General features: G+C 70.9%; 79 protein-coding genes and 2 pseudogenes (2 of these 81 running past the window's edge). 24 read left to right on the top strand and 57 right to left on the bottom strand.

Annotation, left to right across the window (positions count from 1 at the left end; genetic code table 11):
• Nucleotides 1-51: the beginning of a DUF4197 domain-containing protein gene (locus AACH10_RS05335; RefSeq protein WP_341409333.1), read on the bottom strand. Its footprint begins 624 nt before the window's first position; the window shows 51 of its 675 coding nt (coding positions 1-51); it begins with the start codon at nucleotides 49-51; its stop codon lies beyond the left edge, outside the window.
• Nucleotides 52-63: 12 nt separating this feature from the next.
• Here AACH10_RS05335 and AACH10_RS05330 point away from each other — a divergent pair, with 12 nt between their 5' ends.
• The gene (locus tag AACH10_RS05330) at nucleotides 64-582 is read left to right on the top strand and encodes a TlpA family protein disulfide reductase (RefSeq protein ID WP_341409332.1); all 519 of its coding nucleotides are present in this window, start codon (nucleotides 64-66) and stop codon (nucleotides 580-582) included.
• On the opposite strand, the gene lipA is transcribed toward AACH10_RS05330, so the two are convergent.
• The 9 genes from lipA to AACH10_RS05285 form a co-directional block, all read right to left on the bottom strand.
• Nucleotides 583-1,575 carry a lipoyl synthase gene (gene lipA / locus AACH10_RS05325; RefSeq protein ID WP_341409331.1) on the bottom strand — a complete coding sequence of 331 codons (993 nt, stop codon included), beginning with the start codon at nucleotides 1,573-1,575 and terminating at the stop codon, nucleotides 583-585.
• 42 nt (nucleotides 1,576-1,617) lie between these two features.
• Nucleotides 1,618-2,286, bottom strand: a complete 669-nt coding sequence (lipB, locus tag AACH10_RS05320; protein ID WP_341409330.1) for a lipoyl(octanoyl) transferase LipB — start codon at nucleotides 2,284-2,286, stop codon at nucleotides 1,618-1,620.
• A gap of 19 nt (nucleotides 2,287-2,305) precedes the next feature.
• Nucleotides 2,306-2,581, bottom strand: a complete 276-nt coding sequence (locus AACH10_RS05315) for a YbeD family protein (RefSeq protein WP_341409345.1) — start codon at nucleotides 2,579-2,581, stop codon at nucleotides 2,306-2,308.
• 67 nt (nucleotides 2,582-2,648) lie between these two features.
• The gene (locus AACH10_RS05310; protein WP_341409329.1) at nucleotides 2,649-3,524 is read right to left on the bottom strand and encodes a D-amino acid aminotransferase; all 876 of its coding nucleotides are present in this window, start codon (nucleotides 3,522-3,524) and stop codon (nucleotides 2,649-2,651) included.
• A 60-nt stretch (nucleotides 3,525-3,584) separates the two neighbouring features.
• Nucleotides 3,585-4,736, bottom strand: a complete 1,152-nt coding sequence (locus AACH10_RS05305) for a D-alanyl-D-alanine carboxypeptidase family protein (protein WP_341409328.1) — start codon at nucleotides 4,734-4,736, stop codon at nucleotides 3,585-3,587.
• A 104-nt stretch (nucleotides 4,737-4,840) separates the two neighbouring features.
• Nucleotides 4,841-5,473, bottom strand: a complete 633-nt coding sequence (locus tag AACH10_RS05300) for an alpha/beta hydrolase (protein WP_341409327.1) — start codon at nucleotides 5,471-5,473, stop codon at nucleotides 4,841-4,843.
• Nucleotides 5,470-5,796 carry a (2Fe-2S) ferredoxin domain-containing protein gene (locus AACH10_RS05295; protein ID WP_341409326.1) on the bottom strand — a complete coding sequence of 109 codons (327 nt, stop codon included), beginning with the start codon at nucleotides 5,794-5,796 and terminating at the stop codon, nucleotides 5,470-5,472. Before AACH10_RS05295 ends, AACH10_RS05300 begins: the two co-directional genes overlap by 4 nt.
• Before the next feature lie 44 nt (nucleotides 5,797-5,840).
• Nucleotides 5,841-6,965 (bottom strand): VanZ family protein, encoded by a 1,125-nt coding sequence (locus AACH10_RS05290; RefSeq protein WP_341409325.1) that lies wholly within the window; start codon nucleotides 6,963-6,965, stop codon nucleotides 5,841-5,843.
• Between the two features lie 45 nt (nucleotides 6,966-7,010).
• The gene (locus AACH10_RS05285; RefSeq protein WP_341409344.1) at nucleotides 7,011-7,439 is read right to left on the bottom strand and encodes a CopD family protein; all 429 of its coding nucleotides are present in this window, start codon (nucleotides 7,437-7,439) and stop codon (nucleotides 7,011-7,013) included.
• Between the two features lie 359 nt (nucleotides 7,440-7,798).
• On the opposite strand from AACH10_RS05285, the gene hemB reads away from it, so the two are divergent.
• Nucleotides 7,799-8,803 (top strand): porphobilinogen synthase, encoded by a 1,005-nt coding sequence (gene hemB, locus AACH10_RS05280; RefSeq protein WP_341409324.1) that lies wholly within the window; start codon nucleotides 7,799-7,801, stop codon nucleotides 8,801-8,803.
• 20 nt (nucleotides 8,804-8,823) lie between these two features.
• Complete coding sequence (locus tag AACH10_RS05275) at nucleotides 8,824-9,924, top strand: magnesium transporter CorA family protein (RefSeq protein ID WP_341409323.1); 1,101 nt, start codon at nucleotides 8,824-8,826, stop codon at nucleotides 9,922-9,924.
• Here AACH10_RS05275 and ruvB read toward each other — a convergent pair.
• The 4 genes from ruvB to AACH10_RS05255 form a co-directional block, all read right to left on the bottom strand.
• Complete coding sequence (gene ruvB, locus AACH10_RS05270; protein WP_341409322.1) at nucleotides 9,921-10,982, bottom strand: Holliday junction branch migration DNA helicase RuvB; 1,062 nt, start codon at nucleotides 10,980-10,982, stop codon at nucleotides 9,921-9,923. The two genes, AACH10_RS05275 and ruvB, sit on opposite strands and share 4 nt — an antisense overlap.
• Nucleotides 10,983-11,032: 50 nt before the next feature.
• A complete protein-coding gene (gene ruvA, locus AACH10_RS05265) occupies nucleotides 11,033-11,611 on the bottom strand; it encodes a Holliday junction branch migration protein RuvA (protein WP_341409321.1) in 579 nt (192 codons plus the stop codon).
• Nucleotides 11,612-11,730: 119 nt separating this feature from the next.
• Nucleotides 11,731-12,378 carry a response regulator gene (locus tag AACH10_RS05260; RefSeq protein WP_341409320.1) on the bottom strand — a complete coding sequence of 216 codons (648 nt, stop codon included), beginning with the start codon at nucleotides 12,376-12,378 and terminating at the stop codon, nucleotides 11,731-11,733.
• 74 nt (nucleotides 12,379-12,452) lie between these two features.
• Nucleotides 12,453-14,315: a sensor histidine kinase gene (locus AACH10_RS05255; protein WP_341409319.1), complete on the bottom strand. Its 1,863-nt coding sequence runs from the start codon at nucleotides 14,313-14,315 to the stop codon at nucleotides 12,453-12,455.
• 250 nt (nucleotides 14,316-14,565) lie between these two features.
• Here AACH10_RS05255 and AACH10_RS05250 point away from each other — a divergent pair, with 250 nt between their 5' ends.
• Nucleotides 14,566-15,564, top strand: coding sequence for a PhoH family protein (locus AACH10_RS05250; RefSeq protein ID WP_341409318.1), 999 nt, complete (start codon nucleotides 14,566-14,568; stop codon nucleotides 15,562-15,564).
• A gap of 1 nt (nucleotide 15,565) precedes the next feature.
• Nucleotides 15,566-16,021: an rRNA maturation RNase YbeY gene (ybeY, locus tag AACH10_RS05245; RefSeq protein ID WP_341409317.1), complete on the top strand. Its 456-nt coding sequence runs from the start codon at nucleotides 15,566-15,568 to the stop codon at nucleotides 16,019-16,021.
• A 24-nt stretch (nucleotides 16,022-16,045) separates the two neighbouring features.
• Here the strand turns inward: ybeY and AACH10_RS05240 are convergent, their stop codons facing one another.
• The 24 genes and pseudogenes from AACH10_RS05240 to AACH10_RS05125 form a co-directional block, all read right to left on the bottom strand.
• A complete protein-coding gene (locus AACH10_RS05240; RefSeq protein ID WP_341409316.1) occupies nucleotides 16,046-17,092 on the bottom strand; it encodes a tripartite tricarboxylate transporter substrate-binding protein in 1,047 nt (348 codons plus the stop codon).
• Nucleotides 17,093-17,095: 3 nt separating this feature from the next.
• A complete protein-coding gene (locus AACH10_RS05235) occupies nucleotides 17,096-18,094 on the bottom strand; it encodes a tripartite tricarboxylate transporter substrate-binding protein (RefSeq protein ID WP_341409315.1) in 999 nt (332 codons plus the stop codon).
• Between the two features lie 71 nt (nucleotides 18,095-18,165).
• Nucleotides 18,166-19,188 (bottom strand): tripartite tricarboxylate transporter substrate-binding protein, encoded by a 1,023-nt coding sequence (locus tag AACH10_RS05230; protein WP_341409314.1) that lies wholly within the window; start codon nucleotides 19,186-19,188, stop codon nucleotides 18,166-18,168.
• A gap of 71 nt (nucleotides 19,189-19,259) precedes the next feature.
• A complete protein-coding gene (locus AACH10_RS05225; protein WP_341409313.1) occupies nucleotides 19,260-21,416 on the bottom strand; it encodes an HlyD family efflux transporter periplasmic adaptor subunit in 2,157 nt (718 codons plus the stop codon).
• A gap of 10 nt (nucleotides 21,417-21,426) precedes the next feature.
• The gene (locus AACH10_RS05220) at nucleotides 21,427-22,923 is read right to left on the bottom strand and encodes an efflux RND transporter periplasmic adaptor subunit (protein WP_341409312.1); all 1,497 of its coding nucleotides are present in this window, start codon (nucleotides 22,921-22,923) and stop codon (nucleotides 21,427-21,429) included.
• A complete protein-coding gene (locus AACH10_RS05215) occupies nucleotides 22,920-23,765 on the bottom strand; it encodes an efflux RND transporter periplasmic adaptor subunit (RefSeq protein ID WP_341409311.1) in 846 nt (281 codons plus the stop codon). Before AACH10_RS05215 ends, AACH10_RS05220 begins: the two co-directional genes overlap by 4 nt.
• A gap of 26 nt (nucleotides 23,766-23,791) precedes the next feature.
• Nucleotides 23,792-25,363, bottom strand: a complete 1,572-nt coding sequence (locus tag AACH10_RS05210; protein ID WP_341409310.1) for a TolC family protein — start codon at nucleotides 25,361-25,363, stop codon at nucleotides 23,792-23,794.
• Nucleotides 25,364-25,434: 71 nt separating this feature from the next.
• A complete protein-coding gene (locus AACH10_RS05205) occupies nucleotides 25,435-35,211 on the bottom strand; it encodes an Ig-like domain-containing protein (RefSeq protein WP_341409309.1) in 9,777 nt (3,258 codons plus the stop codon).
• Between the two features lie 188 nt (nucleotides 35,212-35,399).
• Nucleotides 35,400-36,476, bottom strand: a pseudogene (locus AACH10_RS05200) (sterol desaturase family protein); the annotation flags it as partial.
• Between the two features lie 127 nt (nucleotides 36,477-36,603).
• On the bottom strand, nucleotides 36,604-37,047 hold the full coding sequence (locus AACH10_RS05195) for a type IV pilin protein (RefSeq protein ID WP_341409308.1): 444 nt from the start codon (nucleotides 37,045-37,047) through the stop codon (nucleotides 36,604-36,606).
• Nucleotides 37,048-37,052: 5 nt separating this feature from the next.
• Nucleotides 37,053-37,442, bottom strand: a complete 390-nt coding sequence (locus AACH10_RS05190) for a hypothetical protein (protein WP_341409307.1) — start codon at nucleotides 37,440-37,442, stop codon at nucleotides 37,053-37,055.
• A complete protein-coding gene (locus tag AACH10_RS05185) occupies nucleotides 37,439-40,765 on the bottom strand; it encodes a pilus assembly protein (RefSeq protein ID WP_341409306.1) in 3,327 nt (1,108 codons plus the stop codon). The genes AACH10_RS05190 and AACH10_RS05185 overlap by 4 nt, the downstream gene beginning before the upstream one ends.
• A complete protein-coding gene (locus tag AACH10_RS05180) occupies nucleotides 40,762-41,343 on the bottom strand; it encodes a pilus assembly PilX family protein (RefSeq protein WP_341409305.1) in 582 nt (193 codons plus the stop codon). Before AACH10_RS05180 ends, AACH10_RS05185 begins: the two co-directional genes overlap by 4 nt.
• Nucleotides 41,344-41,353: 10 nt before the next feature.
• Nucleotides 41,354-42,352: a PilW family protein gene (locus AACH10_RS05175; protein WP_341409304.1), complete on the bottom strand. Its 999-nt coding sequence runs from the start codon at nucleotides 42,350-42,352 to the stop codon at nucleotides 41,354-41,356.
• 47 nt (nucleotides 42,353-42,399) lie between these two features.
• The gene (gene pilV, locus AACH10_RS05170; protein WP_341409303.1) at nucleotides 42,400-42,909 is read right to left on the bottom strand and encodes a type IV pilus modification protein PilV; all 510 of its coding nucleotides are present in this window, start codon (nucleotides 42,907-42,909) and stop codon (nucleotides 42,400-42,402) included.
• Nucleotides 42,906-43,439, bottom strand: coding sequence for a GspH/FimT family pseudopilin (locus tag AACH10_RS05165; protein WP_341409302.1), 534 nt, complete (start codon nucleotides 43,437-43,439; stop codon nucleotides 42,906-42,908). Before AACH10_RS05165 ends, pilV begins: the two co-directional genes overlap by 4 nt.
• Nucleotides 43,440-43,583: 144 nt before the next feature.
• Nucleotides 43,584-44,237 (bottom strand): histidine phosphatase family protein, encoded by a 654-nt coding sequence (locus tag AACH10_RS05160; protein ID WP_341409301.1) that lies wholly within the window; start codon nucleotides 44,235-44,237, stop codon nucleotides 43,584-43,586.
• 85 nt (nucleotides 44,238-44,322) lie between these two features.
• Nucleotides 44,323-44,970: a YbhB/YbcL family Raf kinase inhibitor-like protein gene (locus AACH10_RS05155; RefSeq protein ID WP_341409300.1), complete on the bottom strand. Its 648-nt coding sequence runs from the start codon at nucleotides 44,968-44,970 to the stop codon at nucleotides 44,323-44,325.
• A 24-nt stretch (nucleotides 44,971-44,994) separates the two neighbouring features.
• Nucleotides 44,995-45,324 carry a DUF1840 domain-containing protein gene (locus AACH10_RS05150; protein WP_423228560.1) on the bottom strand — a complete coding sequence of 110 codons (330 nt, stop codon included), beginning with the start codon at nucleotides 45,322-45,324 and terminating at the stop codon, nucleotides 44,995-44,997.
• A 54-nt stretch (nucleotides 45,325-45,378) separates the two neighbouring features.
• Nucleotides 45,379-47,514 carry a putative bifunctional diguanylate cyclase/phosphodiesterase gene (locus tag AACH10_RS05145; RefSeq protein ID WP_341409299.1) on the bottom strand — a complete coding sequence of 712 codons (2,136 nt, stop codon included), beginning with the start codon at nucleotides 47,512-47,514 and terminating at the stop codon, nucleotides 45,379-45,381.
• Complete coding sequence (locus AACH10_RS05140; protein ID WP_423228559.1) at nucleotides 47,511-49,175, bottom strand: cyclic di-GMP phosphodiesterase; 1,665 nt, start codon at nucleotides 49,173-49,175, stop codon at nucleotides 47,511-47,513. The genes AACH10_RS05145 and AACH10_RS05140 overlap by 4 nt, the downstream gene beginning before the upstream one ends.
• Nucleotides 49,176-49,414: 239 nt before the next feature.
• Nucleotides 49,415-50,827 (bottom strand): sensor histidine kinase, encoded by a 1,413-nt coding sequence (locus AACH10_RS05135; RefSeq protein ID WP_341409297.1) that lies wholly within the window; start codon nucleotides 50,825-50,827, stop codon nucleotides 49,415-49,417.
• On the bottom strand, nucleotides 50,820-53,858 hold the full coding sequence (locus AACH10_RS05130) for a CheR family methyltransferase (protein ID WP_341409296.1): 3,039 nt from the start codon (nucleotides 53,856-53,858) through the stop codon (nucleotides 50,820-50,822). Before AACH10_RS05130 ends, AACH10_RS05135 begins: the two co-directional genes overlap by 8 nt.
• A gap of 166 nt (nucleotides 53,859-54,024) precedes the next feature.
• Complete coding sequence (locus AACH10_RS05125) at nucleotides 54,025-54,972, bottom strand: helix-turn-helix domain-containing protein (protein ID WP_341409295.1); 948 nt, start codon at nucleotides 54,970-54,972, stop codon at nucleotides 54,025-54,027.
• 103 nt (nucleotides 54,973-55,075) lie between these two features.
• Between AACH10_RS05125 and pobA the strand changes: the two genes are divergently transcribed.
• The 4 genes from pobA to AACH10_RS05105 all read left to right on the top strand — a co-directional run bounded on the left by pobA (nucleotide 55,076) and on the right by AACH10_RS05105 (nucleotide 59,792).
• The gene (gene pobA / locus AACH10_RS05120; protein WP_341409294.1) at nucleotides 55,076-56,248 is read left to right on the top strand and encodes a 4-hydroxybenzoate 3-monooxygenase; all 1,173 of its coding nucleotides are present in this window, start codon (nucleotides 55,076-55,078) and stop codon (nucleotides 56,246-56,248) included.
• A gap of 62 nt (nucleotides 56,249-56,310) precedes the next feature.
• On the top strand, nucleotides 56,311-57,213 hold the full coding sequence (locus AACH10_RS05115) for an alpha/beta hydrolase (protein WP_341409293.1): 903 nt from the start codon (nucleotides 56,311-56,313) through the stop codon (nucleotides 57,211-57,213).
• 148 nt (nucleotides 57,214-57,361) lie between these two features.
• Nucleotides 57,362-58,939 (top strand): acyl-CoA synthetase, encoded by a 1,578-nt coding sequence (locus tag AACH10_RS05110; RefSeq protein ID WP_341409292.1) that lies wholly within the window; start codon nucleotides 57,362-57,364, stop codon nucleotides 58,937-58,939.
• A 7-nt stretch (nucleotides 58,940-58,946) separates the two neighbouring features.
• Nucleotides 58,947-59,792 (top strand): alpha/beta fold hydrolase, encoded by an 846-nt coding sequence (locus tag AACH10_RS05105; RefSeq protein ID WP_341409290.1) that lies wholly within the window; start codon nucleotides 58,947-58,949, stop codon nucleotides 59,790-59,792.
• Nucleotides 59,793-59,805: 13 nt separating this feature from the next.
• On the opposite strand, the gene AACH10_RS05100 is transcribed toward AACH10_RS05105, so the two are convergent.
• From AACH10_RS05100 to pulA, 3 genes are all read right to left on the bottom strand, one after another.
• On the bottom strand, nucleotides 59,806-60,567 hold the full coding sequence (locus AACH10_RS05100; protein ID WP_341409289.1) for a toll/interleukin-1 receptor domain-containing protein: 762 nt from the start codon (nucleotides 60,565-60,567) through the stop codon (nucleotides 59,806-59,808).
• Nucleotides 60,557-61,588: a hypothetical protein gene (locus AACH10_RS05095; RefSeq protein ID WP_341409288.1), complete on the bottom strand. Its 1,032-nt coding sequence runs from the start codon at nucleotides 61,586-61,588 to the stop codon at nucleotides 60,557-60,559. Before AACH10_RS05095 ends, AACH10_RS05100 begins: the two co-directional genes overlap by 11 nt.
• 118 nt (nucleotides 61,589-61,706) lie before the next feature.
• Entirely contained in the window at nucleotides 61,707-64,541 is a 2,835-nt protein-coding gene (gene pulA / locus AACH10_RS05090) for a pullulanase-type alpha-1,6-glucosidase (RefSeq protein ID WP_341409287.1), read from the bottom strand.
• A gap of 73 nt (nucleotides 64,542-64,614) precedes the next feature.
• Here pulA and AACH10_RS05085 point away from each other — a divergent pair, with 73 nt between their 5' ends.
• Nucleotides 64,615-66,321 (top strand): alpha-amylase family glycosyl hydrolase, encoded by a 1,707-nt coding sequence (locus AACH10_RS05085; protein ID WP_341409286.1) that lies wholly within the window; start codon nucleotides 64,615-64,617, stop codon nucleotides 66,319-66,321.
• Nucleotides 66,322-66,338: 17 nt separating this feature from the next.
• Here AACH10_RS05085 and modC read toward each other — a convergent pair whose 3' ends face one another.
• From modC to AACH10_RS05065, 4 genes are read right to left on the bottom strand one after another with little or no spacing between them, the layout of a single operon-like run.
• Nucleotides 66,339-67,445, bottom strand: a complete 1,107-nt coding sequence (gene modC / locus AACH10_RS05080; protein WP_341409285.1) for a molybdenum ABC transporter ATP-binding protein — start codon at nucleotides 67,443-67,445, stop codon at nucleotides 66,339-66,341.
• Nucleotides 67,442-68,143: a molybdate ABC transporter permease subunit gene (modB, locus tag AACH10_RS05075; protein WP_341409342.1), complete on the bottom strand. Its 702-nt coding sequence runs from the start codon at nucleotides 68,141-68,143 to the stop codon at nucleotides 67,442-67,444. The genes modC and modB overlap by 4 nt, the downstream gene beginning before the upstream one ends.
• Nucleotides 68,144-68,147: 4 nt before the next feature.
• Nucleotides 68,148-68,921, bottom strand: coding sequence for a molybdate ABC transporter substrate-binding protein (gene modA / locus AACH10_RS05070; protein ID WP_341409284.1), 774 nt, complete (start codon nucleotides 68,919-68,921; stop codon nucleotides 68,148-68,150).
• Between the two features lie 29 nt (nucleotides 68,922-68,950).
• Complete coding sequence (locus tag AACH10_RS05065) at nucleotides 68,951-69,805, bottom strand: TOBE domain-containing protein (RefSeq protein ID WP_341409283.1); 855 nt, start codon at nucleotides 69,803-69,805, stop codon at nucleotides 68,951-68,953.
• A gap of 251 nt (nucleotides 69,806-70,056) precedes the next feature.
• Here AACH10_RS05065 and AACH10_RS05060 point away from each other — a divergent pair, with 251 nt between their 5' ends.
• The gene (locus AACH10_RS05060) at nucleotides 70,057-70,266 is read left to right on the top strand and encodes a TOBE domain-containing protein (RefSeq protein ID WP_341409282.1); all 210 of its coding nucleotides are present in this window, start codon (nucleotides 70,057-70,059) and stop codon (nucleotides 70,264-70,266) included.
• Between the two features lie 386 nt (nucleotides 70,267-70,652).
• On the opposite strand, the pseudogene AACH10_RS05055 reads toward AACH10_RS05060, so the two are convergent.
• The 3 genes and pseudogenes from AACH10_RS05055 to AACH10_RS25335 all read right to left on the bottom strand — a co-directional run bounded on the left by AACH10_RS05055 (nucleotide 70,653) and on the right by AACH10_RS25335 (nucleotide 73,885).
• Nucleotides 70,653-71,781: pseudogene (locus AACH10_RS05055) on the bottom strand (IS3 family transposase).
• 933 nt (nucleotides 71,782-72,714) lie between these two features.
• On the bottom strand, nucleotides 72,715-73,329 hold the full coding sequence (locus AACH10_RS05050) for a YkgJ family cysteine cluster protein (protein ID WP_341409281.1): 615 nt from the start codon (nucleotides 73,327-73,329) through the stop codon (nucleotides 72,715-72,717).
• A gap of 121 nt (nucleotides 73,330-73,450) precedes the next feature.
• Nucleotides 73,451-73,885: an Imm50 family immunity protein gene (locus tag AACH10_RS25335; RefSeq protein WP_423228558.1), complete on the bottom strand. Its 435-nt coding sequence runs from the start codon at nucleotides 73,883-73,885 to the stop codon at nucleotides 73,451-73,453.
• A gap of 815 nt (nucleotides 73,886-74,700) precedes the next feature.
• On the opposite strand from AACH10_RS25335, the gene AACH10_RS05045 reads away from it, so the two are divergent.
• Nucleotides 74,701-74,964 carry a DUF6429 family protein gene (locus AACH10_RS05045; RefSeq protein WP_341409280.1) on the top strand — a complete coding sequence of 88 codons (264 nt, stop codon included), beginning with the start codon at nucleotides 74,701-74,703 and terminating at the stop codon, nucleotides 74,962-74,964.
• On the opposite strand, the gene malQ is transcribed toward AACH10_RS05045, so the two are convergent.
• The 4 genes from malQ to AACH10_RS05025 form a co-directional block, all read right to left on the bottom strand.
• Nucleotides 74,958-76,520: a 4-alpha-glucanotransferase gene (gene malQ, locus AACH10_RS05040; protein ID WP_341409279.1), complete on the bottom strand. Its 1,563-nt coding sequence runs from the start codon at nucleotides 76,518-76,520 to the stop codon at nucleotides 74,958-74,960. The genes AACH10_RS05045 and malQ overlap by 7 nt on opposite strands.
• A 49-nt stretch (nucleotides 76,521-76,569) precedes the next feature.
• Entirely contained in the window at nucleotides 76,570-78,684 is a 2,115-nt protein-coding gene (gene glgX / locus AACH10_RS05035; protein ID WP_341409278.1) for a glycogen debranching protein GlgX, read from the bottom strand.
• Nucleotides 78,685-78,697: 13 nt separating this feature from the next.
• Nucleotides 78,698-80,926, bottom strand: coding sequence for a 1,4-alpha-glucan branching protein GlgB (glgB, locus tag AACH10_RS05030; protein ID WP_341409277.1), 2,229 nt, complete (start codon nucleotides 80,924-80,926; stop codon nucleotides 78,698-78,700).
• A 64-nt stretch (nucleotides 80,927-80,990) separates the two neighbouring features.
• On the bottom strand, nucleotides 80,991-83,474 hold the full coding sequence (locus AACH10_RS05025) for a glycogen/starch/alpha-glucan phosphorylase (RefSeq protein ID WP_341409276.1): 2,484 nt from the start codon (nucleotides 83,472-83,474) through the stop codon (nucleotides 80,991-80,993).
• A gap of 283 nt (nucleotides 83,475-83,757) precedes the next feature.
• Between AACH10_RS05025 and AACH10_RS05020 the strand changes: the two genes are divergently transcribed.
• The 6 genes from AACH10_RS05020 to AACH10_RS04995 all read left to right on the top strand — a co-directional run bounded on the left by AACH10_RS05020 (nucleotide 83,758) and on the right by AACH10_RS04995 (nucleotide 93,663).
• Nucleotides 83,758-84,894, top strand: coding sequence for an ABC transporter ATP-binding protein (locus AACH10_RS05020; RefSeq protein ID WP_341409275.1), 1,137 nt, complete (start codon nucleotides 83,758-83,760; stop codon nucleotides 84,892-84,894).
• A gap of 30 nt (nucleotides 84,895-84,924) precedes the next feature.
• Complete coding sequence (gene malE, locus AACH10_RS05015) at nucleotides 84,925-86,112, top strand: maltose/maltodextrin ABC transporter substrate-binding protein MalE (RefSeq protein WP_341409274.1); 1,188 nt, start codon at nucleotides 84,925-84,927, stop codon at nucleotides 86,110-86,112.
• A 571-nt stretch (nucleotides 86,113-86,683) separates the two neighbouring features.
• Nucleotides 86,684-88,249 carry a maltose ABC transporter permease MalF gene (gene malF, locus AACH10_RS05010; RefSeq protein ID WP_341409273.1) on the top strand — a complete coding sequence of 522 codons (1,566 nt, stop codon included), beginning with the start codon at nucleotides 86,684-86,686 and terminating at the stop codon, nucleotides 88,247-88,249.
• 5 nt (nucleotides 88,250-88,254) lie between these two features.
• Nucleotides 88,255-89,145, top strand: a complete 891-nt coding sequence (gene malG, locus AACH10_RS05005; RefSeq protein ID WP_341409272.1) for a maltose ABC transporter permease MalG — start codon at nucleotides 88,255-88,257, stop codon at nucleotides 89,143-89,145.
• A gap of 7 nt (nucleotides 89,146-89,152) precedes the next feature.
• The gene (locus AACH10_RS05000; RefSeq protein WP_341409271.1) at nucleotides 89,153-90,787 is read left to right on the top strand and encodes an alpha-amylase family glycosyl hydrolase; all 1,635 of its coding nucleotides are present in this window, start codon (nucleotides 89,153-89,155) and stop codon (nucleotides 90,785-90,787) included.
• Nucleotides 90,784-93,663 carry a glycoside hydrolase family 13 protein gene (locus tag AACH10_RS04995; RefSeq protein WP_341409270.1) on the top strand — a complete coding sequence of 960 codons (2,880 nt, stop codon included), beginning with the start codon at nucleotides 90,784-90,786 and terminating at the stop codon, nucleotides 93,661-93,663. Before AACH10_RS05000 ends, AACH10_RS04995 begins: the two co-directional genes overlap by 4 nt.
• Before the next feature lie 294 nt (nucleotides 93,664-93,957).
• Here AACH10_RS04995 and AACH10_RS04990 read toward each other — a convergent pair whose 3' ends face one another.
• The 3 genes from AACH10_RS04990 to AACH10_RS04980 all read right to left on the bottom strand — a co-directional run bounded on the left by AACH10_RS04990 (nucleotide 93,958) and on the right by AACH10_RS04980 (nucleotide 99,887).
• A complete protein-coding gene (locus AACH10_RS04990; protein ID WP_341409269.1) occupies nucleotides 93,958-94,761 on the bottom strand; it encodes a DUF6675 family protein in 804 nt (267 codons plus the stop codon).
• A gap of 53 nt (nucleotides 94,762-94,814) precedes the next feature.
• Entirely contained in the window at nucleotides 94,815-96,923 is a 2,109-nt protein-coding gene (locus tag AACH10_RS04985; RefSeq protein WP_341409268.1) for a S9 family peptidase, read from the bottom strand.
• Between the two features lie 186 nt (nucleotides 96,924-97,109).
• Nucleotides 97,110-99,887 carry a TonB-dependent receptor gene (locus AACH10_RS04980; RefSeq protein ID WP_341409267.1) on the bottom strand — a complete coding sequence of 926 codons (2,778 nt, stop codon included), beginning with the start codon at nucleotides 99,885-99,887 and terminating at the stop codon, nucleotides 97,110-97,112.
• 301 nt (nucleotides 99,888-100,188) lie between these two features.
• Between AACH10_RS04980 and AACH10_RS04975 the strand changes: the two genes are divergently transcribed.
• Complete coding sequence (locus AACH10_RS04975) at nucleotides 100,189-102,819, top strand: alpha-amylase family glycosyl hydrolase (protein ID WP_341409266.1); 2,631 nt, start codon at nucleotides 100,189-100,191, stop codon at nucleotides 102,817-102,819.
• Between the two features lie 9 nt (nucleotides 102,820-102,828).
• Here the strand turns inward: AACH10_RS04975 and glk are convergent, their stop codons facing one another.
• Nucleotides 102,829-103,914 (bottom strand): glucokinase, encoded by a 1,086-nt coding sequence (gene glk, locus AACH10_RS04970; protein WP_341409265.1) that lies wholly within the window; start codon nucleotides 103,912-103,914, stop codon nucleotides 102,829-102,831.
• Between the two features lie 430 nt (nucleotides 103,915-104,344).
• Between glk and AACH10_RS04965 the strand changes: the two genes are divergently transcribed.
• On the top strand, nucleotides 104,345-106,252 hold the full coding sequence (locus AACH10_RS04965) for a glucokinase (protein ID WP_341409264.1): 1,908 nt from the start codon (nucleotides 104,345-104,347) through the stop codon (nucleotides 106,250-106,252).
• 25 nt (nucleotides 106,253-106,277) lie between these two features.
• Here AACH10_RS04965 and AACH10_RS04960 read toward each other — a convergent pair whose 3' ends face one another.
• Entirely contained in the window at nucleotides 106,278-106,991 is a 714-nt protein-coding gene (locus AACH10_RS04960; RefSeq protein ID WP_341409263.1) for a haloacid dehalogenase type II, read from the bottom strand.
• A 660-nt stretch (nucleotides 106,992-107,651) separates the two neighbouring features.
• Between AACH10_RS04960 and AACH10_RS04955 the strand changes: the two genes are divergently transcribed.
• The 4 genes from AACH10_RS04955 to AACH10_RS04940 form a co-directional block, all read left to right on the top strand.
• Nucleotides 107,652-108,047: a helix-turn-helix domain-containing protein gene (locus AACH10_RS04955; RefSeq protein WP_341409262.1), complete on the top strand. Its 396-nt coding sequence runs from the start codon at nucleotides 107,652-107,654 to the stop codon at nucleotides 108,045-108,047.
• A gap of 82 nt (nucleotides 108,048-108,129) precedes the next feature.
• Nucleotides 108,130-109,476 carry a type II toxin-antitoxin system HipA family toxin gene (locus AACH10_RS04950; protein WP_341409261.1) on the top strand — a complete coding sequence of 449 codons (1,347 nt, stop codon included), beginning with the start codon at nucleotides 108,130-108,132 and terminating at the stop codon, nucleotides 109,474-109,476.
• Between the two features lie 701 nt (nucleotides 109,477-110,177).
• Nucleotides 110,178-110,759 (top strand): hypothetical protein, encoded by a 582-nt coding sequence (locus tag AACH10_RS04945; protein ID WP_341409260.1) that lies wholly within the window; start codon nucleotides 110,178-110,180, stop codon nucleotides 110,757-110,759.
• Nucleotides 110,756-115,343, top strand: the 5' portion of a protein-coding gene (locus AACH10_RS04940) for a hypothetical protein (RefSeq protein ID WP_341409259.1). It continues 1,391 nt past the right edge of the window; 4,588 of the gene's 5,979 nt are visible here — the first part of the coding sequence; it begins with the start codon at nucleotides 110,756-110,758; its stop codon lies beyond the right edge, outside the window. The genes AACH10_RS04945 and AACH10_RS04940 overlap by 4 nt, the downstream gene beginning before the upstream one ends.

The following is a 115,343-nucleotide window of genomic DNA, read 5'->3' as shown; positions in this document are numbered from 1 at the left end:
CAGCCCGAGCACGGGCACGATGAGCCCGACCGTAAAATCACGCCGTTTCATCCGAGGCCTCCCATGCTGATTGCCCGACGCCATCTTGCCACCGCCGCCGTGCTGGTGGCCGCCGCCATCGGGGGCTGGCTGGCCCTGGCCCCCAGCAGCGCCGAGCGCAGCCCGGCGCCACCGGTGGCCTACACGCTGCTCGATGGCCAGAAGCAGGCCCTGGCCGATCTGAAGGGCCAGGTGGTGCTGGTGAACTTCTGGGCCACCAGCTGCAGCACCTGCGTGGCCGAGATGCCCGAGATCGTGGCCACCTTCGAGAAGTACAAGGGCCGCGGCTACCAGACCGTGGCCGTGGCCATGAGCTACGACCCGCCGGCCTACGTGGCCAACTTCGCCGCCTCGCGCAAGCTACCCTTCGGCGTGGCGATCGACAACACCGGCGAGGTGGCCAAGCAGTTCGGTCCGGTGCAGCTGACGCCCACCACCTTCCTGATCAACAAGCGCGGCGAGATCGTCAAGCGCTACGTCGGCAAGCCCGATTTCGAGGCGCTGCACGCGCTGGTGGAAAAGCTGCTCGCGGAAGCCGCCTGATCAGCCCGCGCCGCCCACCCCGGCCTGGGCGGCCTGCTTGTCGGCGTGGTAGCTGCTGCGCACCATGGCGCCCACGGCGGCGTGGGTGAAGCCCATCTTCTGCGCCTCGGCCTCGAACATCTTGAAGGTGTCGGGGTGCACATAACGGCGCACCGGCAGGTGGTGGCCGCTGGGCGCCAGGTACTGACCGATGGTGAGCATGTCGATGTCGTGGGCGCGCATCTCGCGCATCACCTCGAGGATCTCCTCGTCGGTCTCGCCCAGGCCCACCATCAGTCCGCTCTTGGTCGGCACATCGGGATGAAGGGCCTTGAACTTCTTCAGCAGGTTCAGGCTGAAGGCGTAGTCGGAGCCCGGGCGCGCTTCCTTGTACAGGCGCGGCACGGTCTCAAGGTTGTGGTTCATCACGTCCGGCGGCGCGGCCTTCAGGATCTCGAGCGCACGGTCGTCGCGGCCACGGAAGTCGGGCACCAGGATTTCGATGCGCGTGGCGGGTGACTGCTCGCGCACCTGGCGGATGCACTCGACGAAGTGGCCGGCGCCGCCGTCACGCAGGTCGTCACGGTCGACCGAGGTGATGACCACGTACTTGAGCTTGAGTGCCGCGATGGTCTTGGCCAGGTTGGCCGGCTCGCTGGCATCCAGCGGATCCGGGCGGCCGTGGCCCACGTCGCAGAACGGGCAGCGGCGCGTGCACTTGTCGCCCATGATCATGAACGTGGCCGTGCCGTGGCCGAAGCACTCGCCGATGTTGGGGCACGAGGCCTCCTCGCACACCGTGTGCAGCTTGTGCTCGCGCAGGATGTTCTTGATCTCGTAGAAGCGCGTGCTGGGGCTGCCGGCCTTGACGCGGATCCACTCGGGCTTCTTCAGCACCTCGGCGGGCACCACCTTGATGGGAATGCGCGCCGTCTTGGCCTGGGCCTTCTGCTTGGCGCTGGCGTCGTAGGTGGCGCTGTCCTGCGCCTGGTGCACGACCTTGTCGGTGGCCATCGGGGAATTCTTTCGAGAGAGAGCGGGCCGGATCTGCGGGGATCAGGGCGTGAACTGCGACGCCAGCCGGTCGCCCAGTTGCGCCGCCACCGTGGCCCAGTCGGCGGGGACGCCGAGTGTAGCGAGGTCGACTGTCGCGAGCCCCGCATAGCCGCAAGGGTTGATGCGCGTGAAGGGCGACAGATCCATCGCCACGTTCAGCGACACGCCGTGGTAAGTGCGGTGGTTGCTGACCTTGATGCCCAGCGCCGCCACCTTGCCCAGGCCGCGGAACGGGTCGTCGGCCGGCATCGGCCCGGTGAGCATGGCGTGGCTGAACGGGTCATCGAGGCGCACGTAGATGCCCGGCGCGCCCGCCACGCGGTGGCCGGTGACGCCGCGGGCCTCCAGCACCTTGAGCACGGCGCTTTCGAGCCGGTAGACGTATTCCTTGACGTAGATGCCCAGGCGCTTCAGGTCGATCAGCGGGTAGGCCACCACCTGTCCGGGGCCGTGGTACGTGACCTGGCCGCCGCGGTTGGTGGGCACCACCGGGATGCCGCCAGCGTCCAGCACATGCTCGGGCTTGCCTGAGAGGCCCTGGGTGAACACCGGGTCGTGCTCGACCAGCCAGATCTCGTCGGGCGTGTCGGGCGTGCGCGCCTCGGTGAAGGCGCGCATCGCGTCCACCGTGTCGGCATAGGGCCGGCGGCCCAGGGGCTTGATCAGCATCGGCCTGAGGGCGCTGACGTCAGAGGACGATCTTGACCATCGGATGCGTGCTCAGCGTGCGGTACAGCTCGTCGAGCTGCTCGCGGCTGGTGGCGGTGATGGTGATCGTGAGCCCCAGGTACTTGCCGCTGCTGCTGGGCCGGTGCTCGATCGTCGCCGGATCGAAGCCGGGGTCGAACTGCAGCGCCACCGCGGTGATGGCCTCGACGTAGCCCTCGACATGCGCCCCCATCACCTTGATCGGAAAGGCGCTGGGGTACTCGATCAGCGATTGTTCGGGCGGGATGTCGGGCATGGCGGTGTCTCGGTGCATGGCGCGCAGATGGTGGCGCCGCCCGGATTGTCAATGTTCAGACCTGTGTTCAGACCGACTGCTCGCGCTTGGCGCGCTGGTAGGCCTCGAACAGCCGGGCGTACACCGGGCCCGGCTTGCCGCGCAGTGCGCCGTGGCCCACCGGCTCGCCGTCCAGCCGGGTGACGGGCAGCAGCTCCTTGCTGGCCGAGCTGAGCAGCAGCTCGTCGGCAGCGCGCACATCGGCCTCGGCGATGGGGCGACGGTTGAAGGCGATGCCCACCTCCTCGCACAGCTCGTGCAGCAGCTCGGCGCGGATGCCTTCGAGCAGCAGCTCGCTCTTGGGCGGGCCCAGCAGCGCGCCCTCGTGCACCACCCACAAATTGCTCTGCGAGGCCTCGGTGAGCCAGCCGTCGCGGAACATCACGGTCTCCACCGCGCCGTGGTCGGCCGCCTGCTGGCGCGCCAGCACATTGCCCAGCAGGCTGGTGCTCTTGATGTCGCCATGCTGCCAGCGCAGATCACGCGCGGTGATGCAGGCCACGCCGTGATGGCGCTGCTCGGCCGACGGCGACTTCAGCGGATTGGCCATCGCGAACACCGTGGGCGTCAGGCCCTCGGGCATCACGTGGTCGCGCATCGCCACGCCGCGCGTGACCTGCAGGTACAGCATCTGGTCGTCGGCCGGCTGGGCGGCGATCAACTCGCGCAGCAGCGCCAGCCACTGCTCGGGCCGGTGCGGGTTTGGGATGCGCAGCTTGTCGAGGCTGCGCGACAGCCGCGCCATGTGCTCGTCGAAGCGGAAGATGCGGCGCCCGTAGACCGGGATGCCCTCGTAGGCGCCATCGCCGAAGATGAAGCCGCGGTCGAGCACCGAGACGGTGGCGTCGCGCAGCGGCAGCAGGCGGCCGTTCAGGTGGCACAGGGTGGCGGGCAGCTCGGTCATGGCGATCCTCGGTTCAGGGTCCGGACGGATGCGGCCAGATTAGCCCAAGTGCCCGCGACATCATTTGATCCAGAGACGGATCGCGTCCCAGGCGCGGCCGAAGAGGCCGGCCTCGGGCACGGCCTCCATCACCACCAGCGGCACGCTGGCCACCTTGGCGCCGGTGGCGGTGCTGACCTCCAGCGAGCCCACGCGCTGGCCCTTGGCGAGCGGGGCCACCAGCGGGTCGGTGCGCTGCACCACGGTCTTGAGCTTGTCGCCCTCGCCCTTGGGCACGGCCACCACGATGCCCTGGGCCGCACCCAGCGCAGCGGTGGGCGCCTTGCCCTTCCACACCGGCACGGTGGCAGCGGCCTTGCCGGGCTCGAACAGGCGCACCGCGTCCCAGGCCGTCCAGCCCCAGTTCAGCAGCTTGTGGCTCTCGCTGGCGCGCGCCTCGCGCGACGCCGTGCCCAGCACCACGCTGACCAGGCGGCGCTTGCCGTTGGCCATGTCGCGCTGGGCGCTGGCGATCAGGCAGTAGCCGGCGGCATCGGTGTAGCCGGTCTTCATGCCGTCGACCGTGGGGTCGCGGCCGAGCAGCATGTTGCGGTTGTCCTGCTTGATGTTGTTGTAGGTGTAGTTGCGCTGGGCGTAGTAGGCCGCGTACTGCTCGGGGAAGTCGCGCACCACGCGGGCGGCGATCATGGCCAGATCGCGCGCGCTGCTGTAGTGACCGGCCTCGGTCAGGCCGGTGACGTTCTTGAACTGCGTGTTCTTCAGGCCCCAGGCCTGCACCTGGCGGTTCATCATGGCCACGAACTGGTCCAGCGTGCCGCCCACGCCCTCGGCCAGCGCCACCGCGGCGTCGTTGCCCGAGACGATGATCATGCCGCGCAGCAGTTCGTCGACCGTAGGCGTCATCGTGGTGTCGATGAACATCAGCGAACCGCCGCCCTTGCGCTCGTTCCAGGCGCGCACCGAGACCGGCAGCGTCTGCGTCAGCGACAGCTTCTTGGCCTTGATCGCATCGAAGGCCAGCCAGGCGGTCATCAGCTTGGTCAGCGAGGCCGGATCCACGCGCGCGTCGGCATCGCGCTCGCCCAGCACCTGGTCGGCCGTGACATCCAGCAGCAGCCAGCTCTTGGCGGCCACCTCGGGCGGCGGCGGGGTCTGGGCCAGGGCGGCAACCATGCTGGCGGCGCACAGCACGAAGGCAATCAGTCGTTTCATCGGGATCGGGGCAGGAGGAAGGGTACGGGCCGCGCCCAGGCGCGGCCGGATGACTCAGGGCATGACCCGCCGCGCGGGTGCAAAGTTCAGTTCGGGGCGCCGGCTCAGCGCAGGGCCTGCACCAGCACGGTCTTCAGCAGCGTGAGTTGGCCGTGGAAGAAGTGGCCCACGCCCGGCAGCACGGTGACGGGCAGGGCCTGCGGCCGCGCCCAGTCGAAGGTGGCCTGCAGCGGCACCACCTCGTCGGCCTCGCCATGCACCACCACGGTGTCGGCCGGCACGGCAGGCAGCGCGAAGCGGCTGGTCGCCGGGCCCACCAGCGCCAGCCGGTCGGCCGGCGTGCCGGCTTCGGCCAGGCGGGCGGCGGCCTGCGCGGCGCAGAAGCTGCCGAACGAGAAGCCGGCCAGCCACAGCGGCACGCCGGCCTGGCGGTGCGCGGCCACCACGGCCAGTGCATCGTCGGTCTCGCCGCGGCCGTCGTCGTAGGTGCCAGACGACTCACCCACGCCGCGGAAGTTGAAGCGCACGGCGCGAAAGCCCAGCTGCAGCACGGCGCGGGCGATGGTCTGCACCACCTTGTTGTCCATGGTGCCGCCGTGCAGCGGGTGCGGGTGGCAGATCACGGCCACGCCGCGCGGCGCGCCGTCCACGCGCGCCTCGGCCGGCGGCTCGTCGATGGCGCAGGCCAGCGCGCCGGCCGGGCCGGCGATCGTCAGCAGCTGGGTGTCACGGTTCATCGGCCGACGTCGGCGGGGAGCACCAGACGCTCGACCACGCGGCCGTTCTTCAGGTGCGATTCGACGATCTCGTCGATGTCGGCGTTGTCGACGAAGGTGTACCAGACGGCCTCGGGGTAGACCACGGCCACCGGCCCGCCGGCGCAGCGGTCCAGGCAGCCAGCCTTGTTGACGCGCACGCCGCCCGGGCCGGCCAGGCCTTCGGCCTTGACCTTGGCCTTGCAGTGGTCGAACGCCGCCTGCGCGCCCTGCTGCGCGCAGCAGGCCTCGCCGTTGCTGCGCTGGTTCAGGCAGATGAACACATGGTGGCGGTAATAGCTCATGGCCGGATTTTAGGGTTGACCCCAGGCCGGGTGCCGGCCGTCGCTCATCCACGCGCTGCGGGTGCGCCGCCCAGACGCCCCAGCAGCCAGGCCAGGGCCGCATAGGGCCACAGCCAGCCCAGCCATTGCGCCAGGCCGTGGAAGCGGATGAACTGGCCCTGCTCCCAGCCCTGCAGGCTTTGTGCGAAGTACGGGTCGGTGGGCGCCAGGTGCACCAGCATCACCAGGCTGGTCAGCACCACCAAAGCCAGCGCCGCGGCCGCGCGCGCGCCCAGCCAGGCCAGCGCCGCCGCCAGGCCCAGGCCCACGGCGCCGGGCACCAGGGTGTCGGGCGTGGCCCAGGCCAGCGCGTGGTCGGGGCCGAAGTTCAGCGTGGTCGACAGCGTCGTCGCCCCCGCCGCCAGCCCGGCCACCGCCAGCGCCAGACCCAGCCGCCGCCAGCCACGGCGCGACGCCGCATAGGCCAGCAGACAGGGCGCCAGCAGGCCCAGCGCCACCGCCAGGCTCTCGGCCAGCGGCGACAGGCGCTCGCTGGGCTCGGCGGCCGAATCCAGCCAGTTGGTGATGGCATCGGCCCAGCGCACATCGGTCAGCAGGTCGAACAGCCACTCGCGCAGCGCGCCCCCCACCTGGCCCAGGCCGAGCGGCACCGGCGTGGGGAACAGCAGCGCCAGCGGCCACAGCAGCAGCAGCGCCACCGCGCCAGACTGGCCGCGCTCCAGCCAGCGCTCGCGCGTGGCCTGCCAGCCGCGCAGCAGGCCCAGCGCCGCCAGCAGCACCGCCAGCAGCGCACCGGCGGCGGCGCCGGCGGTGTTCAGGGCCCAGTCCAGCAGCGAGGGCACGCGCTGCGGCAGCAGGTGCTGCATCACCTCCAGCGCATACGACAGCGCCGCACCGGCCAGCCCCCCTGCGGCCAGCGCCGACCAGCGCCCCGCGCCATGGCGCAGCCGCGCCAGCGCCACCAGCAGGCCCAGCGGCAGGTAGCCGCCCAGGTTGCTGGTGATGTCGAACGGGATGAAATAGCGCGGCCAGGGCAGGCGCAGCATGTCCAGCACGCTCAGCGCCGCCGGCCAGCGCCAGCCCGCGAACGGAAACAGGCTGGCGTACACCACGGTGGCCGCCCAGGCCAGCGCCAGCGGCACCGCGGTGCTGACATGGCGGCCCCGCATGCGGTGTGCGCGCTCAGCCCGGCCGGTGCGACAACGGGTGCGACATCAGAACGGCCGCACCACGGCCAGCACCACGATGGCCGCGAACAGCAGCACCGTGAGCTCGTTGAACACCCGGTACCAGCGGTGGCTGCGCCGGTTGGCCAGTTCCTCGAACTGGCGCAGGTGCGCGCGGCACACATGCTGGTAGCCGATGGCGCCCAGCACCAGCAGCAGCTTGGCGTGCAGCCAGTACTGACCGGCCAGACGGTGGATGCCGAAGCCCAGCCACAACCACACACCCAGCGCCAGCGCCACCACCATCAGCAGGTTGGAGAAGCGGTAGAGCTTGCGCCCCATCAGCAGCAGACGCTCGCGCTCGGCATGGCTGTCGGCCGGCACCATCGCCAGGTTGACGAAGATGCGCGGCAGGTAGAACAGGCCGGCGAACCAGCTGGCCACGAAGACGATGTGGAAGGCCTTGACCCAGAGCAGCGCAGAACTCATCGGGCGATTATGGCGGCCGGAAAAAAAGAACCCCGGCCGTGGGCCGGGGTGGCAAGCCTTGTCATTGCGTTCAACGCCAAGGCACCTGCTCAGGGAGGAAAAGCAGGGAGCCCGGACCTTTCGGCCCTTGCTCACTTTCAATATTAGCAAATTCGGACGGACTGCCAAGCCCGCCAGCGTGAAAAGTTCGCAGTTTTCCGGCCACACGCCCCGTGGCGGACACGACCGGTGCGCGCCGCGGTGCAGGGCCTGCACCGGGCCGGTGCCGGCCGGGCCGCGATTTGCCGCTACGCTTGCCGGCTCGACGACGACCCGTTTCCTCCCCCAGGATTGCCCAGGAGCGCCCCATGCACACCCCGCCGCCCTTTCCGGCCAGCCGCCCGCGCCGACTGCGCCGCGACGCCTTCACCCGCGAGATGGTGCGCGAGCACCGGCTGCACCCGTCGGACCTGATCTACCCGGTGTTCATCCTGGACGGCGACAACCAGGTGCAGGACGTGGCCAGCATGCCCGGCGTGCAGCGCCTGTCGATCGACCGGCTGCTGGGCGTGGCCGAACAGTGCGTGGCGCTGGGTGTGCCGGTGATCGCGCTGTTCCCGGTGATCGACCCCAGCCTGAAGACGCCCGACGGCGTGGAGGCCACCAACCCCGACGGCCTGGTGCCGCGCGCGGTGCGGGCGCTGAAGCAGCGCTTTCCGCAGCTGGGCGTGCTGACCGACGTGGCGCTCGACCCCTTCACCAGCCACGGCCAGGACGGCCTGCTGGACGACACCGGCTACATCCTGAACGACCCCACCGTGGCCATGCTGACCAAGCAGGCGCTGGTGCAGGCCGAGGCCGGCGTGGACATCGTGGCGCCCAGCGACATGATGGACGGCCGCATCGGCGCGATCCGCAACGCGCTGGAGGCCGGCGGCCACATCCACACCCGCATCATGGCCTACAGCGCCAAGTACGCCAGCGCCTTCTACGGGCCCTTCCGCGACGCGGTGGGCAGCGCCAAGAACCTGGGCAAGGCCGACAAGAAGGTCTACCAGATGGACCCCGGCAACAGCGACGAGGCGCTGCGCGAGGTGGCGCTGGACCTGCAGGAGGGCGCCGACATGGTGATGGTCAAGCCCGGCATGCCGTATCTCGACATCGTGCGCCGCGTGAAGGACGAGTTCCGCGTGCCCACCTTCGCCTACCAGGTGAGCGGCGAGTACGCGATGCTCAAGGCCGCCGCCGCCAACGGCTGGCTGGACCACGACGCGGTGATGATGGAAAGCCTGCTGGCCTTCAAGCGCGCCGGCGCCGACGGCGTGCTGACCTACTTCGCGCTGGATGCGGCGCGCTTGATCCGCGGCAGCTGATCCTGCTCACCCAGCCGGGCATGCGCATCTTCCACATCCACGGCGAGCAGTTCACCGAGCTCGATGCACTGCCCGGCCAGCTGCCGGCCGAGGGCTTCGTGTGGATCGGCTGCGCGCGGCCGGGCTTCGAGGCCGCGCTGCCGCTGCTGCAGCAGACCCTGCAGCGCTGGGGCGTGGGCACGCTGGTGGGCCTGCATGTGTCCGACCTGCTGAACCAGCAGCTGCCCAGCCAGTTCGACTACACCTCGTGGTACGACCTGCTGGTGTTCCGGCGCCTGGCCGCCGCGCCGGATGAGGGCACGCCCGACGCCGAGGTGGCCGCCGCCAATGGCCAGCGCCCGGTGCTGCCGGCCATCGACACCAGCCCGGTGGGCTTTGCGGTGTTCGACCGCGTGCTGCTCACCGTGCACCCGGCCGACTGCGCCGTGCGCGAGCACTTCGCCCAGCGCCTGGCCGCGCTGGCCGCCGGCCATGGCGGTGACATGCGCAGCGCCCGGCTGCCCACCAGCCCGGCCGACCTGATGCTGCGCATGGCCAACCACATGGTCGACAGCTACCTGGACCTGCGGCGCCTGCTCACCCGCCAGCTGGGCCAGCTGCAGCAGCTGCTGCTGGACGCGCACAGCCAGTTCCACGACTGGCAGGTGCTGCTGGACTCGCGCAACCGCCTGCACCTGCTGGAAGACACCTGCGAAGACCAGCGCAGCGCGGTGCAGGAATGGATCGACGCGCTGGACGACTGGCCCGATGCCGACGACGCCGCCGCGCGCCGCGAGCGCGAACTGCTGCGCGTGCGCGCCCGCGACGTGCTGGAGCACATCGAGCGCGTGCTGACCCATGTGCGCCGGCTCGAGCAATCGGCCGAAACGGCGGTGCAGCTGCACTTCTCGGCGCTGGGCCACCGCACCAACGACATCATGCGCACGCTGACCGTGCTGACCGCGGTGTTCCTGCCGCTGAACCTGATCACCGGCTTCTTCGGCATGAACTTCGACGGCCTGCCGCTGATCCACACCGGCACCGGCGTGTGGATCGCCGGCGGCATGATGGTGGTGATTGCGGTCGCCCTGGGCGGCTTCTTCTGGCGCCGCCGATACCTGGGCACCAGCTCTCGTCGTTAACTGGCGTCGAACAGCCCACCGCCCGACTGCGGCGGCGCCACGCCCAGGTGCCGGTACGCCGCCAGCGTGGCGATGCGTCCGCGCGGCGTGCGCTGCAGGTAGCCCTGCTGGATCAGGTAGGGCTCGATCACGTCCTCGATGGTGCCGGGCTCTTCACCGATGGCGGCGGCCACGTTGTCCAGGCCCACCGGGCCGCCGTCGAAGCGGTGCACCACGGCCTCCAGGAACTTGCGGTCCATCAGGTCGAAGCCTTCCGGGTCGACGTCCAGCATCTGCAGCGCCTTGTCGGCGATCTGGCGCGTGATGACGCCGTCGCCCTTGATCTCGGCGTAGTCGCGCACGCGGCGCAGCAGGCGGTTGGCGATGCGCGGCGTGCCGCGCGAGCGGCGGGCGATCTCGAACGCGCCCTCGGCCTGGATCGGCACGGTGAGCAGCTCGGCCGAGCGCTTGACGATGGTGCCCAGTTCGGCCGGCGTGTAGAACTCCAGCCGCGCCACGATGCCGAAGCGGTCGCGCAGCGGGTTGGTCAGCATGCCGGCGCGGGTGGTGGCACCCACCAGCGTGAAGGGCTGCAGGTCGAGCTTGATGCTGCGCGCCGCCGGGCCCTCGCCGATCATGATGTCGATCTGGTAGTCCTCGAGCGCCGGGTACAGGATCTCCTCGACGACCGGGCTGAGCCGGTGGATCTCGTCGATGAAGAGCACGTCGTTCTTCTCGAGGTTGGTCAGCAGCGCCGCCAGGTCCTTGGGCTTCTCGAGCACCGGGCCGCTGGTCTGGCGCAGGTTCACGCCAAGTTCTGCGGCAATGATGTGGCTGAGCGTGGTCTTGCCCAGGCCCGGCGGGCCGAACAGCAGCACGTGGTCGAGCGCCTCGTCGCGCTTCTTCGCCGCGCCGATGAAGATCTCCAGCTGCTCGCGCGCCTTGGCCTGGCCGATGTATTCCTGCAGCAGCTTGGGCCGCAGCGCGCGCTCCAGCGCCTCTTCCTGCGGCGAGGTGCGGCTGGCGCTCACCACCCGCGGCGCGGGCGGTGCGGCAAAGTCGTCGGTCTGGATGCCCATCCAGTGATTGTGGCGCAAGTCGGCCGGCGAGGCTCAGCTGCGCGCAGGGCTCACTTCGACAAGGCCTTCAGCGCCGCCTTGATGCCCTCGGACACGCCGATGTCGGGCGGCAGCGTCTTCAGCGCCGCGCCGGCTTCCTTCTCGCTGTAGCCGAGGGCGATCAGCGCCTGCACGATGTCGGCCTGCGCGTCATTGGCCACGGCCGCGCCGCCGGCCAGTGCCAGCTCGGGCCCCAGCTTGCCCTTCAGCTCCAGCAACAGGCGCTCGGCGGTCTTCTTGCCGATGCCCGGCACCTTGACCAACCGGCCAACCTGCTGCTGGGCCACGGCCTGCGTGAGCTCGGCCACGCTCAGGCCCGACAGCAGGCTGAGCGCCATCTTCGGCCCGATGCCGGTGATGCGGATCAGCTGGCGGAAGGCCGAGCGCTCATCGTGCGTGAGAAAGCCGTAGAGCAGGTGCGCATCCTCGCGCACCACCTGGTGCGTCAGCAGCACCACGCGCTCGCCCAGCGGCGGCAGGTTGTAGAAGCTCGACATCGGCACATCGACCTCGTAGCCGACGCCGTTGACATCGATGAGTACCTGCGGCGGAGCCTTCTCCGCCAGCGTGCCGCTGAGCCGTCCGATCATGCAGGCAGTGTAGCCAGCTGAGGTGGCGTCGTAGGGCGCGGGGCGAGCGCCGGGCCGCCCCAAGCCGGCCCGCGAACCCCTCGGGGGTGGGCGCGGTACCCCGCGACCGGGGCAGACAGTTACCGGCGGAAGAGGCCCAGGCGCTGCGCCTCCAGCGCGGCCTCGGCGCGCGAGCTCACGTTGAGCTTGCGGTAGATCTGCTTGACGTAGTCGGCGATGGTGTGGCGCGACAGGCCCAGCTGCACACCGATCTCGGGCAGCGTGAAGCCCTTGGCCACGCGCAGCAGCACCTCGCTCTCACGCTCGGTCAGCTGCACATCGGGCATGGCGTTGGCCTGCGGCTTGGCCTGGGCGGCGAAGTACTTGATGACCTTGCGCGCGATCGACGGCGACAGCGGCGGCTCGCCCTGGCTGATGCGCTGCAGCTGCTCGGTGATCAGCTCGCGCGGCTGCTCCTTCAGGATGTAGCCGTAGGCGCCGGCCTGCAGCGCGGGGAACAGGTGCTCATCGTCGTCGTGGATGGTGACCACCACGCTCTGCGCATCGGGCTGCAGGTCGCGCAGGCGGGCCACCACGTCGGTGCCGCTGCCGTCGGGCAGGCCCAGGTCGATCAGTGCCAGATCGAAGCGCAGCTGCTGCACCTGCTGCAGCGCGTCGTGCACGCGCGAGCACTCGGTGATGCGCGCACCGGGGAACACCTGCAGCACCAGGCTCTTGAGCCAGGCGCGGATTTCAGGCAGGTCTTCGAGCAGCAGGATCTGGTTCATCACGGCGGTGTTCCGGCAACGGCAAGGCGACAAGCCCCCCTTTGTACGGGGGGCAATTCATCGTAACAGCGGGTTCACGCGGACGTGAGGTGCCGATCCAGCGGCAGTGTGAGGCGTATCACGGTTCCGTAACCGGGGCTCGACTCGACCAGGCATTGCCCCTGCAACTGCTTGGCGCGGCCCTTCATGCTGGCCATGCCGTGGCCCTTGTCGAGCCGGCCGTCCAGCTCGACCGGGATGCCCTGGCCGTTGTCCTGGATGATCAGCTGGAAGTCGCCGTCGGCGATCGAGCAGCGCACGCTGCACTGCGAGGCCCCGCTGTGCTTGATGATGTTGCTGACCGCCTCGCGCAGGATGCGCGTGGTCTGCACATAGGCGCGCGACGACAGGGTCTGCGGCGTCTCGTCGTCGTGCGGCGCGCTCCATTCGCCCTGGATGCCCGACTGCGTCAGCCGCGACATCACTTCCGCGCGCCAGTCGCCGAAGGCGTCCGACAGCCGCACCGGCTTGCCGGTGAGGCCGCGCACCGACAGGCGCATCTCCTCCAGCGCCTCGCGCGCCAGCGTGGCGATGCGGTCGCTCTCGCTGGTGTGCACGATGGTCAGCAGCTTGGCGCCCAGGTCGTCGTGCAGGTCGGCGGCGATGCGCTTGCGCTCGCGGTCGGTCACCTGCTCCACCTTCAACTCGGCCAGCTGCGAGAAGTTGCGCTCGATCTGCGCCGTGGCCTCGCGGATGCGCACCTCCAGCTCGGCACGGCTTTGCTCGCTGCTCTGGAAGGCGCGGCCGAACTGCTGCACCAGGCGCAGGCCCATCGCGATGAAGGCCAGCGGCGGCACCAGCTCGGCCACGTAGCCGATGCGGCTGTCCAGCTGCGCCAGGATGGTGGTGGCCTGCACCAGCACCGCCACGCCCACCACCACCAGCAGGCCGGCCATGGGCCACAGCTGGCGGCTGCGGTGCTGCTGCGCCCGTGCCAGGTAGTAGATGGCCGCGGCCAGCACCTGCATGGCCAGCAGCACGAACCACAGGCCCGACACCCAGTGCAGGTTCTGCGGCCCGGCGATCAGCAGCGTGCCGCACATCAGCAGCAGCTGCAGCGGCAGGGCCACGTTCACCCAGCCCAGCCGGCGGTTCACGTAACGCAGCAGGAACTGCACCGAGGCCCAGGTGATGAAGCCCATCAGCGCGGCCAGGCCCAGCTCGGCCAGCCGGTTGCTGAACGGCAGGTCGGACGCCCACAGCCGCGCCAGCAGCACCGCCCAGCCGACCATCAGCGCACCGAAGTAGGCCAGGTAGCTCTGCGCGCGGTTGAACCAGCCCATCACGAACATCAGGCCGCCCATCAGCAGCAGCGTGCCGCTCATCACCTCGGGCAGGCGCACGGCGAACAGCGCGCGCCGCGCATGGTGGCCGGCCAGCACCGCATGGCTGCCGAACTCCACCACCGACAGCCCGCCCACACGCTGGCGCGAGCTGACCAGCGGCAGGTCGTAGCCCTTGACGCGCAGCTCCACGCTGTTCTGCCCGGGCAGCAGCAGCGCGTCGGGCACGGCCACCAGCTGCGGGTGGTGGCAGTGGCGGCTGACGGGTTCGCTGAAGCGGCCGCCGTCGTGCACCAGGTGGCCGTTCACCCGCACCTGCAGCACGCTGCACGCGCGCTCGACATACAGCGCATGCAGGGCGCCGCCGCCGGGCGCCTGGTCGGGCATCAGCTGGCGCAACTGGGCGCCGTCGAAGCCCAGGCGGTACCAGCGTTCACCCAGTGCGCCGGTGGGATGCTCGGCCCAGTCGTCGGGCAGCACCACGGTCTTGGCGGCAGACCAGTCGGGCGGCTGCACACCGGCGCCCGGCGCGGCCAGGGCCTGGCGCAGCACCAGCACCTCGGCCTGCGCCGCGCCCAGGCCGGCCACGCACAGCCACAGCAGCACCAGCAGCACCAGCAACCCTCGCCACAGACCCTGCCAGCGCTGCGAACCCGGCTGCGTACCAGGCTGGGGTGGCTGGGGCCGGGCCGGGCGGGACGGACCGAACACACGCCCAGCGGGCGCCCGACACGGCAGGATCACGGCATGCATGGCGCCGATTGTGGGGCAGCCCCACGGGCCTTCCGGTGGCCGGCAGCGGCCTGGCGCGGCGGTTCGTTGGAGAATCCTCACCCCGCACCGCCCTGCCCTGCCAGCCCGCCCCGTGATCCTGCGCCACGTCTTCGAACCCACCGACAACGCCCGCCTGGCCCATCTGAGCGGCGCGTTCGACGAGCACCTGCGCGCCATCGAGGACGCGCTGTCGGTGCGCATCAGCCGCCGCGGGGGCGCCTTCCGCGTCGAGGGCGACAAGCCCGCGGCCAGCCGCGCGATGGCGCTGCTGCAGTCGCTGTACGAGCGCGCGGCCCGGCCCATCGCCGCCGAGGCGCTGCAGCTGGCGCTGGTGGAGGTCCACGCCCAGGTGGCGCCGCGCGCGGCGGCGGCCGAGCCCGAGGCGCCGGTGGTCACCACGCCCGATGCCGAATCGATCGTGCTGCACACCCGGCGCAGCGACCTGCGCGGCCGCACGCCCAACCAGGTGCAGTACCTGCGCCAGATCCTCAGCCACGACATCAGCTTCGGCATCGGCCCGGCCGGCACCGGCAAGACCTTCCTGGCCGTGGCCTGCGCCGTGGATGCGCTGGAGCGCAGCGGCGTGCAGCGCATCGTGCTCACCCGCCCGGCCGTGGAGGCCGGCGAGCGCCTGGGCTTCCTGCCCGGTGATCTGGCGCAGAAGGTCGACCCCTACCTGCGCCCGCTGTACGACGCGCTGTACGACCTGATGGGCTTCGACCGCGTGCAGGCCGCGTTCGAGAAGGGCCAGCTGGAGATCGCGCCGCTGGCCTTCATGCGCGGGCGCACGCTGAACCACGCCTTCGTGATCCTGGACGAGGCGCAGAACACCACCCCCGAGCAGATGAAGATGTTCCTGACCCGCATCGGCTTCGGCAGCCGCGCCGTGGTCACCGGCGACGTGAGCCAGATCGACCTGCCCAAGGGCATGCCCAGCGGCCTGGTGGACGCGGCGCGCGTGCTGGACGGCGTGCGCGGCATCGCCTTCACCCGCTTCACCGCGGCCGACGTGGTGCGCCACCCGCTGGTGGCGCGCATCGTCGAGGCCTACGAGGCGGCCAAGCCGGGCACCAACGGCAAGGGGGCATGACATGGCACGTCCGGAACTGACCCTGTCGCTGCAATTCGCCGATCCGCGCCACCGCGCGCTGCTGCCGCGGCACAAGGTGGCGCGCTGGATCCGCGCGGCGCTGGCGGCGCCGGCCGAGATCACCGTGCGCATCGTCGGCGACGAGGAAGGCCAGGCGCTGAACCGCGACTACCGCGGCAAGGACTACGCCACCAATGTGCTGACCTTCGACTACACGCAGGAGCCGGTGGTGATGGCCGACCTGGTGCTGGCCGCCGGCGTGGTGGAGCGCGAGGCGGCCGAATTGGGCCTGGCCGTGGCCGACCACTACGCCCACCTGCTGGTGCACGGCACGCTGCACGCCCAGGGCTGGGACCACGAGACCAGCGACGCCGATGCCGCCGAGATGGAGGCCTACGAGACCGAGATCCTCACCGGCCTGGGCCTGCACGACCCCTACGCCGGCGGGCGCGACTGAGGCTGCGCACCGCCGGCGGCCGGTTCAGCGGTACTTCTGCATCTCGCCGCTGGCCAGCAGGGTGCCCCAGCCCTGGCTCTCGGCCAGCAGCGCGAAGCGGAAGTCGTCCGGCGTGATGTCGGGCGCCGGCAGGCGCATCGCCAGGCGCTCGACCGTCTGGCGCATCGGCGCGGCGGTGAGCGCGCCGCGCACGGCCTCGGCCAGGGCCTCGATGCGGCTGGGCGCCGTGTCGCGGTGCACGTACAGGCCGAAGGACTCGACCAGCGGCGTGTCGATCAGGCCCAGTTCGCGCCCGGTCGGCCAGTCGGGCACGCTGGGCCAGCGGGCCTCGCTGGTCACCAGCAGGCCGCGCAGCCGCCCGGCGGCAAAGGCCTCGGGCGCCGCGCCCACGATCACCATGCCGGCCGGGATGGTGCCGGCCTCCAGATCGGCCAGCAGCGGCCGCGTGCCCTGGAAGGCCGTGAACTGCAGCCCCGTGCCCAGGCGCCGCGCGAAGGCCGTGCCCAGCAGGTGCGCGCCGGTGTTCAGCCCCGGCACGCCCAGCACCGCCTGCTGCGGGTTGTCGCGCAGCCAGGCCTGGAAGTCGGCCAAGCTGCGCACGCTGGCCGGCACGCGCGGCCCCACCGCCAGGCAGAACGTGAAGCTGGCCAGCGGCGCCACCGGCGCCAGGTCACGCAGCACGGCATCGCTGCTGCCGCCGGCCAGCTGCGGCAGCAGCGTCAGCACCGAGCTGGGTGCCATCAGCATCTGGCGCCCGTCCGGCGGGGCCTTGCGCAGCGCCTCGATGGCCACGCGCGAGGCATTGCCCGGCAGGTAGCGCACCGCCGCCGCCAGCTCGGGCTGGTAGCGGCCCTTCATGGCCGGCACGAAGCTGTCCAACAGCGCCGTGGCCGGCCCGCCACTGGGAAAGCCGTACAGCAGCGTGCTGCGCTCCTCGCCCTGGGCCGCCACCGGCGTGCCGGCCGCGACGGCGGTCACGCCGAGCAGCGCGCCGCCCAGGCCCGCCACCCAGCGCCGGCGGCCGGCGTCCACAGCCGCGGCGGCCGTGCAGTCGTCATGGTCGTTGGCCATGGCTCACTCCTGCGCGGTGAAGCGGGTCTGCTGCACGATGCGCGCCCAGCGCGTGGCATCGGCCTGCACGTACTCGTGAAAGTCCTGCGGCGCCAGGTTCACCATGCGCAGCGACTGCGCCTCGGCCAGCCGCCGCACCGCGTCGCTGGACTGGTACTGCGCCACGCGCGACTGGATGGCCTGGGCCAGCTCGGGCGGCAGCGTGGCCGGCCCCAGCAGGCCGTGCCACTCGACGATGGCGCAGTCGGCCACGCCCTGCTGCAGCAGCGTGGGCACGCTGGGCAGGCCGGGCCAGGCCTCGGCGCTGCTGACGCCCAGGCTGCGCAGCTTGCCGCTGCGGAAGTCGTCGAGGTTCTGGCCCACGATGGTCAGGCCCGCCGGCACCGCGCCGCTGACCAAGTCCTTGATCAGCGAGGCCGAGCCACGGTAGGCATTGGGCCGCAGCGTGAGGTTGCGCGAGCGCGAGACCAGCATGCCCACCAGGTGCGAGGCCGAGCCCATGGCCGGCACGCCATAGATGGCCTGCGTGGGGTCCTGCTGCACCCAGCGCACATAGTCGTCCAGCGTCTGCACCGCGGCCGGCACCCGCGGCCCGACGGTGAACGAGCGCGTGAACTCGTACAACGGCGCCACCGCCCGGTAGTCCTCGAGCGTGTAGCCCAGCTTGCGGAACAGGTGGGGCATCAGCGTCAGCGAGCTCGACGAGGCATACAGCAGGCTGCGGCCATCGGGCGCGGCTCGCTTGACCAGCTCATGCGCCAGCCGGCCGCCCGAGCCCGGCATGTGGCGAAAGCCCATGCGCCCCAGCGGCGGCGCCGACAGCGCCTCGGCCAGGCTGTTGCCGATGGCGGTGGCCACGCCGCCCTCGCTGAAGCCGTAGACGATCTGTCCGCCGTCACCTGCCGCACTCTGGGCATGCGCCCGGAGGCTGACCCCGCTGGTCAGGGGAAGGGCCAGGGCGGCCAGGCGGCGCAGGCTCTCGCGCCGGTCGATGCTGCTCATCTCATGCTCCTGTCGTCTTCTGCTGCACACCGGATGCCCCTCCGGCAGGGACTGCACCGTCGGGCGGCGGCTCAGATGCGGTTCAGACGCGCCTGCCGCACCGCCTCGGCATACACACGGGTTTCGTTGACGATGCGCTCGCGCATCTCGGCCGGCGTGGCGCGCAGCGGGCGCATCGCCAGGCGCTCGAAGGTCTGCGCCAGCTCGGGCGTGGCCAGCGCCTCGCCGATGGCCGTGCGCAGCCGACCGGTCAGGTCGTCGGGCATGCCGGCGGGGCCGAACCAGCCGTACCAGCCGGTCATCACCAGGTCCTTCAGGCCCTGCTCGGCGAAGCTGGGGGTGTCGGGCATGCCCAGCCAGCGCTGCGCGCTGCTGACCGCCAGCGCACGCAGCCGGCCATCGGCCAGCGCCTCGCGCGCGTTGCCGGTGACGACGATGCCCGCTGCCAGGCCACCGCCCAGCAACTCGTTGACCACCGGCGTGGTGCCGGCATAGCCCACCGGCAGCAGCGGCGCGTCGCGGTCGCGCACCAGTTGCTGGGTCATCAGCCAGCCCTGCGAGCCCTTCAGGATCACCCCCACCTGGCGCGAGCCGGGGTTGTCGCCCACCCAGCGCAGGTACTCGTCGAGGGTGCGCACACTGGCCGGCACGCGCGGGCCCACCAGCAGCATGAAGGTGTACTCGGACAGCGCCGCCAGCGGCGTGAAGTGCTCCAGCGGGGCATAGCCCAGCTCGCGGTAGATCGACGGGAACAGCGTCACCAGCGCCGACTGCGCATGCAGCAGCGTGTTGCCATCGGGCCGCGCGGCCTTGACCACCTCGGCCGAGCGCCGCGCCTCGCGGCCCAGCACATGTTCAAGGCGGATCGGCGGGGCGTAGCGCGGCGCCAGCTGCGCGATCATGGCCTGGGCCAGCATGGTGCCGGCCGCACCCGGCGGGATGCCGAACACCAGCCGCGCCGCCCCATCGGCCGACGAGGCGGAGGGGGCAGGCAGTGACTGCGCCCGCGCCGGCGCCGCGCCCAGCGCGGTGCCGCCCAGGGCCAGGCCGGCGCCAAGCCGGCACAGCAGGTCGCGGCGGGTGTGTGTCGTCATGGTCGATCCCTTCGTGTGGTGTGTGTTGTGTGTGTGGTTTGTGTGGTGTGCGTGGGCTGTGCGTGCCGTGTTCAGCCCTGCAGTTCGCGCAGCAGCAGCTGCCACAGGCGGCGGCCGGACTGCGCCGCCAGGCTCTCGGGCGCGGCCTCGATGCGCACCTGCCCGCGCAGCAGGCGCGGCCGCGTGTCGGGCAGCGCCTCCAGCACCTCCAGGCGCACGCGGTGGCGGGCCTGCTGCGGCACGGCCCGGCCGCGTTTGTCCAGCACGGTGGGCACGCTGCCGCCATGCACCGAGGCCAGCAGCTCGGGCGTGATCTGCTCGGCCGCCGCCGGCTCCACGGCCAGCAGGCGCAGGCGCAGCGGCGGCTGGGTCAGGTCTTCGGCATGGAACACGGCCGAGGCGCCCACGCGCAACCGGGCCAGCGCGGCGTCGTCCACATAGCCCTGCACGTCGCGGGCCTGGCCCAGCAGCACACGGCCCAGCGTGCGATCCGGCCGCACCCACTGGCCCGGCTGCAGCAGCGGCGGCAGGTCGGCCAGCCGCCCGTCGGCACGGGCGCGCAGCACCAGCTGCGCCTCGCGCTCGCGCAGCCCGGCCACCGCGGCATGGGCCTCGGCACGCTGCTGCTCCAGCACCAGCAGGTCGTTGCGGTCGCGGGCATCGCCGGCAATGCGCTCCAGCCGCTCCAGCGTCAGCACGCGCTGGTTCTCGGCCTCGGCGATGCGGCGCTGCAGCTCGGGCGAGCGCAGGCGCAGCAGCGGTTGGCCGGCGCGCACCGGCTGGCCGTCGCGTGCCAGCACGGCCTCCACCACGGCCACCTCGGGCGCCTGCAGCAGTTGCTCGTCCTGCCAGGCCAGCACGGCGGCCGCGCGCACGCTGTGGTCCAGCGGGGCCTGCAGCGCCCAGCCCAGCCCGCCCAGCACCAGGCCCAGGCCCAGCCAGCGGCCCAGCACCACGGCGCCACGCAGCCGCCACCAGGCGGCCAGCTGCAGCCCGGCCGGCCGCAGCACCAGCCACCACAGCGTGGCGGCGGCCAGCAGCACGCCGGCGGCCTGGAACAGCAGGCTGTAGGCCAGCCACGCCGCCGCCAGGCCCAGCGACAGCCGGAACAGCCACACCCCGCTGCCATAGGCCACCAGCAGCACGCGGCGCAGCGGCGTGGCCGGCTCGGGCGGCGCCAGCACCGGCCCCAGCAGCAGGCGGCCGAGCGCCCAGCCGGCGTGGTCCAGCGCGCGCTGCTGCAGGTTGGCCAGGCCCAGCGCGTCCGACAGCATGTAGTAGCCGTCGAAGCGTCCCAGCGGGTTGAGGTTGACCGCCAGCGTGGTGGCCCAGCTGGACGTGGCCACCACGAAGCACGCGGCGCGCAGCGGCCCGTCGGCCAGCAGCGCCCAGGCCAGCGTGGCCAGGCCAGCCACGGCCGATTCGGCCAGCATGCCGGCCGCGCCGATCCACACCCGCGGCGCGCGGCGCGGCAGGCGCACGGCATCGCTGGTGTCGGTGTAGAGCATGGGCACGCCCAGCGCCACGGTCAGGCCCATCGACGGCACCTGGGCGCCGTGGTGCACGGCGGCATAGGCATGGCCCAGCTCGTGCAGCAGCTTCAGCGCCAGCAGCACCACGCCATAGGCCAGCCAGCCCTCGGGCTGGGCGAACTGGGCGAAGCTGCCGACGAAGGCGTCCCACTGGCGCGACACCAGGTACAGGCCGGCCAGCGTGGCCAGGGCCCACAGCGCCAGCGCCGGCGCGCTCCACAGGCCGCGCACCAGCGGCAGCGTGGCCTCCAGAAAGCCCTGCGGCTGGCACAGCGGCAGGCGCCAGCCCATCCAGCGCCCGAACCAGCCGCGCCAGCCGGTGTGCGCCTGGCGCTGGGCCTGGTCGGCCAGCTCACCGACCTCGCTGCCGGGGGTGGGCACCAGCAGGTGGTGCTGGCGCAGGAACTCCAGCAGCCCGGCCAGTTGCCGGTCGAGTTGCCGGTCGAGCTGGCCCTCGCCATCGGCCGAGGCGCCGCCGGGCAGCGTGCGGCGCCAGGCCGCGCGCAAGGCGCCCACCCGGCCCAGCGGCCACAGCGCCAGCAGGCGCAGGTCGGGCTCGGTGAGCAGGAAGCTGCGCTGGCGCAGCGGATCGTCCAGCCGCCAGCGCGCCGCACCGCCGGGCTCGGGCGCGGCCTCCACCAGCTGCAGCTCGGGCCGCAGCGGCGGCAGGGGCAGGGCGTCGTCGAGGCCGGACATGGCGGCGGGCTCAGAAGCCGAGGGTCTGGCGCAGCGCCGACAGCGGACGGCGCAGCAGCTGCACGGCCAGCGGCACCTCGCCGGCATACAGGCGCACCGTGCCGCGCGCCCCGATGCGCGGCTGGTAGCCGGCCTCGGGCGCCAGCATCACGGTGTAGGCGGTGTCGCCCCCAGGCAGCGTGCGCGGCGTGTAGGCCACATGGCGCACCTGGGCGGGGATGCCGCCGAAGGGCACGTTGTCGAGGAACACGTCGCCGCGCGCGCCAGGCTCCAGCGGCAGGCTGTTGCCGGTGGGCAGGTCCACGCGCAGCGCGATGCGCCGCGGATCGGCCACCTGCACCACCTCCTCGCCGACCTGCACCGCGCGGCCTTCCCAGTCGCGCCGGTCGGTGTAGATCACCACGCCGTCCTGCGGCGCGCGCACCGCGGTGCGCGCCAGCACCTCCACGGCGTAGTCGTAGTTCACGCGCGCCAGCTCGTACTCGGCGCGGGCGGTGGCCAGCTCGTGCGCGGCCTCGGGGTCCTGGAAGGCGGCGGCCGCGGTGCGCGCATCGCGCGCCTGGGCCACGGCCAGGCGCTGCTGCGCCAGCAGCATCTCGTTGCGCGGCTGGATGTCGTCGAACTGCACCACCACGTCGCCGGCCTTCACCGGCGCACTGGGTGGCACGGCGATGCGCCGCACCACGCCCTGGATCGGCGCGGTGAGCACCTGCGGCTCGGCCGCCACCACCTCCACCGGCGCCATCACGCTCAGGCGCACCGGCATCGCGCCCAGCACCCCCAGCAGCAGCACCAGCAGCATCAGCATCCACGGCGTGCGGGCCTGGCCCAGCGTGCGCCGGCGCGGGCCCGACAGGGCCGTCCAGGCATGGGCATAGGTCTGGCCCAGGCGGCGCAGCAGCACCGTGGCACCGGGGTTGAACGGCGCCTCGCGCAGGAACAGCACGCCGGCGTCCACGCGGTCGGCGGCGTCGGGCAGCGGCACCCACAGGCCCCGCGGCAACGCAAAGCCGCGCAGCACGCCGCGGCTGCGTTCGTCCAGACCGGGCCAGGCGCCGGCCGACTGCAGGTCCAGCGATTTCATGTCGTGCAGCACTCCGGGCTGCTGGCGCGCCAGGCCGCGGCCCAGCGCCACCAGCAGCGGCGCATGCGCGTCCACCGAGGGCAGGCCCGACACCGCCACCGGCCGCCACTGGCGGCCACCGCCGCGACGGCGGAACACGATGGCCTGGCCATAGGGCACCAGGCTGCGCGCCTCGTTGACCAGGTGCATCAGCAGCGCCTGTTCGCCCTGCACGCGGCGCACCTCGGCCTCGTACTGCAGCAGGCGCAGCGCGGCCGAGGCGTCGCCGGCCGGCGCCGGCGCGGCGGTGCCGATGCGCGGGCCGGCCGCAGCGGGCTCGTCGGCGCGGGGCTGTGCGCGCGCCCGGGCGGCGCTGCGCTGCAGGGCCTCGGCGGCCAGCACGGCCGGCGGGCGGGGGGCGTCGCTGACGCGGGCCGTGCTCATCGGGGCGGGCGCCAGCCCGAGGCGGTGCCGCCCATGCCGGGCAGCACGCGCGCGGCGGGGTCGTCGAAGCTGGCGGTGATCTTCAGCGTGCGGCTCACCGGATCGACCGCCGGCGACAGGCGCTGCACCTTGGCCGGCAGGCTGCTGCCGGTCTCGTCGATGCGGAACACGAAGGCCGTGCCCGGCCGCAGCCAGGCCAGCCATTGCGAGGGCACGATCAGGTCGAGCTCGACGCCGCTGGTGTCGACGATGCGCAGCAGCGGCGCGCCGGCCTGCACCGATTCATGCTGCCGCGCCTGGCGCGCGACCACGCGGCCGGCAAACGGCGCGGTGACGCGGCATTCCTTGAGCTGCGACGCCAGCGCGTCGGCTTCGGCCTGGGCCTTGTCGAGCTGCGACCTCGACACCAGCAGGTCGTTCTTGCCGATGGCGTTGTAGCGGTCGAGCTCCTCGTTGGTCTCCACCTGCTTGCGCTGGGCCTCCAGCGCCGCGCGCGCGCCGCGGGCCTCGGCCTGCGGCCGCTCGCAGTCGAAGGCGGCCAGCAGCTCGCCCTTGGCGAAGGTGGCGCCCTCGGCCATCGGCATCTCGGTGATGCGCGCCGACAGCCGCGCGGTGAGCGTGGCCTCGGCCACCGCCCGCACCACGCCGCGCGCGATGCCGGCGCTGCCGGCGTTGCTGCGCACCACGGCCGCACCGGTGGCCGGTGCCGGCGCCGGCAGCGGCGTGGCCGCGGGCAATGGCGCACCGGCCTGCGCCCAGGCGCCCGCCGCAGCCGCGCAGGCCAGCCCGGCGGCCAGCCGGCGTGCTGCGCCCATGCGCGCTCGGTGTGTCAGCAGGTTCATGAAGTCAGGTCGTCTGGACAGTCGTGTCAGGAGCTCTTGGCCGGCATGGCCGGCAGGCTGAGCGCCCGCTCTGTCCAGTGTTCTTCGAGCTCCTGGGCCAGTTTCTTGAGCGGCAAATCGGCATCGATGTCGACGTCGAAGTTGTCCAAGCCCATGGACGCGTACAGATTGGCATAGGCGTTCTGCAGGTCGGAGTACGCCACGTCGTAGCGCACCTCGGACAGCACGCCGTTCATCTCCTCACGCACCAGCTGCTGCTGGCTGATGGCGCGGGCGCGGAAGGCGCCGCGCGCCTGGCCCAGCAGCCGCTCCTGCACGCCCTGGGCGCGCTGCGCGGTGTTGAGCTCCTGCGACAGGCGCACGAAGCGCACCCGCGCCACGTGCACCTGGGTGGCCACGGCCATGGTCAGCGCCAGGTCGCGCTGGTCGAGCATCGCGGCCTCGGCCTCGAGGGCGCGCTTTTGCATCGGGTAGCGGAACACGTCCAGCAGGTTCCAGCTGACGCGCGCGCTCAGGCTCACCCACTGCGGGTTGTAGAGGAAGTCGTTGCTGTCGTGGTTCAGGCCCAGCACGGTGCGCACGGTGGGCAGCGCGCGCAGGAAGGCGGCATCGAGCTCGCCGCGCAGGATGCGCTGGCGGTAGCTGGCCTCGCGCACCTCGGGCCGGAAGCGCAGGCCGGTGAGCACCATCTCCTCGGCCGAGCCCGGCAGTTCGGGCACGACATCGGTGCGGTCGGGCAGCACCAGCTGGAAGCTGGCGTCGGGGTTCAGGTTCATCAGCGCGGCCAGCTGGCTCTTGGCCAGCGACAGCTCGCGCTGCAGCTTCTGCACATCGCCCTGCACCTGCAGCAGGTCGCGCTGGTAGCCCAGCACCAGGTTGGGCGAGGCGATGCGGCGCTGCTCCAGCTCCTCGGCCTGGCGCATCGCGCGGCCGGTCAGCACCTCCAGGTCGGCCAGCTTCTTGGCCGTGCGGTCGGCACTGACCGCACGCCAGTAGGCGGTGCGCACGTCTTCGAGGATGCGGTTGATCACCTTGCGGCGCCGCTCCATCGACAGCTGGCGCTCGTCGGACTGCTGGCGCTGGCGCACGCGGGCCAGGCCGAAGTCGAGCACGTCCCAGCTCAGGGCCAGATCGGCCGTGGTGCTGCGCCGCTGGCTGGAGGTGGAGGGCTCCAGCGACTCGCGGCCGGTGAGCAGCGAGCGGCTGCGCGAGCCGGCATCGTTGTCGCGCGCCGAGAAGCCCGAGCTGGCCACCAGCGTGGGCAGCATGTCGGCGCTGCGCGCCTCGAACTGGCGCTCGCGCAGCGCCACGTCCATCATCTCGATCTTCTGGTCGAGGTTGTACTTCAGGGCGCGCCCCATGGCCTCGTACAGCGAGATCGGTCCGTCCACCCTGGCCTCGGTGCCGATCTGCGCCGCCAGGCGCGCGCGCAGGGCCTGCGCATTGGCGGCGGCATCGATCACCGGCGGCGTGTTGGCGCAGCCGCCCAGCCCCAGCGCGCCGCCGGCGGTGGCCAGCCGGGCCAGGCATTGCCGTCGCGACAGGCCGCTCGCCGGGGATGGCGGATCGGCATCGGCAGCGGGCGTGATCGGGTGCATGCGGTGTCCTTCCTGGTAGCGCCGGGTGTCGTGTCGGCGGGCGTCGTGTCGGCGGGTGTCGGCGCGCTGGCTCAACCCAGCGCGCGCGCCAGCGCGTCGATCTCGGCCTGGCGGCGCTGCAGCGCATCCAGCAGTTGCTGCTGCACGGCCGGCGGTGCGTCGCCGGCATCGGCCACGACGCGCGGCAACGGCGGCGGCAGCGGGGCGGCGGCCAGCGTCTCCCCGCCGCCCGGCGCGGCGGGGGCACCGGTCAGCGCTGCGATGCCGAAGGCGCCGCCGGTGCCGATGTCGTCCAGCCGGGTGGGCGCACGGAAGCCGGCGCTCAAGTCGCCCACGGCGGTGGCCATCGGCGCTGCATCGGCCGCGATCTCGGCCGGCCGGCCCAGCGACTGCACGCCACCGATGGCGGCGATCAGCGGGGCGTCGCCGCTGAGGTCGCCCACGCTCTCCATCGACTGCACGGCGTTGATGGCCCGGGTGAGCACCAGACCGACCAGCCCCTCGGTGACGGGCTCGGACTCGACGATGCGGGGCGTGGCGGTGTCGCTGCGCTGCGTCGGCCCCGCGAACGGCACCTCGGCCGGGGCCGGCGCTGGCGTGGGCGTCGGCGCGGCCGTCAGATCCTCGGCAACGGTCATCGTGACCGCGATGTCGGCGATGGCGCCAGCGGGATCGGTGGCCCGCACCAGCACCGCGAAGCTGCCCGCCTGCGTGGGCGTGCCGCTGATCTGGCCGGTGACGGGGTCCAGGCTCAGCCCGGGCGGCAGATCGACCGCGCTGAAGCGCAGCGCATCACCATCCACATCGGTGGCCAGGCTACCGATCGGCAGGGTCGCCGCGCTGCCGACGGTCAAGGCCACCGGCGCGGCGCCGGCGGCGGTGGGCGCGTCGTTCACCGCCGTCACCTCAAGCTGGACGGTGGCCACGGCCACGGCGCCGTCCGCGTCGATCACGCGGTAGCTGAAGCTGTCGGGGCCGCTGTAGTCGGCGTCGGGCGTGTAGACGAAGCTGCCGTCGGCATTCAGCACCAGACTGCCATGCGCGGGGGCGGCCACCGGCGTGGTGTCCACGGTCAGTGCGTCGCCGTCGGCGTCGCTGTCGTTGGCCAGCACGTTGCCGCTGGCGCTGCCGTCTTCGGCCAGCGTGGCGCTGTCGTTGGTGGCCGTCGGGTCCACATTGCCCACGGTCAGCGTGAAGGCTTGGCTGACGCTGCCACCGCGGCCGTCGCTGGCCGTCACCTGCACCGTGTACACGCCGCCCGGCACATCCGCCGACGCACCGCCATCCACCGTGCCGCTGATCACGCCGGTGGCCGCATCGATGCTCAGGCCGGCGGGAAGGCCCGTGGCGGTGTAGCTCAGTGCGTCGCCGTCGGGATCGGCGAAGCCGGTGGCGGTGGTGATCGTCACGGCCTGACCGTCACTGGCCGACGCCGTCGGCAGGCTGCCCACCGTGTTGGGCGTGTTGTTCGGCGCCGCCACGATCGTCCAGGTGAAGCCCTGGCTCACCGTGCCACCGTTGCCATCGCTGGCGCTGACCGTCACCGCATAGCTGCCCGGCGTGCTGGCCGTGCCGCTGATCTGGCCAGTGGCCGCATCCAGGCTCAGGCCCGGCGGCAGGCCGGTGGCGCTGTAGCTCAGCGTGTCGCCGTCGGCATCGGCAAAGTCGGCCGCGGCGTTGAAGCTCACCGCCGTGCCGGTGCTGTTGCTGCGATCGGCGATGGCCTGCGCGGTGGGCGCATCGTTGACCGGCGTGACCTGCAGGCTCACGGTGGCCGTGGCCGTGCCGCCATCGGCATCGATCACGCGGTAGCTGAAGCTGTCGGTCCCGCTGAAGTTGGCGTTCGGCGTGTAAGCGTAGCTGCCGTCGGCATTGAGCACCAGCGTGCCGTGTGCCGGGCCGCTGAGCGGCAGCGTGTCCACCGTCAGCGCGTCGCCATCGGCGTCGCTGTCGTTGGCCAGCACGTTGCCGCTGGCGCTGCCGTCCTCGGCCAGCGTGGCGCTGTCGTTGGTGGCCGTCGGGCCCACGTTGCCCACCGTCAGCGTGAAGGCCTGGCTGACGCTGCCACCGCGGCCGTCACTCGCGCTGACGAGCACGGTGTAGACGCCGCCCGGCACATCCGCCGACGCACCGCCATCCACCGTGCCGCTGATCACGCCGGTGGCCGCATTGATGCTCAGGCCGGCGGGCAGGCCGGTGGCGCTGTAGCTCAGTGCGTCGCCGTCGGGATCGGCGAAGCCGGTGGCGGTGGTGATCGTCACGGCCTGCCCGTCACTGGCCGCCGCGGTCGGCAGGCTGCCCACCGTGTTGGGCGTGTTGTTCGGCGCCGCCACGATCGTCCAGGTGAAGCCCTGGCTCACCGTGCCGCCGTGGCCATCGCTGGCGCTGACCGTCACCGCATAGCTGCCCGGTGTGCTGGACGTGCCGCTGATCTGACCGGTGGCTGCATCCAGGCTCAGGCCCGGCGGCAAGCCGGTGGCGCTGTAGCTCAGCGTGTCGCCGTCGGCATCGGCAAAGTCGGCAGCCGCGTTGAAGCTCACCGCCGTGCCGGTGCTGTTGCTGCGGTCGGCGATGGCCTGCGCGGTGGGCGCATCGTTGACCGGCGTGACCTGCAGCGTGACCGTCGCGGTGGCTGTGCCGCCGTCGGCGTCGATCACGCGGTAGCTGAAGCTGTCGGTCCCGCTGAAGTTGGCGTTCGGCGTGTAAGCGTAGCTGCCGTCGGCATTCAGCACCAGCGTGCCGTGTGCCGGGCCGCTGAGCGGCAGCGTGTCCACCGTCAGCGCGTCGCCGTCGGCGTCGCTGTCGTTGGCCAGCACGTTGCCACTGGCGCTGCCGTCTTCGGCCAGCGTGGCGCTGTCGTTGGTGGCCGTCGGGCCCACGTTGCCCACCGTCAGCGTGAAGGCCTGGCTGACGCTGCCGCCGCGGCCGTCACTCGCGCTGACGAGCACGGTGTAGACGCCGCCCGGCACATTCGCCGATGCGCCGCCATCCACCGTGCCGCTGATCACGCCGGTGGCCGCATCGATGCTCAGGCCGGCGGGCAGGCCCGTGGCGCTGTAGCTCAGTGCGTCGCCGTCGGGATCGGAGAAGCCGGTAGCGGTGGTGATGCTGACGGCCTGACCGTCACTGGCCGCCGCCGTCGGCAGGCTGCCCACCGTGTTGGGCGTGTTGTTGGCTGCGGGCGCCACCGTCCACTGGAAGCTCTGGCTCACGCTGCCGCCCTGCCCGTCGCTGGCCGTGACCGTGACGGCGTACGAGCCTGCGGTGCTGGTGTTGCCGCTGATCAGCCCGGTGCCGGCATCCAGGCTCAGGCCGGGCGGCAGGCCGGTGGCGCTGTAGGTCAACGTGTCACCGTCGGCGTCGGCAAAATCGACCCCCGCGTTGAACGACACGCTGGCGCCCAGGCTGTTGCTGCGATCGGCGATCGGCTGAGCCGTCGGCGCGTCGTTGACGGGTGTGACCTGGATCGTGACCGTGGCCGTGGCGACGCCGCCGTCGGCATCCACCACGCGGTACGTGAAGCTGTCGGTGCCGCTGTAGTTGGCATCCGGCGTGTACACGTAGCTGCCGTCGGTGTTGAGCACCAGACTGCCATGGCTGGGGCCGCTGAGGGCCGGTGAGTCCACGGTCAGCGCGTCGCCGTCGGCATCGGCGATGACCACCGTGCCGCCCACGCTGCCATCCTCGGCAACGCTGATCGTGGCATCGGCCGCCGTCGGCGCCACATTGCCCACCGTCAGCGTGAAGGCCTGGCTGACGCTGCCGCCGCGGCCGTCGCTGGCCGTCACCTGCACCGTGTACACGCCGCCCGGCACATCCGCCGACGCACCGCCATCCACCGTGCCGCTGATCACGCCGGTGGCCGCATCGATGCTCAGGCCGACGGGCAGGCCGGTGGCGGTGTAGCTCAGTGCGTCGCCGTCGGGATCGGCGAAGCCGGTGGCGGTGGTGATGCTGACCGACTGCCCGTCACTGGCCGCCGCGGTCGGCAGGCTGCCCACCGTGTTGGGCGTGTTGTTCGGCGCCGACACGATGGTCCAGGTGAAGCCCTGGCTCACCGTGCCACCGTGGCCATCGCTGGCGCTGACCGTCACCGCGTAGCTACCGGGCGTGCTGGCCGTGCCGCTGATCTGACCGGTGGCTGCATCCAGACTCAACCCAGGGGGCAAGCCGGTGGCGCCGTAGCTCAGCGTGTCGCCGTCGGCATCGGCAAAGTCGGCCGCCGCGTTGAAGCTCACCGCCGTGCCGGTTCTGTTGCTGCGGTCGGCGATGGCCTGCGCGGTGGGCGCATCGTTGACCGGCGTGACCTGCAGCGTGACCGTCGCGGTGGCCGTGCCGCCGTCGGCATCGATCACGCGGTAGCTGAAGCTGTCGGTCCCGCTGAAGTTGGCGTTCGGCGTGTAAGCGTAGCTGCCATCGGCATTCAGCACCAGCGTGCCGTGTGCCGGGCCGCTCAGCGGCAGCGTGTCCACCGTCAGCGCGTCGCCATCGGCGTCGCTGTCGTTGGCCAGCACATTGCCGCTGGCGCTGCCGTCTTCGGCCAGCGTGGCGCTGTCGTTGGTGGCCGTCGGGCCCACGTTGCCCACCGTCAGCGTGAAGGCCTGGCTGACGCTGCCACCGCGGCCGTCACTCGCGCTGACGAGCACGGTGTAGACGCCGCCTGGCACATCGGCCGACGCGCCGCCATCCACCGTGCCGCTGATCACCCCGGTGGCCGCATCGATGCTCAGGCCGGCGGGCAGGCCCGTGGCGGTGTAGCTCAGTGCGTCGCCGTCGGGGTCGGCGAAGCCGGTGGCCGCGTTGAAGCTCACCGCCGTGCCGGTGCTGTTGCTGCGGTCGGCGATCGCTTGTGAGGTGGGCGCATCGTTGACCGGCGTGACCTGCAGCGTGACCGTCGCGGTGGCCGTGCCGCCGTCGGCATCGATCACGCGGTAGCTGAAGCTGTCGGTGCCGCTGAAGTTGGCGTTCGGCGTGTACACGTAGCTGCCGTCGGCATTGAGCACCAGCGTGCCGTGTGCCGGGCCGCTCAGCGGCAGCGTGTCCACCGTCAGCGCGTCGCCGTCGGCGTCGCTGTCGTTGGCCAGCACGTTGCCGCTGGCGCTGCCGTCCTCGGCCAGCGTGGCGCTGTCGTTGGCGGCCGTCGGGCCCACGTTGCCCACCGTCAGCGTGAAGGCCTGGCTGACGCTGCCACCGCGGCCGTCACTCGCGCTGACGAGCACGGTGTAGACGCCGCCTGGCACATCGGCCGACGCGCCGCCATCCACCGTGCCGCTGATCACCCCGGTGGCCGCATCGATGCTCAGGCCGGCGGGCAGGCCGGTGGCGGTGTAGCTCAGTGGGTCGCCGTCGGGATCGGCGAAGCCGGTGGCGGTGGTGATCGTCACGGCCTGACCGTCACTGGCCGTCGCCGTCGGCAGGCTGCCCACCGTGTTGGGCGTGTTGTTCGGCGCCGCCACGATGGTCCAGGTGAAGCCCTGGCTCACCGTGCCGCCGTGGCCATCGCTGGCGCTGACCGTCACCGCATAGCTGCCCGGCGTGCTGGCCGTGCCGCTGATCTGACCGGTGGCTGCATCCAGGCTCAGGCCCGGCGGCAGGCCCGTGGCGCTGTAGCTCAGTGTGTCGCCGTCGGCATCGGCAAAGTCGGCAGCCGCGTTGAAGCTCACCGCCGTGCCGGTGCTGTTGCTGCGGTCGGCGATGGGCTGCGCCGTCGGCGCATCGTTGACCGGCGTGACGGTCACGGCCACGGTGGCGCTGGCGGTGCCGCCCTGCCCGTCGCTGACCGTGTAGTGGATGGTGTCGCTGCCGTGGAAGCCTGCGGCCGGCGTGTAGTGCAGCGTGCCGTTGGCCCCGATGCTGACCGTGCCATGCGCGGCACTGGCCTGCGTGACGCTGAGCGCATCGCCATCGGCGTCGCCGTCGTTGGCCAGCACGGCCACGCTGACCGCGGTGTCCTCCGCGGTGGTCAGCGTGTCACCCGTGGCCACCGGCGCATCGTTGACGGCCAGCACCGTGATCGTCACCGTGGCCACGGTGACGCCGCCGTCCGCGTCGATCAGGCGGTAGCTGAAGCTGTCGGTGCCGTGGAAGTCGGCCAGCGGCGTGTACTGGTAGCTGCCGTCGGCGCGCAGCACCAGACCACCATGCGCCGGACCGCTGACCGGCGTGGTGTCCACCTGCAGGGCATCGCCATCGGGGTCGCTGTCATTGCCGAGCACCTGGCCATCGAGCACGCCGTCCTCGGCCACGCTGGCGCTGTCGGCCCCGGCCACCGGCGCCGGGTTGGCCACGGTCAGCTCGAAGGCCCGCGCCACCGCACCGCCGCGGCCGTCGCTGGCGGTGATGACCACGGTGTACACGCCGCCCGGCACGGCGCTGGAGGCGTGGCGGTCCAGCGTGCCGCTGATCACGCCGGTGGCCGTGTCGATGCTCAGGCCGGCCGGCAGGCCGCTGGCGCTGAAACTCAGCGCGTCGCCATCGGCGTCGCTGAAGCTGGCCGACAGGTCCAGCGCCACGCTGGCGCCATCGTCGCGCTGCAGATCGGCCAGCGTGGCGCCGGTGGGGGCCTGGTTGGGCGCGGCGCCCACGGTGACGGTGATGGTGGCCGTCTCGGTGGTGCCGTTGCTGGTGACGGTGTAGGTGAAGCTGTCGCTGCCGACGAAGCCTGCCACCGGGGTGTAGCTGGCCTGGCCCTGCGCGTCGATGCTCAGGCTGCCATGCGCCGGCGTCTGGTAGGACGTGACCACGCGGCCGGCATGCTCGAAGCTGTCGTTGGCCAGCACGTTGAAGCCCACGGCCTGGCCGGACACGGTGCTGACCGCGTCGTCGACGATGTCGGCCACGGCCACCACGCCCAGCGGCAGCGTGGCGCTGACGCCCAGGGTCTGGCCCAGCGGCCCCAGCGACACGGTCAGCGTCAGCGGGCCGTTGTGGTCTGCGCCGGGCAGCAGCTGCAACTGCTCCAGCGCGGCCTGCAGATTGGCGGCCGTGCCCGACATGCGGATCAGGCTGTCGTCCACGCCATCGCCCTGGCTGAGGTTGACGCCCGCGTGCTGCTGCAGCGTCAGCAGGCCGCCGGGCACCGACAGCTCGATCTCCAGCACCTGCCCGTCCACGTCGCCCACCGCGATCTGCGTGCCCAGCAGCGACGCGAAGATGATCGGCGTGTCCTCGGTGAACACCGGGATCGTGGGCAGCTGCAGCGTGGGCAGGTCGGCCACCGCAGCCACCGTGACCGCGATGCTGCCGCTGGCCGTTCCGCCGTCCGCGTCCATCACGGTGTAGGTGATGCTGTCCACACCGTTGAAGTTGGCGTGCGGGGTGTAGCTCAGCGCGCCATCGGGCTGGATCGTCACGGTGCCGTTCAGGGCGCTGGCCGACGCCACGCTGAGGGCGTCGCCATCGCTGTCACTGGCGTTCAGCAGCGCGTCGACGCGCAGGTTGCTGTCCTCCTGGCCCGCGGCCACGCCCGCAGCGAGCAGCGGCGCCGGATTGCTCACCGTGATGGTCAGCGTGGCGGTGGCGCTCAGGCCGCCGCTGTCGGTGGCCGTGACCTGCACGGCATAGACACCGCCGCCGGTCTGCGACGCATGCCCGCCCAGCTGGCCCGAGATCAGGCCGGTGGTGGCGTCCAGGCTCAGGCCCGCCGGCAGGCCGGTGGCCGAGAACTGCAGGCTGTCGCCCAGGTCGCCATCGCTGAAGCCGCCGGCCACCGAGGCCGCCACCACCGCCCTGTCCTGCGTGCTGATGCCACCCAGCGTGCCGCTGGCCACCGGCGCATGGTTGATGCCCACGGTGACGGCCACAGTCTGCGTCTCGGTGACGCCGCCAGCGCTGACCGTCACGGTGAAGCTGTCGCTGCCCCGGTAGCCGGCATCGGGCGTGTAGGTGACCGCGCCGCCCAGGCCCAGCAGCAGCGTGCCATGCGCCGCGCCGGTGGCCGACACGACGCTGGCCGCGCCCTCGAAGCTGTCATTGGCCAGCGGGTACAGCGTCACCGGCGTCAGCACGTCGGTGGTCACGCTGTCGTTCACGGCATCGGCCACCGCGCCCAGCGTGATCGGCACGCTGGCCGACTGGCTGGCCTGGCCGTCGCTGGCCGCCAGGCTGAGCGTGGCGCTGCCGTGGTAGTCGGCATCGGGCGTGAAGCGCAGGCCGTCCAGCGCCTGGTTGATGGCCGCGGCACTGCCGCTGAACACCAGCGTGGTGTCGGCCGTGCCGTCACCGGTGGTGAAGCTCAGGCCGCTGGTGCCGGCCAGGGTCAGCGTGCCGTGGGTCACGCTGAGTGTGGCGGTCAGGGTGTCGCCGTTGCTGTCGGTGACGCTCAGCGCCCCGGCGCTGGCGCCCGTGAACACCAGCGCCTGGTCTTCGCTGCCGCTGGCGCTGGCCGGGGCGCTGACGACCGGCGGCGCATTGGGCACGGTCACGGTCAGCGAGACGGTGGCCGTCTCGCTGACGCTGCCGCTGGTCACGGTGTAGCTGAAGCTGTCGGCCCCGCTGTAGCCGGCGGCCGGCGTGTAGGTGGCCACGTTGCCGGCCAGCGTCACCGTGCCATGCGCGGGCTGGGTGACGCTGCTCACCGCTGCGGCGCCGCGCTCGAAGCTGTCGTTGGCCATCAGGGCGATGGCCACCGCCTGGTCGCGCAGCGTGCTGGCGCTGTCGGCCGCGATGTCGGCCACCGGCGTGATGGTCAGGCCGATGTCGGTGGGGCTGGACACGCTCAGCACGCCCAGCACCGTCTGGCTCACCACCACGCGCAGCGTGTCGCTGCCGTGGTAGTCGGGGTCGGCGTTGTAGGTCAGGCCGGCCAGCACGTTGTTGATGGCCGTGGCGCTGCCGCGCAGCGTGACGGCGGTGTCGCTGCTGCCATCGCCCTCGGTCACCGTGACGCCGGCGATCGAGCCGAAGCTCAGCGCGCCGTGCTGCACCGTCAGGCGCACCTCGGTGCTGGTGGCCAGCATGTCGCTCAGCGACACCTGCAGCAGGTTGCTGCCGGTGAAGGCCAGCGTGCTGTCTTCGGCCACGCTCAGCGGGGTGCCGACGTTCAGGCTCAGCGTGACGTTCAGCACCGCCAGCGTGCCGAACCAGTCGCCACCGTCCAGCACCACCGATTCGATGGCGCCGCTGCGCTGCTCGAGCAACCAGTCGGCACCCAGCGCACGGGCGCCGGTGGCGTCGTCGGAGGCCGCCACGTCGGCGTCCAGCGCCAGCGCCAGGCGCTCCATGCCGGCCACCGCCTCGGCCGAGCCGGCCGCCTGGCAGCCGTAGAACAGCACATCGGCGCCACTGGCCAGGTGCTGGCCCAGCGTGGCCAGCGCCTCGGCATGGCGCTCGGAGGCGTCGGCCAGGTCGAGCCGGGTGCTGCCCAGCATCACCGCGCCCAGTTCGCCATGCGTCACCAGGTGGATGGCCTGCACCTCGGTTTGGCCGGCCAGCGCCTCGTTCACCTGCGCCAGGCCGTCGCGGCCAGGGTCCAGCAGCACCAGCTGCGCACCCGGCGGCACATGGGCCAGCAGCTGGGGCAGTTGCGGCAGGTCGCGGTCGACGAACACCCATTCGCGCGCTGCGGGTGCGGTGGCAGCGCCGGCCGCCCCCTCGGGCGTGGCGCCGGCGGCCGAGGCCAGCCAGGCCGCATCGCCCGCGCTCTGGTCCGCGCTGTGGTTCGCGCTGTCGTCCGCCTCGGCCGACGCGTCCTGCGCGGCGGCGGCCAGCGCCGCCTGGGCGGTGCCCTGGGCGAGCGCGGCGTCCAGCAGCATCGCGCCGTCGAACATCATGCGTGGCTCGAGCGCCAGGCGCGGCTCGGTGGGCAGGGGCAGCGGGCGCGCCGGGCGGCGGCGGATCAACGACAACATGACGAGCTCCGGGTGGAGGCAGCCGCGAACTGCTCGGCAACCAGAACTGGACGACACCCGCGTTACGGGCTGTCACGGTCTTCGGAGCCTTCGGCCGGCGCTTGAGCCGCCTGCCGAGAGGAAAAGTGGACTCGTCTTGTCGGGAATTCGCGTCACTCGCCGCGGCGGGCCACGGCGCCCGTCGCGCTGGCCGCACCGGCCGGCGCGCCGCCGGTGAGCCGGGCCACCGCGCCCATCAGCAGCAGCGCCGCCGCGGTGGCGGCCCACAGCGTGGCGGTGCCCAGCACATGCGCCTGCCACAGTGCGGCCACCACCAGGCCCAGCGCCACCAGCCACAGCGGCACCGCCAGCCACCACACGCGGGCCGGGGGCCGCGGGTTCCAGCGCTGCACGCGGGCGATGTCGAAGGCCGGCTTGGGCCAGCGCGCCGCCACGTCGGCCGGCCGCCAGCCGGGCGGCTTGCACCACACGCGCAGCCGGTCGGCCCACGAGGCGGCATGCCGGCTGTCGTGCCACAGCTCGGCATACACCTGCAGGTTGGCGCGCAGCGGGTCCCAGCTGTGCAGCGGTGTGCGCGTGCCGTAGACGCAGGGCTCGTCGTCGCGCTCCTCGGTGAAGGTGCCGAACAGCCGGTCCCACACCATCAGGATGCCGCCGTAGTTGCGGTCGACGTAGGCGTCGTTCACGGCATGGTGCACACGGTGGTTGGACGGGCTGCAGAACCAGCGGTCGAACCAGCCCAGCTTGCCCACCTGCTGGGTGTGCACCCAGAACTGATACAGCAGATCCACCAGGGCCACCGTGCCCACCACCAGCGGCGGGTAGCCCAGCAGCGCCAGCGGCAGGTAGAACAGCCAGCCCAGCAGCCAGTTGCTGCCGGTCTGGCGCAGCGCGGTGGACAGGTTGTAGTCCTCGCTCTGGTGGTGCACCACGTGCGCGGCCCACAGCACGGCCACGCGGTGGCCCAGGCGGTGGTGCCAGTAGTAGGCCAGGTCGTACAGCAGCAGCGCGCTGAGCCACACCCAGGCCGCATCCACCGGCAGCCGCCACGCGGCGGCGTGCTGCCACAGCAGCGTGTACAGGCCCAGGCCGCCCAGCCGCGCGATGACGTTGGCCAGCTGGCTGACCATGCCCAGGCCAATGCTGGCCATGGCGTCGTGCAGGCGGTAGGTGTCGCGACCGCGGCGGCGGCCCAGCCACCACTCCAGCCCGATCAGCGCGAAGAACACGGGCGAGGCCAGGACGATGACTTGGGCAGGCTGCATGGCAGGACGACTCCTCGCCCCATGCTGCCGCAGCCGCCCGCGCCTGACCAGCCGAGCATTCCCCGGGCGCGGCGCGGCCGGGCTCAGCGCGGGTTCAGCGCGGGTTCAGCGCGGCATCAGCGCGCGCTCACTGCCAGCACTTGCCGGCGCTCAGCGTGGCGGCGGCGCTGACGCTCTGCTCGCCCAGCTGGTTGTAGCCGAAGACGGCGCAGGCATCACCGCTCTGCGTGCCGGTGGGCGTGGCGGTGATGCTGAAGCCATCGGCCGACTGCGAGGCGATGCTCAGCGTGTAGTAGCCGCCACTGGAGGTGTTGGGGTAGATGCCGTCGCTGCCGCCCAGGGTGGCGCCGGCATAGGTGCCGCGCTCGGTGTAGTAGCGCTCCAGGCGCTGCGCCAGCTCCAGCAGGGCCTGCTTGGCGTCGGCGCGGCGGGTGCGGCCCACGTAGCTGTGGTAGCTGGGGTAGGAGGCGGCGGCCAGGATGGCCACCATGGCCACCACGATGACCAGCTCGATCAGCGTGAAGCCGCGGCCGGCGGCGCGCGGGCGGAGGATGCGGGTGCGAGGGGGCATGGCGGCTAGCGCTCGATGAAGATCAGGACGATGCGGCGCTGCGCCGCGGTGCCGGGCTCGAGCGCGAAGCGCACCCGCTGGCCGGCCACCAGCGCGGCCGGACCCGCCAGCGCCTGGCCCGCACCGCCGATGACGCGCAGGCCCTGCGGATGCAGCGCCACCGGCCGGCCGTTGATCACCACGCGCCCGGCGGCCAGGTCCACGGCATCCAGGCGGCCTTCGGCCAGGTCGAGCGCCGGCGCCGAGGCGGCGCTGGCCGATGGCGGGGTGTCGAACACCATGCGCCGGCCCTGCTCGGCCGTGCCGCCGGGGCCCGCCACCATGGCGGCCTGTGCGGCCAGCGGCCCGGCCAGGGCCAGGGCGGCCAGCGTGGTGCCCAGGGTTCGGCGCGTCATTGCAGTTGCTCCCAGGCCGCGCGGCGCGAGCGCTCGGCGGTGTTCTTCTCGTCGATCAGCACCAGGTCGCCCGACGAGGTGTTGCCGTACTTCCGGTCGCGCTTCTTGACCTTCATGATCGTCACCGCGGCCGGCACCGAGTTCACCTTCACCGCCGACGCATAGGTGCCGCCGAGCTTGTCGTTGGTGTCGATGACCGTGTCGGCGTTGGTGTCCAGCGCCTCGGCGCGGTTGCCGGTGATGACGTCGATGTCCACCACCCAGCCGCTGCCGCCGAAGGCGCACACCGCCGTGCTGGGGATCAGCGACGAGAAGATCACCCGCCCGCCGCGCACCGTGGACTGGGCCACCACGCGCTCGCCGCTGTCGGGCAGCGGCAGCTTCCAGCCCTTCTTGCCGGCGTAGTAGTTGGCCAGCGTGATCACGTTGTCGCCGGTGATCTGCGTGTCGCCGGGCTTGTCGACCGCATGGGTGCTCAGGCGGTAGGTGCGGCCGTCGCTGCCCGTGTAGAGCGTGCTGGCGAAGCTCTGCGCCTGCAGGTCGGCCGCGGCCACGGTGCTGCCGTTGTCCCAGATGCCGTACAGCGCCTGCGCGCTGCCGGCGGCGTTGTCGGTCACGTCGACATAGCGGCCGGTGCCGAAGGTGACCATCCAGCCGCCCTTGGGAAAGCGCGTCACGTCCGGGCGCGCGGTGATCGGCTGGCCCGAGGCGGTGGTGAACAGCGGCTGCGCCACGTTGCTGGCGTTCTTGTAGGCCACGCCCCAGCTGGTGCGGGCCGTGGACGACAGGTCGAACTTCCACAGGTTGCCGCGCAGGTCGCCGGCATAGACGTAGTCGACCACGCCGTTGTCGGCCGACGAGACGGTGATCGCCGCCGACAGGCCGTTGGGGTTGTCGGCCGCGCCGACGCCGGTGTCGATCTTGGTGATCGCGCCGGTCTCCAGGTCCACCAGCAGCAGCACGGCCTTGCCGTTGGCGCTGTTGTAGCCGTTGCCGACGATGGCGCGCCAGCGGCCGTCGCGCATCTTGGCCAGGATCGGGCGGCTGAAGATGTGGCCCACGTCGGCATCGCTGTCGCCCACCTCCCAGCGCACCACCTGCGCGGCACGGCTCTCGATGAAGTTGCCGGGCGTGGTGACGTCCAGCGCGAACAACCCGGGTGCGCCGGCCGACATGCCGCTGACCAGCATCGTCTTCCACGTGCCGCCGATGGCCACGTCGCCCACGGCCGGCGAGCCGTCGACGTTGAACTGGTGGGTGTAGGGGTTGCTGGTCAGGCCCGACAGGCGGTTGCGCACCGCATAGGGCACATAGGCGAACACTTCGGCACCGGTGTTGGCGTCGAACGCGTGCAGCATGCCGTCGTTGGCCCCCACGTAGATCATCGGCGTGAGACCGCTGCGCGCGTTGGCGTAGGTGGAGTAGCGCGACTGCTCCATGGTGTCGCGCCAGTCGCCGGTGGCACCGCCCACGAACACCGGCGCCGAGTTGACGATGTCGCCCAGCACCGACACCGGCCGGTCGCGGAACACCGGCGCGCTGCAGCTGCCGCAGTTGCGGCTCTCGCGCGCGGTGTTGCCGCGCAGGTACTCCAGGCGCTGGCTGCCGTAGCCGTCGGTGGTGCCGGCGCCGTTCTTGTTCAGCGCCGTGACCATGGCCGCGTCCATTTCGGCCGCCCCGGGCGAGGCGGCGTTGGCCGGCCAGCGGAAGGGCACGCCCCGGCTGCCCAGCGCGGCCGAGGGCTTGTAGGTGAAGATCTGGCGGCCGGTGTTCCAGTTCAGGTTGTTGAGCTTCTGGCCCGCGTCCCAGTCGGGCGTGCTGCCGGGCGCGCCGTCGCTGCCGATCGGCAGCGCCAGCAGCTGGCCCGACCAGTCGCCGCTGGAAAAGCGCCCCTGGTACACCTTGGCGCCGGTGTTCCACGAGCCGGCGTTCAGCGACACCGACGAGGCGGCCGCCGTGCGCGAGATGATGTCCACGCTGATCGCGCGGAAGGCATCGGCCAGCGCGGTCTGGTCGGTGGCGAAGAAGGCGTTGTCGGTGCCGCCCAGCTGGGCCATGCGGTTGAGCGTGGCCACCGAGCTGGCATTGGCCACCGAGTCGCCCAGGCCCACCACGTAGGTCTGCACGTCGTAGTTCTTGCTGTTGTAGGCCGTGGTGCGCAGGCTGGTGATGCGCGTGAACACGTCGCTGGCCGCGGTGCCGAAGGTCCAGGTCTTGGTGCTGGCGTTGTAGGTGTTGAGCTGGTCGGCCAGCGGGTACATCGAGCCGTCGGTCTTGCCGGTGGGGTTGCCGTCGGTGGCCAGCAGCACGAAGTTGCGCTGGCAGCTCTGGGTGATGGGCGTGGTCCTGCCGCTCAGGTTGTTGGCGAAGTAATCCTTCACCGTGGCCATGGTGCCGGCCAGCGGCGTGAACAAGGCCGAGTTCTTCAGCTCGGTGGTGGCGTTGTCGTTGGTCTCCTTGGCCAGCAGCGCCATCAGCGCGTTGTACTGGGTGTCGGAGTCGGCCGCCACGGGCTGGTTGACCTTGCCCTTGCCGGTGATGTCGGCGTAGTAGCCCCAGGCGCGCTTCAACCAGAACATGCGCCGGTTGGGCGGTGTGGACGGCAGGTAGCCGGCATCGGTGGGCGTGAAGGTCCACGGGCTGCCGTTCTTCTCGTCGCTGAAGTTGCCGGCATTCCAGCCCGTGTTGTTGCCATGGCTGCCGAACACCCGGTAGGACGTGCCGCCGTTGACACCGATGCCGTACAGCTGGGCGCCGAAGTCGCCGGTGTAGAGCACGTCGTTGATCGCCGGATCGTCGCTGCTGTAGCGGTAGGTGAGGAAGTTGAAGCCGTTGCCGGTCTGCGGGTTGGCGATGCAGCGCAGGTTGCCGTTGCTGGGCGACAGGCCGCCGGTGCAGTCGTTGGTGTAGAGCACCTCGGTGTCGCTGCCGAAGTAGTACGGGTAGGTGGTGTAGACCGACGACGCCCGGGTCTCGAAGCTGGCCAGCCCCCAGTTGAACGAGCTGCGGTAGTTGGCGATGGTGCTGCGCAGCACGCTGCGCGCGATGTTGCCGCGCGTGGTGTCGTCGTTGCCGGCGATCAGCTTGCCGGCCATGGTGCCGTCCATCGACTGCGAGTTGTCGTAGACCACCAGCACATTGGGCTTGACCGCGGTGCCCAGGAACAGCGGCGTCTGCGCGAAGGTGAGCGTCTGCGCCAGGCTGGCGCGCGGTGCCAGGGCCAGGCAGGCCAGCAGGACCGGCAGGGCTGGCAGGGCCGCCAGGGCCCGCGGGAGGTGGCGCGCGCGGGGCGGCGCGCCGACCGGAGCGTTCAGCGGTTTCATTGCTTGACGTAGACCGATTGAAGCATCACCACGGTGCTGGCGTTCACCCCCGAGGCGCGCGCGGTGATGCGGTAGGCGCGCGCCTTGTCGGTGGGGGCGTTGCCGCAGCCGCCGCCCACGCAGGCGGTGTCGCCGCTGCGCGGCGGCAGCGTGGGCAGCCGCTCGATGATGTAGCGCGGCTGCGTGGCCAGCGCCTCGTTGCCGGGGCCGGGCACGGCCGGTGCGCCGGTGCGGCTGCCATAGGCCCGGCCCTTGGCGGCCCAGTCGATGGTCTGCCAGACCGGGGCCGACTTGGGGCCGCTGGCGGTGTCGGACGGCGGGATGCACAGGCCGCCGGTGCAGTCCTCGGTGAAGCCGTTGGCGGCGTCGGCATTGGCCTCGATGTCGGCCTCGGCGTCGCGCAGTGCGGCCTCGGCGGCCTGCAGCGCGACATTGCGGTCGCGGGCGTTGCCGGCCATGCGCTCCTGCACCACGGCGCTGTTCATCGCGCCCAGCGCCAGGAACGACAGCACCAGCATCGTCAGCAGGATGATGATCAGCGAGAAGCCCTGCTCGGGGGCGCGGCGGGGGTGGCTCATGGGCGGCGGCTCATGGCAGGGCGTTGCGCAGCGTGACCAGCGTGGACATCACCGTGCGCGGACGTCCGTCGGTGGGCGTGGTGGTGCTGCCGTTGAAGGTGTAGGGCTGGGCCTTGGTGGTGCGCGTCTCCAGGTTGCCGACCAGCAGCAGCTCGACCCGGGCGCTGACCACCTGGGCCCAGTTGGCCACGCCATCGGCGCTGGCGAAGCGGTCGGCCGACAGGTCGCCGTCGGTGTCCAGGCCGAAGGTGAAGGCCATGCGCTCGACGCCGGTGACCAGTTCGGTCTTCTGCGCCTCACCGTAGGTTGGGTTGCGGTACACCCACAACGCCGTCTGGCCGGTGTGGCGGGCGCTGCCGGCCAGGTAGTACACCTCGGTCTGCATGCGCCACACGCGCGCGTCGTTGGCGAAGGCGCGGCCCAGGTTGGCGGTGGACACGCCCGGCACCACGCCGGCCACCGCCGGCTGGTGGTCGATCGAGCCACCGGTGCCGGGCGCGGCGTTGGTGGCCTGCAGCACCGCCGCGCCCACGCAGTCGGCCACCATCAGCAGATCGCCCTGGACGAAGTTGGCCGTCGGCGTGATGCTGAGCACGGCGCTGGTGCTGGCCATCTCGCCGATCAGCGCCCAGGCCACGCCGGCCGGGCGGCGCACCACCAGCACGTCGCCGTCGGCGCTGGGCGACAGGCCGCCGATCACCGCGTCCAGCGCCGGCGACCAGGCGCCCGAGGTGCTGCGGCTGCCCCACACCGGCTGGCCGAAGTCGTACAGCGCGGCATTGGGCGTGTTCAGCGTGTTGACCACCGCCGACTGGCCCAGGCAGCCGCGAAAGCCCGACATGCGCAGGTCCTGCGAGATGGCGTCCATCGCGAAGCGGCCGTTCTCCTGCACGCGGCCGGTGGACTCCTGCGCCGCGAAGGTGGTGCGGCTGCCGATGTAGACCGAGCCCATCACCGCCACCACGAACAGGCCGATCACCAGGCCGACCATCAGCTCGACCAGGGTCATGCCCCGCGGCAGGCCCGCGGCGCGTGCCGCGCGAGGCTGCGCCGCCGTCATGGCCGCACCGGCACGGCCAGGCGCGAGGCCTGTCCGCGCTCTTTCCAGAACACTTTGACGGCGTAGACCGAGCCCGTGCCGTCGCAGGCCGGGCCGTCGCCATCGCCGTCGTAGGGCGTCGCGTCCAGGCACACCACGCCGGTGCCGTTGGGCAGCGCGGCGGCCAGGCCGGTGCGCCACTGGGCGAAGTCCAGCAGGGCCATGTTGGCGGTGGAGCAGGCGCTGTTGACGCCGCAGTTGGGCGTCTCCACCGCGCTGGTCAGGTTGCCGTAGCTGCCGGCGCTGACACCGGCCGGATTGGCGCGCATGCGGTCGGCCATCTCATAGGCCATCAGCGTGGCCTTGCTGCGCCACATGGCGCTGGCATTGGCCCCCAGGCCGCGGGCCTGCAGCGCGGCATAGGCCAGCGCGGCCATCGACAGCAGCAGCACGCCGATCAGCGCCTCCATCAGCGCGATGCCGCGCGCGGCGCGGCGCGGCACGGGGCGGTCGCGGCGCGGGCTCATGATCCGCAGTCGTCCACGTTGGCCACATCGGCCAGGCCGCTGGGCGTGACCGTGACGGTGTAGCCGCGCGGGCTGCCGCTGCGGCACACGGTGTAGACGCGGTCGCTGGCGCTGCCCAGCGCACCGCTGGTGCGAAACAGCAGTGCCCCGGGGCCCGACAGCGACAGCGCCGCGGGCAGCGCCGGGTAGCGGCGCACGCGCGCCTCGGTGTCGCCGGCGGCGCCATCGCCGTCCTCGTCGATCACCACCTCCCAGCCGGCCGCGAACTCGTTGCCCGTGCTGCCGCCCGACAGCGGCTGCACGATGACCTGGCGGCTGCGCTTGACCGCCTCCGACCGGGCCAGCGCCACCGCGGCCGAGAACGACGAACGCGTGGACACCACCTGGTTGTTGGCGGTGAACTCCGACATCGCCGGCGCGGCGATCGAGAACACCACCACGATGACGGCCAGCACCACGGCCAGTTCCACCAGCGTGAAGCCGGCAGAAAGCCGCGGGGCGGTGATCGGAACGTGCGGAGGTGACTTCATGGCGGCACTCATGACGGGCGAACTGCCACCGGGTTATCGGCAGGGCAGGCCGCCGGCCTGAGGGCCGCGTGCCGTAACGCTTTGCGTCAGCCGTGTGGACTTGCATGCCCGCGCACGCGCGCGGGGCTCAAGTTCGGCACCGGCTCAGGTGCTGCTTTCGTCCAGCGCCAGGTCGTCCAGACCGTCCAGGTGCGACTGGTCGTTCCAGCCCACCAGCGTGAGGCCCTGGGGCGTGTGCAGCAGGCGGTTGACCGCCGCATTGCCCAGCTGCCAGGTGCGCGGCGCGTCCAGCGGCAGGCGGGCGGCGGCACGGTACAGGCAGTCGAGCACGCCGCCGTGGCACACCAGGGCCACGGTGCGGCCGGCATGGGCCTGGGCCACGCGCTCGGCGGTGGCCACGCAGCGGGCGTAGAAGCCGGCCAGGCTCTCGCCGCCTTCGGGCGCGGCGAAGTCGGGGTCGCGCGCCTTCCAGCGCGCCGCCCAGTCGGGCCAGCGCGTCTCGATCTCCTCGTAGGTGTGGCCCTGCATCACGCCGAAGGCGCGCTCGCGCAGGCCCGGCTCGGGCAGCAGCGGCAGGCCCAGCGGGCCGGCGAAGGCGCGCGCGGTCTCCCACGCGCGGCCCAGGTCGCTGGCCACCACAACGTCCAGGCCCTCGTGGCGCAGCGCCTCGGGCAGGCAGGCGGCCTGGCGCCGGCCCAACGGGTTGAGCGGGATGTCGAGCTGGCCCTGCAGCCGGTGCTCGGTGTTCCAGGCCGTCTCACCGTGGCGGATGGCGATCAGGCGGGTCGGCTCGGTCATCGGTCGTAGCGGCTCCAGCCCCGCCGGGCCGCCCCAAGGGGCTGGGCGCCCCCTCGGGGGGCAGGAGCGAAGCGACGTGGGGGCATCACGGACGCAAACGACGGTTGAGCGTGTAGGTGCCCGACAGCGTGGCCGCGTCCAGCACATGGCCGGCCAGCGCGGCACGCACGGCGGCGCCGGTGAACTCGCCGGCCACCGGCAGCTGCGGCAGGTCCAGCGCGTACAGCGCGAACAGGTAGTGGTGCACCAGCGAGTCGTTGAACGGCGGGAACGGGCCGTCGTAGCCGAAGTAGCGGCCGGCGCGCTCGGCGTCGCCGGCGAACCAGCCGGTGTAGTCGTTCAGGCCGTGGCGCGCGGCGTCGCCCAGATCCTGCGCGGCCGGCACCGCGGGGCCGGGCTTGCCGCGCGGCGTGAAACCACGGCTGCACTGCCCCTCGGCCAGGCCCGCCAGCGTGGGCGGCAGATCCACCAGCAGCCAGTGAAAGAAGTCGACGCGCGGCAGGTCGGCCGGCACCTCGCGGTCGGGCTGGTTCACGTCGTCGGCGCGGCTGGGCACGTCGAAGTCATGGCACATCAGCACCAGCGATTGCGTGCCCGGCGGCAGATCGGCCCAGCGCAGCGGCGGGCTCAGGTTGTCGCCAAAGGCCACGCCGCCATCGGCGGCCAGGCGGCCGGCGGCAAAGCGCTCGGGAATGGGCTCGCCATTGGCCCAGGCATCGCTCCACAGTCGCATCTCGGTACTACCTTCAACCGGTCGTCACACGCCCCACACCACCGGCTCCTCGGCGGCGGCGGCACGGCGCAGCATGTCCACCATCGGCCACACGCGCTGGCGCAGGCCCACGCCCTCGGCCGGCGGCAGGGTGTCGCCCTGGGCGGCGGCATCGCGCTCGGCCTCGGCGCGCGCGGCTTCCGCAGCCTGCACGGCCTGCTCGATGGCGGCGATGGCGCCGGGCATGGCCGGTGGCTCGATGATGCCCTTGGGCGCCGGCTCACGCCCCAGGATGCGCAGCAGCGCATCGCCGTTGGGGCCGAGCATGATGACGTCGCCCGCGGCCTTGCTCTTGAACTTGTAGATCACGTGCACACCCCGCCGTATCGATCGAAGTGTGCATTTTGCCCGCGCGGCGGGCGCACCCCGTTACCGCACCAGGCTCAGCCGTGGACGCAGCCGGTCGCGGCCCGAGCGCACGCGCTCGGCGAAGTTGTCGGCGTCCAGCGCCGGGGCGAACAGGAAGCCCTGGAACTCGTCGCAGCCGGCATCGGTGAGGAACATGCGCTGCGGCTCGGTCTCCACACCCTCGGCGATCACGGTCAGCCCCAGCGCCTGGGCCATCTGGATGATGGCGCGCACGATGGTGGCATCGCTCTCGTCGACCGGCAGCGCCTTGACGAAGCTGCGGTCGATCTTCAGCCGGTCGATCGGGAAGCGCTTCAGGTAGGCCAGGCTGGAGTAGCCGGTGCCGAAATCGTCGATGGCCATGCGCACGCCCAGCGCCGCCACCTGCGACATGCGCGCCAGCGCCTCGTTGGCGTCGTGCACCAGCAGGCTCTCGGTCAGCTCCAGCTCCAGCAGCTCGCCCGGCAGCTCGTGCTCGCGCAGCACCGCGCCGACGCGCTCGACGAAGTCGGCCTGCTGGAACTGCAGCGCCGAGACGTTCACCGACACCGGCATCTCCAAGCCGGTGCGGCGCCATTCGGCGGCCTGGCGCACGGCCTGGCCCAGCACCCAGTCGCCGATGGCGATGATGAAGCCGGTCTCCTCGGCCACCGGGATGAATTGGCCGGGCGGCACCTCGCCCAGCTCGGGGTCGCGCCAGCGGATCAGGGCCTCGGCGCCGATCACGCGGCCGGTGGCCAGCTGCACCTGCGGCTGGTAGTGCAGGCGGAAGCGGTGGCTGGCCAGGGCCTGGCGCATCGCATGGTCGATGCGCATGCGCTGGCGCAGGTCGGCGTCGTGCTGCGGCTGGTGGAATCGGAAGCAGGCCCGCCCGCCCTGCTTGGCACGCAGCATCGCGCTCTCGGCGTGGCGCATCAGCTGGTCGGCGTCGTTGGCATCGCCGGGGTACAGGGCCACGCCCACGCTGCAGGTCTGGGTGAACTGCAGGCCGTCCACCGCCATCGGCTGGGCCACCACGTCCAGCGCGCGGCGTGCGGTGGCCTCGGCGGCGCGGCTGTCGGCCTCATGCACCAGCACGGCGAACTGGTCGCCGCCCACGCGGGCCACCACGTCGCCCTGGCGCAGGCAGCCCTTCAGGCGGTCGGCGGCCTCGGTCAGCACGCGGTCGCCGACCTCGTGGCCCAGGCTGTCGTTGATCTGCTTGAAGCGGTCCAGGTCCAGCAGCAGCAGCGCCAGCGCGCCACCGCCGCGCCGCGCCTGGCGCAGCGACTCGGTGATCGTGGCCGTCATCTGCCGGCGGTTGAACAGGCCGGTCAGCGCGTCGGTGGTGGACAGCGCCTCGATGCGCTGGCCGGCACTGACCAGCTCGGTGTGGTCGCGAAAGCTCCACACCCGGCCGCAGGGGCGGCCGTTGCAGTGCTGCGGCCGCGTCACGCGCTCGAGCACCTGGCCCGAGTGCAGCACGATGCGCTCGGTGGCCTGCAGCAGCGTGGCCTCCTGGATCACGCCGATGCGGCGCTGGTAGGCCTCGGGGTCGTCGACGCTGCGGCGCATCCAGTCGTACACGGCCTCGTCCTGGCGCTCGGTGAGCAGGCTCTCGGGCAGGCCCCAGATCTGCGCGAAGCGGCGGTTGAAGGCGCGGATGCGGCCGGCCAGGTCGGTGACCAGGATGCCGTCGGCGGTGGATTCCAGCGTGGCCTGCAGCTCCGACAGCAGCAGGTCGCGCTCGTCGAGCTGGCGCTGGGCCTCGCTGCGGTCGTGCACCACCACCAGGTAGTGCGCCGGCGCGGCCCCGCCGGCGGCGGCCACCGGCTGCACGCGACGCGACACCTGCACCAGCCGGCCGCTGCCGTTGACCAGCACGGTGTCGGAGTGCAGCGTGCCGGGCTGGCCGTGGCGCACCTCGTCCCAGAAGGCCTGGTCCTCGGGCGTGGCCACCAGGGCCTCGGCGCGCTGGCCGATCACGCCATCGGTGTCGCGGCCCAGCAGCGACAGCGCGGCCGGGTTGGCGGCGGCCACGGTCAGGCCGTCGGCCTCGACCAGCCAGGCGGCATCGGGCAGCGCGCCGAGCACGGCGTCCCACGAGGCGCCCGCCGGGGCGTCCTCGGGCCGCGCATCGGGGGCCCCGGGCTGGCGGGTGACGAGGGCGCGGCTCACGCGGCCAGTTCCTCCGCCGGCGACGCGCTGGCCGAGGCCAGCGGCTCGAAGAAGTACACCATGCGCTGCTGTGGCTGCAGGTAATCGCGCACGGCCGACGGCAGCTGCGCCGGCTTGAGGCTGCGGCGGATGCCCAGGTTGTGCTCGCGGTCCAGGCTCAGCAGCAGCGCCTCGTCGGGCGGCACGGCCGGATCACAGACCATCACGCGCGGCTTGAGCGGACGCGTGGAGTTGACGCTGACCACCGAGGCGTAGCGGTCGTCGGTGAGCTGCACCACCGAGCCCGGCGGGTACACGCCCATCATGCGCACGAAGGCGTTGAGCATGGACGCGTCGAACTTGGTCTTGCACTGCGCGAAGATCAGCGACAGCGCCTCGTGCGGCGTCAGCGCATGCGCGGCCTGGCGCGGGTTGCACAGGTTGTCGTAGCGGTTGACCAGCGCCACGATGCGCGACGGTCCGCTCATGCGGTCGAGGATCAGGCGCTGCGGAAAGCCGCTGGCGTCGGCCATCTCGTGGTGCTGGGCGATGACCAGCAGCGCGCCGTCGCTCAGGCCCAGGCGCTTGCCCTGGGCCACGCCGTGCGCCACATGGTCGCGGTACAGCGCCTGCTCGCTGGGGCCGCAGCGGTCGTCGTCGTAGCGGGCGCGCTCGGGCAGCTCGAACTTGCCGATGTCGTGCATCAGCGCGCCCACGCCCATGTCCATCATGTCGTCGGCGCTGAAGCCGAACACGCGGCCCATCAGCATCGACACCACGGCCACGTTCAGCGCATGGCCGGCCACGGGGTCGCAGGCCGCGTCGGACAGCACGCGCACGCACATGTCCTGGTCGACCATCATCTTGTCGAGCAGCGCGCGGGTCAGGCCCTCGGCGATCTCGCGCGACTGCTGCGGCTGGCGCGCGAGGTGGCGTGCAGCCTCGGCCCAGGCGTCGCGCGCCTCGGCCACCTGGCGCTGGCACAGGGCCTGCGCCTCGCGCTGCTGCGACAGCGCGGCGCGCTGGCGCACGCGCTCCAGCGCGATCGGCTCGGCCTTGTGCTCGCCACGGGCGTCGGCCGTGGGCGTGGCCGCCGCGGGCTCGGCGCGGCCGCTGCGCGGCTCGGCACCGCCGGGCGAGGTGCCGGTCGCCGAGGTGCCGGCCGGCGAGGCGCTGGTTGGCGAGGTGCTTGGCGGCACGGCGCCACCGCCGGTCGCAGTGCCTGGCGCGGTGGATGCGCGGGCGGTCGCCGCAGGCGTGCCGGCAGCGCGCCCATCGGCCGCAGGCACCGGTGCGGCGGCCGGGGCGCGGGCTGCAGCGGCCGTGCCCGGCGCGGCGGCGGCGCCGGACGTGGGGGCCGCTGCGGATGGCGATGCGGAGGCGGCCGGCGCGGCCACAGGCGTGGCAGGCGTGGCCGCCGCAGCCGCAGCCGCAGCCGCAGCCGGCACCACCGCACCGGGTGCGTCCTGGGGCACGGCGACGTCGGGGCGCGCGTCACCGGCCGGCAGGGTGCCGGGCGTCACGGTGCTCGGCGTGTCGAGCGGCCGGCTCTTCTCGGGGCTCCAGCGGAACTGGCGCTTGCCCAGGCCGCGGATCTGGTCGATCTGCTCCTGGCTGGTGATCATGAAACTCGAGAGCGCAAAGGGATGCGCCCACCACCCCAGATCGAGGTGGATGAACATCCCGACCCGCAGGTCCCCAACGTCGACCATCGTCGCCATGCTGTTTGATCTCTCGCGAATGGATACCGCCACGGGCCACGCCCGCTTGAACCGGGTTTCGGCAGCCCGGCATCGCGACTTGAACGCGGCGGCCAGCCAGACGCCACGATGTGGAATGCATCACGCGATCCCGGCCATCCGGGCCGGAAATCGAGGGCGACCAAACGCTGATAAGCGGCGGCAAGCCGCCTCAGTTCCTGTCAGGACGCGCCGCGCGGCAGCCGCAGGCGCAGGCAGCTGCCCTCGCCCGACACCGACTGCACGGTGAGATCGCCGCCCATGGCCAGCGCATAGGCGCGGGCGATGCTCAGGCCCAGCCCGTGGCCGCTGACGCCCAGGCGCTCGGCGCCCAGGCGGTTGAAGGGCTCGAACAGGTGGGCGCACTGCTCGGCGCTCATGCCGATGCCGCTGTCGGCCACCTCGATCCACACGCGGCCGGGCTCGCGCAGGGTCTCGGGCTCGACGCCGGCGCGCACGCGCACCCAGCCGCCGCGGCGGTTGTACTTCACCGCGTTGGACACCAGGTTCACCAGGATCTCCCAGGTGCGGCGGCTGTCGGCCAGTGCCGGCGGCAGCGGCGGCGCATCGGCGGCACGCTCCACGCTCAGGTTCAGCGACAGGTCGCTGGCCAGCGGCTCGTGCATGGCCAGCACGTCGCGCGCCAGCGCCAGCAGGTCGACCGGGTGCATGTCCAGCGCCAGCGCGCCGGCCTCGGCGCGGTTGATCTCCAGCACCTCGTCGACCAGGCTCAGCAGGTGCTGGCCGGCCTGCTGGATCAGGCCCAGCCGGCGCCGGGCATCGGGCGGCATGCCGGCCTCGGGCAGCAGCAGCAGGTGGGCAAAGCCCAGCACGGCGTTGAGCGGCGTGCGCAGCTCATGGCTCACGCGGCCCAGCAGATCGGTCTTGGCGCGGCTGGCCGCCTCGGCCTGCAGGCGCTTCTGGTCGGCGGCCTCGGCCGCTTCCCGGGCGTGTTGGGCCTCGACCCGCGCCGTGCGGTCGGTCAGCACGAACAGGTCGAGCTGGCCGCCCTGGCCCTGGTCCAGGCCCCAGGGCGCATCGGCCGCGGGCAGGCGGCTCACGCGCAGGTCGGCCCAGCGCGGCTGACCGCCCAGCGTGCGCAGCGCCAGGTCGTCCAGCGCGGCATGGTCGGTCTCGCCCAGCCTCATGCGCAGCCGGGTGAGCGCCACCTCGTCCTCGGGGCGCGCCAGCAGGCGGCGCAGCGGCAGGCGCACGCTGCGCAGGGCGGGCCCCAGTTCGAACTGGTCGACCGCGCAGGCGTTGGCATCCACCACGATGCCCTGCGCATCCACCAGCAGCGCGGCCACCGGCAGGCTGCGGTGCAGGTGGGCAAACCAGTCCAGCGCGCGCTCCAGCCGGCGCTGGCCGTCGGCCAGCTGCTGCGCGCGCGTCTCCAGTTCGGCCTGGTAGGCGCGGAACACATCGCCCAGGCTGACGCCCAGCGGCGCGTGTTCGTCCAGCATCTGCTGCGCGGCCTCCAGGCGGCCGTGCGACACCTCGTCCAGCGCGGTGGACAGCAGCTGCCCGGCAGCCAGCGCGTGCCCGCCGCCCGGCAGCCGCGCTGCGCCGGCCCCACCCCCCACCGGCTCAGGCATGTTGCAGGCCCTCGGCCAGCACGCCCTGCACCGCGATGTGGCGCGGATCGGGGCCGTCGGGGCCCACCCAGGCGGTGATGTCGCCGTGGCTGATCACCACGCCGGTCTGGCGGCCGTCGCGCTCGGCACGCATCGGCAGCGCGCGCAACATGAACCAGCGCCGCTCGGACGGGCTGTGGCAGGGGTAGACCATGCGCACCACCTCGCGCCGGCCGGCCAGCAGCGCCTGCAGCTCGGACAGCAGCTGCGGCGCGCCCGGCGTGTCCGAGCGGGCCACCACGCCCAGGTAGTTGGCGGCCAGGCCGGAGTCGGGCGCCTGGGTGTCGCTGGCGCGGTTGCGCCGCGCGAACTCGGCCCAGGCGGTGTTGACCATCACGATGGTGCCGTTGCTGTCGAGCACCGCGATGTGCTCGGACAGCGCATCGACCACGCGCTGCAGCCGGTCCAGGTCATGCAGCCGGGTCACGTCCACCAGCGACAGCACGGCGCGGCGGTGGCGGCCGGCGGCGTCGGCATAGCCCAGCACGCGCGCCAGGTGGCGCTGCGTGCCGGGGCCCTGCACCTCGCGCTCCAGCGCCGAGGCGCCGGCCAGCGCATGGCGCAGGTCGTCGGCCAGCTGCGGATACTGCAGCTGGCAGTTGAAGTCGGTGAGCGGGCGGCCCACGTCCTCGGCGCGCAGCCGGAACAGCAGCGCCGCCTCGGGCGTGAAGCGCACCAGGTTCAGGTGCTCGTCGACGAACACCGTGGCGATGCCGGTGGCGCGCGACATGCCGTCCAGGTCGGCATGCAGGGCCGCCACCTGCTCGAGCTTGCCGTTGTACTCGGCGTTGACGGTGTGCAGTTCCTCGTTGACCGACTGCAGCTCCTCGTTGGTGCTCTGCAGCTCCTCGTTGGCCGACATCAGCTCTTCGTTGGCGGCCTGCAGCTCCTCGTTGGCCGCGCCCAGCTCCTCGATGCTGGTCTGCAGCGTCAGGCGCGATTCGGCCAGTTCGCGCTCCAGCGTGGCAATGCGGTCCAGCGCCGGGCCCTCACCACCGGAGACCCCGCCGGAGACCCCGGCGGCGGGCTCGGCCGCCGCCGGCAGTTCCTCCAGCGTGACCAGCACGCAGCCGCTGGCGTCGCCCAGCGTGCTGGCGGCCTCGGCGGGATCGGTCAGCGCGCGGGCCACCACCCGCACCATCACGGCCTGTCCGTCGCGCTCGATCGGCAGCGGCGCCGCGGTGCAGGGGCCGGCGTCGCGGCCGGCGCGCTGCAGCAGGTGGCCCACCAGCGCGCCCAGGCGCGACGGCAGCAGGCGGATGACATCGAGGTTGGGCTGGCCGCTGGGCATGCGCAGCCAGCGCTGCGTGGGGCCCCAGGCATGCAGCAGCTGGCGCTGCGCGGTGATCAGCAGCGACACCGGCACATAGGCCTCGAGCAGCTGCGCATTGGCGCGGTCGACCAGGCTGCCGCGCGCCGCGCCGCCCAGCAGCGGCGGCGCGCCGGCGGTGGCGCGGCGGATCTGGATGCCGCCGGCCGGCGACAGGCCCTGCGCCAGCGCCCCCACCGCCAGCACCGGCCGCACCAGGCGGAACAGCTTGTGCGCCGCGTCGACGATCTGGAAGTCGGGCTGCAGCACGCCCAGCGATTCGCTGCTGCCCAGCAGCAGCAGGCCGTCGGGGTTCAGCGCGTACTGCAGGCGGCGCATCACGCGCTCCTGCGCATCGAACTGGAAGTAGATCAGCGTGTTGCGGCACACCACCAGGTCCATCTTGGTGAAGGGCACGTCGTCCAGCAGGTTGTGCCGCGCAAACAGCACCAGCTGCCGCACCTCGGGCCGCACCACCACCTGGCCGTCGCGGCTGTCGAAGTAGTGCGCCAGGCGTTCGGGCGCGATGCCGCTGGCGGCCACGGCCGGGTAGACGCCGGCCGCCGCGGTGGCCAGGAAGCGCGCATCGATGTCGGTGGCGAAGACCTTGATGCCCGGCCAGCGCTGCGCCGCGGCACAGGCCTCCAGCGCGGTGATGGCCACCGAGTAGGCCTCCTCGCCGGTGGCGCAGCCGGCGCACCAGATGCGCAGTGGCTGGCTGGGCGCCTGGCGGCCCAGGCGGTTGAGCAGCGCCGTGCCCAGCGCGTCAAACACCTCGGCATCGCGGAAGAAGCGCGTCACCGGGATCAGCAGCTCGCGCCGCAACAGCTCGCACTCGTCGGGCTGGGCGGCCAGGCGCCCGACGTACTCGCCGATCGACGTGAGGCCGTGGACGTTCATGCGCCGCTCGATGCGGCGCAGCATGGTGGGCAGCTTGTACTGGCTGAAGTCGACGCCGGCATGGCCGAGCAGCAGTTCGAACAGCTGCTGCATCGCCGGCTTGACCGCGGCCTGGTCGAGCAGGCCCTCGCTGACCAGGCGCACCGCGTCGCCGCGGGTCAGGGCCAGCACGGCGTCGGCCAGGCCCTCGGGCGGCGCCACCGTGTCGGCCTGGGTGGCGGCCAACGCGCTGCGCGGCATGCCGTCGAACTTGGCACTCTCGGGCGCCTGCACCAGCACATAGCCGCCGGCGGCACGCAGCGCGGCACAGCCCTGCGCCCCGTCGGAGCCCGAGCCCGACAGGATCACCGCGGCACAGCGGTCGGCCAGCGGCCCGCACAGCGACTGCACGAAGGCGTCGATCGGCAGCGACACCCCGTGCTCCGGCCGCGGCGAGAACGCCAGTTGGCCCTGCGCCAGCGTCATCACCACGCCCGGCGGCATCACGAACACGCCGTCGGCGTGCAGCTGCTCGCCGGCCTGGGCCTCGTGCACCGGCAGCGTGGTACCGCGCGCCAGCAACTCGCTCATCATCGAGCGGTGGTCGGGCGACAGGTGCTGCACCACGACGAAGGCGGCGCGGGTGGGGGCCTCGATGCGGCCGAAGAACTGGCGCAGCGCTTCCAGCCCACCGGCCGAGGCGCCCACCACCACCACCCACGGCGGCGGTGCGCCGTCGGCTGCAGGCACCTGCCCGCCGGTGGGTTCCTGTGGCAGGTCTGCCGTGCGCTCGCCCAAGCTCATGTCCAGTCCCTCCGGCATCCGTCGTCCCCTGCATTGGGGACAGATCGTCACGCGATGGACCACCGGCAGCGCTGAACTGCCGCGCGCATGAGGGCCTCGCCCCTGGCAGTCTATGTCAGGGGGCCGGCACGGCGGGCACGGGCTGCCCCCAGGGCATTGACCTGTTTCATGCTTTGCCACCGGGATCGGGGGCGCCCGCCCCGGCCTGGCCCAGCTGGCGCCAGCGGCTGGGCGCATGGCCGGTGTGGTGGCGGAAGAAGCGGCTGAAGTAGCCGGCATCGGCAAAGCCCAGGCCGAGGGCCACCCGCTTGACGCTGAGCGTGGTGTAGGCCAGGTCGCGCTGCGCCTCCAGCAGCAGCCGGCCATGCAGCACGCCCAGCGCCGAGTGGCCCAGCACCTGGTGGCAGGCCCGGTTGAGTTGCGTGGGGGTGATGCCCAGCTCGGCCGCCAGCGCCGCCAGCGTGGGCTGGCTGCGAAAGCGCGCCTCCACCAGCGCGCGGTAGCGGCGCACATGGGCGGTGGCGCGCTCGGGCGTCGGCGCGCTGTCGGGCGCACGCTCGTCGGCCGGCACCTCGCGGCCCAGCACCACGGCCAGTCGCAGCAGCGCTGCGTCCAGCGCCAGGTCGCGCCAGGCCTCGGCGGCGCGGAACTCGGCGTGCAGCCGCGCCACCGCCTCGGCCACGGCGCGGGCTGGCGACGCACCGGTGCCCGCCTTCACGCCCGCAGCCCGCGGCCAGTGCAGATGGGACGGCCGCATCAGCCGCGCCGCCAGCCCCGGCGCGGCGGCCAGGCGCTGGGCCAGGTGCGCCTCCAGCACGGTGATCACCAGGCCGTCGATGCCGGGCTCGAAGCGGAAGCCGTGCGGCACCAGGGCCGGCACCAGCAGCACGCAGGGCCCGTGCAGCGCCAGCGCACGGTCTTCCAGCTGGGCCTGGCCCCGGCCGCGGGCGATGTACAGAATTTGAAACAGCACCGCATGCCGGTGCGGGCGGATCTCCCAGTCGTGGCGGCTGCTGCGGCTGGCGATGTCTTCGCAGTGCAGCCAGTCGACGGCCTCGGTGCGGCCCTGCTCGCCATAGAGGGCATAGGTGGGCAGGCCGGCGGGAGAGCGCATGTTCGAATTGTTCAAGTCTTTGCCGAAACTGTCCATTGAGCACGGCGCGGGCCGGGGGCCACACTCTTGACCCTCATCAAGCCACAACCCGGAGACACGCCCCATGCAACGCACCCAGGTCGCCATCGTCGGCGCCGGCCCCTCGGGCCTGCTGCTGGGCCAGCTGCTGGCCAAGTCAGGCATCGCCAATGTGGTGATCGAGCAGCGCAGCGCCGACTACGTGCTGGGCCGCATCCGCGCCGGCGTGCTGGAGCAGACCTGCACCGATCTGCTGCGCGCCGCCGGCGTGCATGCCCGCATGGACGCCGAGGGCCTGCCGCACGACGGCGTGTGCCTGGCCTTTGGCGGCCGGCTGGAGCGCATCGACCTGCACGGCCTGACCGGCAAGCGCGTCACTGTCTACGGCCAGACCGAGGTCACCCGTGACCTGATGGACGCGCGCCGCAGCGCCGGCCTGAGCACGGTGTACGAGGCCGACGAGGTGGCGGTGCACGACTTCCTCGATGGCAGCGCCCCGCGCGTGAGCTGGCTGAAGGACGGCCAGCGCCACGAGCTGCAGGCCGACTTCATCGCCGGCTGCGACGGCTTCCACGGCGTGTGCCGCGCCAGCGTGCCGGCCGAGAAGATCAGCCTGCACGAGAAGGTGTACCCCTTCGGCTGGCTGGGCCTGCTGAGCGACACGCCGCCGGTGCACGAGGAGCTGATCTACGTGCACCACGAGCGCGGCTTTGCGCTGTGCAGCCAGCGCAGCACCACGCGCAGCCGCTACTACGTGCAGTGCAGCCTCGACGACAAGGTCGAGAACTGGAGCGACGAGGCCTTCTGGCACGAGCTGCGGCTGCGCCTGCCCGCCGAGGTGGCCGACAAGCTGGTCACGGGCCCGTCGCTGGAAAAGAGCATCGCGCCGCTGCGCAGCTTCGTGGCCGAGCCGCTGCAATTCGGCCGCCTGTTCCTGGTGGGCGATGCCGGCCACATCGTGCCGCCCACCGGCGCCAAGGGCCTGAACCTGGCCGCCAGCGACGTGGGCTACCTGTGGCAGGCGCTCGAAGGCTTCTACGCCGGCCGCGCCGGCGAGGTCGACCACTACTCGCAGCGCGCGCTGGCCCGCATCTGGAAGGCCGAGCGCTTCTCGTGGAGCATGACCACGCTGCTGCACAAGTTCCCCGACAACGGCACGTTCGGCACCAAGATGCAGCTGGCCGAGCTGGACTACCTGTTCAGCTCCCAGGCGGCGATGACCGCGGTGGCCGAGAACTACGTCGGCCTGCCGATGTGAGCGGCGCGGGCGCGGAACTCCCGCCGCCCACCAGGGTCGTTTGGGCCATGTTGTCATCGCGCATGTCCTGCACGCCACCCACCCCATCACCCTCCCGCCGCTGGCACCGCCTGGCCGGCGCGGCCGCACTGGCCCTGGCCGGCGCCGGCCTGCTGGGCGGCTGCGCCACGCTGGACGAGAAGCAGCGCGAGTGGATCTTCCAGCCCGGCACGCGCACCTGGGCCGGCGGCCAGGCCGCCGCCCAGGGCATGCAGGACGTGTGGATCGACTTCCACAGCGCCGAGGCCGGCCAGGCCGCGCGCCTGCACGGCCTGTGGCTGCCGCAGCCGGCGGCCGACGCGCCGGTGCTGCTGTACCTGCACGGCGCGCGCTTCGACGTGCGCGGCAGTGCCCCGCGCATGCGCCGCCTGCACGATCTGGGCTTTGCCGTGCTGGCGGTGGACTACCGTGGCTTCGGCCAGAGCAGCCCGGCGCTGCCCTCCGAAGCCCTGGCGCACGAGGACGCGCAGGCCGCCTGGCACTGGCTGGCCGCGCAGCACCCGCAGGCGCGGCGCTACCTGTTCGGCCATTCGCTGGGCGGGGCCATCGCTGTGCGCCTGGCGGCCGAGACGCCCGATCTGGCCGGCCTGATGGTCGAGGGCAGCTTCACCTCCATCCCCGACGTGGTGGCCAGCTTCAAGTGGGGCTGGCTGCCGGTGGCGCCGCTGATCTCGCAGCGCTTCGACGCTGCCGAAGCCATCGCCCGCGTGAAGGCGCCGGTGCTGGTGGTGCATGGCAGCGCCGACAGCCTGATCCCGCCGGCCCTGGGCCGCGCGCTGTACGAGCGCGCCAGCGCGCCCAAGCGCTTCGTGCTGGTGGAGGGCGGCTCGCACCACAGCACCAATGCCGTGGGCCTGGCGCAGTACCGCGAGGCGGTGGCGGCGCTGTTCGGCGTGGGTGGCCGGGCCGGGGCGGCGGGGTCCTGAGCGGCGGCGGCGCCAGGCCTGTCGCAGGCTGCGCCAACCGGCGGTCGCAGCGGGTTTCGCGATCGCCGAAGCTCGGGTTCAAACCCGATGCCAAGCCGCGGCGCCGGCGCTAGCGTGCAGGCCATCCCTGCCCCTTTGGAGCCCTGCCATGCTGCCCCCCGCCCTGCGCCGCCAGACCCTGGCCGACCTGCTGCGCCGCACCGCCGCGCGCCATCCGCACAAGCCCGGCATCCTGTGCGGCGACACCGCCTGGACCTGGGCGCAGTTCGCCGACGTGGTGGAGCGCCTGGCCGCCGGCCTGCATGGCCAGGGCGTGGCGCATGGCGACCGCGTGGCCGTGCTGGCGCGCAACTCGCATGGCTTTGCCGCGCTGCGCTATGCGCTGGCGCGGCTGGGCGCGGTGCTGGTGCCGGTGAACTTCATGCTCAACGCCGACGAGGCGGCCTACATCCTGCGCCACAGCGGCGCGCGCCTGCTGGCGGTGGATTCGGGCCTGGCCGCGCTCGGCCGCGACGCCGCCGCGCGCGACACCGCCATCGCCCGGCTGCTGTGGATTCCAGGTGAGGACGCCAGCCCCTGCCCGGCCGACTGCCTGGACTTCCACGCACTGGCCGACACCGACGCCGCCGCGCACCCGGCGCCCGAGATGGCTTTCGACCGCGACCACCTGCTGCAGATCGTCTACACCAGCGGCACCGAGAGCCTGCCCAAGGGCGCCATGCTGACCCACGGCGCGGTGATCGACCAGTACCTCAGCTGCATCGTCGACGGCGAGATGGCCGCCGGCGACGTGGTGCTGCATGCGCTGCCGCTGTACCACTGCGCGCAGCTGGATGTGTTTCTGGGCCCCAGCGTCTACCTGGGCAGCACCAGCTTCATCACCAGCAAGCCCACGCCCGACAACCTGCTGACGCTGATCGCCCGGCACCGCATCACGCAGTTCTTCGCGCCGCCCACGGTGTGGATCGGCATGCTGCGCCACCCGCTGTTCGACGAGGTGGACCTGGGCAGCCTGCGCAAGGGCTACTACGGCGCGTCGATCATGCCGGTGGCGGTGATCGAGGAGCTGATCCGCCGCGTGCCGCAGATGCGGCTGTGGAATTTCTACGGCCAGACCGAGATCGCGCCGCTGGCCACGGTGCTGACGCCCGAGGACCAGCTGCGCAAGCCCGGCTCGGCCGGCCGCGCCGCGCTGAACGTGGAAACGCGCGTGGTCGACGACGACATGAACGACGTGCCGCCCGGCACCGTGGGCGAGATCGTGCACCGCAGCCCGCAGCTGCTGCTGGGCTACTTCAACGACCCCGAGCGCAGCGCCGCGGCCTTTGCCGGCGGCTGGTTCCACAGCGGCGATCTGGGCGTGCTGGACGCCGACGGCTACCTCAGCGTGGTGGATCGCAAGAAGGACATGATCAAGACCGGCGGCGAGAACGTGGCCAGCCGCGAGGTGGAAGAGGCGCTGTACCGCCACGAGGCGATCAGCGAGGTGGCCGTGGTGGGCCTGCCGCACCCGCGCTGGATCGAGGCCGTGACCGCCGTGGTGGTGCGCAAGGCCGGCAAGGGCCTGAGCGAAGCCGAGGTGCTGGCCCACGCCGCCCAGCACCTGGCCCCGTTCAAGTGCCCGAAGGCCGTGCTGTTCGTCGACGCCCTGCCCAAGAACCCCAGCGGCAAGCTCTTGAAGCGTGAGTTGCGGGTGAAGTTCGAAGGGCATTTCGGCAAGGCATGATCGGCGCATGCTGATCACGATTGCCCCTGAAGTTCAACTGTTCGTCGACATCGAAGGCGCCGGCTGGGTGCCCGACGGCCCCTGCCTGCGCCAGAAGCCCACGCTGATCCTGCTGCACGGCGGGCCGGGCTACGACCATTCCAGCTTCAAGCCGATCTTCAGCCAGCTGGCCGATGTGGCGCAGATCGTCTACGTGGACCACCGCGGCCATGGCCGCGGCAGCCGCCGCCCGGCCGAGGAGTGGACGCTGGACACCTTCGCCGACGACGTGGTGCGGCTGTGCGAGGCGCTGGGCATCGAGCAACCCATCGTGCTGGGCCAGAGCTTCGGCGGCTTCGTCGCCCAGCGCTACCTGGCGCGCCACCCCGGCCATCCGGCCAAGGTGGTGCTGTCGTCCACCGCCGCGCGCTTCAACCTGGACCGCAAGCTGGCGATGTTCGAGCGCCTGGGCGGCCCGGCCGCACGCACCGCCGCCGAAGCCTTCTGGACCGCCCCGGCCGAGGCCACCTGGGCCGCCTACCAGGCCGCCTGCATGCACCTGTACAACCCCACGCCAGGCCACCCCGAGGCGCGCCAGCGCAACGTGTTCAACGAGGAGATCCTCTACACCTGGTCGGCGCGCGAATTCCCGGTGATGGACCTGCGCCCCGGCCTGGCCAGCGCGCAATGCCCGGTGCTGGTGATGGCCGGCGCGCTGGACCCGGTGACGCCCATCGACGACGCCCGCGAGATCTTCGACGCCCTGCCCGCCGCGCACCGCCAGTGGGCCGAGTTCGCGAACGCCGGCCACGGCGCCTGGCGCGACATGCCCGACGAGGCCATGGCCACGCTGCGGGCGTTCATCACGGGCTGAGCGGCCCGATGGCTCAGCCGGGCGCCACGGCGTCCTTGAGCTTGCGGTAGAGCTCGGCCAGCACCCGGTTCTGCTCGGGTTCGGGCAGCAGGTCCAGCGGCTGTCCGGGCGGGTTGGCGCCCTGGATCTTGGCCAGCGGCGAGTCCTCGAAGGTGCTGGTGCTCACCGCGATCCAGAAGATCAGACAACCACGGTCCTGGGCAGCCTTCAGCAAGGCCGGCAGTTCCTCGTTGCGGATGAAGGGCGAGGCCAGGAACGACTGCGTGACCAGGAACACCGCCACCCGCGCCGATGCCAGCTGCGCACGGATCTCGCTCAGCCAATCGGCGCCAACCGCGATCTCGGTGTCGTCCCACACGCGGATCAACTCCCGGTCTTCCAGCGGCTGCAGGAACTGCTTGAGCTTGGCCAGCCAGGCGCTGTCCTGGTGGCTGTAGCTGATGAACACCGGCCGCGTGGCCTGCACCTGTGGCGCGACGAAATGCTGCAGGTAGAGCACGCGCCGCTCGCTGTCGACCTCGAAGGTGACCTGGAACGCCGGCGCCGGGTGGCTGTAGACGCGGATGCTGCCGTTGCGGCTGATCGGCCGCGTGCGGCCGGGAAAGCCGTCGGGGTTGTCGGCCAGCGCGTCCACCACATCCGGCAGCGCCGCCAGGGCACCCGGTGGCAGCGCCTTGCGGCTGGCGCGGCCGGAGTCGGTGTAGACCAGCGCGTAGGGGTCGGCCGGCATCGGCGGCGCGGCGAGGGCGGCGTCCGAGGCGCTGTCAGGCGGCATGGCGGGGCTCCGAAGGTGAGGCGTCGGCGGTGGCCGGTGGCGGCGGTGGTGAGCCCTCGATGGCTTGGATGCGCAGCGTGCGGCCACCTTCTTCCAGCCGCGCCGTGACGGCCAGGCCCTCGGCGCGATAAACCCGTGCGCCCGCATCGCTGCCGGCGCCGCCCGCGGCGGCGGCCGGGCCATCGGCGCTGAGGTCGGCCAGCAGGTCATCGAGCGCCAGGCGCAGGGGCGCGGCCAGGGCTGCCCGCTGGGCCAGGGCGGCCGCGTCGAAGCGGATCACGCAGGCCGTGGCGCGTGTGGCATCGCTGCGCATGATGGCGTCCTGCCGCGCGGCGGCGATCTGCGCGTTCTCGATGCCCGCGGCCTGGTGCAGCAACTCGGCCGGCACCTCCACCTTGCCCTGCGCAACATTGGCCGGGCGCAGGGCCGCCAGCGTCTGGGCCAGCGCGCCGGCCTCGGTGGCCAGCGCCATCTGCTCGCGGCAGCGCCGCAGGTAGCGGGTGAGCAACAACAGCGGGGCCGACACCAGCACCACCGCGGCCATGGCCTCCAGGCCCTGGCCAGGTTGAAGAAAGACCACGCCCAGCAGGACCAGCAACAAGGCCAGCACCAGCACCACGACACTGCGCAGGCGATCGCCCCAGCGGCGGCGGCGGCGGGCGCGCCAGGCCGATTCGGCCAACCCGGCCACGCCCAGCGCATGCAGCTGCCGGTGCTCGACCCAGGTGCGCCAGACCAGGCGCCAGTTCAGCAGCAGCAGGCCCAGCGCCACCACGCCCAGCAGCGCGAAAACCAGGCCCAGCAGGCCGCCAGCGAGCGACTTCCAGGTCAACTGCTCGGGCAGGAACACCACGCCGACGATCAGCACCGCGCACCACAGCATGCCGTCGGTGCAGATCAGCAGCGCCCGGTAGCGGCGGTGCGCCGCGGGGCTCAAGCTGAGCTGCGCGGTGGCGGCCGACACGGCGTCGATGGCCGCATTCAGGTGCACGGCATCCAAGGCAATCGTCGGTGCAGTCATTCCACCCCTTCAGCCTTCACGCAGGCGGTGCGGCAGGACGAGGCTATTCAACACCGGGCGCGGCCGCAACGCCAGCCTGGCCGGTCAATCCCGGCGCGCTGTCGCGCAGGCAAGACACTCAACGCAGCACCCACACCCCCGCACTGCGCCCCGGCACGGTGAGCCGGCCGGTGGCGGCGTCCAGCCGGGCCTCGCTGCGCAGCCGCGCATCGGCCGCCCCCGGTGCGGCCAGCACCGGGTGCAGGCGCCAGCCGGCCTGGCGCAGGGTGTCAGCGGCCAGGGTGGCGGCTTCGGGCCGGGTGTTGAACACCGCCAGCAGCCGCTGCCAGCCGGCGCCGGGCAGATCGCGGCCGTCGAGCTCGACGGCGATCAGGCCGGGGTCGTCCTGCACGCCGGCGGCCACGAAGCGCAGGCGCTGGCGCACCGCGTCGGCGCTGCGCAGGCGGAACAGGCTGCTGCTGGCGCGCACGGCCAGCCAGTCGGCCAGGCTTTGGCGCGCGAAGGCGATGTCGGCCGGCTGCGCGCGCAGCGCCGGGTTGGCCAGGCGTGGCGCCATCCAGGGGTAGCGCGCGGCGTTATCGGCCTCGGGTGGCAGGCCGGTGCCGAAGTGGTTCGTCTGGCCGGTCCAGTCGAGGCGGTTGAACCAGTCGCCCGAATCGAAGCTGTTGCCGTCCAGGCTCTTGCTGCGCAGCAGCTCGATGCCGGCGTGGAAGTACGGCACGCCCTGGCTCAGCGCAGTGAGCGCGATGCCCAGCGCCTGCACGCGCGCGCGCTCGGCCGAGCTCGTTGCCAGCGGCAGCTTCAGCGCGTTGGCGTCCCACAGCGTGGCGTTGTCGTGGTTCTCCACGTAGTTCACCACCTCGCCGGGCTGCTCGGCATAGCCGGCGCCGGGGCGGCCGGCGTAGTGCAGTTCGGCGCCGGGGCGCGGCACACCGTCGGCGTCAGGCACCGGCACAGTGGCCAAGGTGCCGGCCAGGCCCAGGCGCACCAGCGCGGCGGCGGCGCGGCCCTGGGCTTCGCGTTCGGCGGCGGGCACGGCAGCGGGTCCGTGCGCAGCCTCGTCGTTGGGCGCGCCCACCAGCCCGTTCAGCCAGCCCTGGCGGGCCACCACCTGTGCCGGCGCATCGCCCACGCCGCCGCCACGCAGCGCGTCACGCGCCCGGTCGCTGAAGGTGGCGATGGCGGTGCCGGCCAGCCGGCCCTGCGCGGCCTGCACGAAGCGCGCGCCGTCGGCCACCTCGCCAAAATTCCAGCCCTCGCCCAGCAGCTGGATGTCGCGGCCGGCGTCCTGGCGCAGCGCATCGCGCAGCTGCACCATCAGCTCGCGCGGCTGGTGGCCCATCAGGTCGAAGCGGAACGAGTCGATGCGGTAGTGCCGCGCCCACAGCCGCACCGAGTCGCGCAGCAGCCGGCCCATCATGCGGTGCTCGGTGGCGCTGTTGTCGCAGCAGGTGCTGCGCTCCACGCGGCCCTGGGCGTCCAGCCGGTGATAGTAGCCGGGCACGATGCGGTCGAGCACCGAATGGGCGTGCTGGCCGCTGGCCGACAGGTGGTTGTAGACCACGTCCATGCCCACGCGCAGGCCGGCCGCATGCAGCGCCATCACCATCTGGCGGAACTCGCGGATGCGCACCGCGCCGTCGGCGGCATCGCTGGCGTAGCTGCCCTCGGGAGCGTTGAAGTGCAGCGGGTCGTAGCCCCAGTTGAAGCAGTCGCGCGCCGCTTCGGCCATCACCGCGGCCTGCTGGGCGCGGCTGTCGGGCGGGGCGTCGGCGGGCACGCGCGGCAGCACGCAGCCGGCCTCGGGCACGGTGGCGAAGTCGAACACCGGCAGCAGGTGCACATCGGTCAGCCCGGCGCGGGCCAGCGCGCGCAGGTGGCGCATGCCGGCGCTGCCGGCCTGGGCGAAGGCCGCGTATTTGCCGCGCAAGGCGGCGGGCACGCTGGCATCGTCGCGCGAGAAGTCGCGCACATGCAGCTCGTACACCGCCGTGTCGGTGAGGGCGGCCAGCGGCTTGCCGTGCGGCGCGTTGGCCCAGCCGGGCGGCGACAGGCGCGGATCGTCCAGCCGGCCGATCCAGCTGAACCTTGAATCGGTGCTCAGGCTGATGGCGTAAGGATCGGTGACGCGCTGGCGCAGCAGGCCGTGGCCGGGCACCAGCACATCCACCAGGTAGCGGTAGACCTGGCCGCGCCGGTCGCCCGGCAGCGCGCCCTGCCACAGGCCCGTGGCCGGCTGCAGCGCCAGCGGCTGCACGGCCTGGGCAGGCGCACCGGGCTGCGCATGCACGCACACCGCCACCTGCTGCGCGGTGGGCGCCCACAGCACGAAGCGGGCGGCATGCGGCGGGCGCAGCGTGGGCTGCACGCCCAGGGGCTGCGGGTCGGCTTCGGCAGCGGCGTACAGGTCGTCCAGCGCGCCGGCGGCCTGCAGCCGGGTGGCGGCGGTGATGCGGCCCTGGCCATCCTCAATCACCAATCGCAGCTGGCCGCGGTGCAAGGCGCGCAGCGCCTCGGGCGTGGCGGCCTCGGCCGGCAGGCGCCAGCGGACGCCGGACAGCAGATGGCGGAAGCGTCCGGCCAGCGCGGCGGGCAGCGGCTCGCGGTCGGGTTGCAGCGTGATGGTGCGCTCGGCGCCACGGGCGGGCTGGCCGGGCTCGGTGTGCAGCGTGGGGCCGGTGGCCCACAGCAGGCGGGCGCGGGTGTCCGAGCCCGCCTCCACGGCCGCCGGCGCCATGCCGGGCCACTGGATGCGTGTGGCGTCGAGCCACAGGCCGCGCGCCTCGGGCAGGGCCTGGGCCTCGGGCTGCAGCATGCTGGCGATGCCCGGCGCGTCGCAGTCGGCCGGCGTGGGGGCAGGCAGGGTTTGCGCCTGGGCCTGGGCCACGACCGCCAGCACCGCGCACAAGCTAGCAAAACTACGAATCAACGCCACCGATCGGATCGCGACCATAGAGACTTTCTCGGAGAGCCGGATCACACCGGCGCCGATAAAGTGTAGTTTCACTACAGACTCGAGTCTCTCCATGCGAACACCGATCCTGCGGCGCGTGACCGCGGCCCTGGTCGCAGCCCTGGCCGTGGCCGGACTGATGGCGCCCGCGCCGGCGGCCAGCCAAGGCGCTGCCACCGCCACCGTGCCCGACACCCGCCCGGTGCCGATGCGCCCCGACCCGCGCGGCCTGAAGCCGCTGCCGCGGCACTGGCAGCACGGCGTGTTCATGGAAATCTTCGTGCGCGCCTATGCCGACAGCGATGGCGACGGCATCGGCGACCTGCGCGGCCTGACGGCCAAGCTCGACGACCTGCAGGCACTCGGCATCCGTGGCCTCTGGCTGATGCCCATCACCGCCAGCGGCGACCACGACCACGGCTACGCCACCACCGACCACCGCGCAATCGAGCCGGCCTACGGCACGCTGGCCGACCTGGACGAACTGGTGCGCCAGGCCCGCCAGCGCGGCATCGGCATCATCATGGACTACGTGGTCAACCACGCCTCGGCGCAGCACCCGTTCTTCGTCGACGCGCGCGCCAACCCGGCCAGCGCCTGGCGCCCCTGGTGGGTGTGGGCCGATGGCGAGCGCCCGCGCGGCTGGGACATCTGGGGCAACGATCCCTGGTACCACACCGCCAGCGCGCCCTGGGATTTCAAAGGCGACCTGAAGACCCTGCCCCGCCCCGACGACACGGCGCGCGGCTTCTACTTCGGCACCTTCGGGCCGCACATGCCCGACTTCAACCTGCGCCACCCCGCCGTGCTGCGCTATCACCAGGACAGCCTGCGCTTCTGGCTGAACCGCGGCATCGCCGGCTTCCGGCTGGATGCCGTGCCGCACCTGGTGGAAAACAGCGCCAAGGATTGGAACGACCAGCCCGAAAGCCGGCGCATCACGCACGGCCTGCAGCGGCTGATCACCGCCTACCCCGGCCGCATGGTGGTGTGCGAGGCCACGGCCGAGCCGCAGGCCTGGGGCGACCCCGCCGTGTGCGGCGGCGCCTTCGCCTTCGGCCACACCCAGCACTTCGTGGGCGCGGCCATGGGCCAGGCGGAATCGGTGGCCGCGCTGGCGCGCTACTACCGCACCGCGCGGCCCACGATGGCCACGTTCGTGTCCAACCACGACATCTTTGCCGGCCGGCGCCTGTGGGATCAGATCGGCGGTGGCACGCCCGGCTGGCAGGCGCGCTACCAGCTGGCCGCCGCCGGCTACCTGCTGCAGCCGGGCACGCCTTTCGTCTACTACGGCGAAGAGGTGGGCCAGGCCGGCGTGCCCGACCTGCCCGGCGATTTGCCGCTACGCGCCCCGATGAGCTGGACGGCCGACGCGGGCACGGCCGGCTTCAGCACCGGCGCGCCGTTCCGCCCGCTGGCGCCCAACCACGCCACGCACAACCTGCAATCGCAGCGGCAGGAAGCGGGCTCGCTCTGGCACTTCTACCGGGCCATGATCGGCCTGCGCAACGCCCACCCCAGCCTGGCGCGCGGCCACTTCGAGCACAGCGCGGCCGAGGGCCTGGTGCTGGCCTTCCAGCGCCGCCTGGGCCGCGAGCGCACGCTGGTGCTGATCAACTACGACACGGCCGAGCGCGCGATGCAGCCGCCCGGCCTGCCTGCCGGTGCGCGGCTGCGCCCGCTGTGGCCGGCCGATGCGCCCACGCTGCGCGCTGGCGACGGGCCGGTGGCGCTGCCGGCGCAATCGCTGCGCGTCTACCGCATCGCGCCGCGCTGAGGGCCGCCGGGCCCGCGCTACATCAGCGCGGCGCCCTTCACCTGGGCATACAGCGCCTCGCCCGGCTGCAGCGCCAGGGTTTCCAGGCTGCGGCGGGTGATGCGCGCCAGCAGGTGCACCGGGGCCTCGCCCGGTGGCGCCGCGTCACCGGCATCGGCAAGGTCGGCGCGCACCGCCAGGCGCAGCAGCGCCGTGCTGCGGTCGGCGTGCAGGCTTTCCAGCACCACCGGCAGCACGTTGAGCACGCTGCTTTCCTGCGGCGGCTGGCGCGCCACGCTCACATCGCGCGCCAGCACGCGGGCGCGCACGCGCTGGCCCACCGGCACGGCGCTCTCGCCCAGCCACAGGCCGCCGCCGGCAAAGCCGATGCGGGTGAGGCCGTAGCGCGCATCGTGCTCGGCCACCGCGGCGTCGATCACCACGCCGGCCTCGTCCTGCCGGGCCAGCGGCAGATCGGGCCGGGCCAGCAGTTCGGCCACCGGGCCGGCGGCCAGCACGCGGCCCTGCGCCAGCAGCACCAGGTGGTGGGCCAGGCGCGCAGCCTCGTCCATGGCGTGCGTGACCAGCACCACCGGCAGCGCCAGCTCGCGGTGCAGGCGCTCCAGGTAGGGCAGGATCTCGGCCTTGCGCTGGGCGTCCAGCGCGGCCAGCGGCTCGTCCATCAGCAGCAGGCGCGGGCCGGTGGCCAGCGCCCGGGCAATGGCCACGCGCTGGCGCTCGCCGCCCGACAGCGTGGCCGGGCGCCGCGCCATCAGCGGGCCGATGCCCAGCAGATCCACCACGCTGTCGAGCGCGATGCGCTGCGCATCGGCGCCGCTGCGCTGGCGGCCGTAGGCCAGGTTGGCAGCCACGTCCAGGTGCGGGAACAGCGCCGCCTCCTGGATCACGTAGCCCAGCGGCCGCCGGTGCGTGGGCACGAAGACGCCGGCCGCATCGTCCTGCCACACCTGGCCATCGACGACCACGCGCCCGGCCGCGCGCTCCAGCCCGGCCAGCGCGCGCAGCACCGTGGTCTTGCCGCAGCCCGAGGGGCCGAACAACACGCTGACGCCCTGGCCGGGCAGGGTCAGGTCCACGTCCAGCGTGAAGTCGCGGCGCGGCAGGCGCAGGCGTGCTTCGATCATGGCGCGGCCTCCACGCCATCCACCCGGGCCGCGCGGCGCCGGTTGACCGCATGCAGGCTCAGCAGCACCACCAGCGCGAACACCACCATGCCCGCCGCCAACCGGTGGGCGGCCGCGAAGTCGGTGGCCTCGACGTGCTCGTAGATGGCCACCGACAGCACCCGGGTCTGGCCGGGGATGTTGCCGCCGATCATCAGCACCACGCCGAATTCGCCCACGGTGTGCGCGAAACCCAGCACCGTGGCGGTGATGAAGCCGGGCCGGGCCAGCGGCAGCGCCACGCTGACGAAGGCATCCCAGGGGCCGGCGCGCAAGGTGGCGGCCGCCTCCAGCGCGCGCTGCGGCACGGCCTCGAAGGCCTGCTGCAGCGGCTGCACCACGAAGGGCATGGAATACAGCACCGAGGCCACCACCAGCCCGGCAAAGCTGAAGGGCAGCCGCCCCAGGCCCAGCGCCTGGGTGAGCTGACCCACCGGCCCGTGCGGCCCCATCGTGACCAGCAGGTAAAAGCCCAGCACCGAGGGCGGCAGCACCAGCGGCAGCGCCACCACCGAGGCCACCAGCGGCTTGGCCGCCGAGCGGGTGCGCGCCAGCCACCAGGCCAGCGGCGTGCCCAGCAGCAGCAGCAGCACGGTGGTCAGCGTGGCCAGCTGCGCGGTCAGGCGAACGGCGGTCCAGTCCTCGGCGCTCACACGCAGCCCCTCATTCCTTGTAGCCGTACGACGCGATCACGACCTTGGCCGGCGCGCTCTTCAGGTAGGCCAGCAGGGCCTTGGCGGCGGCGCTCTTCTCGCCGGGCTTGAGCAGCACGGCGTCCTGCCGGATCTCGCCATACAGGTTGTGCGGCACCTTCCAGACCGAGCCAGTGACCGGCTTGCCCGGCACGGCCACTTGCGACAGGGCCACGAAGCCCAGCTCGGCATTGCCCGAGGCGATGAACTGGTGCGCCTGGGCGATGGAGTCGGCCGTCACCAGCCTGGGCGTGACGGCCTCGGTGAGGCCGCGGGCCTTCAGCACCTCCAGCGCGGCGGCGCCGTAGGGCGCGATGCGCGGGTTGGCGATGGCCAGCTTGCTGAACCTGCCCGCCTGCGCCAGCACGGCGCCCTGCTCGTCCACCAGGCCCGGCGTGGCGCTCCACAGCACCAGCTGGCCGATGGCGTAGGTGAACTGGCTGCCGGCCACCGCATGGCCTGCGGCGATCAGCTTCTTCGGCGTCTCGTCATCGGCGGCGATCAGCACCTGGAACGGCGCGCCGCCGGCCACGATCTGCGTGTAGAACTTGCCCGTGGCACCGGCCGAGGGCTTGAGCGTGTGGCCGGTGGCGGCGGTGAAGCCCTCGGCGATCTTCTGCAGCGGCCCGGCAAAGTTGGCGGCCACGGCCACCAGCACCTCGTCGGCGTGGGCCGGCAGCGCGCCCAGGCAGGCGGTGGCGGCCAGCAGCGCGGCGCAGCGGCGCAATGGTTTCAACGCACACATCGGCAGGTCCTCTCGCATCCACAACGGGTTCAATCGATCACGGCCAGGATCACGCTGGACACCTTGAAGGCCGCGCAGGCGCGCACGCCCTCGGCCAGGCCCAGCGCGGCCACCGCATCGCGCGTGACCACGGCCACCGCGCTGCGGCCGGCGCCCAGATCCATCACCACCTCGGCGTTCACCGGGCCATCCACCACGCGCGCCACCGTGCCCCACAGCTGGTTGCGCGCGCTGATGCGCAGCGCGGCATCGGTGAACACCAGCAGCGACGAGGCCTTGACCAGCGCGATCACCTCGCTGCCCAGGGCCAGGCCCAGGGTCTCGGCCGATTCACGCGTGACCACCGCGGCGATCTCCAGCGCGTCATCCAGCCGCACGCGCACCTCGAAATCCACCGGCCCCTCGCGCAGCGCACACACCGTGCCCACGAACTGGTTGCGCGCACTGGTGCGCACCGCCATGCGCCGCAGCAAGCGCTGGAAGCTGCGCGCGTCGCCCTCGGGCAGCGCAGCAAACTGCGCCGACAGCCGGTCGAGCGCGGCCTGGTACTCGGCCTGCATCGCCCGGTACAGCGCGATGACACGGCGGCCATGCTCGGTGAGCCGCGTGCCGCCGCCGGCCTTGCCGCCGGTGCTGCGCGCCACCAGCGGCTGATCGGCCAGGTTGTTCATCGCGTCCACCGCGTCCCAGGCGGCCTTGTACGACAGCGGCACATGCCTGGCCGCCTGCAAGATGGAGCCATGCGTGTCGATGGCCTCCAGCAGGCGCACGCGGGTGTCGCCCAGAAAAGTGCCCAGGTCGGTGTCGACCTCCAGCCGGCCGGTGAGGCGCGGCGCCGCCGGCTGGCCCGGGGACCGTGCCGGCGCACCCGCGGGCTCAGCCATGGCGCAGCCCCTCGCCACCGCCACCCAGGTCAGGGTTGTATGGATCGCCACATAGCGAACACAGCGTTCGATCCACCAGCGGCGCCCGCAGGCACGGCGGCCACTGGCCAGGGCCTGGCAGAAGGGTTGCGCATGGAACGGTGGGAGTCATAAGCTGGCGATGTCAGAAAGCCGACAAGCGTCGTATGGCCAACGATACAACGCAACCGGCATGCCAACACCATCGTCAACCCCAGCCAGGAGTTCGCAACATGCCCAGCACCAGCGCCCGCAACCAGTTCGACGGCGTGATCACCGCCCTGACCCGTGGTCCGGTGAACGCCGAGGTGGCCATCACCCTGCCCGGCGGCACGGTGGTGCACGCCGTGGTGACGCAACAGGCCGTGGCCGAACTTCAGCTGGCCGTGGGCCGGCCGGCGCGGGCGATCATCAAGGCCAGTGATGTGGTGGTTGCGGCTTGAGCCGCGCGCGTGTGCGCCGAGGCGACGCCATGCGTCGGATGGACGGCAAGCATGGCGCGCCGAGCAGTTCGCAAAAAAGTTCGCAAATCAGCGCGCAAATTTCGCGCTTTATCCAAGCGCGACAACAACTTAAGAGCGACACGAAGTTCGCAAACCTCTGGTCGGCACCGCCTATGCCGGGCGAGCCACACCGATCACACCGCACGGTTGTCGATTCCGGCCCTGGATGTTCGTCATGCTGCTGAAGCGCCGGCCCGCTGGCCGCTTCATGTCAGCCAACCATCCCCAGGAAAGCCCGATGACCAGGATGCTCTTCATCAGCCTGCCCGTGTGACCTGCCCCCTTTCGCCGTACCAGTGATTCGTCAGGAGTCCTGGGTTTGAAGGTTACTGGATCTCGTTGCTCGCAGGGGTCAAGTGCCGAGCAGCATCGCCGGCATGCCGGCGATGCTGCTCGGCAAACCGCGCTGGGGGTATCCGGCCGATGCTGCCGTGAGGGCGCACCTCGTTGTAGTCGCGTCGCCACTTGGCGATCTCGATGCGCGCCTGGTGCAGCGTCTCGAACCAGTGCTCGTTCAGACACTCGTCTCGGAACCGCCCGTTGAAGCTCTCGATGTAGCCGTTCTGCATGGGCCGCCCCGGCTCGATCAGGATGTGCCGGATGCCATGGCCCTGCGCCCAGGCAATGAACGCCCGGCTCGTGAACTCCGGGCCGTTGTCGGTTCTCACCGCTGACGGATAGCCCCGGAACAGCGCCGTCTGGTCGAGCAGCCGCGTCACGTACTGCCGTAGTCCACGGCGATGTCCACCGCCTCGTGGCTGAAGTCGTCGGCCACGGTCAGGCACTTCAGGCGCCTGCCGTTGGCCAGGCTGTCGCTCACGAAGTCCATGCTCCACACCTCGTTGACCTTGGTGGCGATGTTCAGCGGCGTGCGCTCCGCCGGTGGCCGACGCGCCTTCTTGCGCTTGCGCACGGCCAGGTTGGCCCCGCTGTACAGCCGGTACACGCGCTTGTGATTGACGCCCGGGAACTCCGGGCGCAGCAGGTCATGCACGCGTCGATACCCGAAGCGCCGCCGCGCATGGGCGATCTCGACGATCTTGGTCCTGAGCGCCTCGGTCTCGGCGCTGATCACCGGCGGGTGCCGGTAGCTGTCTCGGCTCAGCCCCACAAGCCTGCAGGCCCGCCGCTCGGACAGCTGATGCTCTGCAATCAGCCGCCCGATGGCCTCCCGCTTGGCTTGTGGGGCTATCTTTTTACCCCGAGGACGCTCTTGAGCGCATGCATGTCCAGGTGCGCCTCGGCCAGCAGGTGCTTGAGTTTGGCGTTCTCCGCCTCCAGTTCGCGCAGCCGACGGGCGTCAGACGCCTCCATGCCACCGAACTTGGCGCGCCACTTGTAGAACGTGGCGTCCGAGAACCCGCCCTTGCGGCAGATCTCCGCCACGGCCAAGCCGGCCTCCGCCTGCTTGAGGTACCCGATGATCTGTTCCTCGGTGAACTTGCTCTTCCTCATGTCCGCCATTCTCCTGGTTGGCGGACTCCTGCTACTTCAGCTTGGTACGACTGGAGGGGTGCAGGTCAGCCGGATTGGCGCTTGGCCCGCGAGCCCGATGATAAGAACCACGGGTTCGCGGGCCAAGTGCCAAGCCGGTGGCTGTCGCCTCCAGTGAAGGGTTAGGCGTCACCTGGCTGGGCCTGAGAGAACTTTAGCGCCAAGCGAGCTTGTGGCTCTAGCGATTGGACCCGCTCGATGAGGTGGATACACAGCGCATTGAGCTGATCCAAGACGCTGTCAGCTTCCTCGGCAACCCGAAAGATGTTGGTCAGCAGCGTATCACCAAGCGAGGAGGTTCCTATCGTCGTCACTGGATACCGGAACGTATATGACCCAGGATCCAACTCGTCCAAACCCCGAATGAAATCCAGATGCTCCGGGTCGAGTCGTCGCAATGCCGGCGGTAGGTGCTCGCGCATTGCTAGTAAGACTGGTTCAGCCATTGCTAGCAGCCTGACTAGTGAATGCTCTCGCCATAGTCGAGGGAGAAGCGTACGCACCTCTGCATCGTCAATGCTCAGTCGAGCAAGTCGATAGACCACGCACTTGAGGTATAGCTCAATCGAGTGCCTAAAGAGGAACAGTACAGGGCATGCGGCGTGGTCTATGCTCCCAATGCCTCGCCGTTCCTGGATATAGATCAGATTGTGTGCTGCATTGCGGTAGCACACCGCATATGTAACGACGTCACTGGGTGCGTGCGAGGTCCAGTTCAGGAGTGCATTGCCGTACGTGCCAATCGGCGACGCGTAGAACTCTTTGAGTGCCATGGCGAGGAACGTGACGCCTAACGTTTGAGCTAACCGGACCGTTGTGGTATGTGGCTAAAGGCCCAGAATGAAATGGCGGGCCTTTAGCCGCATGCCGCAATGGGTCCGGTTGAGCGAATGGTTAGGCCTCATCGTCGAAGTGCTGCATTGTCTTGGAAATTATCGTCCAGTCGAATTCGTGCATATCGCGAGCGTTGTGGCTGATGAAGCCTGATTCGAAGGCTTTGCGCTTCGCCGCTGTAGTCTTAAACTCAAAGTCATCAAGTAGTCGCATTGCTACGGGACGAATGACGGTTTCTCTTGGAAGTGGGATGATGTCTTGCGGACGATCGGTGCCTACGTCCTCTTCAGTGGTGCATGGTGATCCCATGACCAAGAACTGCCTACAGATTAATGGTCGTACAGGATAGATGCTGCAAACGGATTCGACCAAGAACGGGCATTCAAGAGAGTCGGCATGGTTTAGTAGCCGCTGCTTGACCACCGAGCGGACGTCTCCCGATAGAGCTTCGGACGCGTACCAAGAAATGGCCTTCAGTTCAGGCGCAGTAAAGGGTACTGTTGCCTTTTTGCAGCATGCATCGCACCCGCGATGGCACGCAGGTGTAACGCCCTTTTTGGCGACCTTCGCCAAGTGGTCTTCGACTTGGCTGTCGCTAATGTAGAAGGTATCGAGAATCGTCTTCAACCAAGGGTACTTCGCCTCAGCTGTTGGAGAAGAGTAACGATTCGCCATGGTGTGTCCTATGAGGCCTAACGTCTGAGCTAACCGGACCGTTGCGGTATGTGGCTAAAGGCCCAGAATGAAATGGCGGGCCTTTGGCCGCATGCCGCAATGGGTCCGGTTGAGTGAATGGTTAGGCCTCACTCGTTAAAAACCTGGAGACGCTTGCCACCCGTGCGGTGCTGCAGACGAAACTGGCGCTGAAACCATAGATTGACTCGACTTCTACTCGTATTTTTGACTCGGGTGCTTCGGACTCCCGGCGAATGTTCAAGGAGTTAATTACGTTCTGGAAGTTGAAGTCTTCGACGTGTAATTCCTCGACACCTGCGAAGGCAAACTGAATGACTACGTTCTTGATGAGCGCTTGTGCGTACTGTGCTGTCCCGGCGTGTCTTGTCTCGTACTCGCGTACCTGAACGTCAAGTTGAGCTTCTGACTTTCTCTCTTCCGGCGTTGCGCCACGGGATAGTGTGAAGTGAATCACTTCAGCATCATGAAACGATGGCCACCACCCGAATTCGGATAGGACTTCATCGGTGCCAGGAATAGGTGGGGCTGTCGCCATGTGAGGCCTAACATTCGACGTAAGGGGCGGCTTGCGCCTTAGCGCAAGACGTCCCCTTGACGGAGGGGTTAAGCGTCACGGCGACGAGAGACTTTACGGACAGGGCGATTCGGTACGTACTTGACAATCGTGAACGTGCCTTTCCTTCCGGCTCGATGAAGATAGCCCCTAGCTTCTTCGCCAAGCCATCTGAAGTTCTGAGCGTAATCACCCTGAAGCACTTGTTCGCGATGATCGATATACGGTTGCAGTGCTTGCCATGCTCTGGCAATGACTGCCGCGTGATGAGACAAGAGCTCTTCTGCGGGAACAAGGCCCAGCCGCATTAGGCTGCCTACGCGCTCAAAGTCGACGGCAACTCGCTCTATTGCATCGCGATCCGTCGGCGAGATTTCTGCCGGGGCGGCAGTGAGATTGTGGAAGACGTATCGTCGATCGCTTCTAGCGCGCTCGCACGAGATGATGTCGAATACTCCCGAGAGAGCCTCAAGCTTCCGAGTTCGCACAAGCTCTACAAGTTGTCGATATGCTGGCCAAGCGGCTACGCATGCGACTACTACGGCAAGTATTGTGGCTATGCCACCCCAGTCGCTCCAATTCGCAGGGAAAGTAGGCATTTGATCTAGTAAAGAGTTGGTGACACTGACGCTTAACTTGTTATCGACCGCGTATCCGCGCCGTATCCGGATACGGGCGCTGCGGGCGTATCCGGATACGGGCGCAAGACACGCCGTTCGCCCAATATAGCCGCCCACCTAGGCACCGTTCCGAGTGTGCCGCGCCCGATACTCCACCCGATTCTGGAGGCCGCACCCATGCCGAACATCGCCAAAGCCCACACACCAGAGCCCCTCGACCAACAGCGTATCGACGACGCCGTCCTCGCCCTGCTGGCCCTGGGCCTGCACGACGGCAACCGCGTCTGGAAGTCCTTTGACTGGGCAGCCCTGGACCGGCTGCACGCACGCGGCCTGATCTCCGCCCCAGCCACGGCGGCGAAATCGGTGGTGATCAGTGAGGAAGGCCTGGCGCAGGCGCTGGCCTTGCAGCAGCGCCTGTTCGGCCGCGCGGGTCAGTAAGACGCCGGCGGCGGCTTCTTCTCCGGCACGCCCACGCCCAGCAGGTCGAAGCGGCCGCGGCCGCTGGCGGCCGTCAGCAGGCCCAGCACGCGGCCGGGTTCGTGGCCCACCATGGGCCAGTCGAAGCGCCAGGTCCAGTTGGCGTCGCCCAGGGTGCCGGGGGTGTTCATGCGGTGCGGGCTGGGCAGGCCCAGCACGTCCTGCAGCGGAAAGATGGCCAGGCTGGCCACCGAGTTGAGCGCGGCGCGGATCATGGCCCAGTGCACATCGTGCGCGCCGCAGGCCAGGTAGGTGCCGGCGTAGCGGCGCTCGCGCTCGGGCGCGGCCTGCCACCAGCCGTGCGCGGTGTCGTTGTCGTGCGTGCCGGTGTACACCACCACGTCGCGCCGGTAGGTGTGGGGCAGAAACTCGTGCTCGCCGTCGCTGCCGAAGGCGAACTGCAGGATCTTCATGCCGGGGTAGCCCAGTGCGTCGCGCAGTTCGTGCACATCGGGCGTGATGAAGCCCAGATCCTCGGCCACGATGGGCAGTTCGCCCAATGCCTTGGAGATGGCGTCGAACAGCGGCTTGGCCGGGCCCTTCTTCCACTGGCCGGTGCGCGCATCGGGGCTGCTGGACGGGATCTCGTAGTAACCGGCAAAGCCGCGGAAATGGTCGATGCGGAAGGCATCGGCCTGGTGCAGCATGCGCTTCACGCGGGCCGTCCACCAGGCCCAGTCTTCGGCGGCCATGCGGTCCCAGCGGTACATGGGGTTGCCCCAGCGCTGGCCTTCGGGCCCCAGGTCATCGGGCGGCACGCCGGCCACCACGGTGGGCTGGAAGTGCTCGTCCAGCTCGTACAGATCGGGGCGCGCCCAGCAGTCGGCGCTGTGGTGGGCGATGAAGATCGGCAGGTCGCCCAGGATGCTGATGCCCTGCGCATTGGCATAGGCCTTGAGCGCCACGCATTGCGTGTCGAAGCACCACTGCACCCATTGCCAGAAGGCGATCTCGCCGGCGTGCTGGGCGCGCGCGGCGCTCAGTGCTGCCGCATCGCGCGCGCGCAGCGGCGCCGGCCACAGCCACCAGGGCTGGCCGGCGTGAGCGGTTTCCAGCGCCATGAACAGCGCGTAGTCGTCCAGCCAGTCGGCATTGCCCTGCACCCAGGCGGCCAGGCCGGCGCGGTCAGCCGGCGTGCTGCGGGCGCTGTAGCCGGCAAAGGCCGCGCGCAGCTGGGCCATGCGCCAGGGGATCACGGCGCCGAAGTCCACGCGCTCGATGCCGTTCGCGTCGCGGTTGGGCGGCGGCACGGTGGCCGGGGCGGTGAGCCAGCCGCGCTCCACCAGCGGCTCCAGCGCCACCATCAGCGGGCTGCCGGCAAAGGCCGACACGCTCTGGTACGGCGAGTTGCCCGGGCCGATGGGCGTGGTGGGCAGCCATTGCCAGATGCGCTGGCCGCAGCTGGCCAGCCAGTCGACGAAGTGGCGCGCGGCCGGGCCAAAGTCGCCAATGCCATGCGGGCCGGGCAGCGAGGTGATGTGCAACAGCACGCCCGAGGCGCGTTGGTGGAGGTTCATGGCTTGCTTGTCTCTCTCTTGTGTGGACGCGCTGTATGTGCGTTGGGCGTCAGCCCACCTGCCGCAGCACCAGCACCGATTGCGGCGGCACGCGCAGCACATCGGCGCTGGCGGTGCGCTGGCCGGCGCCCAGGTCGCCGCTGCTGTCGAGCAGCAGCTCCCAGGTGCCCGGCGCGCCGGGGGCCGGCAGCGTGAACGGCAGCGCCAGTGCCTCGGGGTTGAAGGCCAGCAGCAGCGCATGGTGGCCGGGCCGGTCCACCGGCTCGCCATTGATGCGGCAGGCCAGGGCCTGCTGCTGCGCGTCATGCCAGTCGTTGACCTGCATCTCATGGCCGCTGGGGGCAAACCAGCTCAATGAGCGTTCATCGGGCCCGGTGCTGCGCGCCTGGAACCAGCGGTCGTGCCGCAGCGCGGGCTCGGCGCGGCGCAGCGCGGCCAGTTCACCCACAAAGGCCGCCAGCGCCGTGTCGGCACCGGCCCAGTCGAGCCAGGTGGTGGGGTTGTCCTGGCAGTAGGCGTTGTTGTTACCGCCTTGCGTGTTGCCGATCTCGTCGCCGGCATACAGCATGGGCGTGCCCTGGGCCAGCATCAGCGTGGCCAGCATGGCGCGGCGCACGCGCTGGCGCAGCGCCACGATGCCGGCATCGGCCGTGGGCCCTTCCACGCCGAAGCAGGTGGCCACCTCGTCGCTGCGGCCGTCGCGGTTGTCCTCGCCGTTGGCCAGGTTGCGCTTGTGGCTGTAGCTCACCAGGTCCATCAGCGTGAAGCCGTCGTGCACGGCGATGAAGTTCACGCTGGCACTGGGCCGCCGTTGGCCGTGGTGGAACAGATCGCTGCTGGCGGTGAAGCGGCGGGCAAATTCACCGCGGCTCACGCCCGCCCCATTGCCTCGGCCGATCCAGTAGCGGCGCACCGAGTCGCGGAACTTGTCGTTCCACTCCAGCCAACGGCCGGGGAAGCGGCCCACCTGGTAGCCATCGGGGCCGGCGTCCCAGGGCTCGGCGATCAGGTGCACGCGGTTCAGCACCGGGTCTTGCTTCAGCGCGGTGAAGAACGCGGCATGCGGATCGAAGCCGTGGCGCGTGCGGCCCAGCACCGGCGCCAGGTCGAAGCGGAAGCCGTCCACGCCCATGTCCTGCACCCAGTGGCGCAGCGAATCCAGCACCCACTGCGCCACGCGCGGGTGCGCCGTGTGCACGGTGTTACCGCAGCCGGTGAGGTTCTCGCAGCGGCTGTGGTCGCCGGGCACCAGGCGGTACCAGCTGGCGTGATCGAGCCCGCGGAAGCTGATCGTCGGCCCGGCCTCGCTGCCCTCGGCCGTGTGGTTGTAGACGACATCGAGCACCACCTCCAGGCCGTGCTGGTGCAGCGTGGCCACCATCTGGCGGAACTCGGCTGCGGTGGCGGTGGGGTCGTCAGGCGTCTGGCTGAAGCGCGGATCGGGGCAGAAGAAGCCCAGCGTGTTGTAGCCCCAGTAGTTGCTGGCGCCGCGCTGGGCCAGGCCGGCTTCATCCAGGTGGTACTGCACCGGCAGCAGGCTGAGCGTGGTGACGCCCAGGGCCTTGAAGTGCGCGATGGCCGCCGGATGCGCCAGGCCGGCATAGGTGCCGCGCAGTTCGGGCGGGATGTCCGGGTGCTGCATCGAGAAGCCACGCACGTGCACCTCGTACAGCACCAGGTCGGCCGTGGGCACGCGCGGGTGGTGGTTGACCGGCGGCGGCGCCACGGGCGCCACCCGGGCCTTCAGCGCCTGCACGGCGTTGTCGCGCTTGTCGATGCTGCGCGTGCCCTCTGGGTGGCCCATCTCGTAGCCGTGGTGCTCGGGCGCCCAGCGGAAGCGCCCCACGATCTCGCGCGCGCACGGGTCCAGCAGCAACTTGTGCGGGTTGAAGCGGTGGCCGTGCTCGGGCTGGTACGGGCCGTGGGCGCGCAGGCCGTACACCAAGCCCGGCCCCACGCCGGGCAGAAAGCCGTGCCACAGCCCATCGTGCGGGCCGTGCAGCGGGTAGCGGCGCAGCTCGCGCACGCCGTCGGCATCGAACACGCACAGGTCGATGCGCTGGGCGTGCTGCGAGAACACCGCGAAGTTCACGCCGCCGTCGCGGGCCAGCGCGCCCATGGGCTCGTGGCGGCCTTCGTCGATGTGATCGGGAAGCGTGGTCATGGATGCGCTTTGTTCAAACCGGAATGAGGAACAGGGTGGCCAGCGGCGGCAGCGTGAGCGTGACCGACTGCATGCGCCCATGCGCCGGCTGCGGCCGCACCGCCAGCGGCGCGCCGCCATTGCCCAGGTTGCTGCCGCCGTAGTGGGCCGAGTCGGTGTTCAGCACCTCCTGCCAGGCCTGGCTGCCTTCAGGCACGCCCAGGCGGAAGCCCTCGCGCGGCACCGGCGTGAGGTTGCTGACCACGATCACCTGGCCACTGTCCGGCGAATTCATGCCATCGCGCCGCACCCAGGCCAGCACCGATTCATCGGCCGCGTCGGCGCTGATCCATTCGAAGCCGGCGCCTTCCGCGTCCAGCCGGTGCAGGGCGGGCTGGGCGCGCATCAGGCGGTTCAGATCGCCCACCAGCTGCTGCACGCCGGCATGGCGGCCATCGGTCAGCAGGCCCCAGGGCAGCTCGATGTCGTGGTTCCACTCGGTGGGCTGGCCGAACTCCTGGCCCATGAACAGCAGCTTCTTGCCGGGGTGGCCCCACATGAAGCCGTAGTAGGCGCGCAGGTTGGCAAAGCGCTGCCAGTCGTCGCCCGGCATGCGGCCCAGGATGCTGCGCTTGCCGTGCACCACCTCGTCGTGCGAGAGCGGCAGCACGAAGTTCTCGCTGAACGCGTAGACCAGGCCGAAGGTCATGCGTGCGTGGTGCCAGCGGCGGTTGATCGGGTCCTCGGCCATGTAGGCCAGGGTGTCGTTCATCCAGCCCATGTTCCACTTGAAGTGGAAGCCCAGGCCGCCCAGGTAGGTGGGCGCGCTGACGCCCGGAAAGGCCGTGCTCTCCTCGGCCACGGTGATGGCGCCGGGGCACTCGGCGCCGATGACCTCGTTGGTGCGCTTGAGGAAGGCGATGGCCTCCAGGTTCTCACGCCCGCCGTGGGCGTTGGGCACCCACTGGCCGGCGGGGCGCGAGTAGTCGCGGTACAGCATCGAGGCCACGGCATCGACGCGCAGGCCGTCCACACCGCAGCGCTCGATCCAGTACAGCGCCGAGCCCACCAGGAAGTTGCGCACCTCGTGGCGGCCGAAGTTGTAGATCAGCGTGTTCCAGTCGTGATGAAAGCCTTCGCGCGGATCGGCGTACTCGTACAGCGCGCTGCCGTCGAACTGGGCCAGGCCATGCGCGTCGGTGGGAAAGTGCGCCGGCACCCAGTCCAACAGCACGCCCAGGCCGTGGGCGTGGCAGGCGACCACGAAGCGGCGAAAGCCCTCCACATCGCCGAACCGGGCCGTGGATGAGTACATGCCCAGCGTCTGGTAGCCCCAGCTGCCGTCGAACGGGTGCTCGCTGATCGGCAGCAGCTCCAGGTGCGTGAAGCCCAGGCCGGCGGCATAGGCTGGCAGGCTCTCGGCCAGGTCGTCCCAGCTGTAGAAGCGGCCGCCGGGGCTGCCATCGGGGTGGCGGCGCCACGAGCCCAGGTGCACCTCGTAGACGGCCATCGGCGCGTCGCGGCGGTTGGCCTCGGCACGGCCCGCCGGCAGGGCCTGGCGCGGCGGCAGCGGCGGCGCCACCACGCTGGCCGTGTCGGGCCGCAGCTGGCTGGCGCGGGCGTAGGGGTCGGCCTTCAGCGGCAGCACCACACCATCTCGGGTGCGGATCTCGAACTTGTACAGGTCGCCCGGCCGCACGCCGGGGATGAACAGCTCCCACACGCCCGACGAGCCGCGCGCGCGCATGGGGTGGCGACGGCCATCCCAGCCGTTGAAGCTGCCCACCACGCTGACGCGGCCAGCGTTGGGCGCCCACACGGCGAACTGCGTGCCGGCGATGGCGTACACGCCCTCGCCCAGCGTGTGCGGGTGCGCGCCCAGCGCCTCGAACGGGCGCAGGTGCGAGCCCTCGCCCAGGTAGTGCAGGTCCTGCTCGCCGATCAGCGGGCCGTAGCGGTAGGCGTCACCCAGCAGGCTGGTGGCGCCATCGGCCCAGGTGATGGCCAGCCGGTAGTCGAAGGGCTTGACGCGGCGCGGCACCGCGGCCTCGAACAGGCCGGTGGCCTGGCCTTGCGCATCCAGCCGCGGCGGCAGCGCCACCACGGCGCGGCCGGTGGCAGTGTCACGCAGCGTCACGGCCTGGGCGCCGGGCAGGAAGGCGCGCGCCCACAGCGTCTTGCCCACGCTGTGCAGGCCCAGCACGGCAAAGGGGTCGGGGTGGCGCGCCTCGCGCAGGGCGGCCAGATCGTCGTCGCTCAGCATGGGTGTCGAGTGTGCGCCAGCCTGGTGACGACGCCCGCGCTGGCGCGGGCGTCTTGAGACAGGTTCAACGCTTGGCCGGGACGGCCCAGACCTTGTCGCGGTACTCGCCGATGGTGCGGTCCACGCTGAAGAAGCCCATGCCGGCGATGTTGCGCAGCGCGCGCTCGGCCCAGGCGGCGGGCTGGGCGTAGAGCGCGTCCACCTCCAGCTGCGTGGCCACGTAGCTGCTGAAGTCGGCCAGCAGCAGGTAGGGGTCGCGCGTCAGCAGCGTGTGCACCAGGCCCTTGTAGCGGTCGTGGTCGTGGTGCGAGAAGGCGCCACCGACGATGGCATCCAGCACGCCGCGCAGCTGCAGATTCTCTTCGTAGTGCAGGCGGGGGTCGTAGCCGGCGGCCTTGATCTGCGCCACCTGCTCGGTGCGCAGGCCGAAGACGAACATGTTGTCTTCGCCCATGCCTTGCGCCATCTCGATGTTGGCGCCGTCCCAGGTGCCGATGGTGCAGGCGCCGTTCAGCGCGAACTTCATGTTGCCGGTGCCGCTGGCCTCGGTGCCGGCGGTGCTGATCTGCTCGCTGAGGTCGGCCGCCGGGATGATGATCTCGGCCAGGCTGACGCCGTAGTTGGGCAGGAAGGCCAGCTTCAGCTTGTCGCCCACGCGCGGATCGCTGTTGACCACGCGGGCCACGTCGTGGATCAGCTGGATGATCTGCTTGGCCGCCACGTAGGCCGAGGCCGCCTTGCCGGCAAACACCACCGTGCGCGGTTGCCAGCCCTGGCCGTTGGGGCCTTCAGGATTCGCCACGATGGCCTGGTAGCGCGCCACCACGTGCAGCAGGTTCAGCAGCTGGCGCTTGTACTCGTGGATGCGCTTGATCTGCACATCGAACAGGCTGTCGGGGTTGACAGCCAGGCCCAGCTCGCGGCGGATGTAGTCGGCCAGGCGCTGCTTGTTGGCCTGCTTGGTCTTCAGGAAGTCCTGGCCCAGCTTCTTGCCAGCGGCCTTGGGCGCCAGCTTCTTCAGCTCGCCCAGATCGGCGCGCCAGCCATCGCCGATGGTCTTGTCCAGCAGCGCCGACAGCCCCGGATTGGCCTGCGCCAGCCAGCGCCGCGGCGTGACGCCGTTGGTGACGTTGGTGAAGCGCTCGGGCCACAGCGCCGCGAAGTCGGCGAACAGGGTCTGCACCATCAGGTCGGAGTGCAGCGCCGACACGCCGTTCACGGTGTGCGAGGCCACCACCGCCAGCGTGGCCATGCGCACGCGGCGCTCGCCCTGCTCGTCGATCAGCGACATGCGCGCCACGCGGGCCTCGTCGTGCGGGAAGCGCGCGCGCACCTCGGCCAGGAAGCGGGCGTTGATCTCGTAGACGATTTCGAGGTGGCGCGGCAGCAGGCGCTCGAACAGCGGCAGCGCCCAGGTCTCCAGCGCCTCGGGCATCAGCGTGTGGTTGGTGTAGCTGGTGGCCTGGCGGGTGATGGCCCAGGCCTCGTCCCAGCCCAGGCCGTGCTCGTCGAGCAGCAGGCGCATCAGCTCGGCCGGGGCCAGGGCCGGGTGGGTGTCGTTCAGGTGCACCGCGTTCAGGCGGCCGAAGCTGTGGATGTCGTCCTTGGTTTCGCGCAGGTGGCGCGCCAGCATGTCCTGCACCGAGGCGCTGACCAGGAAGAACTCCTGGCGCAGCCGCAGCTCGCGGCCGGCCGGCGTGCTGTCGTCGGGGTACAGCACCCAGTTCAGGCGCTCGCTCTCCAGCAGGTGGGCAGCGGCGGCCAGGTGCTCGCCGCGGCAGAAGGCGGCAAAGTCGATGGAGTGCGAAGGCTGGGCGTTCCACTGGCGCAGCGTGCTCACGCGCTCAGTCGCATGGCCGGGCACGATGAAGTCATAGGCCTGGGCCAGGATGGTCTCGGCCGGCACCCAGCGGCGCAGGCCGCCCTCGGCCACCACCATGCCGCCAAAGCCCACCGGATAGCGCAGCTCGGGGCGCAGCAGCTCCCAGGGGTTGCCGTTGCGCAGCCATTCATCCGGCAGCTCGATCTGGCGGCCATCCTGGATCAGCTGCGCGAACATGCCGTGCTCGTAGCGCAGGCCGTAGCCGAAGCTGGGCAAGCCCAGCGTGGCAAAGGCATCCAGAAAGCAGGCCGCCAGCCGGCCCAGGCCGCCGTTGCCCAGGGCCGCATCGGGCTCGTGCGCGATCAGCGCCTGCAGCGACGGCGCACCCTTGCCCAAGGTGGCGGGCAGGCTGGCATCCAGCCCCAGCGCGGCCAGCGCGTTGTGCATGGCCCGGCCCATCAGAAATTCCATCGACAGGTAGTGCACCCGCTTGGCCTTGGCGCCGCGCTTGGCGTCGGCCGCCTGCGTGGCGGCCCAGCGCTCGGCCAGCAGCGTGCGGGCGGCCTCGGACGCGGCGGCCGAGGTGGCCACGTCGCGCTCGGCGTCGCTGCGCTGGGCCAGCGCGCGGCGGTAGAGCTGGCGGAAGTCGGCCGACAGGTCAGCGGCCGGGGCCTGCGCGGCCGGCTTCTCGGCCGACTTCACGGCTGAACTTGGGGTCTTGGGCATGGTGGACCACTCCTTGAGGGCGCGAAGTATCGCCACGGATGACGTCTTTGTGTAGTTATCCTACATCGGGATTCCCCGAGGTTGGCGCGAATGTTGGCTAAGTTGTTGTTTTTTCTAGAGATCAATCTCCAGCACTGCGGGCAACCGCCGTTGTCAGACTACAAATGCATCTGTATATTCTCTACAACAAGGCCACCAAGGCCCATGCATGGGCCGTGCCGGGCCCGACCACAGCGACAACATGCTGCCTGCCCCAGCGCGGTGCAGCCCGAGGAGACAGGCCATGGCCGACGTGCGGTTGGTGAATGTGCAGAAGAGTTATGGCGAGACGCATGTGCTGCGCGACGTGAACCTGGCCGTGCGCGACGGCGAGTTCATGGTCTTCGTCGGGCCCTCGGGCTGCGGCAAGAGCACGCTGCTGCGCACCATCGCGGGGCTGGAAGACATCACCGGCGGCGAACTGAGCATCGGCGGGCGCGTGGTGAACGACGTGCCGCCGGCCGAGCGCGGCATCGCCATGGTGTTCCAGAGCTATGCGCTGTACCCGCACATGGACCTGTACGAGAACATGGCCTTCGGCCTGCAGCTGGCCAAGGTGCCCAAGGCCGAGATCGACGCGGCCGTGCAGCACGCGGCCAAGATCCTGCACATCGCCCACCTGCTCAAGCGCAAGCCGAAAGACCTGTCGGGCGGCCAGCGCCAGCGCGTGGCCATCGGCCGCGCCATCGTGCGCAAGCCCGAGGTGTTCTTGTTCGACGAGCCGCTGAGCAACCTGGACGCCGCGCTGCGCGTGAAGATGCGCTACGAGTTCGCCAAGCTGCACGACGAGCTCAAGACCACGATGATCTACGTCACCCACGACCAGGTGGAGGCCATGACGCTGGCCGACCGCATCGTGGTGCTGAGCGCCGGCCGCATCGAGCAGGTGGGCTCGCCGCTGGAACTGTACGAGCACCCCGACAACCTGTTCGTGGCCGGCTTCATCGGCAGCCCGAAGATGAACCTGATCGCCGCCGAGCTGGTGGCCGCCCAGGCGGGCGAGGCCACCGTGAAGCTGCCCGACGGCAGCCTGATCCGCGCCGGGGTGGACGCCAGCCGCGCCCGCGCCGGCGACAAGGTGACGCTGGGCATCCGCCCCGAGCACCTGGGCGCCGCCGAGCCCGGCACCGACGGCAACACGCTGGACGCGAAGATCACCTTCGTGGAAAGCCTGGGTTCCAGCACCCAGGCCTACAGCCAGTTCCAGGGCGCCGAGGACGACACCCTCACCTGCCAGCTGGACGGCCGCCTGCGCCCGCGCCAGGGCGACGCCATGCCGCTGTGGCTGCCGCCCGAGGCCTGCTACCTGTTCGACGCGCAGGGCCTGGCCTTCAAGCGCCAGGTGCAGGCCACGCCGGCGGCCACGCGCGCGGCGGCCTGAGCGGCTGGCATTCGAGCGAAAGCGTTTGCGATGACCCGACCGATCGCCACCGCGTTGGCGCTGGCGCTGCTGGGCGCCGCGTTGCCGGCCGCCGCACCGGCCGCTGCGCCACCGCGCCTGCTGGTGTGGATCAACGGCGACAAGGGCTACAACGGCCTGCAGAAGGTGGGCGACGCCTTCACCCGCGCCTCGGGCGTGCCGGTGGTGGTGCAGCACCCCGAGGGTGCGCCCGACAAGTTCCAGGCCGCGGCCGCCGCCGGCAAGGGCCCCGACATCTTCTGCTGGCCGCACGACCGCACAGGCGAATGGGCGCGCGCCGGCCTGATCGTGCCCATCCACCCCGGCCGCGCGGTGCGCGACGCCATCGAGCACGCCGCGTGGCAGGCCTGGACCTGGCGCGGCAAGGTCTGGGGCTATCCCTTGAGCTTCGAGGCCATCGGCCTGATCCACAACAAGGCCCTGGTGCCGGTGCCGCCCGCCCGCTTCGAAGACGTGCCGGCGCTGGACGCCCAGCTGAAGGCCAAGGGCGCCCGCGCGCTGCTGTGGGACTACAACAAGAGCTTCTTCACCTGGCCGATGCTGGCCGCGGCCGGCGGCCAGATCTTCGGCACCGACGCGAAGGGCGAGCCCGACACGCAGAAAGTGGGCGTGAACAACGCCGGCGCGCTGGCCGGTGCGCAGATGCTGTCGCGCCTGATCGAAGGCGGCACGCTGCCGCGCGGCGCGCGCTACAGCGACATGGAATCGCAGTTCGCCGCCGGCAAGGTGGCGATGATGATCAGCGGCCCCTGGGCCTGGGACAACGCGCGCAAGGCCGGCATCGACTTCGGCGTGGCGCCGATCCCTTCCATTGCCGGCCAGCCGTCGAAGCCCTTCGTGGGCGTGCTGGGCTGCATGATCACCGCGCCCAGCGTGAACAAGGACATCGCACGCGAGTTCCTCGAGCAGCATGTGCTGACCGTGCCTGGCCTGAAGATGATCTCGGCCGATGTGCCGCTGGGCACGCCGGCCAACAAGGCGTACTACGCCGAGCTGTCGGCCGACCCGTTGATCCGGGCGACGATGGCGAATGCGCGGGCGGGTGCGCCGATTCCCAACATCCCGGAGGTGGGGCGCTTCTGGCCGGCGATGGACGCGGCGCTGGAGGCGATTTCGCAGGGGCGGCAGTCTCCCAAGGAGGCGCTGGATGGCGCCGCGGCGCGGATGCTTGTGAAATGAGCTTCTCAGGCGGTTTGCCTTCAGTTGCCGCGGTTCGTTGCACCGCGCCGGGTGTTCGCCCCGGCGGGCGACCCCCTTTCTTTTTCGCGAAAAAGAAAGGGGGCAAAGAAAAGCGCTTCCAAACTTTCCGTTTCGGCCGTGCTGCTCGTCCACCGGCTAGACGGGCGCCTCGCCCGCCCGGCGGGCTCGAACAGGCTGCCGGCAGGCGGCTTGGCTCGGGATGCATTGCCGCCGATGGCATGGCCGTCGCATGGTTGGGCTCTGGCAGCTTCGTGGCCTGCGGCGGTCTTGACGCAAGTCTTGACCGGGGGTGCACGGCCTGTGAGTTGTCCGTGGCGTGTCCGACTGGCTATGTTCGAGCCCGCCGGGCGGGCGAGGCGCCCGCCTCGATGCACCAAGCAGGCTGCTCGGTGGTGTCGGAAAGTTTGGAAGGCGCTTCTCTTTGCCTACTTTCTCTTTCGCCGGAAAGAGAAAGTAGGTCGCCCGCCGGGGCGAAATCCCGGCGCGCTGCAACGAGCCATGGGCAACGCCACGACAACAACAACAACAACAACGATAAGCAACAAGCAAAGTGAGCGCACAAACAACCTCCTCGCTGACACGACACGCCGTCGTCGCGGCAACAGCGCTCACCCTGCTGTGGGCCGTCTTCCGCACCTACGCCGCCAACCAGCCGATGTGGGCCGTGGGCCTGCTGGCCCTGGGCGCCGCCGCCCTCACCATCTACGCCAGCGCCGGCAAGAACGTCGCTTGGAAGTACCTGTTCCCCGGCGTGGCCGGCATGCTGCTGTTCGCCGCGTTTCCGCTGCTGTACACGGTGCAGATCGGCTTCACCAACTACTCGTCGGGCCACCTGCTCACCGAAGACCGGGCGCGGGCCTACCTGCTGGACCAGCGCGAGGTCGACGAGGCCGGCGCCTATGACTTCACGCTGCTGCGCGACGGCAAAGGCGGCCACCGGCTGACACTGACCCCGGCCGATGGCCGCGACGGCCCGGCGCTGAGCACCGCAGTGCTCGATCTGAACACGATCACCGCTGAGTCCGCCGCCGTCACCGCCACGCTTGCGGACACCAGCCCCGCCAGCGGCACGCCCGTGGACCTGCGCGAACGCATCGCCCTGCGCCCCGCGCTGCAAGCCCTGCGCATCCAGACGCCCGGCGGCGCGGTGCTGGGCTACGCCGGCCTGCGTGAATACGCCCCGGTGCGCCCGCTGTGGCAGGCCCAGCCCGATGGCAGCCTGAAGCACACGGCCGACGGCAGCGTGGCGCGGCCCAACCGCGACACCGGCTTCTTCGAGACCGCGCCGGGCCAGACGCTGACACCCGGCTTCAAGGTCAACATCGGCTTCGCGCACTACACGCGCATGCTCACCGATGCCGATTTCCGCGGCCCCTTCGTCGCCATCTTCGGCTGGACGGTCACGTTCTCGGCGCTCACGGTGCTGTTCTCAACCGCGCTGGGCCTGGGCCTGGCCGTGGCGCTGAACTGGGAGGGGCTGAAGCACCGCACCCTCTACCGCACGCTGCTGTTCCTGCCCTATGCGGTGCCGGGCTTCATCTCGATCCTGGTGTTCAAGGGCCTGTTCAACCAGAACTTCGGCGAGATCAACGCCATCCTCGATGGGCTGTTCGGCATCCGGCCGGCCTGGTTCGCCGATCCGCTGCTGGCCAAGGCCATGATCCTGATCGTCAACACCTGGCTGGGCTACCCGTACATCATGGTGCTGGCCACCGGGCTGATCAAGGCGATTCCGGCCGACCTGTACGAGGCCTCGGCCATCGCCGGTGCGGGGCCGTGGACCAACTTCCGCCGAATCACCGCGCCGCTGATCATCAAGCCGCTGATGCCGCTGCTGATCAGCGCCTTCGCGTTCAACTTCAACAACTTCGTGCTGATCAGCCTGCTCACCGACGGCCGGCCCGATTACCTGAACACCAAGCTGCCGGCCGGCACCACCGACATCCTGGTGTCCTACACCTACCGCATCGCGTTCACCGACGCCGGCCAGAACTTCGGCCTGGCCGCGGCGATCTCGACGTTGATCTTCGGTATGGTGGCGCTGATGGCGCTGCTGCAGCTGCGCTTCATGCGCGGCGCCGACGCCAACCACAACGCCAAGGCACCCAAGAGGTAAGCACCATGGCCATCGTCACGGGCAAGAGCCACCGCTGGCGCGTGCGCGCGCTGCATCTCGGGCTGTGGGTGCTGATCGCGCTCACGCTGTTTCCGCTGCTGGCCGTGGTGTCGATCAGCCTGCGGCCGGGCAACTTCGCCACCGGCGCGCTGATCCCCAGCACCATCAGCTGGGAGCACTGGCAGCTGGCGCTGGGCATGGCCGTCACGCGGCCCGATGGCACGGTGGTGCAGCCGCCCTTCCCGGTGCTGCTGTGGCTGTGGAACAGCATCAAGATCGCCACCCTCTCGGCGCTGCTGATCGTGGCCATCTCCACCACCGCGGCCTATGCCTTCGCGCGGCTGCGCTTCGCGCACAAGACGCTCATCCTCAACAGCATGCTGCTGCTGCAGATGTTTCCGGTGGCGGTGGCGCTGGTGGCCATCTACGCCATCTTCGAGGGCATCGGGCAAAGCGTGCCCTGGCTGGGCGTGGAGACGCATGCCGGCCTGATCGTGGCCTACTGCGGCGGCGTGGCCACGCACATCTGGACCATCAAGGGCTACTTCGAAACCATTCCGGTGGAGATTGAGGAGAACGCCAAGGTCGATGGCGCCACGCACTGGCAGGCCTTCCGCCGCGTGCTGCTGCCGATGGCCGTGCCCATCCTGATGGTGGTGTTCGTGCTGGCCTTCATCGGCACCATCATCGAGTACCCGGTGGCCAGCGTGCTGCTGCGCGAGGAACCCAACCTCACGCTGGCCGTGGGCAGCAAGTTCTACCTGTACGAGCAGAAGTACCTGTGGGGCGACTTCGCCGCCGCCGCGGTGCTGAGCGGCCTGCCGATCACGCTGGTGTTCCTGGCGGCGCAACGCTGGATCGTGTCGGGCCTGACGGCCGGCGGCGTGAAGGGATGAGACAACGATGAACACAGACGACCGCCGCCGCTTCGCCAACGCCCACGACCTGGCGCTGGCCGGCGTGTTCGAGGCCCGCGAGGCCGACTGGCGCAATGGCGCCGTGGTGTACCAGGTGCTGGTGGACCGCTTTGCGCCCAGCGCCAACCTGGAGGCCAAGCGCCACCTGTACCCGGCGCCCAAGCAACTGCGCGGCTGGGACGAACTGCCGCGCCAGGGCCAATACCTGGACAGTGAGCGGCTGTGGAGCCACGAGATCGACTTCTGGGGCGGCGACCTGGCCAGCCTGGCCACCCGGCTCGACCATGTGCAGCAGCTGGGCGCCGATGTGCTGTACCTCAACCCGATCTGCCTGGCCTACACCAACCACAAGTACGACGCGCTGGACTACCACCAGGTCTCGCCCGAGTACGGCACGCGCGAGGATGTGAAGGCGTTGGCCACTGCGCTGCACGCACGCGGCATGAAGCTGGTGCTGGACGGCGTGTTCAACCACATGGGGCGCAATGCGCCCGTCTTTCAGCAAGCGCAAGCCGAGTTCGAAGCGGAGCGCGCAGGGCGCCGGGCCGCCCCAAGCCCGGAGCGCACCCCCGCGGGGGGTGGCGGCGGAGCCGCCGGGGGCACCAGTTACCTGGACTGGTTCGTGTTTGGTGACGAGTTCCCTGGCGGCGCCCGCTGCTGGTGGCGCGCCGAGAACCTGCCCGAGCTGAACCTCGAAAACCCCGCGGTGCGCAACCACCTGTGGAACGACGAGGGCTCGGTGGTGCGCCGCTGGCTGCGCGATGGCGTGGACGGCTGGCGGCTGGATGTGGCCTTCGACATCGGCATGGCCTACCTGGATGAGCTGACCCGCGCGGCGCATGCCGAGAAGCCCGGCAGCCTGGTGGTGGGCGAGATCGCCAACTACCCGTCGGAGTGGTTCCCGGCGGTGGACGCGGTGATGCACTTCACCTTGCGCCACCTGATCCTGAAGCTGGCCGACGGCGCACTGCCTCCCAGCACCGTGATGGCCATGCTGCAGCGCATGCTGGCCGACAGCGACTACGAGCACCTGCTGAAAAGCTGGATCTACCTGGACAACCACGACACCGCGCGCCTGGCCCACATGCTGCCCGACCCGCGCGCCCGCCGCCTGGCCCAGGTGCTGCAGTTCACGCTGCCCGGCGCGCCCAACCTGTACTACGGCAGCGAGATCGACCTGCCCGGCGGCGGCGACCCCGAGATGCGCGCCCCGATGCGCTGGGACATCGTGGCGGCCGGCCATCCGGCACTCGACTGGACGAAGCGCCTGGTGGACATGAAGCACCGGCTGCGCGCGCTGCGCGTGGGCAACTTCCGCCCCATCGTCAGCCAGCAGTTGCTGGCCTTCGAGCGCCACACCGACCGCGCCGAGGACATGGTGCTGGTGCTGGCCAACCCCAGCGGCCAGGACGTGACCGAAACCGTGCTGGTGCCCGACGCCAAGCTGATGGACAGCACCCGCTTCATCGACCAGACCGGCCAGCACGACGAGCGCACGCAGGGCGAGATCCGCGCCTGGGCCGCGCTGCTGAAGGTGACGGTGCCGGCGCGCACGGCCCTGGTGCTGACGCCCGACACCCGCCCGCCGGGCGGCTACAGCAACTACAAGCGCGTGCAATGAACGGCCGCGCACGACGCTCGGCCATCGCGCTGGCCGTGTGGGCGGGTGTGCACGCCGCCGCCCAGGCCCAGGCCCAGGCCCAGGCCCAGGCCCAGGCCGCCTGGACGCCCCCCGCCACACCCGCCCGCCCCGGCCTGTGCGCCCCCGATCCGCTGGCCGGCCGCGCGCTGTACCTGCGCGGCAGCTTCAACGGCTGGGCGGCCGACGAGGCGCAGCGCTTCGTGTGGACCTGCGACCGCTGGCAGCTGATCACCACGATCGACGGCGAGCACCGCTTCAAGCTGGGTGACGAGGCGTGGAGCCCCGCCAATCTGCATGGTGGCCTGGGCGATCTGGGCCTGCCCGCCGGCACGTCCCAGCTGCCAAAAGACGCGTCCAAGGCCAGCCGCCCCACGCCCGGCAGCAACGCCCGCATCGAGGCCGAGCCGGCGCTGGCGCCCAAGGGCGGCGAGATGGCGCTGGCCTTCCACGGCACGCACCGGCTCACGCTGTGGCCGGCGCCCGCGGCCGGCGGTGCGCCGCACCTGCGCATCGAGCACTGCCCGGTGGCCGCGCCGCTGGGCCGCAACACGCTGTACCTGCGCGGCACGCTGAATGCCTGGGCCGTGAAGCCCGAGCACGCGCTGACCTATGCCTGTGACGCCTACTGGCTGAACCTGCGCGCCAGCGGCCGCCAGATGTTCAAGGTGGCTGACGCCGACTGGTCGCCCGCCACCATCACGCCGGCCAATGGCGGCATGCACATCGAGGTGTTCGAGGGCGAGCACACGCTGCGCGTGGCCTTCGATCCACAGGGCAGGCCCGAACTCACGACGGGGCCGCTGGCCTGGCCCGACAAGCGCCCGCAGCCGCTGGCCGACCCTGTCGCCGCCGGCCTGCGCTACGACTCGCGCGACACCGCGCACAAGCAGCCCTTCGGCGCCGTGCCGGCCGGCAGCACGGTGCGCTTTGCCGTCACCGCGCCGCCGGGCGTGAGCGCCGTCACCCTGGTGGTGGAGCAGCGCACGCTGGAAAGCGACCAGACCGTGCTGCGCTACAGCCCGCAGGCCCGCGTGGCCATGCAGCGCAGCGCGGCCGACGGCGGCCGCGAGCGCTTCAGCGCCGAGCACCGCTTTGACACCGTGGCCGTGCACGGCTACTGGTTCGAGGCCGAGGTGAACGGCCAGCGCTACGTGCTGCACAACAACGCCGATGCCGTGGCCTGGACGCGCGAGAAAGGCAGCGGCGGCCCCGGCAGCGTGGCGCTGATGCCGGCAGCCGGCGCTGCCTCGCCCACCGCCATCCGCCGCTACCGGCTCAGCGTGTACCGGCCCGATTTCAGCGTGCCGGCCTGGGCGCAGCAGGCGGTGTACTACTACGTGTTCCCCGAGAGATTCCGCAACGGCGACAAGAGCAACGATCCGAGGCCCGGTGTCCCGGGCGCGCGCCGCTACCAGAGCCACGAGGTCGAGGCGCACCCGCGCTGGATCGACCTGCCCTACAAGCCCGGCACCGGCGATGGCTCGGACGCGGCCCACAACAACGACTTCTTCGGCGGTGACATCGCCGGCCTTACGAGCAAGCTGCCGCACCTGCAGCGCCTGGGTATCACCGCGATCTACAGCACGCCGCTGTTCCTGGCCGCCAGCAACCACAAGTACGACACGGCCGACTACCAGCGCATCGACCCCGCTTTCGGCAGCAACGCCGACTTCGAGCGGCTCACCGCCGAGGCGGCCCAGCTCGGCATCCGCTTCATCCCCGATGCCTCGCTGAACCACACCGGCAGCGACTCGGTCTACTTCGACCGCTATGGCAACTTTGGTGGGAAGACGGGCGCCTTTGCCAACGGCAAACCCAACCCCGCATCGCCGTACGCCAACTGGTACCGCTTCGACCTGACGCAGACCGTCCCCGACAAGCAGTACGCCGGCTGGGCGGGCGTGGCCGACTTGCCCGAGCTGGACAAGACCGCGCCGGCCTGGCGTGAGTTTGCCTACCGCGCACCCGATTCGGTGACGCGCCAATGGCTGCAGCGCGGCGCCGGCGGCTGGCGCATGGACGTGGCGCCCTGGGTGCCCGACGACTTCTGGCGCGAGTGGCGCACGGTGGTCAAGGCCACGAAGCCCGATGCCGTGACCATTGCCGAGACCTGGTTCGATCCGGCCAAGCACCTGCTGGGCGACATGTTCGACTCCACGATGAATTACATCTTCCGCAACGCCGTGCTCGACTGGGCGGCGGGCGGCAGTGCGCAGGTGATGGCCGCGCAGCTGGAGCACCTGCGCGAGCAGGTGCCGCCGCCGGCCTTCCATGCGCTGATGAACCTGCTGAGCAGCCACGACGTGGCGCGCGCCACCTGGGTGCTCGGCGACAAGGGCGCCGACACGCCCGCCGCCACGCGCGCGCTGGCCCGCCAGCGCTATCGGCTGGCGGTGCTGCTGCAGATGAGCTACCCCGGCGCACCGGCCGTGTACTACGGCGACGAGGTGGGCCTGGGCGGCGGCGACGACCCGTACAACCGCGCGCCCTATCCCTGGGCCGACGAAGGCGGCCAGCCCGACACCGCGCTGGAAGACGAGTTCCGCCGCCTGATCGCGCTGCGCCGCGCGAACCCGGTGTTGTCCACCGGCACGCTGCTGGCGCCGCTGCATGTGGACGCGCATGCGATGGTGCTGGCGCGGCGGCTGGGCGAAGGGGGGGCGGCCACGTGGGCAGTGACGGGTTACAGCAATGCCGATGCGGCGTTGAGCATTCGGGTGGCATTGCCGGCTGGTGTGCCGGCCGGTGTGCGCTTCACCGATTTGCTGATCGGCTCTGAGGTCACGCCCGTGGACGGTGTTCTGACGCTGACCCTGCCCCCGCGGCATGGTGCGCTGTTGGTTCAGAAGCGCTGACCGCAGCGCGAAGTGGGCTGCCAGAGCCCAACCATGCGACGGCCATACCATCGGCGGCCATGCAGCCCGAGCCAAGCCCTAAGCCGGCAGCCTGTTCGAGCCCACCGGGCGGGCGAGGCGCCCGCCTCGGTGGTGGACGAGCAGCAGGGCCTCACCGGAAAGTTCAGAAAGCGCTTCTTTGGGTCCTTTCTTGTCGCGACAAGAAAGGACCTCGCCGGCCGGGCGAGACCGGCGGGCTATCACGAAAAATGGGCGACAACCCGCAAGCAGCACGAACCAACAAGAGACACCGAGTCACCGATAGGACTCCACCTCCGTCACCCGCCCCGACAGCAAGTCGAACATCGCCGCCGCCCGCGCCAGGTTGGATTGCCGGTGCTTGTCCGCCGCCCCCATGCGCAGCTTGCGCACACCCAGCAGGCTGCGGTAGCCGAAGCGGTTGCCGCCCAGGTGGTCGATGCGCACGCCCCACTGGATCTCGTGCGCAGCCAGCACGGTGAAGCCCATGAACTTGATGTCGCCCAGGCTCTCCACGCGCAGCGCAAAGCCGGTGGCGTCCTGCTGCGTCAGCCGCATCACGAAGGGCACCAGGGCCGACGAGCGGTTGTCGCTGTGGGCGAAGAACACGTCCTGCCCGCGCTTGAGTTCGGCCACGCTGAAATCGGCGCGCGGCTTCATCGACTCGGCCGACTCGATGGCATAGGCCTCGCGGATCAGCGGCTGGCGCTGCTTGTCGGTGAAGCTCCAGTACGGCATGCCCTTCAGCGTGGACACCGCGCCCACCCGCGCCAGCTGGTCGTCCAGCGTGCCCGGCGCCACATAGCTGGCGGTCAGGCGGATCACCAGCACGGCGTCCTGCTGGCGCAGCGGCGAGCAGTCGGGCAGCGGGCCGTCCTGGCGCAGGCCGTCCACCCAGCACTGGATCAGCGGCGGCTTGTCCACCGGCGGATAGGCCGGCGGCGCGGCCTTGCCGCACTGCGGCACCGGGTCGGCGCCCCAGGCGCGCAGCGGCAGCGGGGCCGCCGCGGCGCACAGGCCGCCCAACGCCCCCAGGCTGTTCAGCAGGGCTTGGCGGCGGCGCACGTCGATCCGGGGCATCCGGCCATCGTAGCCCAGCATGACAGGCCGATGACCGGGGAATGGCCGGCTTGTCATTCGCGCCGTGGTGCGGCTGGCGTGTCGGACGCCGCGCCAGCGCCCAGGTGCTGGCCCAGGAAGCGCTCCACCCGGCCCCAGAAGTCGATGTTCGTCTCCAGCGCCAGCCAGCCGTGGCCCTCGTTGGGGTACGTGATCCATTCCAGCGGGTGCTGGCGCGCGCGCAGCGCGTCGCGCAGCTTCTCGCCGTGCACCAGCGGCACGCGCTGGTCCTTCTCGCCGTAGGCCATCAGCACCGGGGCCTGGATGCGCGCGGCCTGCTTCAGCGGCGAGTTGGCGGCCAGCATCGCGGCGTCGGCCTTGGGGTCGCCGATCAGCTGCGGATAGCCGTAGGCCTTGGCCGCATCGGTGATGTCGCTCCAGGTGGCCTCGTACATCAGCATCGGGTCGGTCACGCCCACCCATTGCACGGCGCAGCGGTACAGCCCGGGGTCTTTCACCAGGCCCATCAGCGCCGCATAACCGCCGTAGCTGGCGCCGATGAGGCACACGCGCTTCGGGTCGGCGATGCCCTGGGCCACGGCCCAGCGCACGCCATCGGCCAGATCGTCCTGCATGGCCTGGCCCCACTGCTTCCAGCCGGCCTCGAAGTGATGCGAGCCGAAGCCGGTGGAGCCACGGAACTCGGGCTGCAGCACGGCATAGCCGCGCGTGGCCAGGAACTGCACCTCGGCATCCCAGCGCCAGTGCTGGCCGCGCACCCAGGGCCCGCCATGCACCCACAGCAGCAGCGGCAGCGGCTGGCGCGGCTTGATGGGGTTGCCGGCGCCGCCCGCGTGGCCGGCAGTGCCGGGCGGCAGGCTCAGCCAGGCCGGGATCTTCAACCCGTCGCGTGCGGCGTAGTGCACCAGATCCATCGTGGCCATGGGCACGCCGCGCAGCGCCGGCCGGGCCTCGCCCAACGTCAACATCTTGCGCGTCTGGCGGTTGTACAGGCGGCTGATGCCGGGCTGGGTGTCGCTGTGGCTGTCCACCAGCACCCAGGGCGAGTCGCCATGGCGCGCCACGCTCAGGCGGTTGGTGGTGGCGGGCAGGGCCGCGTCGATGCCGTCCTGCAGCGCCTGCAGGTCTTTGTCGAGCCAGTGCGTCACGCGGGTGTCGGTCACCAGGCGCAGGCCCAGCAGGCGGCCGTCGCCCTGCACCGGCTGCGGGTCCAGGTCATAGTCCTTCGACACCGCCAGCGCACGCGTGCCCGGCTTGCCGGCGGCAAAGTCCCAGGCATACACGCCCAGCGTGTTGCCCGCGCCGTGGGTGTGCACCCACAGCGTGCCATCGGGATCCACGCGCCAGGGCGTGAAGGCGCTGGTCAGCGCATCGCCCTCGGCCAGCTGGCGCCAGCGGCCGCCGGGCTCGCGCCAGTGCAGGGCCTTGCGGTTCTCATGCTCGGTGAGCACGGCGCGCAACTCATCCTGGTCGTCCAGCGCCCAGGCCACGGCATGCACCGGCGCGTCGATGTCGCCATCGGCGCCGCTCACGGTGTCGAGCCGGCGCAGGCGCTCGTAGTCCACGCCCACGCGCTGGCTGTAGTGCTCCACCGTGACCACGTGCACCTGCGTGCTGTCGCGGCGCCGCGCGGTGCTGTGCAACGAGGTCCACTGCGGCAGCAGTTCGCGCGCCAGGCCGTTCTTGACGAAGGCGCCGCGCGTCTCCACCAGCTGGCGGAAGCGCTGGCCGTCGGCATCCACCGCGAACAGGCCGGGGTTGATGTGGCGCTCGTTGCCGGGCAGCCGCCAGGCCGCGGCCGAGAACACCAGGCGCTTGTCGTTCACCCAGTGCACCTGACCGATGCCCACCTCGGAGAACGAGGCCACCGGGGTGGGCGTGAGCGTGGCCAACTCGATGACCACCAGGCTGTTGAACTGACGGTCCTTGGCGCGCACCTTCACGGCCACGCGGCGGCCGTCGGGCGACAGCAGTGCATCGCTGAAGACCTCGGGCTCGAACAGCGCGCGGGCCGACGGCGGCGTCCCCGTTGCAGCTGCCTCGGCCGCGCGGGCCGTCGACACGCCGGGCAGCGCACCCGACCACACCATCCACGCCCCCAGCAGGGCGCAGGCCAGGGCCCATGACCAGGCCCGCCAGGAGAGTCCACGGTGCGGTGACATCGACGGGACCTGCGCGCTGCGCACAGGAGGAGGTCGTCGGAGCATGCGGATTCACTTCCTGGGCTCGGCGGCCAAAGACAACAAAGGCCGGCCGGGCCGCCACAGCGGCCCGGCCGGCCCCTCCAGCCTATCGGCTTGCAAGCGCTTTCGGCATCCGCATCGCCCCCAGGCGATGCGGGCCGGCACTCAGAACCGGTAGTTCGCGCCCAGCAGCACCGAACGACCCCACTTGATGTACTCCAGCGGACGGTCACGCGTGCCGGAGTAGGTCTGGTAGGCCTCGTCGGTGAGGTTGTTCACCTGCGCCGTCAGCGAGAGCCCCTTGAAGCGGCCCTCGGCGAAGCTGTAGCCCACCTGCAGGTCGGTGATGTTCTCGCCCACCACATAGCGCAGCTTGCGGTTCGCCGCGAAGTCGCCGATCTCGCCGATGAAGTCCGAGCGGCGGCGCTGGCTGACGCGAACCTCGAAGCCATTGGCCTCGTAGTAGGCAGTCAGGTTGCTGACGCGCTTGGACAGGCCAGGCAGCCCGATGCTGGCCTTGCCCAGGCTGCCGCGGTTGTCGCCGTCCTGGCTGAGGTCGATGCTGATGTTGCTGTGGTTGAAAGTCATGCTGGCCACCACGCCGAAGCCCTTGAGCGCCGGCGTCAGCTTGTCCAGCGGCAGCGATGCCGACATCTCCACGCCCGACAACTTGCCACCGCTGCCGTTGAACGGCGCGGTGTAGTTGCCGGTCGCCAGGATGGGCGGGCAGGGCTGGTTGGTCACGCCGCCCACGGTGCAGCTGTTGGCCGGCACCAGGCCGGCGATGAAGCCCGAGTAGTCGTAGTTCGAGATCGTCTGCTTGTAGATGTAGCTGCGCAGGTCCTTGTAGAAGCCCGCCACCGCCACATAGGCCTTGTTGCCGAAGTATTTCTCGTACGACAGGTCCAGCGCATTGGCGCGCCAGGGGTCGAGCTTGGCATTGCCGCCACTGCCGCCGGGCTTGCCGGTGGCGTTGTCGATGCCGAAGTCCAGCGAGCTGCGCAGTTCATCGACGCGCGGGCGGGCCACCTGCTTGGCCAGGCCCAGGCGCAGGGTCTGCTCCTGGCCCAGGTCGAAGGCGAGGTTCAGGCTGGGCAGCACGTCGGTGTAGGTCTTGCCGTCGGCCACGGGCGCGGCCACGTTGTTGACCAGGCGCATGCCGGTGGAGCTCTGGTCGGCCCGCTGCAGCTGCACACCCACGTTGCCGCGCACCGGGAATCCGGCCCACTCGCTGTCGATGTTGCCCTTCAGGAAGGCGGTGGTGATCTTCTCGCTCACCGACCAGGCCTTGGCGATCAGGTACGGGAAGGCCGTAGAGCTGGGCGAGAAGGTCATGTAGCGCGACACAGCGCCAGGCACGTTCCAGCTGGGCACCGAGCCGAGGCCGGCAAAACCCAGGTTGACCAGGCCGTACTGCAGGTCGGAGCCGATGACGGTGTCACCCTGCGCACCGACATTGATGTTGGCTTCGGGCTGGGTCTTGTTCTTCTGCCGGTCGGCGTAGTTCAGCCCCACCTCGATGTCGCTGATCAGCGGCAAGCCCTTGGGCGCAGGCATCGCACCGCTGAGCTTGAAGCTCTTGAGCTCGTCATCCACATGCGGCACCTTGCCGTAGCCCGAGCCGTAGATGGTGCCGCGCAGGAACAGCGTGGCCGGGTTCGAGTAGTCGCGCGTCAGCGCAAAGGTGGAGAAGTCGTTCGAGCGGAAGCGCACCGTGGTGGTGTCATACGGCACCGGCGTGCCCACCAGCTGGGTGTTGTTCTCCAGGTTCAGCTCGTCGCGCTTGGCCTTGGACCAGCTCAGGTCCAGCGTCAGCGTGGCATCGCCGGCCTTGAAGCGGTTGTTCCAGCCCAGCGCGTCGATGGTGTCGTCGCGCTTGTTGTACATGCCGCGCACCAGCGGGTAGGCGCTGGTCATCGTGCCGCCCGCGAGGGTGCCGTTGACCACGCTGACATTGCTCCAGTTGCAGGCCGGGTTGCAGGGGTAGGCGCCGTTGTAGTTGAAGTTCATCTCCAGCTGGTTGGCGGTGTCCTCCTGCTTGGCCTTCGAATGGAACAGGTCGACGACGCTGGTCCAGGCCGCGCTGGGCTTGACCTCGACGGTGGCCATCAAGCCGTCGCGCGTGGTCTTGCCGGTGCGGCGCAGCGCCTTGATGCCACCCGAGCTGGTGGTGGCCGCCGGCAAGCCCGGCGTGACGTTGCTGTCCTTCACCTCCCAGGGCTCGTACAGGCCGACCTGGTTCTCCTGGATCGGTGTTTCCTGGTGCGCGAAGCCGATGGCCACGCCCACCGTCCGGTTGGCGAACTGGTCGATGTAGCTGAAGTTGAAGCGGTTGCCGCTGCCCTTGGCATTGGCCGCCGAGCCCAGCGAGTTGTCCGAGTAGCGGCCACCCACCGCGACGGCGCGGCTGGCGAAGTTCAGCGGGCGCACGGTCTGCATGTCCAACGTGCCCGACAGGCCCTGGCCGATCAGGCTGGCGGTGGGTGTCTTGTGCACCAGCACCGCGGCCAGCAGTTCCGAAGGGTACTGGTCGAACTCGACGCTGCGGTTGTCACCGGTGCTGACCATCTCGCGGCCGTTGAGCGTGGTGGTCGCGAAGTCGGGCGACATGCCGCGCAGGCTGATCACCTGCGCCCGGCCGGCCACGCGCTGCGCCGCCAGGCCCGGCAGGCGGGCGATCGACTCGGCAATGCTGTTGTCCGGCAGCTTGCCGATGTCCTCGGCGCTGACCGCCTCGACGATGCTCTCGGCGTTTTTCTTGACCGAGATGGCGCTCTCGATGCCGCGGCGGATGCCGGTCACCGTCACTTCCTGGCTGGCCTGCTGGGCCATGGCCAGTTCGCTGGCGCCCAGCAGCAGCAAGGCGCAACTCGCGGCCACCGGCCGCGCTTGGAAAACCGGGGCGCGGCGGCCGTGCCGTGCGCGCTGGATCGATGTCGTCATGTTGATCTCCTCGTGCCCTTGAACCCCCCTGCCCACCGGAACCCGGCATCACCGCACCGCCCGTCCCCGGCAGGGATTGCAAAATCTGCAACGGCACGAGTTTGTACTAAAACTAGATTGACTGCCAAGCCGTACGGTGACGCTCAAACGGACCCGACAGCCCAGAATCGGCCCCAAAACCTAGCGTTTTCCCTCGGAGATTAGGGAAAGTACGGGGGTATTGTTGCCGTTGGGCAACAGCCAACGGCGCGTGGGTTTGTAGGCTTACTACATGCTCTGTCATCCATTCTTGACGGTTCCAATGCGCTGGGCACTGGCCTGGGCGCTGGCCATCCCGCCCGCCACGGCCGCCGACACGCCACTGCGCCTGCACGTGCCCTCGCCCGACTGGCGCGACCAGGTGATGTACTTCGTGCTCACCGACCGCTTCGACGACGGCGACGTCCGCAACAACGACCAGGGCGCCGGCGAGTACCGGCCCGGCAGCGCGGCGCACTACCAGGGCGGTGACTTCGCCGGGCTGCAGCGCCGGCTCGACTACATCCGCGGCCTGGGCGCCACGGCGCTGTGGATCACGCCGCCGGTGGCCAACCTGTGGTGGGACCCGCAGGCCGGCAGCAGCGGCTACCACGGCTACTGGGCGCGCCACTTCGCCGAGGTGGATGCACACCTGGGCACGCTGGCCGATTACCAGCGCCTGTCGGACGCACTGCACCGCCGCGGCATGTACCTGGTGCAGGACATCGTGGTCAACCACACCGGCAACTTCTTCGGCTACCCCGGCGGCTGGAACGCGCGCCAGCCGGCATGGGGCTGGCAGGCCAACACAGGCGCGCTGCCCACAGCCCGGCCCACGCAGGCGCCGTTCGACCGCAACGACCCACGTGACGCCACGCAGCGGCGCGACGGCATTTACCACTGGACCCCCGATGTGCGCGACTACACGCGCCGCAGCCAGGTGCTGGACTGGCAGATGTCAGGCCTGGACGACCTGAACACCGGCAACGCCGCCGTGCGCCGCGCCCTGCGCGCCAGCTACGGCCACTGGATCCGCGAGGCCGGCGTCGACGCCTACCGCGTGGACACCGCGTTCTACGTGCCGCCCGCGTTCTTCGACGACTTCCTGCACGCCGCCGATCCGGCCGCGCCAGGCATCGACCGCGTGGCCCGCCAAACCGGCCGCCAGAGCTTCTTCAGCTTCGGCGAGGGCTTCGCGATCGACCCGCCCGGCCGCAGCGCCGGCACGCGGCTGATCGAGCGCTACGCCACCCGGCCCGACGGCGCGCCGCGCCTGCCGGGCATGCTGAACTTTCCGCTCTACGGCAGCCTGGGCGCGGTGTTCGCGCGCGGCGCCCCCACGGCCGAGCTGGCGCAGCGCATCCAGGCCATGATGCGCCTGCACCGCCAGCCGCACCTGCTGCCCAGCTTCGTCGACAACCACGATGTCGACCGCTTCCTGGCCGGTGGCAGCGAGGCCGGGCTGAAGCAGGCGCTGCTGGCGCTGATGACGCTGCCGGGCATCCCGGTCCTGTACTACGGCACCGAGCAGGGCTTCACCGAGCCGCGCGCGTCGATGTTCGCGGCCGGCGAGGGCTCGGGCGGGCGCGACCGCTTCGATACCGACGCGCCGCTGTACCGCTGGCTGCAGCGCGCCACGGCGCTGCGCCATGCCCAGCCGGCCCTGCGCCGCGGCCAGCCGGTGCTGCTGCGCAGCAGCGAGGCCGGCCCCGGTGTGCTGGCCTGGCGCATGGACCACGGCACGCAACGCCTGCTGGTTGCCTTCAACACCGCGGCCCAGCCGGCGCTGATGGACGGCCTGCCGGTGGGCGCCCTGCCCGGCGCCACGCTGGCCGGCCTGTTCGCCATCGATGGCGACACGGCACCGCTGCGGGCCGACGCCCACGGCCGCGTGAACGCCGTGCTGCCACCCCTGAGCGGCCAGGTGTGGGCCCTGCCCGCCGGGCCGGCCGCCGCGCCCGCCAACGCAAAGGCCCCGGCATCCACCCCGGCGCCCGTGCTGGACGCGCCGGTGCTCGACGCCGTGAACGACCGCCTGCTGGCCCGCGGCCGCGCCCGGCCCGGTCAGGCCCTGCAGCTGGTGCTCGACGACGATCTGGCGCAGGCCGTGCCGGTCACCGCCGGCCCCGACGGCCGCTGGCAGGCCACGCTGGACACCGGGGCGATGATCGATCCGCGGGCCCGCCACCGCCTGGTGGCCTGGGATGCCGCGTCGGGCCAGGCCTCCGCCCCGCGCCTGCTGCGCGTGCCGCGGCCCTGGACGCTGCTGGCCGAGCACGCCGACCCCGCCGGCGACGACCACGGCCGCGACGGCGCCACGCGCTACCCCACCGACCCCGGCTGGGGCGCGCACCGGCAGATGGACCTGCGCGGTCTGCGCGTGTGGCGCGCCGGGGGCGCGCTGAAGATCGAGCTGGCCCTGCACCGCCTGACACGCAGCTGGAACCCCGCGAACGGCTTCGACCATGTGGCCTTCACGCTGTTCCTGGGCCGCGCCGGCGCGACCGACGGGCGCACCGAGATGCCGCTGCAGGACGGCACCCTGCCCGGCGGCATGCGCTGGCAGCTGCGCCTGCGCGCGCATGGCTGGTCGAACGCGCTGTTCAGCGCCGACGGCGCCTCGGCCACGCAGGAGGGCAAACCGGTCACGCCCGGCGCGCTGCTGGACACCGATGCGCGGCGGCACACGGTCACCTTCACACTGCCCGCGTCGGCGCTGCGGACCCTGCGCGGCCACGCCCCGACCAGCGACGCGACGGCCACCGACCCCTTGTCGGGCCTGCAGCTGTACGTCAACACCTGGGACTGGGACGGCGGCTACCGCGAGCGCACGCCCGAGCCCGGCAGCCACACGCCGGGCGGCGCCCCCGGACCGAAGCTGATGGACGAGATCGGGCCGGTGACGCTGCGCTGACGCGCAGCCTCAGCCCAGCGCCACCTGCTGCTCGATGGCCAGCGCGCCGCCGCTCAAGGCGGCCAGCGTGTCGGTGATCAGCGCGGTGGGAATGCCGGCCAGGTAGCCCTGGAAGCGGCCCTTGGCCTCGAAGCGCGGGCGGAAGGCCGACGCGAAGAAGCGGTCGGCAAAGCGCGGCACGATGCCGCCACCGATGTAAACACCGCCGCGCGCGCCCAGCGTCAGCGCCACGTTGCCGGCAAAGCTGCCCAGCAGCGCGCAGAACAGGTCCAGCGTGCCATCGGCCAGCGCATCCTGGCCGCCCAGCGCGGCGTTGACGATGGCCTCGGCCGTCCACGGCGTGGCCGGCGCCTGGCCGCGCACCTCGCCCAGCGCCTGGTGCAGCAGCGGCAGGCCAATGCCCGACAGCAGGCGCTCGGCCGACACATGCGGGTAGCGCCGGCGCACCGCCGCGATCACCGCGGCCTCCAGGTCGTCGCCGGCGGCCAGCGTGGCATGGCCGCCTTCGCCGGGCAGGGCCACCCAGCCCTGGCGCGTGTGCACCACGGCCCCCACGCCGAGGCCGGTGCCCGGCCCCACCACGGCCAGCAGGCCGGGCGCCGCGCCGGCGGCATGCGGCAGGCGGCCATCGGGGCAGCGCAGCTGGTCGGCGCCCAGGCACGGCAGCGACAAGGCCAGCGCCTCGAAGTCGTTGAGCATCAGCAACTGCTCGAGGCCCAGCGCGCGGCGCACCGCCTCGCGCGAGAAGTCCCAGTGGCTGTTGGTGAAGGCCACCCGGTCGCCGGCCACCGCGGTGGCCACGGCAAAGGCGGCGTGGCGCGGCGCACGCCAGGCGGCGCCCTGCGCGGCGGCCAGGTCGGCCAGGTACTGCTGCGCGGCTTCGGCCGGTCCGGCATGGGCCGGCACCGGCAGCGTGCGCACGTCGCTCACCGGGGCCCCGGGCGACGCGATCCAGCCGAAGCGCGCGTTGGTGCCGCCGATGTCGGCCACCAGCCGCGGATGACTGGCCGACGCGGCCCGGCCGTCACCACAGGAGGTGGCCGCCACGGCCGGGGGATGGGCAGGAGAGGTCTCGGTCGTCGTCGTCAAGGCCACGGTGCGGGGCTCGGGTTGTCGAAGGCGGGACCCGGATCCGGACTGGGCCGCCACTGCGCCCACCCGGTCCAGGCCACCCAACCCGGAGCAAACGCCAGGCCAGGCCGCACCCACCGGGCGCGCCAGACGCGGAAGGTAGCAAAACTACAACAGCCCGGCAAGCCGAAAGATCCCCGAGCAGGTTCGGCAGGCGGCTGGTGCCCCGTGCACTCTCTAGGAGACAAGGCCTTGGAAAACCACTAGCCCCCCGAGGCGCCGTCGCGATGTAGTCAGGCTACAGCCTATGACATACTCGTGGCCACGGGCGCTCTGCGCCCCATCCCGCCGGCAACCGCGGGTGTCCACCGGCGCGCACCGTGGGTGTGCCCGGCTCGGCAGCAGCCATTATCGGCACAAACACCGCGGCGGGCGGTTCCCCGCCCTGCGCACCATGGCGACATTCGACAGCCCCCGGCTCATCGCCGACATCGGCGGCACCTTCGCCCGCTTCGCCATCGAGACGGCGCTGGGCGAGTTCACGCGGCAAGCCTCGCTGCGCTGTGCCGACCATGCCGATTTCCATGCCGCGGTGCGCGCCTACCTCGACACGCTGCCGGCCGACCTGCATGTCAGCCATGCGGCCGTGGCCATTGCCAACCCGGTCGAAGGCGACCAGGTGCGCATGACCAACTACCACTGGGAGTTCTCGATCGAGGCCATGCGCCAGCGCCTGGGCTTCGACACGCTGCTGGTGGTCAACGACTTCACGGCGCTGGCGATGTCGCTGCCGCGCCTGCCGGCCGGCGGCATGCGCCAGGTGGGCGGCGGCCAGGCGCGGCCGCGCAGCGTGATCGGCCTGCTGGGCTCGGGCAGTGGCCTGGGCGTGTCGGCGCTGATCCCTGCCGGTGACGGCTGGGTGTCGCTGGGCTCAGAGGGCGGCCACACCAGCTTCTCGCCGCGCGACGAGCGAGAGATCGCGGTGCTGCGCCATGCCTGGCAGCAGTTCGAGCATGTGTCCTTCGAGCGCCTGCTGTCAGGCCCCGGCCTGGAACTGATGTACCGCGCGCTGGCCGAGCATGCCGGCACGCCGGTGGACGCCGCCCACACTCCCGCCGCGCCCGAGATCACCCGCCGCGCGCTGGAGGGCGGCGACGCCATCGCCGCCGAGACGCTGGACGTGTTCTGCAGCATGCTGGGCACCACCGCCGCCAACCTGGCCGTGACGCTGGGCGCCACCGGCGGCATCTACATCGGCGGCACCATCGTGCCGCGCCTGGCCGAAACCTTCGATCGCTCGCGCTTTCGCGCCCGCTTCGAGGACAAGGGCCGGTTCAGCCGCTACGTGGCGGCCATTCCCACCTACGTGATCACGGCGCCCGAGGCCACCTTCATCGGCGTCGCGGCGATCCTGGATTCGCAGCTCAAGGTGATGCAGTCGGCGCCCGGCGCCACCATCCTGGCGCAGATCCGCCGCGCCTGCAGCGAGCTGTCGCCGGCCGAGCTGCGCGTGGCCGAGCATGTGCTGGCCCAGCCACGCACGGTGCTCAATCAGCCCATCGCCGACATCGCCCGCGCCGCGCAGGTCAGCCAGCCCACGGTGATCCGCTTCTGCCGCAGCCTCGGCTGCGAAGGCCTCAGCGACTTCAAGCTGCGCCTGGCCTCGGGCCTGACCGGCACGCTGCCGATCACCCATGTGCAGGTGACCAACGACGACTCCACCGTGGAGCTGGGCGCCAAGGTGCTGGGCAACACGGCCAGCGCCATCCTGCAGGTGCGCAGCCAGCTCAACCGCGAGATGATCGACCGCGCCATCGAGCTGCTGGTGGCCGCCAACCGCGTGGAGTTCTGCACCGTGGGCCAGTACGGCGCGGTGGCGCACGACGCGCAGTTCAAGTTCCTGCGCTTCGGCATCCCGGCCGGCGCCTACACCGACCCGCGCATGCAGTTGCTGGCCGTGGGCGTGCTCAAGCCCGGCGACGTGGCGGTGATCATCAGCGCCAGCGGCCGCCTGCCCGAGCTGCTGGAGGTGGCCGACCGCGCCCACGAGCGCGGCGCCGCGGTGGTGGCCATCACGGCCAGCCAGAGCCCGCTGGCGCGCAAGGCCGACACCGTGCTGGCCGTCGACCATGTGGAGGATTCGGCCACGCAGGTGCCGATGATCAGCCGCATCCTGCAGCTGCTGGTGATCGACATCCTGACCGTGGGCGTGGCCATGCGCCGCGCGCCCGACGGCGCGCTGCCGATCGATCTGCCGGTGCCCGCCCCCGGTCAGGCCAGCATGGCCCGCGTCCCCAGCGCCGACACCACGGTGGCCAGTGGCACGCCCACGCTGTCGCACATGACCTTGCACAGCCGCTGAGCGGCCGGGCCTGCCGCCCGCCCCTTCAGCAGCCCAGCTGCTGCGCCAGGTCCAGCAGGCCGTCGGCGCTGAGATCCACCGCGCAGGCCGCCTGCCGCTCACCCCGGCCCGGGCCATGCTCGTCGGGGCGCACGATGAAGGCCGTGCGCAACCCGGCATCGGCCGCGGCGGCCAGGTCGGACGAATGCGCCGCCACCATCAGCACCTGGGCAGGCGCCAGATCGAAGGCCGAGGCCGCTGCCTGGTAGACGCTGGCCTTGGGCTTGTAGTCGCGCGCCAGTTCGGCGCCGGTGATGGCGTCCCAGACCAGGCCATTGCGGCGCGCCAGCGCCACCATCAGCGCGATGTGACCGTTGGAGCACGGGGCGAGCAGAAAGCGCTGGCGCAGCCGTGCCAACCCGGGGGCCACATCGGGCCAGGCGTCCAGCCGGTGCCAGGCCTGGTTGAGCGACACCCGCACGTCCTCGGGCAAGGCCCAGGCGCGCTGGCGCAGCACCACATCGAGGTTGCGGCGATGCAGCACATCGAGCTTGGAGAACGGGATGCGTCCGGCGCGCACCTCCTCCATCGCCGGCTGGTACTGCGCGCGCCAGTCGTCGGCGAAGCGGCCCCAATCGGCCTGCCAGCCCAGGGGCATCAGGGCGGCACGCGCCTCGCGGGCGATGCCACCATGCCAGTCCACCAGGGTGCCGAACACGTCGAACACCAGGGCCTTCACATCGTGCAACGCAGGGGGCATGGGCGTCTCCTCGACGCGCAGCATGCCACGGCATGCCTGTGCCACCCACCGGCGGCACCTGCGACATCCGGCGCACCAAAACAAAAAGCCGACCTTGCGGGGCGGCTTCTGCCAATTCAATCTTTGTTGTTCGAGTTCTTGAATTTGGTTGCGGGGGCAAGATTTGAACTTGCGACCTTTGGGTTATGAGGCTAATGGTTAGGCAAGGTGTCCGGCGCGCTGGATAGGGTTTGATGGGGGTTATGTCGTCAAATCAAGCACTTACTGCGATTTGACCCTTACCCGATCTACACCCGCCAGGCCCGAACAACGCCGGCCTCACCGAACAGCCCAACTTGCAATCTGCAAGTCCCGCTCGACCGTTGGGATGAATGTACATCATCTCCGGCGCGCCGCAAACCACCCCGAGCGCGGCGCCGCGCCCCGCTGCCGCTCCGCTTCAAGCTGTGACCGTATCGACCCTGTGACGGTCGCATTGGGGCCGCGGTGTGGCCAGAGCTGAGTATGTTCCAAGCGGGCAGACGCCTGTTCAAGGCATAGCTGCTGGTCCGACAGTTGCCCCCTGCCAATGCGCAAACAGTCGGATCGCACAAGGGCGATTTTTTGCATTTATCACCCTGAGACGATATCATTGAAAAATCGTCCCTAGCCGATTGTCCGATGGACTACCCGCTGCAACTCACCAGCCAACTCCAGCCGCTTCTGAAGTCGCTGCGCAAGTCGCGCAACATGACGCAGGCGCAACTCGCGCGCCACCTGGGGGTGGTGCAGTCACGGGTGGCCGACATCGAACGCGAGCCCGGCAGCGTGAGCGTCGAGCAGTTCATGAACATTCTCGCGACGCTGGGCGCGCAGCTGGTGGTCAGGGAGACCGAGCCTTTGACACTGCCCAGCGCGAGCGGCCGATTCCAAGACACACAAACGCCTGCGCACCCCGCCGGTCCCGATGACAAGCTTCCACAGGCGAGCGCGCCGCCGTCCAGGCAGGAGCGCCCGTCTTCGGCGGCGCCTCATCCGGACGACGCGCCCGGGGCGCCGCCGCGGGGTCAATGGTGACGTTGGGCGGCGCCAGGCGGGATGCTTGAACGCATGACCAACCCCGTGCCCCCACCCCAGGAATCGACTCCCAAGGTGCGCCATGGCTGAGCCGCGCGAACTCTGGGTGTGGATGAACGGCGAGCGCGTCGGCACCTGGCAACGCACACGTACCGGCGGGCATCGGTTCGTCTACGAACCGTCATGGATCGCGTCGCCGCGAGTCCGGCCCCTGTCGTTGTCGCTGCCCCTCACGCCAGACCGGACGGTCACGGGGCCGGTGGTCGCCCACTACTTCGACAACCTGCTGCCGGACGACGAGCGCATCCGGCGCCGCTTCAGCGCCCGCTTCAAACTCGGCTCCACCGACGCGTTCGAGCTGCTGCAGGCCATCGGCCGGGACTGCGTCGGGGCCGTGCAGCTGCTGCCGCCTGAGCAGCCCCCAACAGGGTTCGACCAAGTCCAGGGCGAGCCGATGGATGACCAGGCCGTGGCGCGGCACCTGCGCGGTGTGGCGGCCGCGCCGGGCCTGGGCACCGACCTCGATGCGGCGGTGGACGACGACCCGCTGCGCATCTCGATCGCCGGCGCACAGGAAAAGACTGCCCTGCTGCGCATCGATGGTCAGTGGTGCCGCCCGCTGGGGGCAACACCGACCACGCACATTCTGAAGCTGCCCTTGGGCCTGGTGGGCGGCCGCCGACTGGACTTGAGCGAGTCGGTCTACAACGAATGGCTGTGCGCGCAACTCCTGCGCGAACTGGGCCTGCCGGTGGCCACCACGGACATCGGCCACTTCGACGATCAGACCGCGCTGGTGGTCGAGCGCTTCGACCGGCAATGGCAGGACGCGCCGCAGCGCTGGATTGCCCGCATCCCGCAGGAAGACTTCTGCCAGGTCCTGGGCTTGCCGTCGGAGGACAAGTATGAGGCGCAAGGCGGCCCCGGGATGGCCCAGTGCCTGCAGGTGCTGCGCGGTAGTGCCACGGCAGCGGCTGACGTCCGGGGCTTTTTGTGCGCACAGCTGGCGTTCTGGCTGCTGGCGGCCACGGACGGGCACGCGAAGAACTTCTCGCTGTTCCTGCTGCCCGGCGGCCGATACCGGATGACGCCCTTGTATGACGTGATCTCGGCCTGGCCGATCATCGGCGCGGGCGCCAACCGGGTCGCCTGGCAGGAAGCCAAGCTCGCGATGGCCGTGCGGTCGAAGAACACGCACTACCAGCTGGCGCGCATCCAGACGCGGCACTGGGAGGGCTTGGCACAACGAAGTGGCGTTGACGGCACCTGGCAGGCCATGCAGGACTTGGTGGCGCGGGTGCCCGCCGCCATCGCGGCGGTTCAGTCGCAGATCACGCGCCAGCAGCCTCCCGGGTTCCCCCAGAAGATGACTGAAGCCATCTTCAATGGGTTGAGACAGCAGGTTCGCGCCTGGGAATCGGGGCCGTAGCACCTGCGAAGTCCGCCGAGAGAGGCGCCAAGTTCAGCGCGCCCCAGCAGGTGCTGATACAGATACCACCGACCTTCGGTTCGGACGCTGTAGCCAACACAACAGCCCAGGTTTGGCATGCGACAGCCCGAGGCGTGCCGCGGCCTCGTTCGCCATTCGCGAATAGCGAATGAACGCGTGCACCTCCCGGGCAGCGAAGCGGGCGGTCGCTGCTCCAGGTCACCACGCCGAATTGCTGGCAGGGTCCAAGTGCCATTAGGCAGCCCGTACGGCGCGCCGACACCCCAGACCCGAGAAATCTGCGGTGAATCAATGACTTGCCCCTCCCATGGCCGAGCCGAACCGGCCGGAGCCCGCCAACGGTCTCCCTGACCCGGCCGAACTGTGCGAGTTGCAAACCGCACACACCACACGCGAGTCCCGGCTTCGCGGAAGCGACACCGCCGCGCCGCAACGCACTCTCGGCGCGGCGGCCCTAGAGCCGCCGGCGCAGTGTTCTTCAACTTATCACCCGCAGCAGGACATGACTGTGGGTGGAGTTAATAGATACTCCAGAATTACCCCTGCGCGATATTATTATCTCGCCCCGATATTTACCAAAAATACAACATGAATACCTATTAAAAAATAATCAACTGGCGATAAGCTGCTACCCAACGGTCACACGTAGCCATTTTCTGGAACTGCAGCAGAGAGTCAGAATGTCCAAGGATTCCAAGGGTCAGCGCCGCACCTCGATCGAGCAGCGCCGGGTATTCAGAACAGCCAGCTTTCATCTGGTCCGCATCGGTCAGGTCGCCGGCATGGACCCGGAGGCTCGGGCACTCTGGCGGGAATGGGATGTGGCAGCGCGCGAGGCGCTGCTGTACTCGGACTGGTCCACCCTTGGGCTCGAAGCCTTCATGCTCGTGAGGCCGCTGGTGCTGATCGGGAACCCGGACGCCGACGGTCTGCACTGGCTCGCCAATCCGCAAGTGCTGCTCGCGCTGCAGGGGCGAGCCCCTGACGACACGCAGATCCCGGCGATTTGCCTCGCGCATCAGGTCACACAACGCACGCGTCTCATGGCGGCTGGGGCTGGCCTGATCGCGGGCTGCGTCGCCCCTCTCAGCCGGCCTCTCGCAGACCCCGACATCCACCGGGTCTGGCAGGCGTTGGTGGCGGCAGATGCCAACCCTCTGTCCGGCACTACCAAGATGAGCCTGGTCCGTGCGCTGCGGTGCGACCCGAGGAAGCTGCCATCACCCAATGGCGCGCGCGCCGCGACCGGAGAGCAACCATGAGCAGCTCATCCACCGGTCGGTCGATGGCAGCTAGCCCGGCGTTCCTGCGCCTGTCAGCCTGCGTCCAGGACGCCGGCGGCTCCGACGACTTGCTGAGAGAGACTCTCTGGCGCATCGGCGCGCACCCTCTCTTGGTCGCGCATGACCGTGTCTTCAGCCACCTGCTCGAGGCGCTGCGCTCGGACGTCTTCACAGCGGAAGCCTTGACGTGGGCAGGTCCTTGGCGGGAAAGGGTCACGTCGTGGATCGGCCTGCTCGAACTGATTACGGCCATCGGCCCGGAGCTGCGCCAGCACCCCGAACTCAATGCGATGTTCAGGGAGCCGAGAAATGCGCATGACCATCCGATGCTGCACAGCGGCGTCGGGCGCCATCCGCTTGCAGCTGCACTGTTCAATTCGCACGAAGCGTCCGCGGTCACGACAGGCGCGGGTCCGCTGGCAAACGGAGGCCCCAGCAGCAATGTCGCAACGCGATTCTTGATCACCCGGGCTCACGTGCTCGCGGTCTATTTCGAGGCACGGTCGAGAGCTGCAGATGGCCTGGACGCCTTCATGCGCCACGACAGCGATCGTGAGTTTGCGCCAGCACCGATGCACGCTGGAGCGGTGGGGCTTGCGCTGAGGCAATTGAGCCTCAACGATTACAGCAGCTTGTTGGCGCAGCTGCCGGACGCCCCCCACACACTTGACGCGGTACGTCACTTCGCCAGGCTCTACCCCGACTTCTCTGGCATCAGGGGCAACCTCAAAGAGGGCGCCGCTCGCTACTTCCAGAGCTTGCAGAGCTACCTGACGACGCTGCCCACCCTCATCAACCGCAGCTGCATCACCGACAAAGTCCGCACCCCGACTGATCGCCGAGGCGGCGCCGGTGGGCGCGAACCTCGCCCAGGTTGGGTGAGTTTTTCATCGACCGGCATCTGGCGCTTCGAAGACCGCGACTGGGGCGATGGCGCCTTGTCTCTCATGTGGACCTCTATCCCCGGCGGTGACGAGGCGGACCCGCTCGACGAAGAGGCTGATGGCGACGCGCCGTGGTCGACGCGAGACGACGAGGTGGCGCTTTTCGACACCGAAGAGATTGCCAGCGTGTTGTCCATGCTGCGCTTCATGCAGCTCGCGTACGAACTCCACAGCCAGGAGTTCGGGTGGAGCCTCGATGTCGCATCGAGGCTGGAGCGCGCCCATGCGATGCGCGTCGCTCAGGCCGCCATCGATCAGGCCATGGCCACCGGGTCTACAGGAACGGCGGCGCAGCATGCGGCAGCCGGCGGCCTGATGGTCAAGGCAGCGGTCCTCTACGGATGGCAGCAGGCGACCATGGCGGCCGTCCGGATCCGCACGGTCGATCGGCTGGACAAAGCGCTGGTCGAGTCGCTCTGCTTCATCAGACAGGAGTGCATCCTCTTGATTGCCGTACGAGAGGGCGACGCCTTGGTGCCTGCGGCCTTCCTGTTACCAACGACGACTCCGCAGTACAAGACCAAACTGACGGAGTCGGAGGCCGCGGCCGGCCGGCCGCGGCAGCTCGCCTTCCTGCTCCCGGATGTGAAAGGGCTTGGCAAGGAGCTGCTGGACTTTGCCATTCGGTTCGGCCGCCTCGCGCCGGGGGAGATCGCAAGCGGCCGAGTGCTCGGTATCGAGACGTCCACTGCCAATCGGCTGGCCAAGGACTGCCTGGAAGGCGCGCAAGATCCGATCAACCAGGACCCACGGGCGCGCCTGACGATCAGGCGCTTGTCAGCGTCGCTACAGGCCGCTGTGATGGCTTCCCACGGCGATGCGGTCGCGGCATGGCAGATCCGACACGATGCAGCGAAGTCGGCTGACACCCGGGTTTACTACACACAACTGCGTGCCGCTCGGCTGCCAGCCATCCACGCCGAGGCCCTACGGCGGCTGGATGGTTGCCTTGACGACGGGCTGATGGACCAAGCGCGCTCGCTCGGCTCGCTTCAGGACGGCTGGGTAGGCTGCCGCAGTGTCGTGGCGCTCGAGCGTGCGCGCAGCTTCCTCGACGCACTCCAAAAGAGACTGGAACAACCCGTCGATTTGGCGAGCCGCTCGCAGCTGCGCGCATACCACAACGACTACATCCTCCTTGCATGGCTGACCATGGCCTTGCCGCTCGGGCTGCGCGCGGCCAGCAGTGGCTACGCAGTCATCCATCAGCTTGAAGCACGCCGTGGTTTGGACCGCTGCAGCGCGACCTCCGTCTTCGGCTTGGCTGAGAAGCACAACTCTCACCAGGACAAGTCACGCCTGCTGCCCCTGCCGGAACTCGTTGCGAGCATGGTCGACCGGCTCGAACAGCACAACGCAGCCATCCTTCACCGGCTTGACCTTCTGGGAGAGTGGCGCGCGCTGAATGCTCAGGGACAACGACTGTTCATCATCAGGGAGGACGAGTCCTTGTGTGCGATGCAAGCAGTCTTCATCAAGGATCGAATGGCCGAACTCGGGCTGCCGGTCGGGGTCAACTTCGGGCGCGCGCTCCTGCGCACGGAGTGGCTGAACCAAGATGCACCGGCGCGCTGCATCGACGCTGCCCTCGGCCACTTCGGGCGTGCCCAGAACTGGTACGGCAAGAACTCCAGCCATGACCCGGTGGCCTATGTCAAAGAGGCCGCAAGCCGCATGGCTGAGCACATCGATCGCCTAGGTCTGCGGGCGGTCGACAGCCGGTGCATCCGCGCCTCGGAGCGCGCCCTCGGCATCTCCGGCGGATGGCGACTGCCCGCACAGCACCTGAAGCCACCCACCAGCCCGCCCAGGCCGCGATCCATGAACAACCACCACCGGGAGGCTCCGAGTCTGCCTGAGCCTCGGGCAGGCCTGTGGTTGGACGTCCGGAGGAACGCAGCGGTCTGCGACCGGGCCCTGCTGTCCGAACTGCTCTGGTTCATGACGGACTCCCAGAACGCCCACGCCCGCGTGCTGCTCGATCCGACCTGCGAAGCAACGACAGCCGCCGACGAGAGCAGCGCTTGCGAGCTCGAGCACGAGGTCCTGATGTACTGCCGCAGGCATCGCCTGCCGAAGACGCAGGCAGCCTCCTGGTTGCGATTGCTTTCGGCGGCACAGGGCCGGCTTCAGCAGCAAGGCGTCGATTTGGTGAGGACGAAGCAGGCTGCCATCAACACGCATGCCGAATCCCCGGTCAGCACATCGGCGACGCTGAAGCTGCCGGACCTCGTCAGCTGGCAAGCCACCCTTTACAGGTTCGTCCGGGCGCAAGCCGAGCAGCCAACCAACGACCAAGGCACCTGGACCGTTGCAATTTGCTTGTCCGCCGCCATCCACAGCATGGCGCTTGACCTCTTCATGCTGACACAGATTCTCGATCAGCTGGCGATGCCAGGGCCCCGGCGCCTGAAGCTGTGCGCCGGAGCAGATGGTTTCAGCTTCATGACGTTCAACCTCCCCTCGTCGGCGCCCGGCGGCCGCCAGCGTGTCCACTGGTTCCTGGATCCTTTGACCGAACTTCTGATCCTGAGGGCGCCGCCGTTCGAGACCACCCCAACGCTGCGCGGTACGTCAAGGGCCATCAGTGCCTTTCTGCGAAGGTACGGCAACCCGGCCGAGCGCGGTACCGGCAGCTGGCGGCAGGTGCGCAGTGCGGCCAAGGCGCTCTGGTCGACGCGTGTTCCGCCCTACCTGGTCCAGATCGCACTGCGGACGATGAGCACCACCGCCCTGGTGCCGAGCTGCTTTAGTCGCGTCTTCCAGGGGTGCGAGCTGAAGTCCGCGCGTTCCGGCGCGGTACTGAACACTTGCGGGACCGATCCCACCGTCGAGTTGACCTTGGAGTCGTTGACCAGTGCATCCACAACAGCACAGCCGCCATCAGCTGAGGACGCCAGACGCGGCCACTGGGCGGCTGCCGGAGCCGACGTCGATTTCGTGACGCTCAGCGTCTCGGCGGCAAATGCCTGGCTTCAGCAGGCAGATGCCGCACTGCGGCGACCGCATGGCGAGGTGCTGTCAGCACTGTCTGCGCTGCGAGATGAAGCCAGACAGGGATCCTTCGCGCGCGGCGCCCTGGCTTGGCTGTCCGCGACCGCGGCGTCGCTGATCGCAACAGCTGACAGCGCGCAGGGCGATCCGATGTTCGGACTTCGCAGGGTTGCCAGCACATTCCTGCCGCATCTGGCCGCGGAATGCGGGGATGCCTGGCTCGACGGCTTGGATGAAGCCCGGCGGTCTCAGGTCCTCAACAGCATCACGCACGAACTGGAGTCCGGCGCGTCGCGGCAAGACCTGAAGCGCGGACTCAAGCTCCTGCTGCAGCATGAGGAATCGCTGCAGCCATTGGCAGGTCTCGATGAGGACATCGAGGATCCCAGCCACGACGCCAGCGTTGATGCCCGCGTGATGACCGTCGACGAGTATGAGAAAACGCTCAGAGTCATTCAGGTCTGCATAGATCCTCCGCTGAGCCAACAGGACCGCGAGGACCTGACGGACATCCTCCAACTCGGTGTGTGGAGCGGGGCACGGCCGCGCGAATACCTCGCGTTGCGGCTTGGTGACATCGAGACGACGAGCGGTGGCGCTGCGGACCTGCTCATTCGCGAGTACG

Source organism: Pseudaquabacterium inlustre, from assembly GCF_038066595.1.
Lineage (GTDB): Bacteria > Pseudomonadota > Gammaproteobacteria > Burkholderiales > Burkholderiaceae_C > Pseudaquabacterium > Pseudaquabacterium inlustre.
Note: the sequence above shows the minus strand (reverse complement) of the source record. Positions and strands in the feature narration are given on the sequence as shown.

What these genes read in the sequence shown, in the direction of transcription:
- AACH10_RS05310 (WP_341409329.1), bottom strand. Translation starts at nt 3,524, where the DNA reads ATGACCGAGCTGCCCGCCACCCTGTGCCACCTGAACGGCCGCCTGCTG.
- AACH10_RS05095 (WP_341409288.1), bottom strand. Translation starts at nt 61,588, where the DNA reads ATGACTGCACCGACGATTGCCTTGGATGCCGTGCACCTGAATGCGGCC.
- AACH10_RS05175 (WP_341409304.1), bottom strand. Translation starts at nt 42,352, where the DNA reads ATGACCCTGGTCGAGCTGATGGTCGGCCTGGTGATCGGCCTGTTCGTG.
- hemB (WP_341409324.1), top strand. Translation starts at nt 7,799, where the DNA reads ATGCACACCCCGCCGCCCTTTCCGGCCAGCCGCCCGCGCCGACTGCGC.
- AACH10_RS05235 (WP_341409315.1), bottom strand. Translation starts at nt 18,094, where the DNA reads ATGAGCAGCATCGACCGGCGCGAGAGCCTGCGCCGCCTGGCCGCCCTG.
- malQ (WP_341409279.1), bottom strand. Translation starts at nt 76,520, where the DNA reads ATGAACCTCCACCAACGCGCCTCGGGCGTGCTGTTGCACATCACCTCG.
- ruvB (WP_341409322.1), bottom strand. Translation starts at nt 10,982, where the DNA reads ATGGGCATCCAGACCGACGACTTTGCCGCACCGCCCGCGCCGCGGGTG.
- AACH10_RS05215 (WP_341409311.1), bottom strand. Translation starts at nt 23,765, where the DNA reads ATGAACCTGCTGACACACCGAGCGCGCATGGGCGCAGCACGCCGGCTG.
- AACH10_RS05210 (WP_341409310.1), bottom strand. Translation starts at nt 25,363, where the DNA reads ATGCACCCGATCACGCCCGCTGCCGATGCCGATCCGCCATCCCCGGCG.
- AACH10_RS04980 (WP_341409267.1), bottom strand. Translation starts at nt 99,887, where the DNA reads ATGACGACATCGATCCAGCGCGCACGGCACGGCCGCCGCGCCCCGGTT.
- ybeY (WP_341409317.1), top strand. Translation starts at nt 15,566, where the DNA reads ATGGCACGTCCGGAACTGACCCTGTCGCTGCAATTCGCCGATCCGCGC.
- AACH10_RS05275 (WP_341409323.1), top strand. Translation starts at nt 8,824, where the DNA reads ATGCGCATCTTCCACATCCACGGCGAGCAGTTCACCGAGCTCGATGCA.
- lipA (WP_341409331.1), bottom strand. Translation starts at nt 1,575, where the DNA reads ATGGCCACCGACAAGGTCGTGCACCAGGCGCAGGACAGCGCCACCTAC.
- AACH10_RS05295 (WP_341409326.1), bottom strand. Translation starts at nt 5,796, where the DNA reads ATGAGCTATTACCGCCACCATGTGTTCATCTGCCTGAACCAGCGCAGC.
- AACH10_RS05205 (WP_341409309.1), bottom strand. Translation starts at nt 35,211, where the DNA reads ATGTTGTCGTTGATCCGCCGCCGCCCGGCGCGCCCGCTGCCCCTGCCC.
- AACH10_RS05045 (WP_341409280.1), top strand. Translation starts at nt 74,701, where the DNA reads ATGCCGAACATCGCCAAAGCCCACACACCAGAGCCCCTCGACCAACAG.
- AACH10_RS05065 (WP_341409283.1), bottom strand. Translation starts at nt 69,805, where the DNA reads ATGGCTGAGCCCGCGGGTGCGCCGGCACGGTCCCCGGGCCAGCCGGCG.
- AACH10_RS05140 (WP_423228559.1), bottom strand. Translation starts at nt 49,175, where the DNA reads ATGTTCATCCACCTCGATCTGGGGTGGTGGGCGCATCCCTTTGCGCTC.
- AACH10_RS05315 (WP_341409345.1), bottom strand. Translation starts at nt 2,581, where the DNA reads ATGCCCGACATCCCGCCCGAACAATCGCTGATCGAGTACCCCAGCGCC.
- AACH10_RS04985 (WP_341409268.1), bottom strand. Translation starts at nt 96,923, where the DNA reads ATGTCACCGCACCGTGGACTCTCCTGGCGGGCCTGGTCATGGGCCCTG.
- AACH10_RS04965 (WP_341409264.1), top strand. Translation starts at nt 104,345, where the DNA reads ATGGCGACATTCGACAGCCCCCGGCTCATCGCCGACATCGGCGGCACC.
- AACH10_RS05160 (WP_341409301.1), bottom strand. Translation starts at nt 44,237, where the DNA reads ATGACCGAGCCGACCCGCCTGATCGCCATCCGCCACGGTGAGACGGCC.
- AACH10_RS05050 (WP_341409281.1), bottom strand. Translation starts at nt 73,329, where the DNA reads ATGGCGAATCGTTACTCTTCTCCAACAGCTGAGGCGAAGTACCCTTGG.
- AACH10_RS05060 (WP_341409282.1), top strand. Translation starts at nt 70,057, where the DNA reads ATGCCCAGCACCAGCGCCCGCAACCAGTTCGACGGCGTGATCACCGCC.
- AACH10_RS05300 (WP_341409327.1), bottom strand. Translation starts at nt 5,473, where the DNA reads ATGAACCGTGACACCCAGCTGCTGACGATCGCCGGCCCGGCCGGCGCG.
- AACH10_RS05135 (WP_341409297.1), bottom strand. Translation starts at nt 50,827, where the DNA reads ATGCCTGAGCCGGTGGGGGGTGGGGCCGGCGCAGCGCGGCTGCCGGGC.
- AACH10_RS05185 (WP_341409306.1), bottom strand. Translation starts at nt 40,765, where the DNA reads ATGAAACCGCTGAACGCTCCGGTCGGCGCGCCGCCCCGCGCGCGCCAC.
- AACH10_RS05155 (WP_341409300.1), bottom strand. Translation starts at nt 44,970, where the DNA reads ATGCGACTGTGGAGCGATGCCTGGGCCAATGGCGAGCCCATTCCCGAG.
- AACH10_RS05105 (WP_341409290.1), top strand. Translation starts at nt 58,947, where the DNA reads ATGCTGATCACGATTGCCCCTGAAGTTCAACTGTTCGTCGACATCGAA.
- AACH10_RS05180 (WP_341409305.1), bottom strand. Translation starts at nt 41,343, where the DNA reads ATGAGCCACCCCCGCCGCGCCCCCGAGCAGGGCTTCTCGCTGATCATC.
- AACH10_RS05025 (WP_341409276.1), bottom strand. Translation starts at nt 83,474, where the DNA reads ATGCCCAAGACCCCAAGTTCAGCCGTGAAGTCGGCCGAGAAGCCGGCC.
- AACH10_RS04990 (WP_341409269.1), bottom strand. Translation starts at nt 94,761, where the DNA reads ATGCCCCGGATCGACGTGCGCCGCCGCCAAGCCCTGCTGAACAGCCTG.
- AACH10_RS05100 (WP_341409289.1), bottom strand. Translation starts at nt 60,567, where the DNA reads ATGCCGCCTGACAGCGCCTCGGACGCCGCCCTCGCCGCGCCGCCGATG.
- AACH10_RS05130 (WP_341409296.1), bottom strand. Translation starts at nt 53,858, where the DNA reads ATGAGCTTGGGCGAGCGCACGGCAGACCTGCCACAGGAACCCACCGGC.
- lipB (WP_341409330.1), bottom strand. Translation starts at nt 2,286, where the DNA reads ATGCTGATCAAGCCCCTGGGCCGCCGGCCCTATGCCGACACGGTGGAC.
- AACH10_RS05020 (WP_341409275.1), top strand. Translation starts at nt 83,758, where the DNA reads ATGGCCGACGTGCGGTTGGTGAATGTGCAGAAGAGTTATGGCGAGACG.
- pulA (WP_341409287.1), bottom strand. Translation starts at nt 64,541, where the DNA reads ATGGTCGCGATCCGATCGGTGGCGTTGATTCGTAGTTTTGCTAGCTTG.
- AACH10_RS04955 (WP_341409262.1), top strand. Translation starts at nt 107,652, where the DNA reads ATGGACTACCCGCTGCAACTCACCAGCCAACTCCAGCCGCTTCTGAAG.
- AACH10_RS05330 (WP_341409332.1), top strand. Translation starts at nt 64, where the DNA reads ATGCTGATTGCCCGACGCCATCTTGCCACCGCCGCCGTGCTGGTGGCC.
- modA (WP_341409284.1), bottom strand. Translation starts at nt 68,921, where the DNA reads ATGTGTGCGTTGAAACCATTGCGCCGCTGCGCCGCGCTGCTGGCCGCC.
- AACH10_RS05165 (WP_341409302.1), bottom strand. Translation starts at nt 43,439, where the DNA reads ATGAAGTCACCTCCGCACGTTCCGATCACCGCCCCGCGGCTTTCTGCC.
- malE (WP_341409274.1), top strand. Translation starts at nt 84,925, where the DNA reads ATGACCCGACCGATCGCCACCGCGTTGGCGCTGGCGCTGCTGGGCGCC.
- AACH10_RS04950 (WP_341409261.1), top strand. Translation starts at nt 108,130, where the DNA reads ATGGCTGAGCCGCGCGAACTCTGGGTGTGGATGAACGGCGAGCGCGTC.
- AACH10_RS05115 (WP_341409293.1), top strand. Translation starts at nt 56,311, where the DNA reads ATGTCCTGCACGCCACCCACCCCATCACCCTCCCGCCGCTGGCACCGC.
- malG (WP_341409272.1), top strand. Translation starts at nt 88,255, where the DNA reads ATGGCCATCGTCACGGGCAAGAGCCACCGCTGGCGCGTGCGCGCGCTG.
- AACH10_RS05110 (WP_341409292.1), top strand. Translation starts at nt 57,362, where the DNA reads ATGCTGCCCCCCGCCCTGCGCCGCCAGACCCTGGCCGACCTGCTGCGC.
- AACH10_RS05230 (WP_341409314.1), bottom strand. Translation starts at nt 19,188, where the DNA reads ATGACGACACACACCCGCCGCGACCTGCTGTGCCGGCTTGGCGCCGGC.
- ruvA (WP_341409321.1), bottom strand. Translation starts at nt 11,611, where the DNA reads ATGATCGGACGGCTCAGCGGCACGCTGGCGGAGAAGGCTCCGCCGCAG.
- AACH10_RS04975 (WP_341409266.1), top strand. Translation starts at nt 100,189, where the DNA reads ATGCGCTGGGCACTGGCCTGGGCGCTGGCCATCCCGCCCGCCACGGCC.
- glgB (WP_341409277.1), bottom strand. Translation starts at nt 80,926, where the DNA reads ATGCTGAGCGACGACGATCTGGCCGCCCTGCGCGAGGCGCGCCACCCC.
- AACH10_RS05220 (WP_341409312.1), bottom strand. Translation starts at nt 22,923, where the DNA reads ATGAGCACGGCCCGCGTCAGCGACGCCCCCCGCCCGCCGGCCGTGCTG.
- AACH10_RS05240 (WP_341409316.1), bottom strand. Translation starts at nt 17,092, where the DNA reads ATGGCCAACGACCATGACGACTGCACGGCCGCCGCGGCTGTGGACGCC.
- modC (WP_341409285.1), bottom strand. Translation starts at nt 67,445, where the DNA reads ATGATCGAAGCACGCCTGCGCCTGCCGCGCCGCGACTTCACGCTGGAC.
- pobA (WP_341409294.1), top strand. Translation starts at nt 55,076, where the DNA reads ATGCAACGCACCCAGGTCGCCATCGTCGGCGCCGGCCCCTCGGGCCTG.
- AACH10_RS05190 (WP_341409307.1), bottom strand. Translation starts at nt 37,442, where the DNA reads ATGACGCGCCGAACCCTGGGCACCACGCTGGCCGCCCTGGCCCTGGCC.
- AACH10_RS04945 (WP_341409260.1), top strand. Translation starts at nt 110,178, where the DNA reads ATGTCCAAGGATTCCAAGGGTCAGCGCCGCACCTCGATCGAGCAGCGC.
- glgX (WP_341409278.1), bottom strand. Translation starts at nt 78,684, where the DNA reads ATGACCACGCTTCCCGATCACATCGACGAAGGCCGCCACGAGCCCATG.
- AACH10_RS25335 (WP_423228558.1), bottom strand. Translation starts at nt 73,885, where the DNA reads ATGGCGACAGCCCCACCTATTCCTGGCACCGATGAAGTCCTATCCGAA.
- AACH10_RS05290 (WP_341409325.1), bottom strand. Translation starts at nt 6,965, where the DNA reads ATGCGGGGCCGCCATGTCAGCACCGCGGTGCCGCTGGCGCTGGCCTGG.
- AACH10_RS04960 (WP_341409263.1), bottom strand. Translation starts at nt 106,991, where the DNA reads ATGCCCCCTGCGTTGCACGATGTGAAGGCCCTGGTGTTCGACGTGTTC.
- AACH10_RS05125 (WP_341409295.1), bottom strand. Translation starts at nt 54,972, where the DNA reads ATGCGCTCTCCCGCCGGCCTGCCCACCTATGCCCTCTATGGCGAGCAG.
- AACH10_RS05195 (WP_341409308.1), bottom strand. Translation starts at nt 37,047, where the DNA reads ATGCCCCCTCGCACCCGCATCCTCCGCCCGCGCGCCGCCGGCCGCGGC.
- AACH10_RS05225 (WP_341409313.1), bottom strand. Translation starts at nt 21,416, where the DNA reads ATGTCCGGCCTCGACGACGCCCTGCCCCTGCCGCCGCTGCGGCCCGAG.
- AACH10_RS05085 (WP_341409286.1), top strand. Translation starts at nt 64,615, where the DNA reads ATGCGAACACCGATCCTGCGGCGCGTGACCGCGGCCCTGGTCGCAGCC.
- AACH10_RS04995 (WP_341409270.1), top strand. Translation starts at nt 90,784, where the DNA reads ATGAACGGCCGCGCACGACGCTCGGCCATCGCGCTGGCCGTGTGGGCG.
- AACH10_RS05260 (WP_341409320.1), bottom strand. Translation starts at nt 12,378, where the DNA reads ATGAACCAGATCCTGCTGCTCGAAGACCTGCCTGAAATCCGCGCCTGG.
- AACH10_RS05305 (WP_341409328.1), bottom strand. Translation starts at nt 4,736, where the DNA reads ATGAAACGACTGATTGCCTTCGTGCTGTGCGCCGCCAGCATGGTTGCC.
- AACH10_RS05000 (WP_341409271.1), top strand. Translation starts at nt 89,153, where the DNA reads ATGAACACAGACGACCGCCGCCGCTTCGCCAACGCCCACGACCTGGCG.
- pilV (WP_341409303.1), bottom strand. Translation starts at nt 42,909, where the DNA reads ATGAGCCCGCGCCGCGACCGCCCCGTGCCGCGCCGCGCCGCGCGCGGC.